This is a genomic window from Streptomyces sp. NPDC001868 (assembly GCF_040297125.1).
Lineage (GTDB): Bacteria > Actinomycetota > Actinomycetes > Streptomycetales > Streptomycetaceae > Streptomyces.
The window spans coordinates 114,737-230,079 of record NZ_JBEOYO010000003.1; the positions used below are offsets into that span (position 1 = coordinate 114,737).

A 115,343-nucleotide genomic window follows, 5' to 3' on the forward strand; every position below is an offset into this window, starting at 1 on the left:
CGCGTCCTTCATCGGGTACAGGACGTTGTCCTCACCCTCGGCCGCCTTCTTCAGTGCCATGAGGGCGGCGTCCACCGCCGCCCCGTCCCGCTCCGCGCGCAGCTTCGCCAGCCTCTCCGCCTGCTGGGCCTCGATGGCCGGGTCGACCCGCAGCGGCTCGTACGGCTCCTCCGCGTCGAGCTGGAAGCGGTTGACGCCGACCACGACGCGCTCGCCGGAGTCGGTCTCCTGGGCGATGCGATAGGCGGAGCTCTCGATCTCGCTCTTCTGGAAGCCGTGTTCGATGGCGGCGACCGCGCCCCCGAGGTCCTCGACCTTCCGCATCAGCTCGACCGTCGCCGCCTCCACGTCGTCGGTCATCCTCTCGATGACATAGGAACCCGCGAAGGGGTCGACCGTCGCCGTCACGTCCGTCTCGTAGGCCAGCACCTGCTGGGTACGGAGGGCGAGGCGGGCGCTCTTGTCGGTCGGGAGGGCGATCGCCTCGTCGAAGGAGTTGGTGTGGAGGGACTGGGTGCCGCCCAGCACGGCCGCCAGGCCCTGCACGGCGACGCGGACGAGGTTCACCTCGGGCTGCTGGGCCGTCAGCTGGACCCCGGCCGTCTGGGTGTGGAAGCGGAGCATCAGGGACTTGGGGTTCTTCGCGCCGAACTCGTCCCGCATCACCCGGGCCCAGATCCGGCGCGCGGCACGGAACTTGGCGACCTCCTCCAGGAGTGTCGTACGGGCCACGAAGAAGAAGGACAGCCGGGGGGCGAAGTCGTCGACGTCCATGCCCGCCGCGACCGCCGTACGGACGTACTCGATCCCGTCGGCGAGGGTGAACGCGATCTCCTGCGCGGGCGAGGCACCCGCCTCGGCCATGTGGTAGCCGGAGATCGAGATGGTGTTCCACCGGGGGATCTCGGCCTTGCAGTACCGGAAGATGTCGGCGATCAGACGGAGGGAGGGCTTCGGCGGGAAGATGTACGTCCCGCGCGCGATGTACTCCTTCAGCACGTCGTTCTGGATCGTGCCCGTGAGCCGCTCGGCCGGTACGCCCTGCTCCTCGCCGACCAGTTGGTACATCAGCAGCAACAGGGCCGCCGGCGCGTTGATCGTCATCGATGTCGAGACCTTGTCCAGCGGGATGCCGCCGAACAGCACCCGCATGTCGTCGACGGAGTCGATCGCCACGCCCACCTTGCCGACCTCGCCGTGGGCGATCGGGGCGTCGGAGTCGTGGCCCATCTGGGTGGGCAGGTCGAAGGCGACGGACAGCCCCGTCGTGCCGTTGGCGATCAGCTGCTTGTAGCGGGCGTTGGACTCCACGGCCGTACCGAAGCCGGCGTACTGGCGCATGGTCCAGGGGCGCCCGGTGTACATCGACGGGTAGACGCCACGGGTGAACGGGTACGCGCCCGGCTCGCCCAGCCGGTCCGCCGGATCCCAGTCCCGTAGCACCTCCGGCCCGTACACCGGCTCGATGGGCAGTCCGGACTCCGACTCGCGCGCCATGGTGTGTGTCTCCGTCCTGCTCGATGCCCGGGGGCCCGGGGGCCCGGGGGCCCGGGGGCACTTGTCAGTTCATCTGCCGGTCGTCGGTTCAATTGTCGGTCGTCGGTTCAGTCGTCGGTTCGGTCACCGGTCGTCGGTTCGGTCGTCGGTTCGGTCGTCGGTCGCTCGACCGTCCGCTTGTTACTCGCCAGTACCTTGACCCTCGCGACGGACTGTAGCGGCGCGTCCGCACCCGGTGGAGTGCACCTGGCTGGGACCTTGCTCACAACCATGCCCGTTTGTTCGCGACGGGTCACGCCCGGGAAACCTGTCCGGGAGAACGACCGGACGCGGCGGATCATGAGACGACGGGGGCCCTGATGCGTACCAAGGACATGCGGAGATCGGTGGCCGCGCTCGCGGCACTCACGATGGCCGGCGCCTGCACGGCCCAGGGGATCGAGGTGCACGGCGGCCAGCGCCAACCCGTACGCGTCGATGTGACCGGTACGCCGAGTGGCACAGCGAGTGCCCCGGCGAGCGGCGGCCCGAAGCAGGACGACGGCGACAGCGACGGGTCCGACGGGTCCGGTGACGACAAGGGCACGCGCGAGACGGCACCGACGAACCCACCGCCCACACCCACACCGCCACCGGCCCCCACCCCCGCCCCGGTCCTCTGGTCCCAGGGCGACGAGGGGCTGGACGTACGCGAGTTGCAGGCCCGGCTGCGGCAGGTCGCGTGGCTCTTCGCCGGGCCCACGGGGACGTACGACGAGCTGACGGTCCGGGCGGTCAAGGGCTTCCAGGGCAAGCGGGGGCTGCCCCGGACAGGGAAGACGGACAGCGTCACCTGGGCGCGGCTGCTGAACATGACGCGGGAGCCCGGCAAGTGGGACCTGTACGCGTACGGCGGGCAGCCGGCCGCGTCACCCGACCCGCGCTGTCTGACCGGCCGGGTGCTGTGCATCAGCAAGACGAGCCGCACACTGCGCTGGATGGTGGACGGCCGGACGCTGACGACGGTCGAGGTGCGGTTCGGCTCGGAGTACACGCCGACCCGGGAGGGCGTCTTCAGCGTCTACTTCAAGTCCCGCGACCACTGGTCGACCCTGTACGACACCCCCATGCCGTACGCCATGTTCTTCAGCGGCGGCCAGGCCGTCCACTACTCCTCCGACTTCGCGGCCCGCGGCTACTACGGGGCCTCGCACGGCTGCGTCAACGTCCGGGACGAGGCGGCGATCGCGCAGCTGTTCGCCCAGGTGAGGAACGGCGACAAGGTGGTCGTGTACTGGTGACGCCGGATGGCGCCAGGTCCACATCCGGCCGACGCAGTGACGTGCGTCACATGACGGATAGCGAGAGGGGCCCCCGCGCGTCATGAGAAGTACGGGGCACGGGGGAGACGGGGGAATCACGGGGGTATGGGGCGCGGGCGGGACCGGGGGAACGTGTCCCGCCCGCGCCAAGGTGCACGAGCCGTAGGTACGGGGGGAACCCCGGCTCTGTGCGACGGCCGATGACCAGTCGGCTCACTCATTACTGCGCCGGGGCCGCCGAAAGTGTTACCCGCTCGGCGAAAGAAATCCTGAAGGATGCGAAAGCACAGGTCAGGAGGGGTGCGCGAGCAGCGGTCGGGAGGGGCGCGCAAGCGAGGGTCAGCAGGGGTGTGCGCGAGCGAGGGTCAGGAGGGGGTGACGCGGACGACGAAGTCGATCGGGGGCACCGCGGCGAGCCGGCCCCGGTGACCGTTGCCACCGCTGCCCTTGCCGCCCTTGTTTCCCTTCCCGCCCTTGTTTCCCTTCCCGCCCTTCCCGCCCTTGCCGCCCTTGCCGCTCTTGTTCTTGCCGGTGCCGTTCCAGGAGCCGTTTCCGTAGCCCTTGCCGTTCCCGTGGCGGTTCTTGCCGTTCCCGTTCTTGCCGTGTCCGTGGCGGCCCTTGCCGTGGTCCGAGTCGTCGTCCTCGTCGGAGTCGTTGCCGGACCGCGGGTTCTTGGCACCGCCGCCGGTGGGGCCGCTGGAGTCGCCGGAGCCTGACGCGCCGGTCCCGGTGCCCTGGCCCGTCCCGGCTCCCCCGCCCGGGCGCTTGGCGTTGCCGGGGTTGCCGAGGCTGCCCGCGAGGACGCCTTCGCAGTACCGCTTCAGCTCCCCCTTGCCCTTGCCGCCCGCCGCGTCCTCCAGGCCGCGTCGGCGGTCGGCGTCCAGGTTCTTGCCGTCGCGGACATCACGGCAGGCGGAGAGCACGCTGTTCCACTGCTCCCGGGTGAGATTCCCGTTCTGCCGGGTGCCATCGGGCTGCCCGTCCTCGTCGGTGCCGCCTGTTCCGCCGGTGCCCTCGCCGGAGGGGGCGTCGCCCTTCTCGGAGGGGTCCGGGGACGCATCGGGCGTCTCCTCGCCCCACGCCTCGCGCCTGCCGTCGCCCTTCTCGGCCTTCGGCGACGGCGACAGCAGCGGCTGGTCCGGCGACTGGCCGGCGGAGACGGTGGCGGAGGGTTCCGGTTCGTCGTCGCGGAAGGCGCTCAGCGCACCGCCGCCGGCCACCGCCGTGACCCCGCCGAGCATCCCGGCGGCCAGCGCCGCGACGAGCCCGAACCGCACCGGCCGGCCCCAGCGGGCCCGGCGGCCGTCCGACCCGGCGGGCGGACACACCGGCCGGCCGAGACGTACGAGCCCCCCGTCGGCCGCGGGCGCCGAGGCGGTGTGCGTACGGCTGCCACGGCCGGACTCCGCGGCCTGACCGTGCTCACCGGAGTGCGCTGTGGGGACCGTGCGAGCCGTACGGGCCGTACGCGCCGTGCGGAAGGCGGCCAACGCGGCTTCCTCGCCCGGGAGTTCGGGGGTCTGGGAGGACACCGGCTCGACCTCGGCGGCCAGGGCCTCCAGCGCCTCGGCGAGCCGGTCGGCACGGGCGCGGGTGTCGGCGTCGACGGCTTCGAGCGGCTCCCCACGCAGCAGCCTCTCCGCGGCGTCGCGGTTCAGCCACTTGTACTGCTCGTCGGCCATCACACATCCTTCTGCGTCCGCGAACGCGTATGCGTCACACCGGCGGACGTGGCCGCGCGTACACGCGCGTCTCTCGGCGGGGGTACGGCGTCCAGCGGGTCGCCGGATTCCGGGTCGGCATCCGAAGCCGTCTCCGGATTCTCCCCGATCAGTTCGGCGAGCCGCTTCAGCCCCCGGTGCGCGGCCGTCCGTACGGCGCCCGCGCGCTTGCCCAGCGTCGCCGCGGCGGTCTTCGCGTCGAGGCCGACCACGACACGCAGGACCACCGCCTCCGCCTGGTCCTGCGGCAACTGGGCGATGAGCGAGAGCGTGCGGTCGGTCGCCAGGGCCTCCATCGCCTCGCCTGCCGTGTCGGACTCGGCGGCCTTGCCGGTCAGCTCGGTCTCGTCGCCGACGGTCGCGGGTCTGCGCCCGCGCATACGTATGTGGTCGAGGGCCCGGTTGCGGGCGATCCGCGCGGCCCAGCCGCGGAACCGGTCGGCGTCTCCGCTGAACCGCTCCAGGTCACGGGCTATCTGCAGCCAGGACTCGGAGGTGACGTCCTCCGCGTCCGGATCACCGACCAGTGTCCGCACGTACCCGAGCAGCCGTGGGTGCACCGAGCGGTACACAGTCCGGAACGCGGTCTCGTCCCCGTCCTGTGCCGCAAGCACCGCGGCGGTCAGCTCCGCGTCGTCCCCCAGCACCCGCGCGCGCCCCTCTTTGCGCCTCAACCGGCGCCGCTCTCGCGGACCGGGTTCTCGCCGTCGTGGTCCTCAATGGATGGTTGCGGTGCCAGGCCGTGGACGGTTGTGGTGGTCTTCCGCCATCCACGATCCGGCGCGAATGGCACGTTACGGCCTGAAACCGCTGACCGTCCATGTCCGTAGAACATGCAACTAACTCGTGATGCGGTGGGGTGTGACAGAAAACGCCGACGCGACGCTGTAGGGAGTACGGGTCGCCGCGCGGCCCGTGCCGCGCGACGGTCGGGGCCTCTCCTGTGGGGGGTGGCGGCCCCGGCCGTTGCCATCGGCGGAGTCGGCCGGGTGTCTTGCGAGTACGGGGGTCTTGCGAGCACGCCGGCCTCACTTCGTTCTCCCGGCCTCTCGCGACGCCGCCGCCTCATCCGCCCCCCGAGTTTCGCCCGCCGACCCCGGCCGGCTGCCGGAGGGGCTGGGCTCAGTGGGGCGGGGGGCCTCTCGTGGCCCGTCGGCTGTGCCATCGCCGGTGCCCTTACCGTCATGATCGCTGCCGCGCCGACCCTCGCCGTCATCCTTGCTGCTGTTGCTGTTGCTGTTGCTGTTGCTGTTGCCATGGGTGTTGCCGTCGGCCCGGCGGTCGGCCTTGTCCCCCGGCTGCCGGGAGGCGACGGGTTTGTCGGCGCGGGCGGGGCCGTCGGGCGTCGAGGGGTCCGTGCGCGGGGCGGTCGAGGGGCCGGGCCGGGCGGGGGTGCCGTCGGTGGTGCGGGGACGCCGGTCCTGTTCCCCGTAACCCCCTCGGTCCCGACGCTCCCCGCCGGCGCCCTCGTCGTCGTGCGCCGCCGAGCCGATCGCCGCGAAGGCGACTCCGCCGAGGGTGAGGCTGGCCAGCAGTACGGCCAGGGTGGTGCGGATGGAGAGCTGGACACGGCGCCGCGCGTTGGGCCGCCAGTCGTCCCGGCGCCGGGTACGGGCCGTACGCGCCCCCTTCTCCCGCGCCGCCCGGAAGGCGGCCACCGCCCGCGCCTCCCCCGCACTGTCGGCGGACGCGCCCCCGCGTACGGCGGCGGCGAGGAGGGAGTCGACGGAGGGGGCGGCGCCCTCGGGCACGGAGGGGGCGGCGCCCTCGGGCACGGAGGGGGCGGCGCCCTCGGGCACGGAGGGGGCGGCGCCCTCGGGCACGGAGGGGATTGCGTTCTCAGGCACGGCGGGGATTGCGTTCTCGGGCACGGCGGCGGCGTCGCTCATGACCCGGCGGCCGTCGCCCCGCCCCGCGCTGTCGCGCCCCACGCCCTGCTCCGGCTCCGCCCTGCCCGACGGCATCTCGCGCCCTTCCCTCTCCCCGTACGTCCCGCTCTCGCCGTACGTCCCACTCTTGCCGTACGTCCCGACGCTGTCATGGCCGCCGGGATCGCCATCGCGGCCGAGGCCGACGCCGCTGTCGCCGCTGTCGGTCATCTCGACTCCCCCAGCGTCCGGGGACCGTCATCCGTCACACCCTCGCTCACACCCTCGCTCCGGAGGAGCTGGGCGAGCCGCTTCAGTCCCCGGTGGGTGGCGGTGCGGACCGCGCCGGGGCGTTTGCCGAGGACGCGGGCGGCGGAGGGGCCGTCGAGGCCGACGACCACGCGCAGGAGTACGGCCTCGGCCTGGTCGCGGGGCAGCCGGGCGACGAGCGCGAGGGCCTGCTCGGTGGAGAGGGACTCCAGGGCCTGGTCCTGGGTGCTGTGCGTGCCGGGCAGTTCCAGGAGGTCGTTCTCCAGCGCGGTCGCCCGGGGCCGGACCTTCTGGCGCCGGAGATGGTCCAGGGCCCGGTGCCGGGCGATGGTCGCGCTCCAGCCCCGGAAGCCGGCGCCGTCGCCCTTGAACCGCCCGAGGTCCCGCGCGATCTCCAGCCAGGCGTCCGAGGCGACGTCCTCCGCGTCGTCCCCGACGATGCCGCGCAGATATCCGAGCAGCCCGGGCTGCACCAGCCGGTACGCCACCGCGAACGCGGCCTCGTCCCCGTCCTGGGCCCGCGCGACGGCCGCGCCGAGTTCCCCGTCGTACGCCTGCACGCGCCGAGGTTCCCCTCCCTGGCCCCAAGCTGTCCGGGACAGTGCCGAGTCAGTGCCGGGATCCCATTCCCGGGGACCGTCCCGACCACCACCGGTCCCCACGGACCTCTGCGTCGCGCTCCGCGTAAGTGTCACAGTCCTCGGGGATGGAGGTTCGTCCTTCGGGTGCGGGTCCGGTGGGGGCCGGCCGCGAAGTTCCCCGCGGCCCTAGAGATTCAGGCCCTGGCGGGCCTGAAGGCGAGGCGGCTGCGGGCCTGAAAAGCACAGGGCGCAGCCCCTGCTTTTCAGGGGCGCGGGGAACTGCGCGAGAAGCCCCACCGAACCCGCACACACCCACCCACCCCAAACACCCCACCCCTCACCCCGGCCTCAACCGGAGGACATCGCGTCACGGCACAACAACCGCAACGACCCCTCCCCCACAAAACACCGCCGCGCCTCCTCCAACGGATCCCAGAAACGCCCGTCCCAGGTCCGCACCCAGTACCCCCCACCAGACTCCACCCACTCACCCCCGGCCCACCGCACCACGACCTCACCCCCGTACGCCCCGAACCCCCGCAACGCCCCCTCCACCGCGGCGTACGGCGCCCCCTCCCGCCGTATCTCCTCGATCATCCGGTCCACCCGCCACAGACTCTGCGCCGAATAGTCGAGCCGCACCCGCGCCCCTTCCCGCATCACCGCCACCGCGTCGGCCGCCCACCGAACGGGTTTCGCCGCACTCCCGGTCCGACTCCCGGTCCGGCTCCCGGAACTCCCCGGCAGGCTGGAGGTACTGCCCGAACTGAATGTCTGCTGTGCGCTCACACTCGGGAAAGCGCCCGCTCCCCACCAGACGTTTCGCGATTTCGGCGTGTGCGCGACACCGGTGCAGGACCACCACACCCGGCCCCAGGACACCCACAGGACCCGCCAGGAGAACGGGGTTTAGCGCCGCGCGCCGCGCGCCCGCCGCGACACGACCGCCCGCAGCACCCGCCGCCCCTCCGTGGCCACACCGAGCGCCTGCCGGAGCCCCGCCGAACCGTGCTGCGCGAGCAGTTCCAGCACCACGACCTGCCGGCGCAGTTCGGCGGCGACGAGATGGGAGGCCCCGTCGGTACGGCCCGCACGGCAGGCCGCCACGGAGTCGTCGCCCCCGGCGTCCAACGGGTCGAGCAGCTGATGGATCCGCAGGGCGGCGACCGAACACACATCGGCCCACTCCCGCAGCCCGTCCCCGGACCGCTCCACGGGAACCGCGTCAAGCATCCGCCGAGCCAGCAGAACGACCTCTTCCGCACCGGAACCGGAATCGACATCAGCCGACCCCAGTTCCCCCCGCACCTTCACCACCCGCTCCCCCCAGTCCTCCCCCTCGTCCACCAGCCCCGCCCACAGCGGACGCAGAACCTCGTCGTCACCCCCGAGAAGCGGTACGCAGCGGTCCAAACAAGCCAACCCGCTTGCCGCCAGACCGCGTTCGTCGGCCTGGGCCAACAGCTCCACCAGGCTCATCGCGCCTCCCCTAGATCCCGCTCGACCACACCCCGGTATACGGAGCCCGCACTTCCCCTTACTGCGTGCGACGGCGCGGGAGTGTCACAGAGGGACGACCCCGAGCCGGTCGAGCAACCGGAACAGAATGTTTTCAGCCAGGGGGTCCACCGGTCCAGGCTCTGAGGTGAACACATCGGCCAACGCCCGCTCGGTGGCGGCCCGTCCCGCCTCCGCCGCCCAGGCGACGGCACGCTCGGCGGCGTCGCGCGGTTCGAGGAAGTAGTCCTCGACGGTGAGCCCCTCGCCGTCGCCCAGGTACCTGGCCATGGCCCGCCGCGCGAGACACGTGGTCCACGCCCCGCTCTCCGGCCCGGCGGCCTCGACGACCACACAGTCGCTGTCCATGACGTAACCGAACAGCGCGGGCGCCCCCGTCTCCCGGGCGAGCGCGTTCATGTTCCCGACGTCGCCGGAACCTTCGCCGCCCTCGCCACCGGGCGCGCCCGTCGGGTAAGCCCAGATCTGCCACCCTCCGGCCGCCGTCGCGCACAGCGTCATGCCCTCGGCCCCGGCCAGCGCGTCCAGCTCCGCGAGCAGTCGCTCACTTCTGCCCACGACGTAGTACCCCCAGAACCCCATACCGGGAATAGACCACATCCGTACGGCGGTTCGCGCCCGGAATAAGGCAATCCGCACGGTTGCGCGAACACGACCCCAAAGCGGACACATCCTTGAAGCGGACACCCTTGAAGCAGACCCACAAGGTGACGGGCTCACACACCCACGGGATCCGGCACCCCCGGCCCGCTCCGCGCCTTCTCGTCCTGCATCCGCGTGAGCGCGAGCACGAACAGGGCGGCGAACACGGCGGACACGATTTCGAGCGAGTCCGCGAACAGCATCCGCTGGGCGGCCAGCCGGTACTCCTCGACCTCCTCCGCTCTGATGTACATCCGGTCCCCGAGCTCCCCCGCGAAGAGGCTGAGCAGCCACAGCGTCCACCAGGTGTTGACGAGCGCGTGCGACCGGGGCTTCCGCCAAGGACCGCTCGCGTCCCAGCAGTCGAGGGCGATCCGGCGCGGGAACCACAGGTTCACCACCGGCACGAACCAGCTGCCGATCGCCCAGCCGCGCTTCTTCCGGTGCCCGAACGGTTCGAACACCTCGGCGTTGACCCGTACCCGGTGGAACCAGACCACGAAGACGACGGCGGTGCCGACATAGGTGAGCGTCTGGAGGATGCCGGCCAGGGCGATGAGCCCGTCCGCGCGGTCGGAGTCCTCCATGGCCGCGACCCACTCACCGCCCGCCATCCGGTCCATCACGTCGAGGAGCATGAGGTCCGCCCACACCGCGACCAGGTCGGCGACGGCGACCGCCCCGAGCAGGATCGCCACCGCCCGCCCCAGCGCCACCGGCGACCTCAGCCAGGCGGGCCCGTGGGGCGACTGGATGGGCAACGCCGTGTGCGCGGGGAGCGGCAGATCCGCCGGGTGCAGCTCCGCCGCCTCGCACTGTCTGCACAGCTCGCCGCCGGGTGCCGCCGCGTAGTTCGCGCAGCGCGCACAGTTCATCGTGAATCCCCCGTGTGATCGAAACAGCCGAACGCGGCCCTCCCCAGACCCTCACGCTCGGCAACGTGAAGCAGGCACGTGAATCAAGAACACGCGGAAGATACGGTTCACCGACTCCACCCGTCCACCGGTTTCCGGGCCCCGTTCCCGCTCACCCGTTTCCGGGCTCCGTTCCGCCCTCCCGCTACCGCCCTCCCGCTTCCGCGCTCCCGTTCCGCGCTCCCGTTCCGCCCCCCCCGCTTCCGCGCCCGGCCGGTCAGCCCACCTTCGCCGCCAGCGCCCGGAACTCCGTCCAGCTCATCGCCGGCTTCTCCGGATCCCACAGCTTCTGCGACAGCGCCCGCAGCGGCATCCGGACGCCCGCCGCGACCTGTGCCTCGGTCTGCCGGTTCGCGAGGTCGCACCAGACGGCGAAGACACCGCCGAGGATCTGGTCGTCGTACTGCGCGGGCACGGCGGTCGTACCGCGCAGCACCCGGGGCGTCCAGGACTCGTAGATGCGCTGACCGGTCGGGTAGAAGAACTGGTTGGGCTCGCCGAGGACGTAGTACAGGTATTCGTCGTTGTAGTTGATCACCTGTCGCCCGGCGCTCAGATATTCGATCGGCGGCCGTGCGCCGATCTCCTTGCCCGTCCAGTAGGCGACCTGGATCGCCTTGTCCGCCTGGACCGACCCGCCCCGGAAGAACCCGTCGTTCCAGGCCCGCACGGTCCGGTCGTGGCCGATCATCACCTTCGCGCGGTCGTTCAGCCAGCCGGTCGCGAGGTCGGCGACGGTCGCGCCGGGGCCGTACTTCTGGCGCGCGGCGGCGGCCAGCTGCGGATAGGACGCCTCGGGGTTCGACACCATCAGCGCCCGGTACTCGTCGCCGCCGAGATGCCAGTACGCGCCCTTGAACAGGTCGGCGTACTCGTCGAGCAGCTCGTCCACGACCTCGGCGGACCGCGGGTTCGAGATGTCGACGGCTCCCCTCGCGGCGACGCCCTGCGCGTTCCTCAGCTGAAGCTCCGGATTGGCCGCGATCACCGCCCCCAGATGCCCGGGAGAGTCGATCTCCGGGACGACCTCGATATGGCGGCTCTCCGCGAGGTCCAGGATCTTCCGCACCTGGGCCTTGGTGAGGTGCTGCTCCGACACCACCTCGGGGTGGCTCGTGGACTCGATCCGGAACCCCTGGTCGTCGGAGAAGTGCAGCCCGAGCTGGTTGTACTTCAGGTCGCCCAGCTCACGGATGCGGTCCTCGATCCAGCCCGCCGTGAAGTGCTTGCGCGCGATGTCGAGCATGAACCCGCGCTGCGGCTTGGCGGGCTCGTCCCGCACGACGCCCTCCGGCGCCGTACCGCCGCCGCGGACCTCCTGCTTCAGGGTGCGCGTCCCGTAGAAGACGCCCGCCTCGGCGGGCGCGGCGATCCGTACCCGGCCGTCCCCGACGGTCAGCGTGTACGCCTCCGAGCCGGACCTCCCCGACCCGGTGAGCGCCAGCTCCACGTCCCCGGCCCGGGGCTTCGCCTCCCCCGCGTAGGCGAGCCCCAGCTCCCCGGCGGTCAGCTGCCCCTCGTCGGCCAGCGCCGCGTTCCGTACGACGACCCGGCCCCCGTCCGCGGGCTTCCAGCCGGGGCCCCGGGCGGCCTCGTGCTGCCGCACGGCGGGGATGGTCCGGGGTTTCTGGGACAGCGGATACGAGCGCGAAGGCGACGGGGACGCGGACGGTGAGCTCGGGGCGGCGTTCACGGCCGGCCCCTCCCGTGAGGGCTCCGACCCGCTCGGCGTCCGGGTCCCGTCGCCCGGCCACACGGTCACCGCCGCCGCGACCGCGCCGCCCGCCAGAACGACTCCGGCGCCCAGGAGCAACCCTTTCGACGTGATCGCCGTCTTCCTGCGGGGTGCCCTGCGCCGGCCTCGGTTCACGACGTGCCCCTGATCCCTGTCCCGGTCACCGTCCACGACATCTCACGCACCTCTCACCACACGATTTCCCCCGCCTCACTCCCGACTCTCCGCCGAGCCCTCTTCTCGAACCTACGACGTCCCACCGCCCGACCCGTCCACCACAGGTTCCGAAACTCTCCCGTTCGGGTGAATTTCGGGCATCGAACGGACAGCCCATGAACCGCCTCGATAACGTGGTGGCACCTCTCGCTCAGCCTGCCCCGACCCCTACGCACCGCCGAGGAACCACGCTGCCTCCGCACCGTCTCCCCCACCTCCCCGGCCAGGTCGCCATACCGGAGCAGACCCGCACTCCCGGCCCGTCTGCGGCCCTGGAGCGGTTCAACCACGCCCCCGCCGACATCGCCCGCCAGACGCTCCTCACCTGTCTGCGCAGCCTCCGCTGGGCCCACCGCCTCACCGACCACCGGCCGTACCCGGACCTGGACGCCCTGCTCGCCGCGTCCGACGAGGCCGCCTACGACCTCACGTCAGCCGACCTCGCCGAAGCCCTGGCCGGCGAAACCCTCCCCACCCTCCCCGACGACACCTACGGCGTCGCCCACACCGCCCTGAACGCCGCCCACGCCGCCTACGAGGCCCGCTTCGGCCACCTCTTCGTCATCTCCCTCGACCCCACCCACCCCCACGATTTCCTCAACCGCACCCTGGAAGGCATCCGCTCCCGCCTCAGCAACGACCCGGAAGAGGAGCGCGTAGTAGTCGCCGAAGAACTCCGCCACCTAGCAAAATCCCGCCTGACCAGCCAACTGACCGCCACCGGAAACCCCGCGCCCCTTTAGGGACGCGGGGAACCGCGCGATCTTTTCGAGGACACGATGGGCGGCGCGAGCTTCCAGGGACGCGGGGAACTGCGCGATCTTTCCGGGGGGCGCGAGGAACACGCGAGCTTCTGGGGGCACGGGGAACTGCGCATCTTCAGGGACGCGGGGATCTGCGCGATCCTTCGGGCGCGCAGGGAGCGGCGCGAGCCTCTGGGGGCGCAGGGGCACGCGAGCTCTGGGGACGGCCGGGACCGGCGCAAGCCTCTAGGGGCGCGGGGAACTGCGCGATCTTTTCGGGGCGCGAGGAACTGCGCGTCTTTCAGGGGCGCGGGGAACTGCGCGACCAGCCACAACCAGCCCGCACCCGGCAACGCACAGAACCCCCCACCCCACCACCCGCCCCGTACTAACCCTTACGTGCAAGTTTGTATGCCAGTTTGATCACACCAACCCTCCCGGCTTAAGCCAAGTGCAACGGCATCGCTACCATGGCCGGGGCCGGTGGACCGTACCCGGCCGGGTCAGACCGACAAGCAAGCCGGCCGGCCCCAATCCCCGCTCCCGGAGGGTTCTTCCGTGCCGGCTGGAACGCTGTACCGCGGCCGGGAAGGAATGTGGTCCTGGGTGGCTCATCGAGTCACCGGCGTCCTCATCTTCTTCTTCCTGTTCGTACACGTGCTGGACACCGCTCTCGTCCGCGTCTCCCCCGACGCCTACGACAAGGTCGTGGCCACGTACAAGACGCCGATCGTCGCGCTGCTGGAGTACGGCCTCGTCGCCGCCATCCTCTTCCACGCGCTCAACGGTCTTCGGGTCATCGCCGTCGACTTCTGGTCGAACGGCCCCCGTCACCAGAAGACGATGCTCTGGACCGTCGTCGGCATCTGGCTCGTGCTGATGATCGGGGCCCTGTACCCCGTCCTCGGCCACGCCGTCCGTGAAGTCTTCGGGAGCTGAGACAGATGTCCGCCACTGAAACCACCGCATCCGGCATCGGCCCCGTCGAGGGCGCCGGGGAACTGTCGGGCTACAGCCCCGACAACCCGGCCCCCTTCATCGAGCCGCCCCGCAAGCGCACCAAGAAGACCCCCAAGTCGACCCGCGGCAACTTCGAGATGGTCGCGTGGCTCTTCATGCGCCTGTCCGGCATCGTCCTGGTCGTCCTGGTCATCGGCCACCTGGTCATCCAGCTCGTCCTCGACGGCGGCGTCTCCAAGATCGGCTTCGCGTTCGTCGCGGGCCGCTGGGCGTCCCCGTTCTGGCAGACCTGGGACCTGCTCATGCTGTGGCTCGCGATGCTGCACGGCGCGAACGGCCTGCGTACGGTCATCAACGACTACGCGGAGCGTCCGAACACCCGCCTGTGGCTGAAGGGCCTGCTCTACACCGCCACGGTGTTCACCATCCTGCTGGGCACGCTGGTGATCTTCACCTTCGACCCGAACATCCGCTAGGCACGGGGCTGAGGCAACCGATCATGAAGATCCACAAGTACGACACCGTCATCGTCGGCGCCGGCGGCGCCGGTATGCGCGCGGCCATCGAGTCGACGCAGCGCAGCCGCACCGCCGTGCTGACCAAGCTGTACCCCACCCGCTCCCACACGGGCGCCGCGCAGGGCGGCATGGCCGCCGCGCTCGCCAACGTGGAGGAGGACAACTGGGAGTGGCACACCTTCGACACGGTCAAGGGCGGTGACTACCTGGTCGACCAGGACGCCGCCGAGATCCTGGCGAAGGAGGCCATCGACTCCGTCCTCGACCTGGAGAAGATGGGCCTGCCGTTCAACCGCACCCCGAACGGCACGATCGACCAGCGCCGCTTCGGCGGTCACAGCCGGAACCACGGCGAGGCCCCGGTCCGCCGCTCCTGCTACGCGGCCGACCGCACCGGCCACATGATCCTCCAGACGCTGTACCAGAACTGCGTCAAGCACGGCGTGGAGTTCTTCAACGAGTTCTACGTCCTGGACCAGCTGATCACCGAGGTCGACGGCGTCAAGAAGTCGGCCGGCGTCGTCGCGTACGAACTCGCCACCGGTGAGATCCACGTCTTCCAGGCGAAGGCCGTGATCTACGCGTCCGGCGGCACCGGCAAGTTCTTCAAGGTGACGTCGAACGCGCACACGCTGACCGGTGACGGCCAGGCCGCCGTGTACCGCCGGGGTCTGCCGCTGGAGGACATGGAGTTCTTCCAGTTCCACCCGACCGGCATCTGGCGCATGGGCATCCTGCTGACGGAGGGCGCCCGCGGTGAGGGCGGCATCCTCCGCAACAAGGACGGCGAGCGCTTCATGGAGAAGTACGCGCCGGTCATGAAGGACCTCGCGTCCCGTGACGTCGTCTCGCGCTCCATCTACACGGAGATCCGTGAGGGCCGCGGCTGCGGTCCCGAGGGCGACCACGTCTACCTCGACCTCACCCACCTCCCGCCGGAGCAGCTCGACGCCAAGCTCCCGGACATCACCGAGTTCGCGCGGACCTACCTCGGTATCGAGCCCTACACGGACCCGATCCCGATCCAGCCCACCGCGCACTACGCCATGGGCGGCATCCCGACGAACGTCCAGGGTGAGGTCCTGCTCGACAACACCACCGTCGTCCCGGGTCTGTACGCCGCCGGCGAGGTCGCCTGTGTCTCCGTGCACGGCGCCAACCGCCTCGGCACCAACTCGCTGCTGGACATCAACGTGTTCGGCAAGCGGGCGGGCATCGCCGCCGCCGACTACTCCCAGAAGGCCGACTTCGTCGAGCTGCCGGAGAACCCCGAGTCGCTGGTCGTCGAGCAGATCGAGCGGCTGCGCTCGTCCACGGGCAACGAGCGCGTGGCGGACATTCGTCGCGAGCTGCAGGAGACCATGGACGCCAACGTCATGGTGTTCCGCACCGAGCAGACGATCAAGACGGCCGTCGAGAAGATCGGCGAGCTGCGCGCGCGCTACAAGAACGTGGCGATCCAGGACAAGGGCCGCCGGTTCAACACCGACCTGCTGGAGGCCGTCGAGCTGGGCAACCTGCTCGACCTGGCCGAGGTCATGGCCGTGTCGGCGCTCGCGCGCAAGGAGTCCCGCGGCGGTCACTACCGCGAGGACTACCCGAACCGCGACGACGTCAACTTCATGCGCCACACCATGGCGTACCGCGAGGTCGGCGACGACGGCTCCGAGACCGTCCGCCTCGACTACAAGCCGGTCGTCCAGACCCGCTACCAGCCGATGGAGCGTAAGTACTGATGGCAACCCCGACCCTGGACAAGGCGGACGCGGCAGGCAGCCCCGAGCCCGGTTTCGCCGACTCCCCGTACATCACGGTCACCTTCCGCATCCGTCGCTTCAACTCCGAAGTCTCGGCCGAGGCGACCTGGCAGGACTTCCAGCTGGAGATCGATCCCAAGGAGCGCGTCCTCGACGGTCTCCACAAGATCAAGTGGGACGTCGACGGCACGCTGACGTTCCGCCGCTCCTGCGCGCACGGCATCTGCGGTTCGGACGCCATGCGGATCAACGGCAAGAACCGTCTGGCCTGCAAGACGCTGATCAAGGACATCAACCCCGAGAAGCCGATCACGGTCGAGCCCATCAAGGGCCTCACGGTCCTGAAGGACCTGGTCGTGGACATGGAGCCGTTCTTCCAGGCGTACCGGGACGTGATGCCCTTCCTGATCACGAAGGACACCAACGAGCCGACGCGCGAGCGTTTCCAGACCGCCGAGGACCGCGAGCGCTTCGACGACACCACGAAGTGCATCCTCTGCGCCGCGTGCACGTCCTCGTGCCCGGTGTTCTGGAACGACGGCCAGTACTTCGGTCCGGCCGCGATCGTCAACGCCCACCGCTTCATCTTCGACTCGCGTGACGAGGCCGGTGAGCAGCGGCTGGAGATCCTCAACGACCGTGACGGCGTGTGGCGTTGCCGTACGACGTTCAACTGCACGGACGCCTGCCCGCGCGGTATCGAGGTCACCAAGGCGATCCAGGAGGTGAAGCGGGCGCTCATCACGCGCCGCTTCTGATCCGCCCCCGATGCCCGTGAGGAAGGCCCGCAGGTTCTCGCCTGCGGGCCTTCCGCGTTCCCGGCGGAGGCGGGGCGGAGGCGGGTGTGCGGCCCACGCACGAGGGCCTCGTCCTCACGCGAAGCTTTGGGGGAAGCTCCGCGGTGGACGAGGCCCTTCGGTCGATCACCTCACGGCGATCCTCAGCGCGATCAGCCGCGCAGGACACGGCCCTGCGAGTCGGTGCGGTCGTTGCTCGTGAGGAACAGGATGCCGTCGATCAGGGACCAGAAGCCCAGACCACCGCAGGTGAGGAGCTGGGCGACGCCCACGCCGACGGAACCCACGTAGAAGCGACCGATGCCGAGCGTGCCGAGGAAGAGCTGCAGGATGCCCGCGACGATCTTCGACTTGTCGGAGTACGGACGCCCCTGCGGGTCGTGGCCGAAGGGAGCGTCAGGGGTGGGGACGGTCATGGAAATAACTCCTGGATGTACTGACTGAATAACCGAAGCGGACTGCTCCGGGGGGATCGCAGGAGAGAGGGCGCGGCACAATACCGGCAGTGATCGGGCACGGCGAACACCGGCCAACGATCGAGCACGACGTAATCCCCCGTCATCCCCCCTGTCGCCGTTGCAGCGTAGTGAGACTCGTGGGACCGATGGGAGGGTAATCAGGCGATCGTTCCGATTCCGTGATCCGATTCCAGCCAACTTGCGACAACTGACCGACGTAAAGCGGGCGTAAGGGATTTACGGAGGCCGGCACGGGGAAGAAAGCGGGGTTCGGCCTCGCCCGACGCGAAGGTCGGTGAGGGCCGGTGAGGGCCGGTGAGGGTCAGCGCAGGTTGCGGACGATCGTCCACGTCACCGCGACGCCCAGGATCAAGGCCTGGGTACGGGGCTTGAGTTCGGGGCGCCAGCGGCGGCCCCGCAGGCCCTCGACGAACCAGCGGCCCAGCAGCGCGAGCGCGAAGGGCGCGGCGAGCAGCAGCACCCGGTTGTCGTGCCAGGCGGCGGCGAACTGGCCGTGCATCAGGTCGTACACCATGCGGGTGCCGCCGCAGGCGGGGCAGAGGAGCCCCGTGACATAGCGGAACGGGCACTGGGGCAGCAGATGGCCGGGCTCGTGCGGGTTGGTGCCGTACAGGTACGCGGCGCCCCCCAGCCCGGCGGCGGCCACCGCGAAGGGGGCCGCCGCCGGATGCCGGAGGGTGCTGAGGCCGCGCTCAGCCACGCAGGACACGTCCGTTGGAGTCCGTGGTGTTGCTGCTGGTCAGCAGGATGATGCCGTCGACCAGCGCCCAGATGCCGAGGCCACCGCAGGTGAGGAGCTGCGCGATGCCGAGGCCGACGTGACCGATGTAGAAGCGGCCGACACCGAAGGAGCCCAGGAACAGCGAGAGGATGCCCGCGACGATCTTCGACTTGTCGGAGTACGGGCGGCCGTACGGGTCGTAGCCGTACGGGGCGTTGGGGTCGCCCGTGTACGCGCCGCCCGGCGTGGGCGGCACCTGGTAGCCGCCCTGGGGGTAACCGCCCTGCTGCGGGTAGCCGTAGCCGGGCTGGCCCGCGCCCGGCTGCTGGTAGCCGCCGCCCTGCGGAGCCCCGTACGGGTCGCCGGCCTGCGGAGCCCCGTACGGGTTGGCGCCCGGCTGGCCGGGGGCGGCGCTCGGGTACCCGTATCCGGGCTGCGGCGGCTGCGGGGGCTGAGCGGGCTGCTGAGGCTGCTCGGTCACGGTACTGACTCCTGCGTGTTGTTTGCTTGAGCGGCTGGATAGCTGAATATGGGCTGTCCGTCATATTGCAGGAGGGAAGGGCCCGGAGAGAAGTTGTTACTTCGACCGGTCCCCACCCGACTCCCGCATGTGGGCGGAGTCACAGTCCTGTGATCACAGTTGGCTGAGGATCGTCGGGTCCGTGAGCTCCGTGTCCTTGGCGAGCAGCATCGCCTTGCTGAGGATGACAGCGAGCATACGGCCGCCCCCGTGGGGGAGATAGCCGGTCTGCGCGGTTCCGTTCCCGTCGCTGTACCCGTTCCGGTTCCCGGGTCCCGTTCCCGACGGCCGACTTGGGTACGACGCGGAGGTGGTCGGGGTCGAAGGTCCCCGGTCCGGGGCCCGGCTGGTCCCGTGTCGCTCCAACCGGCCCCTCTGGCCGAGGACTTCGGTGGAGTCGCGGTCCGCAGAGGGGCGGGGTCGTGGTCCACGCGGGGCACGAACGGCAGGCGCGGTCAGCTCATGTCCTCGGACATGAGCACGCTCTCCTCCCACCCCTCCGGGTCCTTCTCCACGGCGTTCAGCAGCCGACCGAACGCGCCCCGGTCGTAGAGCATCCCGGCGTACATCTCCCGGACGCGGTTCCCGTTGATCACGGCGGTGGGTGTGCCCGGTCCGCGCGGGTCGGGTCCCGCGTGCTCGTAGGCCTGCTCGGACCTGGTCACGAAGTCGCGGTACTTCATGGTCCTGACGGCGGAGTCGAACGCCGGGCCGCGCAGCCCCTCCACCTCGTCGGCGAGGCGTAGCAGATTCGCGTCGGTGAAACCGTCGACGGCCTCGTCGGGCTGGTTGCCGTAGAGCACCGCGTGGTATTCGGCGAACCTGTCCTCCTCCAGCGCGGCCCGCAGGGCGTTGACTGCCTTCCTGGAGCCGCTGCCGCCCAGCCTGTCGTCGAGGAAGGAGGCGAGGGTGTACTCGGTCACCACCGAGCGCAACAGGGTCAGTTCACGCGCGGCCGGACCGCCGCCGGTCTGCTCGAACTCCTCGCAGTAGGGGCAGCGCGGATCCTCGTACAGGCGGAGGGTGACCGGCGCCTTCGGGTCCCCGACGCGGATCGTCGTGCCGTCGGCGCCCAGTTCCTCGGGCAGATCCCGCAGATTCCCGTACGCGGGCTTCCCCTCCGTCGAACCGGCCCGCTGACCGCATCCACCGAGCAGCAGCCCCAGTGCGACGGCCACCACGGCCGTCATCCGTCTTCTCCGCGCACCCACCATCGACGAACGTCCCTCCTCCACACACCGAAGGGCCGGATCACAGCCTGCGCGGCTCGCCTCCCTCGCCTCTCGCCCCCGAACACCCGAACACCCGAACACCCGAACACCCGAACACCCGAACACCCGAGAGCCTGACATGTCCGCGCACTATATGACACCCACCGGGAAGCGGATCGGTTGGCCGGATACCGTTCGGCTCCTGTGACGGATAGGGCCCTTGATCACAGACTGAGCTCATGAGCATTCTGAGGAAAGCCGCGGCCATGTTGTCGGCCGTGGCCGCGATCCTGATCGCGATACCCCCCACCGCCTCGGCAAGCACCGCCCCGTTCGCAGCCACACTCGTCCGGGAGAACTTCAACCATCTCCCCCTCGGCCCGGTGACCAAGGGCCGGGGCTGGACCGCCGACACGTCCACCGGCACCGGCACCCTGACCGTCGAGCCCAGCCCGGGCGGCCACGGCCGCGAACTCCGCGTCCGCACCGAGGGCAACGGCCGCGCCTTCGTCGTCCTGCCCGACCTGGCCCCGCCCGGCAACAGCCTCTGGGCCCGGATGCGGCTGCGCGTCACCGAGTTCCCCACGGCCCCCGACTGGGCCCACTGGACTCTCGCGGAGGCCTCGGGCACCGACTCCCCCACCCTGGTCCGCCCCCTCGGCGGCCAGTACGCCCCCACTGACAAGGGCAACTTCTGGGGCGTGGGCTCCGACCTGGGCCCGACGGGCGACTGGACCAACTGGAAAACCTCAGCTCCAGCGGTCGCGGGCGAGTGGACCTGCGCCGAGTTCCACCTCGACGCCTCGGACAACCGCGTCACCGTGTATCTGGACGGCGTGGAACAGTCCCACCTGACCGCCTCCACCAAACAGCACGGCGGCACGGCGGACGACTTCGTCTTCCCCACCTTCGACGAGCTGAAGCTGGGCTGGCAGCTGTACCAGTCGAACCCAGCTCCGGCGGCGTTCGAAATGAGGATGGACGACATCGCGGTGAGCAGCCGGCGGGTGGGGGGCTGCGAGGTCTGACACAGAGGCCTGACGCAGGGGACCACGCACCGCGCCTCTCCTGACCTCAAAGCTATAGCTCCTGAGTGGGCCGCCCGTCCTCCGCGAACGGGCGGCCCACTCGGCCTATACGCCCGGGAAACGCCACTCCGCCCACACCTCCTTACCACCGCCGCTACGCCGCCCGTTGACGACGAGGTAATGCCCCCACTCGTCGGCGCAGGCCCTCGACAGCCACAGCCCCCGCCCATTCTCAGCATCGAGCCCCGGCCCCGGCCTCTCACGCGGCAGACACGGGCTGCTGTCCCACACGCTCAGCCGTAGCCGCCCGTCGGCGCGTAGAAGCCGTACAGCGACCGGATCCCCCGTATTTGCAAGGGAGTTCGTGACCAGCTCAGAGGCGACGAGTTGGGCGTTGTCGAGGACGGTGGGATCGGCTCGGTAGCGGGTGAGTACGGCTCGCACATGGGCGCGGACGATGCCGGGGCCGAGGGGGGAGTGGGGGATTCGGAGGGCGTACTCCCAGTCGGTGTCGAGTGGCGAGTCCGCGAAGTGGGCATTCGGGGCGAGTTCGGTCATGACCGTAACTCCTCTTTGAGGTACGGGGGTTGGATGACATGTGCGAAGGGGCAGCAGACGGGCCCGAGACGGACGGATGAGTCGGGTGACGCGGGCGGTGGCTCTGCCGCTGTGTGCCTGCGCTGTGCGCGAGCAAGGCGGTGCACTTCCTGAAACCCCACGCCACGTTGGGTAGTTGTTGTGACACTGAAAGTAGAGGTCTGGGAGTAGGGTTACTACCTACCGAGTCAAACCATTACCCCATCGAGTGAAAGGCGGGCCGCATGCCGCCAAGGTCAGCAGCGACCGAACGACAGCAGCGCCTGGGCGCTGAGCTGCGCAAACTGAGGCAGCGGGCAGGCCTGAACTCCCGCGAGGCAGGCGAGCTACTCAACGTCAACTCGGCGCGCATCAGCTCCATCGAAGCCGGGCGCTTCGGGGTCAGCGCGGATCGGGTCCGCATGTTCGCCCACAGCTACGGCTGCTCGGACGAGACATACATCGAGGCCTTGGCCGCCATGACCGCAGGCCGGGCCCGCAACTGGTGGGACGAGTATCGCGAGACCCTTCCCTCTGGACTCCTCGACCTCGCCGAGCTCGAACACCACGCGACGGCCATCCGCACGGCACAAGTGGCTCACATTCCCGGCCTGTTCCAGACCGTCGACTACGCGCGCCTGATCTTCCGGCAGTCCATCCCGAAGCTCTCCCCGCCAGAGATCGAGTACCGCGTCACCCACCGCATCAAGCGCCAGGGCATCCTTTTCGCGGCCAACCCGACCCCGTTCACCGCGGTCATCCACGAGGCAGCGCTGCGCATGCGATTCGGCGACCGAGACGTGACGAGCGAACAGTTGGAACACGTCATCGAAATGAGCGAACTGAACCATGTGACCGTGCTGGCCATCCCGTACGCCGCCGGCATCTTCCCCGGTGCCGGGCAGACCGTCCTGTACGCCGATGGTCCTGTCCCCCAACTGGACACCGTACAACTCGACGCCGAACATGGGTCCGTATTCCTCCACGCCGACCTCCAGCTGGAGAAGTACCGCACGTTCATGACCCGCTTCGAGGCAGTCGCCCTCAAGGAGGCCGCCTCCCGAGACCTGATCCGCGAGATCATCAACGACCTCTGAAAGGCTCCGAAGTGCCCACCCTCCACTGGCAGAAGTCGTCCTACAGCAGCGAGGGAAACAACTGCCTCGAACTGGCCACTGCCCCCGACGGCACGATCCACCTCCGCGAGTCCGACGACCCCACAGTCACTCTGACCTTCCAGCCCCGGGAACTCACCACCCTGCTGCACACGACACGCAGAGGCATATGTCTTCACCGCACACAACCGCTCGCGTCGAGTTGACCTCATCCGTCAACATTGGCCCGAACGCGACAGCGTAGGCACTACCCCCGAGGGAGTAAGCGAAGTCAAGTGTCGCCAGGTCCGTGCCGCCAACCTCGACCACCTGATCCATGGGTTTCGATGAACGCTTGAGTACAGGCCAGAAGCTCTCTGCCACAGCGTTGCCAAAACAGGCCCCCGTCCTGGCGGTACCCTGAGCGAAGCCCCAACGCGCGGGCCTTTCTCCGCAGAGTTCAGTTGGCGTGTACTCACTTCCGCGGTCGCTGTGCACGACGCAGCCGGAGTTCAGGCGTCCCGGCCGTGGTCCACCCACAGCGCGTCGATCATCAGCTCGCCGCGGTGGTGGTCCGCAATCGCGTAGCCGATGACCTCGCGGGTGGCAAGGTCCAGCCAACAGGCGTGGTGCAGCCAGCCCTCTAACCTGATCCGATCCACCACAACGCTTCGCCTGGTGTGCGTGGGTAACCAGTCCGCGTGTTCCTCGGCGAATGCGACGAGCTCCTTGGCGAGGGGCACGTTGAGATTGCCCCAGCACCACACGAGCGGGGCGTTGAGCTGCTGGCGGGCGGTGATGATCAGGTCGCGGTACTCGTGCCAGGCGAAGGTCTTCGGCTTGCCCTTGCGGCCGTGGTGGACGCGCAACCGGTAGAAGAAGTGCGGGCGGCTCCCGGTACGGAAGCAGACGGCGCCGGCGATGTTGACCCGGCCGTTTCCCCGCACCCGCCCCACGGGGCGTGCTCCGCGCGGTGCCCAGGTCCGCCGCTGTCCTTTTAACCGCGGCCACACCTCGTCCTTCCACATCTCGATGGCCTCCTCGTCGCGCTCGATCGCGTGGCGCACCGGGACCTGGCAGGACCAGCCATGCCGTTTCAGCAGCTTGGCCACCCCTGAATCGTGTAGCCCTTGTGGAACAGCCTGCCGATCAGGGTCTTGATACGGCCCAGCGTCCACCGCTGGTCATCACCGAAGTCAGGGGCCAGCGGCCCCCGCTTCAGCTCCGCCTCCAGCCGGTCCCACTCCCGCACCGACAGCCGCTCGCGCGACACCGGCCCCTTCGACTTCAGCGCCACGATCCCGCCCTCGCGCCACACCGTGCACCACCGCCGCACTGTCCGTCCGTGACCCGCAGATCGGCCGCGATCACCGTGGCCTCATCACCGCGCTCGAACCGCTCGGCCGCCTCCTGCCTCAACCGTTCCCGCTTCTCCTGCTCGACGGGCGTATACCTGTCCCTCTGCGCGTACCGCATGATCCCGTCGTACCGCAGGGATCATGAACCGTCACGACACCCGCAGGCTCTACGAGTTCAACCTGAGTAGCCGTGGCCAACCATTGCTGACGCGATCAGCTCTCCTTGCGGGAGATATCCCATGTCAGCGCTTCGCCTGATCTGACGGTTACCCACGCCACAGGGAACTCCAATAGGACACCGCAGACCTCACCTACAGAATTACGAATGTCCGAGATCGAGATTATGATGTCGAGACCGGAACTCCCGATCTCTCCCATCTCCTCGAAAGCCCATGACTCAATGGGCCAGCACCACGCAGGCAGCGCCGGCCACTGACCTTCAGTGACCTTGAGGGTCCAGTCTGTGCCGCAAGACAAGATGACGGAACGGTCTGTGTCAAACAGGAATTCCACAGCCTCGATCGATGCGGCATCCTGAGAGTCATCCGCAAGGTACGTAACGCCAAGCGCGGCTCGCACGCGCTGCCCCGCTCGTATATTCGCTACTTTTCGCTCAGTCATTTCTTACACCGGCGCGGGTAGGGACTGGCTTGCTCGAACCAGCCGTTTGGCTTACTCATAGGAAACATAGTGACGAACTGGCCATCACCCTTCGTCACTAGAAGATCGTTCCCTTTGCGGTAAAAGAAATAGTCGTCTTCGTCGCCATTCTTCGGATTCCACGGGCCTTGCCGCACTTCGTCATGCGACCCGCGAACCTCTGCGATTTTACCGCGGAAGCCCTGACGGGCAGATGCATCATCTGGATTGAGGCCATACCACTGAGCATGCTTGCCCAACTTTTCCCGAACTGTCCCTCATCGATGGAAAACTCAGGACCACAGTCGCTGTGGTGAACGAGAAGCAGCGTGTCCCCCGCCAGCACATAGTACGTGTGCTACGCACCCCTCCTTATCTGCGCATTCGCAGATAAGTGGCGGTTTCTGCTTCCGCTGGTGTCCGTGGTTGTGCGGGGGAATCCGTGTTTGTTGTCGTCGCTACTGCCGGAGCTGTCGATGGGCCCCACCTGAACGAGCCCATCGACACAACGCGAGCAATGGTGCTCGGCAAGGCCGGCATGACACTGAAGGACATCAACCTGTTCGAGATCAACGAGGCGTTCGCGTGGGTGATGTAGAGCTGGGCGAAGGTCTTCGACGCCGACCCATCGAAGGGCAACGTCAATCCGGCCGACTGCTCACGGATTCCGGCTGAGTCGCAGCCGGGGTCTGTAAGCTGTCGTAGCCGGGAGGGCTCACACGGTGGCGAACCACAGATCGTTTGCCGAGAAGGTTTCTATCTCCAGTTCTCGGAGCTTCTCCTCCTCGCCGAACGCCCGCCCGAGCACGGCGATATCGCAGCGTATGACTAGAGCGTCGAACGACGGAACAAGAATCACCGTTCCGCCCTGGGCGAGGACTTGCAAATCTCCTAAAATGCGTTCCTCGGCGACGATCAGTCGCAGCGTTGTGGACACCATCGCCACGCGAGCGTCCCGGACCAGGACGCTCAGCCATTCTTCGTCGGCTTCTTTGTCCCAGTCGATAACCCCTCCGACCGATCGGGCCAGATAGTCAGCGATCTCGACTGGGACCTCTTCGCGCCAGGTGACCGGCGGATCAACCAACCGCGCCAGCACATCCGAGACATCGATCACGGTGCACCTCCGGGGCTCCCGTGAATGGCACCCCGAGCATTTCGGTAGACATTTATGTAGTTAGTCAATTCCCCAGTCCCATCTGAACGCAGCGCCCTGACCCGCGTCTGTCCGGTTTCGGTTGACGCTTGACGCTGTGGCCTCACTTGATGCTTGACACCGCTTGCCTCGGCTTGGCTGTGTGGCTGGATGTGGCGCATGGGGAGGGCTGGGGCCGTGCTGGTGGAGTTGAGCGTGGTCGAGCAGCGGTTTCACGCGGTGATGGAGGTTGCCGCGGGAGTGCCGGTCACTCAGGTCGCGGCCCGGTATGGGGTGTCGAGGCAGTCGGTGCATGCCTGGGTGCGCAAGTACGAGGAGTTGGTCCTGCCGGGGTTGGCTGATCGGTCGCATCGGCCGGTTTCGTGTCCGCACCGGATCGCCGGGGAGGTGGAGGCTGTGGTGTGTGAGCTGCGGCGCCGGCATCCCGGCTGGGGTCCGCGCAGGCTGGTGCACGGGCTGGAACGGCGGGGCATCTCCCCGGTTCCCTCGCGGGCGACGGTCTATCGGTTCCTGGTGCGCAACGGGCTGATCGAGCCGGGCACTCGCAGGCGGAGACGGTCGGATTACCGCCGGTGGGAGCGGTCTGTGGCGATGGAGTTGTGGCAGATGGACATCGTCGGCGGTGTGCTGCTCGCGGGTGGTGACGAGTGCAAGATGGTCACCGGGATCGACGACCACTCACGGTTCATGGTGATTGCGAAGGTGGTGGAACGGGCCACGGCCCGCGCGGTGTGTCTGGCTTTCGGGGAGGCACTGCTGCGGTTCGGAGTGCCGGAAGAGGTGCTGACGGACAACGGCAAGCAGTTCACCGCCCGGTTCGGTTCCGGCAGACCCGGGAAAACGATGTTCGACCGGATCTGCCGGGAGAACGGCATCGCCCACCGGCTCACCAAGCCCAGGTCCCCGACGACCACGGGGAAGATCGAGCGGTTCCATCAGACGCTGCGGCGTGAACTGCTCGACGGCTGCGCCCCGTTCGCGGATGTGGCAGCAGCTCAGGCGGCGGTTGATGTCTGGCTGGAGGACTACAACCGGATGCGGCCGCATCAGTCTCTGGACATGGCCGTCCCGGCCAGCCGGTTCGTCCCCAGGCCACGAGCCCGAGCAGGATGCGCTGGTGGTGGTCCTGCCCGCCCGCCTTGACCTCGTCGCGCCCCCGCCGCCGCCACCGCCAGATCCTCTGTCACCTGAACCGGTGGCCGTGACCTGGCCGTTGGCCGAGGGCGAGATCGGTGCGATCGAGGTGGAACGGGTGGTGCCCGCCTCGGGGAACCTGAGCCTGCGCGGGCAGCAGATCTGGTTCGGCCCCGCTCTGGCCGGCACGGCGGTGACGTTGCGGATCGACGTGAACAGGCTGCATGTCCTCATCGGCGGTCACCGCCACAAGGACTTGCCTTCGAAGCTGTCCGGCCGGGACCTGAAAGCCCGGCTCAAGGAACTCCTCGGCCACGCCCACATCGGCGTCACCGCCACCGTCTACGCCCACGTCCGACTCCGCCTCCAACGCGACGCCATCGACCTCCTCAGCCACGCCCTTGCCCGCCCTGCCAACGACGAATCGACCCGCGACGACGGCGACGACCCGCCGCTGTGCGGAGCCATCGTCCGCTGACGTTGCCGTCAAATACTGCCGTCACCCCACGCAGAAGCCCCGCCAGGACGCACCTGACGGGGCTTCAATTTTGCTGACGCTATCACCCCTTCAAACGGGGCGCATTTCACGCCAATGTTTCACACGACCGAGATTTAAACCCTGAGACAGGACCCCCGGAAAACCCCCAGAGAGTCGAAGCTACCCTGACCGAAGCACCTTCATCTGAGGGTCAAAACAGTTCAATCCAAACCTGTTGGCAACTCGCGCCACGTACGCAGACGCCACATCTGCACTATTCCACGCAAGTGCGATGTAAACGTAAGGCCCACTTGCCCCTTTGGAAAGTGGCGTTGCAGCCCAGGGCGTATCGTCTCCAGTATCCCTATCAGGCCAACGCTCAGTAAGGGCAGCCAGGAAGTCGGCGATAACGCTTCTCACCGGGAACAGCTCATCACCGTCGAGATACTCGTCGTACAGGCGATTATGCACCCTAGCCGCTTCGCGACCACTGGCTGGCACATCACCTTGCCAAACCGCCAGGTCGTAGCTCATCTTTCACTCACCTCGTCTCGCGTGCAGTAGAGCTCGGCGCTCACCAATGCTCGCTTCCTGGCCCCCTACCATGCCTTTGCCCCGCCATAAAGGATCATGTTGACGTCAGCCTGCGGTAGCAAATCGCCACTCTTCAAGCCCCAACTACTCATTTGGTCGGACCGCAGGATCACGTCCCCGCTGCCCCCAAGCTGCCCATACACAGTCTTCTGCTGAGGCGACAGTCTGGCTGAAGGGCCATTCTTCACTTCAAAATACTCGGGCGCACCCAAGCCGGGACCATTCCTGGTTGCGATGACATCAACAAACGATGTCGTCCCGTCTTTAGCTTCAAGCTTCACGTGCGTCCCCATGATCGTGTAACCACGGTCCTGAAGCTCCTGGACAGCTCTTGCTTCGCCCACCGCTCCCTTGGCCGGGCTGCACGGTCCGCTGTTGTGAACCAGAACCGGCGTCGCCCCCGCCAGCACATAGTACGTGTGCAGGTCGTCGACAGTGAGGTTGTACGTCCGGGCGTGCTGTGTGTAGGCACGGTTGCCGGTGACGAGGACCGTGTCGCCTTCGTCGGTGAGCAGGGTCATGCCCGGTTCAAGGTCGCCGGCTTCGATCCAGTCGTTCTCCGACGGTGACCAGAAGGGGTGCTCGTAGGTCGCTGTGAGTTGTTCGACGCCGTCTTCCGTGGCGATGGAGAGTTCGTTGAAGTGTTTGTCGTCCTCCGTGACGATGAGGCGGGTGACTTCACGCGCCCCGGTCTCGCCGGTCTCCGGGTCGGTGGCCTGAACCTCGTCGCCGAGTTCGACGTCCTCGATGTCCTTGGTAGTGCCGTCGGCCATGAGGACGTCTGCTCCAGCCAGGAAGCACTTGTTGCAGGTCGAGCCTGTCCCGCCCCTCGCTCCCTTTCCGGGCATGGTACCGCGCATACCGGTGTCACCAGCTGCGGTCACCATTGAGGAGAACCCCGCAGACTGTTCTCGGAACTGCATTTCCAGTTCTGCCGGGCAGGACTTCATCGCCCAGCAGACGTTGAGCGCCCAATATCCGAGTTGTTGCTGAGCGCCCATGTTTTCGCTGTCGCTCAGATAGCTGGGAAGCTGACCGTTCGTGAACCGCGCACCATCCAGCAGCTCAGTGAAGCGCTCATCGAACTCTTCCCTCCCCTTCCAGCCCGTCGGAACTTCCACGCCCGGATAGACGATCGTCCGGCGCTTGTTCATGTAGGAGCCCGGGTCCAGGTGCGTGACCCCGCCCCCTCCCTGAGAAGCACCCTGACGGGCACCCACATAACGTTTCTCGGTCCCGTTGGAGCCCGTTCCTCCGATCGGATATCCCTCGCCGCAGGTCATGCACAGCCCCGTCGGGTCGGAGTTCGAGACCGGGCCGTTATTGGAGTACGCGTACCCGTTCATCTGCAGCGGGTCCGCGATGTCGATGATCGGGTCCGCCGAGATGAAGCGGCCCGAGTTCTGGTCGTACTCGCGGGCGCCGATGTGGGTGAGGCCGGTGGTCGTGTCGTCGATGCCGACGCCGATGTAGCCGCGCTTGTTGGGCCAGGACGTCGGCCTCTGGCCGCGGAGTTCGCCGTACGGCTTGGCGGCTCGGCGGGTGACCGCCTGGCCGCTCGCCAGGGCCACCGCCGTGTTCGCCGTGCCCAGGTGGTCCGCGAGAAGGGCCGAGAGCTGGTGTCCCGTCGTCGCGCCGCTGGTCGTGGTGCGGGTGACCAGTGGGGCGCCGGGCTGGGCGTAGGACCGGGAGGCGCGGGTCACCGTGCCGGCGCTGCTCGTCGTCACCTCCGTCTCACCCAGGTACAGCGTCGAACCGGACGGGGAGTTCTCCAGGAGGCGGTTGCCGTTGGCGTCGTAGACGTAGGTCGTCTTCTTGCCGCCGACCGTGATCGTGTCGAGCTTGTTCTCCGAGGTCCACTTCAGGTCCTGGGGACCGGCAGCCAGGTCGCGGACCGTCGTGTTGCCCACCGCGTCGTACTTGTAGGTGCTGCCCTGACCCGCTGGGCTGGAGGCGATCGACGTCATCGTGTGCGGCTGTGCGGTGAGGTTGTAGCCGTACGTGTAGGTGACGTTCTTGGTCGCGTCCGCCGGGTCGGCCTCGGTCAGGGTGGCCCGGTTGCCCAGCCAGTCGAAGGTGAAGGACTGGTGGTAGGCGGTGGCTCCGGTGGAGACCGTCGCCGTGGCCGGGGCCGTGGCCGCCAGCGTCGACTTCAGCGAGGCGTCCGGGGCGGACGCGTCGGTCGCCGTGTCCGGGGCGTCGGCCACCGGACCCGACGAGGCCGCGTAGTCCGTCCGCGGGCCCCACGTCGTCCCGTTCGCCGACTTGCAGCCCGTGCCGTTGCCGGCGGGCGCGATGTTCGACGTCCAGGCGTTGGCCAGCTCTCCCATCACGTCGTACGTGAAGCACTGGGTGTCCCACACGGAGCCCGAAGCGTCCGACAACTGGCGCGCGTTGGACGTGATCAGGCCCGACTTGTCGTACGCGTAGGTGCTGTCCGAGATGCGGTGCGGGCCGGCCGTCTCCCGGTCCGCGACCGTGCGCTGGAGACGCCCGGTATAGGGGTCGACGAAGTTCGTGGTCCAGACGCGGTTCGGCTGGGAACCGGACACCGTGCGGAGCGGTTCGCCGTACGGGGAGTAGGTGACGTCGGACGTGTACCAGGCCAGACCCGAGGTCGACTCCGTCAGGCCGTCGCTGTTGTAGCGGGTGACGACCTTCTCCTGGGCCAGGCCTCCCACTGACGGCAGCGTGACCGTCTGGGGCTTTCCGGTCTGGGTGTACGTGTACTTGTACGCGTACGTGCCGGTGACACCCGCCGTCATGCTGTTGGAGGGGATCACCGTCTCGGAGCCCGTGGGACGGTACTCGGTGTCGTAGCCCGTGACGCGGTTGATGTAGTCGCCGTTCACGGTGTGCCTGGTGGAGGCGACCGGCTGGCCGAGGGCGCCCGACAGGGAGTCGTACGTGAACGACTTGACGGGGTTGCTCGTCTGGGAGCCCTCACGGACGAACTTGGTCCGGCCCAGCTCGTCGTACTCCGTGTACGTCGTCCGCTGCTCCGCGTCCGTGACCTTGTACGGCCGGTCGGCCTCGTCGTACCAGGTGTCCGTCTTGCCCACGTCCGGGTCGGTGGTGGAGGTCACCCGCCCCCGGGCGTCGTACTTGTACGTCCACTTGTTGCCGGCCGGATCGGTGACGCTCGTGCGCAGGCCACGGTCGTCGTATCCGTAGGTGGTCGTGCGGCCGGCGGTCGTGCTGTCGTCCTTGTGGTGGACGATCGAGGTGACTCGGCCGAGCGCGTCCGTGAACGTCCGGGTCCGCGGCGACGTCGAGCCGACCGGGTCCACATACGTGCTGGTGTCGCCGTACTCCGACTTGGCCTCGTGCACCTTCTTCTCGTCGTGGTACGTCGACTGGCTCACCGGCCGTTCCAGACCGTCGTACCGGTGTTTGACCCGGCTCGGGACGAGTGACTTCGACTTGGGTGCGAAGAGCTCGGCGGCCGGATCGCCCTTCGCGAGGTAGGCGCTCGTCTGCTCGTCGACCAGGCCGTGGTCGTTGTAGGTGGTGTCCGTGACGACACGGCCGGGGCCGTGCGCCTCCGCCTGGGTCTGGACCTGGCGCATCAGGCCGTCGAAGATGGTCACTTGACGGCTGTAAGTGCCATCGTCCTTCAGCGACTTGGTCGTGACAGCGGCAGGGCGGGACTCGTTCGAGGTGGCGATCGCCGGCTGGTACGCGATCTCGACGTTCGGTGACTTGCCACCCGAGGAGCGGGACGGCGACCAGCCCTTCACGAAGCGGCCGAGGGCGTCGTACTCGCTGCGGGTGACCCGGCCGTTGGCGTCCTCGACGGTCAGCGCCAGGCTGCGGCCCGGGTCGAAGGTCGTGGTGACGGCGTGGCCCTTGGCGTTGATCGCCTTCACCGAGGTGACGGGGCCACCCGCGTCTCCGGGGGTGTACTGCATCTCCGTCGTACCGGCACCCGGCTTGGCGACGGTGCGGACACGGCCCAGCGGGTCGTACGTCGTCCTCGTGACGACCGAGTACGAGGTTCCGGTGCCGTCCACCCCGGCTGCGGCCGTGACCAGCCCCTTCGTCGGGGCATCGCCGTACGACAGGTTGTCGTAGGTGGTGCGGGTCGCCTTGATCAGCTTCGTGGCCGGGTCGGCGATGTCGTGGGCCGCGCAGGTGGTGCCCGTGGTGCGCTGCTGTTTCGGCAGTCCGATCAGCCAGGCCGACGTGTTGTGGACGTAGGTCGTCCTGGTGCAGCTCTGGTCGGAGAAGGCCTCGCCGGAGCCGTCCGGCTTGACCACCGCCGTCTCGACCTGGACCGGGATGCCGTAGGTGTCGTCGACGGTCGTCAGGGTTCGGACGGCCTGCCAGCTGTCGTCGACCTTCTGGATCTCGTCCGTGCGCTCCACGCCGCTGCGGTGTGCCAGGAGCGGATCCATGTCCGTGCCGTCCTCGGCCTCACGGAACCGGGACGCGGTCTGCTTCGACCAGGGGTAGTTGAGGGTGCGCTTCTTCGGCGTCCCCTTGTCCGAGTCGCGATAGGTGAGACTCTCCGCCGTCATGCCCGCGTACTGCGGCTCGTCATCGGTGACCAGCGTGTACTTGCCCGTGGAGTCCTTGACCTCGCCGCCGACGCCCTGGAAGTAGCGCGTCTCGGAGTACGACTGCGCCTGGGGCGCCGCTGCGGAAGAGGCTGTCTTGCTGCCCTTCGTGACCGCCACCTGGCGGTAACCGCGCCAGACGTTGTATGTGCGCAGCGACGGGCGGGTGAACTCGTCGTCGGACTTCGCCCAGGCGGGGTCCGAGTAGTCGTACTTCGTATGGATCAGCTTGCCCCGCGGTGTGACCTTGTCGTTCTCGGTCACGGAGTCCACGACGTACTTGTTGAACCAGGACTTCGCGGGCTTCTTCTCGTCGCCGTCCGGCGACCAGCGGACCGGGTAGCAGGTGCCGTTGTTCTTGCCCTTGTCCTCCGCAGGCTCGCTCGCGCAGCCGCCCTTGTACTCGATCTCTATGTCACCGCCGTGTTCGGTGGCGACCGTGCCGATGCGGGGGCGGGTGAAGGGCGGGCGCTGGTCCTTCGGCCCGCTCAGCACCAGGTTGGGGAGTTGACGGTCCCTCAGGCGACCCTTCAGAGGCGATGAGGAGCCGACCGTGTACTCGCCGAAGCTGACGCCGTCCTTGTGCTGGAGGGTGCCGGTGGTGTCGCCGGGGGCGAAGCCGCGGCGGGTGATCGAGTTCAGCCAGAGGCCGGGGGAGGTGTAGTACCAGTCTTCGGGGAAGGACTGGTGGAGGTCGTACGTGTCCACCTTGCCCAGGCCGGTCTGGCCGGCGCGGGCCGCCTTCGTCGTCACCGAGTCGAGGCGCAGCTGCGTCCAGAAGGACGGGAAGGCCGGGCACAGCTTCGACGTCGACTTGCAGTTGAGGTTGCCGGGGGTGTCCCACCAGGGGCGGTAGGCGCCCGGGTCGGAGGTCTTGGCGAAGTTCGCCGCGTCGCAGGCCGTGGCCGACTTCAGGCAGCGCTGCGCCACGCCGAACTCGACGGTCGCGGACGGCTTGGTCAGGTCCGCGCGCATGCCGTACTCGATGGTCTTCGGGTAGGCGTAACGGTCGTACTGCTCGGGGGACTTGAACTTCTTCTTCACGGCGTAGTGGTTGGTCTCCTGCTTCCAGGTGACGACCAGCGTGTTGCCGTGCACGTCGACGACCTTGTCCAGGCCCCAGCGCCACGCCTGCTTCTTGCCCGCGCCGCAGCGGGAGTCGGCGAAGGCGGTGGCGTGGCAGGGTTCGCCCGGGTGGTTGCCGAAGACGGGGACGGTGGAGACGGAGTCGGTGTCGGCGTGACCGCCGCCGACCTGGTTGAGGCCGTAGTAGTACTTCGTGCCGTCCGTGGTCGTGACGATCCAGTACTCGCCGTTGTTGTCGCCGTTGGTGCCGCCGACGCGGTGCTCGATCCGGGTGCCGTCGTCGCTCTGGGGACGGTAGAGCTCGGTGTCGGTCTCGGGGTTGCTGCCGGAGGCGGCGTCCCGCACCAGTTCCGTCGTCTTGCCGCCCAGGGACATCACCGCGTTGTGCGACACCCAGCACAGGTCGGACGTCTTGTCCTTCTTGGCCGTGTTGTTGGCGGTGCCGGACTTCATCTTCTTGCGGTCGTCCTGGCAGGCGCGGTAGCGGCGCTCGATGTGACCGGCGTCGTAGTCCCAGCCCTCGCCGATCCAGGAGGACTGGGGGGAGGCGACGGCCGTACGGCCGTCCACGCTCTGGGAGTTGTAGGTGAACTCGACGTTCGGGGCCGGGCCGGCGGGGGCCGCCGGGACCGTCAGCGGGTAGGACCAGGTGAACGCTCCGGACGAGCCGCCCGCCGACCACTTGCCGTTGGAGGCCAGCGGCGTGGCCTTGAACGTGCCGCCGGCACCGCCGCCGGAGTCGACCGCCCCGACGACGGCCGCGTCTCCGGTCGCGGCGACCGGGGTGACGCCTGTGGCTGAAGTGCGGTAGGCCGCCTGGGCGATCGACGGTCCCTCGGTCGACGTCGTCTTCGCCGAAGCCGGGGTGACGGTTCCGTCCGCCGCCGTGTCGACCGTGGCGGTGATCGACTGGGTCTGGATGTCGTTGGTGGTCTCCAGCTCCTCGTACTCCTGGCACGCCTCGTCGTCGGGCGTGGTCAGGTAGCACTCGGGGAACTGGACGAAGCGCAGGCGGGAGGCCCAGTCGGCGCCGTAGAGGTTCTTGAACTTCGCGTAGTCGAGCTTGACCGAGATCGGCACGGAGCCGGTGGCCGGGGCCTGGACCTTCACGATCGTGCCGTCGACGCCCTGGGACACGGCGGCCGCGCGGTCGTAGACCTGGACCTGCCAGGTGCCGGTAGGCGCGGCCTGGTCCGGAGCCTGCCCGAGACTGACGGGGAGATTTCCGGCGGGGGTCAGGTCGACCTGTTGCGCGGTCGCGGTCGTACGGGCCGACGCGGGGGTAGTGCTCGCGGCCGAGCCAAAGTTGACCGGCTCCGTGCCGGCCGCCGGTGTAGTGATCGTGCCTGTCGGGGCCTGCTGCTGGTCCGGAGGAACGTCGACCTTCAGAGTCTCCAGGTCGGGCTCGGAGACTCCGCCGGCGACGGTCTCGTCCTGGTCGAGGGTCTCCAGCTGCAGGGTTTCGCGGCCCTTCTCGGCCGTGGCCGGGTCGGGCGGCAGCGCGAACGACTGCGCCGGCAGCAGACCTACGAGCAGCGCCGCCCCGACAGTGGGCACGACGGCTGCGCGCACCCGGCGCAGCCGACGCGAGCGGACAGGCAGAAAGCGACCGAACACGGCGAGGTCCCCCCGGACCATTCGAGGCGGGACCAGGAACGGACCACGCGTGATGGCGTATCAGATGCCGGAGATTCTGTGTCGGTTCTGTGGAGTTCCGCTAGATCGACTGTGGGGATGTGATGATCGCCACGGTGCGTAACATGACGTAACGGCAGGTGAAGTTTAAACTCGCATTAACCTGCGGTACCGGAAGCCGTCACCCGTCTGCGATCAATCACGCAATTCGCTGGGTCTCACCGTAAATACCCGCTTAACCAGTGTGGTTAAGTCCCCGTCTACGGCGCTTTGCTCCAAAAACCCTGACCCGCGCAGCAGTTGTCGGCCTGAAATCCCAACCATGCTTACGGCTCGGGTCGTTGATCGACTCAATCCCTTCCCGCCGCTTGCGAAGCGTGACGGCAGCGCACTCTTGAGCCATCATCGGCTGGCCCGGCCGAGCCCTGTCCCGCGCCGGTTCCATGGGGGAAGGGGAACTCGCCCGATGACGCGCAAGGAGCGCAACCGGCGTCGCGTGCCCGGCGGACGGACCACCGCCGCTGTACTCACCGCGGCGCTCGCCGCCACCGGCATCACGTTCGTCGGACTCGGTCTGGACGAGTCCGGTTCACGTGACAAGCCGAACAGCGACCGCAAGGCGAAGCCGGTCACCGAAACCACCGCGCTCGTGCGGGCCGCGAAGACCGGGAAGCCCGTCGAGGTCACGGCACTGCGCACCACGCGGTCCACCACCTGGGCGCGCCCCGACGGCAGGATGGCCAAGAAGCTCTACTCCTCCCCCGTCCGGGCCAAGGTGGACGGTGCTTGGAAGGACATCGACTACGACCTCCACCGCACCGGGAAGGGCTGGGAGCCGAAGGCCACCAACACCGAAATGGTGTTCTCCGCCGGCTCCGAGGCGACACGTGACGGCGAGGAGCGTGCCTCCCGGTCCACCGCGCACCGGGTCTCCCTGCTCAAGGGCCTCAGGGCGGCTGCGGCCGAGTCGAGCACCCTCGTCACCCTCACCGTCGACGGCCACGACATCCAGCTCACCTGGCCCGGCGCGGTCCCCGCACCGATCATCGACGGCTCCCGCGCCCTGTACCCCGAGATCTTCCCGGGCGCCGACCTGGTGCTCACGGCCGACGACGACGGCTTCGCGCAGTTGCTCGTCCTCAAGAACCGGCAGGCCGCGGCCGACCCGCGCGCCAAGCAGCTCACCTACGGCATCACGTCGGCGGACCTGTCGTTCCGGCTGAACCCGATCACCGGTGTCCTCGCCGCCGAGAACGCGGACGGCGACGAGGTCGCGCTGTCGCCGACGCCGCTGATGTGGGACAGCAGCGGTGCCCCGGCGGTCACCGACGGCTCGGTCGGCGCCTCCTCACAGCCGACCGACTCCGAGAGCCCGGACCCCGTCGACTCGTCCACCCCCGCGCCGAGCGACGACGCGAGTCCCACCGAGGAAGAGCTCGTCGAGACGGACGAGCAGATCGACCCGGACCCCGAAGAGCTCCCGGTGGCCGCCGACGGCCCCGGGCCCACTCCGTCGGACTCTCCTCTGCCGACGGCCCCGGCCGAGCCGACGCCCGAGCCCTCCCGGACCGGCTCCGCGGCCACCCTCAGTCTGTCCGGACTCGACGGTCCCTCCCCCGACTCCCGCGGCGAGCTCGTCGAGACCGATCTGTCGGGAGCGAACTGGCTTCTCACCCCGGACCAGGACTTCCTCAACGACTCGGCCACCAAGTACCCGGTCTTCATCGACCCGTCGGTCAAGAAGCATGTCCAGGACTGGACCACGGCGTACAGCCGGCACCCCAACGCCACGTTCTACAACGGCAAGGGCTTCAACAAGGGCGGTACGCACGAGGCCCGGGTCGGCTTCGAGTCGGACACCTGGGGTACCTCGCGCTCGTACTTCAACATGACCTTCGACAAGGATCTGAAGGGCACGAAGATCGAGTCGGCGAAGCTGTACGTGCTGGAGTCGTACTCCTGGTCGTGCAGCGCCCGCTCGATGAGCGTGCATCTCACCGGCAAGGTCAGCGGACGCACCAACTGGAAGAACGCGCCCAAGCTGCACGACGGCAACAAGATCACCACCAAGAGCTTCGCTCATGGCTACAAGTCCAGTTGCCGGGACGCCTGGGAAGCCTTCAACGTGCGTACGGCCGCCCAGAAGAAGGCCGACGAAGGCCGGGACAGCATCACTTTCGGGATGCGTGCCAGGGACGAGAACTCGCAGTACGCGTGGAAGAAGTTCCACGCCAACGGGGAGAACCCGCCCGTGCTCGAACTCGTCTACAACCGCAAGCCCACCGCTCCCACCTCCCTCGACCTCGGCCCCGACGCCAAATGCACCACCACCCAGCCGTACGCCCGGATGGGATCGGGAGGCCTGACATTCACCGCGAAGGCGTCCGACAAGGACAAGAACCTCGATTTCCTCGACTTCGACCTGTGGCCGCACGGCAAGTGGGCGACGACGGGTGATCTTCTCGGCGCGACCGGCAAAGTGTCCGTGGGATCGGACAAGGACACGGCGCTCAGGACGACGAAGGAGTTCTCCACCAGCAAACTGACCAACGGCACCCTCTACTCCTGGCGGGTGCGGGCCTGGGACGACGCGGAATCGTCCTCCCCCTTCTCCCCGGCCAAGACACCGTGCCGCTTCGTCCTCGACACCGCCGCGCCGAAGTCGCCCAAGGTGAGCTCCACCGACTTCCCCAACGCCGACGGCGACGAGAACGGCTTCGGCAGCGGCGCCGAGGACTCGAAGTGGAGCACCAAGAAGTTCGGCACGGCAGGCACGTTCACCGTGCGTGCGCTCAACACGGACGTCGTGCGGTACGAGTACGGGTTCAACGCGCCCAGTTATCCCTTCCATCTGGACCGGAAGGCCGGGACCGCGACCACCGTCAGCGCGACTCTGACCAACGCCAAGCCTCCCACCGCCGGTCCCAACGTGCTGTACGTGCGGACCGTGGACGGCGCGGGCAACGTGTCGCAACCCACGAAGTACTTCTTCTACGTCAGCCCCCGTGACCAGGCCGACTCCCCCGGCGACTTCACCGGGGACAAGCTCCCGGACCTGATGGTCGTCACCGATGCCGGCAACCTGGCCCTCTACCCCTCCCAGGCCACCAACGACCTCTCCAAGGGCTCCGGCGACCTGGACTATTCGATGGCCGGCGCCTACCGGTCCAACCCGGCCAAGGATCCGAACGGCGACGATCTGCCGCCGTACGTCGCCGCGCCCTCCGGTCACTTCAAGGGTGCTCTGATCACCCACAACGGTGACATCTACGGCGGTGACGGCCTCCAGGACCTGATGGTGCGCGTCGGGGGCAAGCTGTGGGTGTATCCCGGTGACGGTTACGGCGCTGTCAACATCGACAAGCGCGTGGAGATCCTGCTCCCCGAGGGGGCACCCAGCCCCGCCTCGTTCACGCAGATCGTTTCCACGGGTGATGCCACCGGTGACGGCCGCACCGACTTCTTCGCCACCGCGGGCGACGAACTGTGGGCCCTCACCGGCTACCACGGCGCCACCATCGACCAGGCGATCCGGTTGTCGGGCTCCGCCTGGGCCGAGCGCGACATCGTCACCGTCCTGGACATCACCGGCGACGGAGTGACGGACATGGTGTACCGCACGGACGTCCATGCCCAGCTCATGCTCCGCAAGGGCATCGCGGCGAGTGGTGGTGGCACCGATCTGGAGTCCCTGTCGTCCGGCGCCGACTCCTCCGGCGGCAAGGACCTCGAGTACGGTTCCGCCGGCTGGTCCAACGCCAATGTCCCGCTGCTCATCGGCACTCCGGACGCGAACGGGGACTCCATTCCCGACGTCTGGACCGTACGGTCCGACGGCTCGGTCCGCTTCTACGCCGGCGGCAGGACCTCCCTGCCGGGCTCGGGTACCGAGATCGTCGCGCCCGCGAGCTACTGGAAGACCCGGATCGCCATCGGCTGATCGCAGCCCGGAAGAGGGAAGGGCCGACCGTGAACGTCCGCGGTCGGCCCTTCTCCATGTCCGTGTCCGCCTCTGTCCCGACCCTGCCATGACCGCGTGCTGTCGCTCCCGCGGCTGCGCCGACCGAAGCTCTAATCTGACGACATGTCAGACAATGAGTCACATCAGTTGCACGAGTCGGATGAGTCGGACGAGTCGTACGAGCTGCTCGGCTTCGACAACGCCCTCCTCCCCGTAGGTGACCTCGGCGAAGCCGTCTCCTTCTATGAGCGGGCCGGCTTCGCCGTGGCCTTTCGGCTGGACGAGGCGGGGATCGCGGGGCTGAAGGTGGGCAAGGAGACGCCCGGGCTGCTGCTTCGCGTGGAGGACGAGTTGCGGCATCGGCCGCCCGTGTGGGGATCGGCCCGGATGTGGCTGGAGGTGCGGGACGCGCGGGGCGCCGCGCGGGCGCTCGCGGCGGCGGGGGTGCCGCCGCTCGACGCGCCGTTCTCCGTGGCGACCGGATGGACCGTCGAGTTCGCGGACCCCTGGGGGAACGTCATCGGGTTCACGGACTACAGCAAACGGCCGGAGCTGGCCCGCACCGGATGACCGCCCGCCCCGGAAGATGACCGCTTGAACGCGTTCAAAAATGGGTCTACAGTCTCACCAAGAACATTTTGAACGTGTTCAAGAAGCCCGGAAGGGGTGGGGGCATGGACCTCACGGTCGTCGCGTATGTCGTCTATCTGCTGGTCGGTGTGGGGCTGACGGTGTGGGTGGCGCGGACGCTGAGCAGGAACGGGCGGATCTTCCTCTCGGATGTGCTGCGGGGAAACGAGCAGCTCGCGGACGCGGTGAACCACCTGCTGGTGGTCGGGTTCTATCTCGTGAACCTGGGGTTCGTGGCGCTCTACCTGAACTCCGACGACGCCATCACCAGCCCGCGTGAGGTGTTCGAGACGGTGTCGTCGAAGCTCGGCGTGGTGCTGCTCGTGCTGGGGGGACTGCACCTGGGGAACGTGTTCGTGCTGAACAGGTTCCGGCGGCGGGGCGTCATGGAGCGGGAGCAGCTGCCGCCGGTCGCGCCGCAGGGCTGGGCCGCTCCGACGGGGCGGGCATGAGCACCACGGCCGGGACGGCCACCGAGGACCGGGGCGCCGAGCGCGTCCCGGTCCTCCGGCTCACCGTGCTGTACGACGCCGGGTGCGGGCTGTGCGCCTTTCTGCGGGAGTGGCTGGGCAGGCAGCGGCAGTTGGTGCCGCTGGGGTTCGTGGCGGCGGGGTCGGAGGAGGCGCGGCGGATGTTCCCATCGCTCGACCACGGGGCGACGCTGGAGGAGATCACGATCGTCGGGGACGGCGGGCAGGTGTACCGGGGGGCCTCCGCCTGGATCGTGTGTCTGTGGGCGCTGCTCGAGCACCGGCCGCTCGCCCACCGGCTGAGCACCCCGGCCGGGGCCCGGCTCGCGCGCACCGCCGTACTCGCCGCCGCGCGGTGGCGGGGCACCCACCGGCAGCCCGGCTCGGGTTGCGGAAGCGGCGGGGCCGAGCTGACGGGATGGGCGTACGACCGGCGGTACGGGTGGCTGTACCGCCCTCCCGGCGGCTGCGACACGGGTACCTGCGCGACTCGTTAGGCTCTGCCCGTGGCCGCACTGAACGACAACCCCAGCCCAGAGCCCGGTGCCGACCAGCCCGACGCGGGGGCCGGCGGCCCCAGGGACGGCACGGAGCAGCCCGGCCCCAAGGGTTCCGCCAAGTCCGAGCAGACCCGCGCGCTGATCCTGGAGACCGCGCTGCGGCTCTTCCAGGAGCGCGGGTACGACAAGACGACGATGCGGGCCATCGCGAAGGAGGCCGGGGTCTCCGTCGGGAACGCGTACTACTACTTCGCCGGCAAGGAACACCTGATCCAGGGGTTCTACGACCGGATCGGCGTCGAGCACCTGGCGGCGGTGCGGCCCGTGCTGGAGCGGGAGAAGGATCTGGAGGCGCGGATCGCCGGGGTGCTGAAGGCGTGGCTGGACGTCGCGGAGCCGTACCACGAGTTCGCGGCGCAGTTCTTCAAGAACGCGGCCGATCCGGACAGTCCCCTCAGCCCCTTCTCCCCCGAGTCGGAGGGGCCCCGCGAGGAGTCCATCGCCATCCACCGCGAGATCCTCGCCGGATCCAAGGCCAAGGTCCCGGACGAACTCCGGGAGATCCTGCCCGAGTTGATGTGGCTCTCCCTGATGGGTCTCGTCATGTACTGGGTCTTCGACCGGACGGAGGGACGCGAGCGCAGCTACCGGCTCGCCGAGCGGGGGGCCCGACTGACGACCCGGGGCGTCTCACTGGCTCGGTTCCGGGTGATGCGGCCGCTGGTCCGCGAGATGCACGAACTGTTCACGGACTTCTTGCCGGGCATGACGAAGGTGCTGCCGGATCCGGGGGTCAGGGGGCGGGCGGCGGAGTGATCACTTTCGGGTGAAGGGGATCGAACAGGACGCCTGGCTTCATACCCGCCTACGATGATGGTCTCGACACCAGCCCATGGGAGGCACCTGATGTCCGCGGCAGCTGTCGAGCGGTCGCACGAGGAGCGGGCGCTGATCGCCGAAGCGAACCACATCATGGAGAGCGTTCCGGGCCTCCGCGTCGAGATCATCGAAGACCAGATCCTCGTGAGCCCCGCACCGGATGGCCCGCACTCCGAGGCGCTGATGCTGTTCGCCGCCCCCTTCATGCAGCTGGGCCTCGTCCGTGCGCTCCCGGGCATCGGCCTCTGGCTGCCCAACGGCCCGGAGGACTACGCCATCCCCGATCTGTCGGTGGTCGACGACGACTACCGCGATCACCTGGTGGAGAACAGCTGCTACGACCCGATGTGCTTCCGCCTGGTCATGGAGGTCACCTCCAGCAACTGGAAGACGGATCCGCAGACCAAGGTCACCCACTACGCCAAGGCCCGCGTCCCCGTCTACGTGATCATCGACCGCAAGCACCAGCGCCTCCATGTCCTGACCGATCCGGCCCGTGGCAGCTATGGGAAGCACGGCATCCACAGCCCCGGGGAGCTCGTCACGCTCCCCGAGTCCGTGGGTGGCAAGGTCGTGCTCGACGTCGAGCGTCTCCTCAAAGCCGGTCTGTCCTGAACTGGTTGACCGCGTCCACCTCCCCCTCAGCCACCCCCGCCAGCTCCACGTCGTACACCAGCGGCCCCTCCCCCACGACCACCTGACGCGCGCGCGAAGTCGACGTCGGTGAGGTCGTCGCCAGCAGATACGGCCCCGGGCCCGGCACCGCCACGATGTACGAGCCGTCCGCCAGGGACGTCACCCGGTCCAGCTGACGGCCGCCCCTGGACAGCAGCGTCACCTCGGCGCCCTCGACCGGCTCACCGTCCGCCGTGCTGACGAAGCCGTGGATCACGGAGGCGGGACCGTCCGCCGGAGAAACCGCCGGGGGCTCCTCCTTCGGCTCCACCGCCAGATGCGGCAACCGCTTCTCCAGCCCCGCCGGGAGCCACCAGTTCGCCTTCCCCAGCAGATGCATCGCGGCCGGCACCAGGGCCGTACGGAGGATGAAGGCGTCCAGGGCGACGGCGGCGGCGAGGCCGATGCCGGCCATCGCGGCCTCCAGTTCGCCGCTCAGGACGAACGCGCTGAAGACGCACATCATGATCAGGGCCGCGCAGTTGATGACCCGGCTGGTCTCCGCGAAGCCGACGCGGACAGCGCGGGCGTTGTCCTTGGTGTGGACCCACTCCTCGTGCATGCGGCTGACCAGGAAGACCTGGTAGTCCATGGAGAGGCCGAAGAGGAGGGAGAGCATGATGACCGGGAGGAAGGCCGCGATCGGGCCCTCCCTGCCTATGCCGAGGAGTTCCGTCCCCCAGCCCCACTGGAAGATCGCCACCAGGACGCCGAAGGACGCCGCCGCCGCGACCAGGTTCATCAGCGCGGCCGTCAGCGGCACGACCAGGGAGCGGAAAGCGACCAGCAGGAGCAGGAAGCCGAGTCCGATGATCGTCGCGATGAAGTAGGGGAGGCGGTCTCCCGTCACCGACGCGAAGTCCTTCGACACCGCCGTCACGCCGCCCACGTGGGCCTGCGCCCCGGACGCCGGGATGACGTCCTCGCGCAGACGGTCGATGAGGCGGTCCGTCTCCTCGGCCTGCGGGGACGTCGTCGGGACGACCTGGATCACCGTGACGCCGTTCGCGGGCGGTACGGCCGCCGCCTGGGCCACTCCCTCCGTGGACTCGATGCGCGTCACCAGCCCCTCGGCCCCGGTGCCGTCCACGACCACCTGGAGGGGGCCGTTGAAGCCCGGCCCGAAGCCCTCCGCGAGAAGGTCGTAGGCCTGGCGGGTGGTCGTGGTGTCGCGGTGGTTGCCCTGGTCGGAGGTGCCGAGGCGGATCGACAGGACGGGGATCGCGAGGACCAGCATGACGACGAGGGCGAGGACGGCCGTGGAGCGCGGGCGCCGCTCGACGTACGCCGACCAGCGGGCCGCGAGGCCGCTCGTCAGCTCCGGTTCGGGGCCGGTGGCCGCGAGGCGGCGGCGCTGACGACGGCTGAGGACGCGCGGGCCGAGCACACCGAGGAGGGCGGGCAGCAGGGTGACGGCGGCGAGCACGCTGAGTACGACGGTCAGCGAGGTCGCGATGACGACGCCGTCCAGGAAACGGAGGTTCATCACCAGCATCCCGGCCAGCGCGATACAGACCGTGCCGCCCGCGAACAGCACCGCGCGGCCTGAGGTGTTGAGGGCCGTGACCGCCGCCTCCTCCGGCTTCAAACCGCGCAGGATGCCGCGCCGGTGCCGGGTGACGATGAACAGGGCGTAGTCGATACCGACGCCGAGACCGATCAGCGAGCCGAGCAGCGGGGCCACGTCCGGGATGTCCGTGACATGGCTGAGCAGGGCCGTGGCCATCATGCCGGTGCCGACACCGGCGATCGCCACGACGATCGGCAGCAGCATCGCGAAGAGCGAGCCGAAGGCGAGGAAGAGGACGACCGCCGCCGCCAGGATGCCGACCGCCTCGGACGTGCCCTGGGTGGCCTCCTGCGCCCGCGCGATCGCCTGGCCGCCCAACTCGACCTGGAGGCCGTCCCGTTCGGCGCCCTGGGCGGTCTCGATGACGTCGTCGATCAGGCCCTTGGGTACGGCGTTCGCCTGCTCGGTGAAGGTCACCTGGGCGTAGGCGATCGTCCCGTCCCGGCTGACGCCCGCTCCGCCGCCACCGCCGGCGCCCGCGTCGCCGTACGGGCTGGTGACGTCTCCGACGCCCGCCATCCGGCCGATCTCCGCGAGCGCGGGCTCGATCCGGGACCGTACGGAGTCGTCGTCCACCGACCCCTCGTCCACCTTCCACACCACGGTGTCGGTGTCGCCCGCGCGCTCCGGGAAGGCCTTGTCCATCAGGTCGTACGCGTGCTTGGAGTCCGTGCCCGGGAGGGAGAAGACATTCGCGTAGTCCGTGCCCGCGCTCGTGCCGGCGAAGCCGACGCCGAGCACGGTCCCCACCCACAGCAACAGGACCACCAGCCGGTGCCGATAGCACCACCGTGCCAAGGTCGCCACGATCAACTCTCCTTGTCCGACGGTCGATTGGTCGTCGCTCGGTCCCCCGGGTCCTGGCCTCACCCTCGTCCGCGGCACAGGTACGGCGACATGGCTCGGCCATGACTCTCAAGGAACTCCAAAGCGGGACCGGCCCCCCGCGGGAACTCCCGTGCGGATACTGGGGACATGACCGGAACCGAGGGCAGGCCGTCCGAGATGTACGCCGACCCGACCGCGGGCACCGACGGCACGACCACCACCGGCTGTGCGGGAGCGACCGTGCTGGTCGTCGAGGACGAGCCGAGCATCGCGGACGTCCTCGCCATCGCCCTGCGCTACCACCGCTTCGAGGTGATGACGGCCGGTACGGTCCGGGACGCGCTCGCGCTCGCCGAGCGCACCCGGCCCGACGCGGCCCTCCTCGACGTGATGCTCCCGGACGGCGACGGCCGCGCCCTGGGCCGTGAACTACGTTCCCGGCGCCCGGAGTTGGCGCTTGTGTTCCTGACGGCCCGGGACGCGCCCGCCGAGATCGTGGGCGCCCTCGGCTTCGGCGACGACTACATCACCAAGCCGTTCGACATCGAGGTGGTCGTCGCCCGCCTCACCGCCGTCCTGCGCCGCACCCGGCGTGCCGACGTCCTCCCCCAGCGCCCGCCGCTGCGCTACGGCGACCTGGAGCTGGACGAGACGACGTACTCGGTGCACCGGGCGGGCCGCACGGTGGAGCTGACGCCCACCGAGTACGCGCTGCTGCGGTTCCTGGTGCGCAACGGCGGGCGGATCGTGCCGAAGGAGCAACTCCTGCGCCACGTATGGCAGTACGAGCACGCGCCGGCCGAGTCGACCGTCGTCGAGACGTACATCAGCTATCTGCGGCGCAAGCTGGACGCGCTCGGCCCGCCCGTCATCACCACGCGGCGGGGCGTCGGATACGGGCTGGCATGACCCTGCCCCGACGGTTGTCGAGGCCGTGCCGCCGGCGCGGCCTGTACTCCCTGCGCGCCAAGCTCACGCTCGCGAACGTCGTCCTGCTCGCCGTGGGCGTCGTCGCGGCGACGGCGTTCAGCGCGATCGGCATGCGGATGTATCTGCTCGACAGCGTCGACCGGGAGCTGATGACGACCCGGGACTCCATCGGGGCCGCGCGGATCAGCATGGAGCAGATCGACGCGCTGAGCGCGCTGGTCGCCCTCAGCAACCGGGCCTCCGGCGAGCCCTCCGCCGACGGCGCCGACTCCCTCGTCCAGGGCGCCGTCTTCACCGCGCTCGACGACCGGGGCGAGCCGCTGACCATCGCCGGCTTCCCGCCGACCGACGGGCAGCGCGCGCTCGCCGCCGCGGTGCCCGATCCGGCCGCCCTGGTCGCGGACGACGAACCGTACGACGTCGACGTGGCGGGCGCCCCCCACCGGGTCACGGCGGCCCGGATGGACGACGGCACGACCGTCCTCCTCGCCACCTCCACCCGGTCGCTCCACCAGGTCATCGCCAAGGCCCTCAAGCTGGACTTCGCCGTCGGCGGCCTGCTCCTCGCGACGCTCGCCTGTCTGACCCTGTTCAGCGTGCGCCGCCGGATGCGGCCGCTGGAGGACATGGTCGAGACCTCGTCGGCGATCGCCGAGGGCGACCTCACCCGCCGTGTCCCCTCCAGCAGCGAGGCCACCCTGGAGGTCGAACAGCTGCGGCTCGCACTCAACTCCATGCTCCAGCAGGTCGAGACGGCCTACCGCACCCGCGAACGCGGCGCCGCCCAGCTGCGCCGCTTCGTCGGCGACGCCTCCCACGAGCTGCGTACACCGCTGTCCGCGATCCGCGGCTACCTCCAGCTCTACGACAAGGGCATGCTCACCGACCCGGACGAGCGCCGGCGCGCCTGGGACCGGATGAACAACGAGGTCGACCGCATGGGCCACCTCGTCGACGAACTCCTCACCCTCGCCCGCCTCGACCAGCGCCCCGAGCTCCGCCTCAGGAACGTCGACCTCACCCGGCTGGTCCGCGACGCCGCCGCCGACCTCCGTGCCCAGCAGCCCGACCGCCCGGTCACCGTCCGGGCGGAGGGCGCCCTCCTCGTCCGGGCCGACGAGTCGGGCCTGCGCCAGATCCTGGGCAACCTGGTCAGCAACGTACGCACCCATACGCCGGCGGACGTGCCGGTGCGGCTGGGGGCGGAGCGCGTGGCCGGTGTCGTACGTCTGTACGTGGCGGACGAGGGCCCGGGGCTGTCGGAGGAGGACGCGGCGCGTGTCTTCGACCGCTTCTTCAGGGCGGGGGGAGGCACGGGCAGCGGCCTGGGCATGGCGATCGTGCAAGGAGTGGCCGAGACCCACGGCGGCGAGGTGACGGTGACCACGGCCCCGGGCGATGGCTTGAAAGTGACGGTGACACTGCCGTGCCCCGAAGGGGCGCGGGGAACCGCGCGAGCAACCGAGGACAACCCGCGGCCGCCGTCGCTCGACTGACCCCCCCTCCCCCTCGGGCGCTACGGCGCCCCCACCAACGCCCAGACCGTCTTCCCGTGCCGCCCCCGGCTCCACACCCCCCAGGCCGCCGCGAGATGCGCCACGAGCCGCAGCCCCCGCCCGGTCTCGCCCCACTCGCCCACCTCGCGGAGCCGGGGCGCGTCCATGCCCTCGTCCGACACCTCGATGAAGCAGGACCCGTCCGCCAGCGCGGTCACCGCGACCTCGAACTCCCGTTCAAGCAAAGGGCCGTGGCGGACGACGTTGGTCGAGAGCTCGGAGACGACGAGCACGATGTCCGCCAGCGCCGCCGAGTCCTCCCCGTGCCCCCAGTCGACGAGATGTTCCCGTACGCGACGGCGGGCGAGCCCCACGGACGCCGGATGGCGGGGCAGCCGGAACGAGTCACGTCTCACCACGTTCGCTCCTCACCCCGATCACATCCCCGACACAGAAGATGCGCGGAGCGAGCGCCTCCTGTCACTCCCGCGAACATCCGGCCCGCGAGTTCACGTCAGCTGTCACACGGCGTCTGTCATATCCATGGCCATGTCCGTCGCCGGATCCCTCATGGGATCCGGCTTCAGATCGCTCGTCAGATCCAGTCCAGCCGCCACAGCCGGAAGACCCCGGTCCCGTCGGACAGATACTGCGCCCCGCCGACCTCCTCGGTGCTGAGCACGTACTCCTTGCGCTGCCACAGGGGGATCATCGGCACGTCCTGGGCGACGACCTCCTGCAGTTCCTTGAAGTCCGGGGCGGCCCGGCTGCGGTCCTCGTAGCGCTGGCTGTCCTTGATGAGCCGGTCGGCCTGCTCGCTGCTGTAGCCGTTGTTCAGGGAGCCGCCGGTGCCGACGAGGGGTCCGCCGAAGGTGTCGGGATCGGGGTAGTCGGCCACCCAGCCCACCCCGTACGCGTCCAACTTGCCCTCGGCGTACCGCTTCTGGAAGGCGGTCCACTCGTACGCCTTGGTCGTCACGTAGAACAGCCCGCTCGCCTCCAGCTGCTCCTTCAGCTCGGCGGCCTCGGCGGCGGCCGAGCCCCGGCCCTCGGCGTAGCCGTAGGTGAAGCGCACGGGCATGCCGACGCCGGCCTCGTCGAGGAGCCGACGGGCGCGCTGCGGGTCGGGCTGGGGGTTCACGTCGAAGAACGAGGTCGTGTGGCCCGTGATGCCGGCCGGGATGAGCGAGTAGAGCGGGTCGGTCGTGCCCCGGTAGACGTCGGCGACCAGCTTCTCCCGGTTGACCAGCGCGGCCAGCGCCTGCCGTACCCGGCGGTCGTGGAAGGGCGAGTTCACCCGCACGTTGAGGGCGAGGTCGCGGGTCTCGGTGCTGTCGGCCTCCAGGACCCGCTGGTCGGGATCGCTGGGCGACAGCGCGGCGAGCGTCGCGGGCGGCAGCGCGCGGGTGACGACGTCGACCCGGCGTGCCTGCCACGCCTTCTGCAGCGCCGCCGAGTCCTTGTAGTAGCGCATGAGGACCGGGCTGCCGCCGTCCTGGGCGGCGCCCTGGTAGTCGCCGTTGGGGGTGAGGCGGGCCTGTTCGGCCGAGTACGAGGTCAGGGAGTAGGGCCCGGTGCCGTCGGCGCCGCCGTCCGCGCGCAGCCGGTTCGTCGCGTACTTCGTGCGGTCGACGATCGACCCGGCGCCGGTGGCCACCTTGAACGGGAAGGTGGCGTCCGGCGAGGAGAGCCGGAAGCTGACGGTGAGCCCGTCCGCGCTGACCGACTGGAGGGTGTCGAGCAGCGCGGCGGGGCCGACGTCCGCGTTGATGCGCTTGACCCGGTCGAAGGAGTACTTGACGTCCTTCCCGGTGACCTCACGCCCACTGGGGAATTTCAGGCCCTGGCGCAGGGTGCAGCGGTAGACGGTGAGCGCGTTGCCGACGAACCCACAGCTCCGGGCGGCGTCCGGCACGGGTGCGGCGCCGCCCGGTTCGAAGGTCAGCAGTGACTGGAACACATTGCTGAACAGGGCCCAGGAACCGGCGTCGTAGGCGCCGGCCGGGTCGAGCGAGGTGACCGAGTCGGTCGTTCCGACGGTGATCGTCCTGTTCTCGTCCCGCTGGGCCGGCAGCAACTGCCAACCGCCGATCGCCGCGCTCGCCAGGACCAGCAGCGAGGCGAGAATCCGCAAGCGAACCGACCGCATCGGCGCCCCTTCCAAGGACCCCACCCGGCCCACTACGCACAGTGGTTCCGCGGTGGCGCGGATCACCTAATCACAGTCGGCGTTGTTCACGGAAGACAGGTTTTGTTGAGTTGATAAAGAACTTGGTAAGCCCGCTGCCCATATGTTTCCGAAAGGCTTCAAGACCGGCCATGGCGTCATGGAAAGACTTCTAACGCCACTTCTGGCAGCACTTCTGACGGCCCGTCACGCCTGCTTCGACGCCAGCTCCACCACCGTGATGTCCGACGGCGCCCCGACCCGCACCGGCGGCCCCCACGCGCCCGCGCCCCGCGAGACGTAGAGCTGGGTGTCGCCGTAGCGCTCCAGACCCGCGAGGGTGGGGTTGGCGGCCTGCGCGACGTAGGTCATCGGCCACATCTGGCCACCGTGGGTGTGCCCGGAGAGCTGGAGGTCGACGCCGTGGTCGACGGCGTCATGGATCTGGACGGGCTGGTGCGCCATGAGCACCACGGCCCGCGAGGTGTCCCGGTCGCCGAGCGCCTTCGCGAAGTCGGGGCCCTGGCCCTCGTCCTCGCCCGCGATGTCGTTCACCCCGGCGAGATCGAGATACGGCAGCTCGCGGCGGGCGTTCTCCAGCGGGGTCAGACCCAGCCGCCGCACCTCCTCGACCCACTGCTCGGCGCCGGAGATGTACTCGTGGTTGCCGGTGACGAAGTAGCTGCCGTGCCGCGCCTTCAGACCGGCGAGCGGCGCCGCCGCCGGGCCGAGGTCCGCCACGTCGCCGTCGACCAGGTCGCCGACCACCGCGATCAGGTCGGGCTGCGTCGAGTTGATCGTGTCCACGACCTTCTGCGCGAAGCCCCGGCCCAGCATCGGCGAGAGGTGGATGTCGCTGACCACCGCGATCCGGAAACCGTGGGCCGCGCGCGGGAGCTTCGCCAGCGGCACGGTGACGCGCTTGAGCTTGGGGCCGCGTACGACGCCGTAGGTGCCGTAGCCGACGGTGCCGAGCGCCGCGGCGGCGACGGCTCCGCCGACGACACGGGAGACGAAGAGACGGCGGGAGGGGTCGGCCGAGGCCGCGGGGCCGGCCGGCGGGGCAGGGGGCTGCGGGGGTTCCGTCGCGGAGGGCGGGGCCGGCTGCCCGGGCTCGGCGGCCTCCGTGGACTGGGTGGGCTGCGTTGCCTGAGTGGGCTGCGCCGGCTGCGAGGGCTGTGCGCCGGCCGGGACCGGTTCCGGCTCGCGCACCACCGGCTCCGGTTCCGGCCGGGGCTCCGGCTGCCGCGCGGGCGCCGGGGCGCGCCGCTCCACCAGACGGCGCACGAGGGGCCGTACGAGCTCCCCCACCAGCAGGGCCAGCAGCAGATACAGCGAGAGGGCGAGCCACATGAAGCCCGGCCAGGTCAGCGTCCGCTGCAGCCAGAAGGGGGCGCCGCCGCGTTCGGCCGCGAAGCCGGCGAACATCAGCACCGGTCCGGCGATGAACACGGCCGTGCCCACGCGTCTGGCGAGCCCCGGCCCGCGTGTCGTGTCGCGTACCAGGCGGCGCCACGCGTACCAATGCATCGCACCGAAGGCGCCCAGCACCAGCAGAGCGACGAGGACAAAAACAATGATCATCACGTCGTACTCCCGGTCGGGCGGTCAGGCGGTCCGGCGAAGGGCGCGCACTCCGCGCAACCCGATGACCCCGATGGCCGTCCCAAGGACAAAGGAGACGACGGCGAGCGTCAGATGCACCCAGAAGTACGCCGTCGGATCACCCGCGTCGTCGAACGCGAGCCCGCTGCCGTCCTTCCACAGGTTTTTGATGAAAGTGGTCCAGATGACCCAGCTCCACACCCCGAAGGCGAGCAGGAACCAGGACAGGGGGCGGCTGAGCTTCATGAGTTCAGTATCGCCGTCGTCCGCGGGGTCCTCGCGCCGGGGTGCGAGCGGGGGCGTGAGTGGGGGCGCGAGTGGGGGCGTGCGCAGGAGCGTGAACAGGAGTGGGGAAGCCACGGAGCGCTCCGGTGGGATTTACCGGTCGGAGCCATGTACTTTCTCGATCGTGCCCGCCTCCCAGAAGACCGCCAGGCGCCCCCTGCTGGTCACCTCAGCCACCCTGCTGTCCCTCTCGCTGACCTCCCTGTCGACGCTGACGGCCGCCCCGGCCTTCGCGGCGAAACCGTCACCGAGTTCGAGCGCCTCGCCGTCCGCGAGTCCCAGCACCTCGCCGTCCGCGACTCCCCCGGCGACCATGTCGACCGTCGGCGGGGAGCTGCTGGGCAAGCCGGGCACGCAGGCCACCCTCGGCGGCGACGCGCCCGTGCTGCCCAAGGGCATCAGCGCCCGCTCCTGGATCGTCGCGGACGCCGAGACGGGCGACGTGCTGGCCGCGCACAACGCGCACTGGCGGCTGGCCCCGGCGAGCACACTGAAGATGCTGTTCGCGGACACGCTGCTGCCGAAGTTCAACAGGGACGACGAGCACAAGGTCGCCCCCGCCGACCTGGCGGGCGTCGGCTCGGGCTCCAGCATGGTCGGCATAAAGGAGAACGAGACATACACCGTCCACGACCTGTGGCTCGGTGTCTTCCTTCGCTCCGGCAACGACGCGGTGCACGTCCTGTCGGCCATGAACGGCGGCGTGAAGCAGACCGTCGCGGACATGAACGCGCACGCCGAGGAGCTCCAGGCCCTCGACACCCGCGCGGTCAGCCCCGACGGCTACGACGCCAAGGGACAGGTGTCGTCCGCGTACGACCTGACGCTGATCGCCAGGTCGGGGCTGCAGAAGAAGGACTTCCGGGAGTACTGCTCGACCGTCCGGGCGAAATTCCCGGGCGAGACCAAGAAGGGCAAGAACGGCAAGAAGAGCCGTTCGTCCTTCGAGATCCAGAACACCAACCGGCTGCTCACCGGGGACAGCGGCCTCGACTCCTACCAGGGCATCGCGGGTGTGAAGAACGGCAACACCACGAACGCGGGCGCCACGTTCACCGGGGTCGCCGAGCGGGACGGCCGGGTCCTCCTCGTCACCGTGATGCACCCGGAGAAGGACGAGCACAACCAGGTCTACAAGGAGACCGCGAGCCTCTTCGACTGGGGGTTCAAGGCGGCGGGCAAGGTGACGCCGGTGGGGGAACTGGTGGCGCCCAAGGGGGCGGACACCTCCGGTGAGGGGACCGCCGAGCCCAGTGCGCAGGCGGGGGCCACGGCGTCGGCGTCCGCCTCCGGTGGGGCGGGCGGGAAGTCGGTCGCCGCGAGGGCCTCCGGCGGGGGCGGTGGGGTCGGGGTCGCCCTCGGGATCATGGGGGGCGTGTTGGTGTTGTTGGCCGGTGGGGTGTTCCTGGTGAATCGGAAGTGGCCTCTGCGGGGGAAGAAGTAAGGGCCCGGGAAGCGGCTGGGTGATGGGTGTCGGATGCGGGGTGCGGGTGCGTCGTGGCTGGTCGCGCCCACGCGGCGGAGCCGCATATCGACACAGCCCCGCGCCCCTTACAGGGCGCTGTCCTCGGCCGGGAGTTCCAGGTCCTCCGTGTCCTCGCTTTCCTTGCTGCCCTCCGCCGTCCAGGCCGCGCAGTACAGCAGGAGCTTGGTGGTGAAGTTGATCCAGAGGAGGAGGGCGATGGGGACGCCGAAGGCGCCGTACATGCTCTTGGAGGCGATGCCCTGGATGTAGCCGCTGAGGAGGAGCTTGAGGAGTTCGAAGCCGACGGCTCCTATGAGGGCGGCCACGACCAGGCGGCGGCGGGGTGGCTGGACGCCGGGGAGCAGGGTGAGGACGTAGAGGAGCAGCAGGAAGTCGGCGAGCACGGCCACGGCGAACGCGGCGATGCGGAGCAGGATGCCGCCCCACCCGTCGCGGTCGATGCCCAGCTGGTCGGCGATCCAGCCCACCGCCGACGACGCGACGGTGGAGGCGGCCAGGGTGACGAGGACCGCGCCGCCGAGGCCGACCAGGACGCCCGTGTCCTTGACCTTGGCGAGGAAGAAGTTCTCGTCGGGATCGGGCTTCTCCCAGACCGCGCGCAGACAGCCGCGCATCTCGCTCACCCAGCCGATACCGGTGAACAGCAGCAGCGCGCCGGCGATGATCCCGATCGTGCCGGCGTTCTCGGCGAGGCCGGCGATGTCCAGTTGGTCGGAGATACCGGGCACCTGCTCGGCCAGCTTGTCCTCCAGCTCCCGCTGCCGTCCCTCGCTGAGGGTCGCCGCGGCGATGGCGGCGCCGACGGTCAGCAGCGGGAACAGCGCCAGGAAGCTGATGAAGGTCATCGCCGCGGCCAACCGGGTCCACTTCACCCGCTCCAGCCGCTCGTACGACCGCCACGCGTGCGTGGTCATCAGACGCTCCACGAGGGGGCCCACCCCGGGGAGCTTTTTCAGCCAGTCCATGATCCGAACTCTGCCCCACTCGTCGGCGACCGATACCGGGTACCCCCGAGTCGGCCCGGGATCCGCCCCCGCGTCACCAGTCCGCGACCGCCAGCGCGTACATCGCCATCCACGCCGCCGCGACGAGGGTGAGGGGGCGGTCGCGCAGGACGACGTCCTCGGGCTCGCCCGCCTCGCCCCGGTCGGCGAAGACGGCGTAGCGGAGGACGGCCAGCACGAAGGCGACCATGGAGAGTTGGCGCCAGGGCAGGACGCTCGCGCTCGGTACGCCGCCCTCCTCCAGGGCCCAGAGGCAGTAGCCGAGCACGGCGACTCCGGCGGCCAACTGCCAGACGAAGCGCAGATATCCGGCCGTGTACTCGGTGAGCAGGGGCCGGGTGGCACCGGGCCGGTCGGTCATCCGCAGGGCCTCCGAGTACCGCTTGGCCGCGACCATGAAGAGCGCGCCGAACCCGGTGGTGATCAGGAACCAGCGCGACAGCGGGATGCCCAGCGCGACCCCGCCGATCATCGCCCGCATCAGGAAACCGGTGGTGACGACCGCCAGATCGACGACCAGGACGTGCTTGAGGCTGAGGCAGTAGGCGAGTTGGAGTCCGAGGTACGCCAGCAGCAGCGCGCAGACGTACGGCGGGCAGAGCCAGGCGGCGGCCACGGGCGCGAGTACGGCCAGGGCGCCGCCGGCGCCGTACGCGACCGGTACGGGCACCTGCCCGGCGGCGACCGGGCGGTGGCGCTTGACCGGGTGTGCGCGGTCCGCCTCGGCGTCCCGGGCGTCGTTGACGAGGTACACGGCGGCTGCGCAGGCCGTGAAGAGGGCGAAGACCAGGGGGAGTTGAGTGAGGGCGCGGGCGGTGAGGAGCTCCCCGGCCGCCGCGGGCGCGGCGACGACGAGCGCGTTCTTGATCCATTGGCGGGGGCGGGCGGTGCGCAGGAGGCCGCGGGCGAGGCCGGCCTTCGGGGGCGCCTGCCCGGGCGCCGCGTGCCACTCCAGGACCGCCGTGCGCTCAGCCATGGCCGCGCACCACCCAGCGTGCGCCGAGCCGCGCCGTGAGCGCCCCGAGGGCCACGCCCGCCGCCACGTCCGACGGGTAGTGCACACCGGTCACCAGCCGGGAGAGGCACATCGCGGCGGCGAGCGGGGCCGTGGCGGCGGCGAGCACGAGCGGGGCGCCCGGGGACGCCCCGTGGGCCACGACGATCACGACGGCCACCGCCGTTGCCGCCGAACTCGCGTGCGAGCTGGGGAAGGAGTGCCGTCCGGCCGTGCGGACGAGGGGTTCGACATGCGCGGGGCGGGGCCGTCGTACGACCCTCTTGACGCCCATGCTGGCCAGATGCGCCCCGGCGGTCAGCGCCGTCCCGCGCAGCCACACACCGCGCCGCCGCCGGTCCGCGGCGGCCCCCGCCAGCCCGGCCGCGAGCCACAGCAGGCCGTGCTCCCCCACCCCGGACAGCCCTCGCGCGGCCGCCGCGACGCGCGGGTCGGCGCCATGGGCGTGGAGCACGGAGAGCAGCCGCCGGTCCAGACCGCGCACGCCATCGACGACGTCAACTTCATCCATGCGAGGTCACTCTTCTAGGTGGCCGTCCAGGAACTACGGCAATCTTGAACGACATCCCATTAATCACCCATTTCGGTGAGGCGGCAGAGCGGCCGGGCCGACGTGCCCGGTTCGTTCGCATACACGGCGATACGGTCGCGGGCATGCCAGCCGACGCCGCCTCAGCCCCTCCGGCTCCCGCGCCTGCCGACCCCGGCCGCACCGTCCCCGTCACCGGCTGGGGCCGCACCGCCCCGACCGCCGCCCGGCTGCTCCGGCCGCGTACGTACGACGAGGCGGCGGACGCCGTACGGGCGTGCGGGGCACGCGGCGGGATCGCCCGGGGGCTGGGGCGGGCGTACGGGGACGCGGCGCAGAACGCGGGCGGGACCGTCCTCGACATGACGGGCCTCGACCGTGTCCACGCCATCGACGCGGACGGCGGCACGGTCCTGTGCGACGCGGGCGTCTCCCTGCACCGGCTGATGGAGGTGCTGCTCCCCCTGGGCTGGTTCGTGCCGGTGACCCCGGGGACCCGCCAGGTGACCGTCGGCGGCGCCATCGCGGCCGACATCCACGGCAAGAACCACCATGTCTCCGGGTCGTTCGCCCGCCATGTCCTCTCCCTCGAACTGCTGACGGCGGACGGCGAGATCCGCACCGTCGTGCCCGGCACCCCGCTCTTCGACGCCACGGCCGGCGGCATCGGCCTGACCGGTGTCATCCTCACCGCGACCGTCCGTCTCCTCCCCGTCGAGACGTCCTGGATGTCCGTCGACACCGAACGCGCCCGCGACCTCGACGACCTCCTCGCCCGTCTCACGGCCACCGACCGCTACTACCGCTACTCCGTCGCCTGGATCGACCTGCTCGCCAGGGGCGCGTCGACGGGTCGCGCGGTCCTGACCCGCGGGGAGCACGCGACCCTGGAGGCGCTGGAGGCGTCGGGGCCGCTGGAAGCGCCGGGGCCGGTGCCGGGGCCGTTGAAATCGTCGTCCACGCGCGCGTGGGGAGGGCGGCTGTCGTCCACGCGCGCGCGTGCAGGGCGCTTCTCGCTCGGGGACGCGCTTCGGAGGGACACGGTTCGGAGAGAGGTGATTCGGAGGGAGGCGCTCGCCAATCCGTTGGAATTCCGGACCCGCCGCCTCCCGGCCGCCCCCGCCTTCGTCCCGGACGGCCTCCTCGGGCGTACGGCCGTGGGCCTCTTCAACGAGCTGTGGTACCGCCGCGCACCCCACGCCCGGACCGGCGAACTGCAGCGGATCTCCACCTTCTTCCACCCCCTCGACGGGGTCCCGCACTGGAACCGGATCTACGGCCGGTCCGGCTTCGTCCAGTACCAGTTCGTCGTCGGGTACGGCCACGAGGAGACCCTGCGCCGGATCGTGGAGCGGATCTCGGCGCGCCGCTGCCCCTCCTTCCTCGCCGTCCTGAAGCGGTTCGGCGAGGGCGACCCCGGCTGGCTGTCCTTCCCGATGCCCGGCTGGACGCTCGCCCTGGACATCCCGGCGGGCCTGCCCGGTCTCGGCGCCTTCCTGGACACGCTCGACGAGGAGGTCGCGGCCGCCTCCGGCCGGGTCTACCTGGCGAAGGACGCCCGCCTGCGCCCCGAACTGCTGGCCGCGATGTACCCCCGGCTGCCCGAATTCCGCGCACTGCGGCGGGAGTTGGACCCGGGCGAGGTCTTCGTGTCGGACCTGGCCCGCCGCCTCGGCCTGTGAACGCCGTGGAAACCCCTGTCCCCCCACACCCAGGAGCTGTCATGAAGGACGCCTTCGGCACCCCCCAGTCCCTGCTGATCCTCGGCGGTACGTCGGACATCGCGCTCGCCACGGCCCGCCGTCTGATCGCCCGCCGCACCCGCACGGTGTGGCTGGCGGGGCGCCCCTCGCAGGATCTGGAGAACGCGGCCGTGCATCTGCGCGGGCTCGGCGCGGAGACCCACACCATCTCCTTCGACGCGCTGGACTCCGAGTCCCACGAGGCGATCCTCGGCAAGGTCTTCGCCGAGGGCGACATCGACATGGTGCTGCTCGCCTTCGGTGTCCTCGGCGACCAGGCGAACGACGAACGCGACCCGGTGTCCGCCGCGCGTGTCGCCCAGACCAACTACACGGGCGCCGTCTCGTCCGCCCTGGTCTGCGCACGGGCCCTCCAGGCGCAGGGCCACGGCTCCCTCGTCGTCCTGTCCTCCGTCGCCGCCGAACGCGCCCGCCGCTCGAACTTCATCTACGGCTCCAGCAAGGCCGGCCTCGACACCTTCACCCAGGGCCTCGGCGACGCCCTGCACGGCACGGGCGCCCACGTCATGCTCGTCCGCCCCGGCTTCGTCCGCACCGCCATGACGGCGGGCCGCCCCGAATCCCCCCTCGCGACGACCCCGGAAGCGGTCGCCGCCGCCATCGAACTGGGCCTGCGCCGCCGCTCGGAGACGGTGTGGGTACCGGGTTCACTGCGCCTGGTGATGGCCGCCCTGAGGCACGTACCGAGGGCGATCTTCCGCCGCCTGCCGCTGTAGGAGGGCGGGGCGCCACCTCTCTCGGGGGCGCGGGGAACCGCGCGAGCAACCCCCGCCCACCCGCACCCGCCGGACAACCCGAACCCCCGAGCTCTCGGGCGCCCGGCACCGCTGCCGCTACCGCTACCGCGTGGGAAGCGTCGTATCCCCTGCGGGCGCCCCCGCCTGCGGCGGCACGACGGACCCCCCGAACGCGAACTCGCGCAGCTTGCGCCAGACCCCGTCGGGCCCCTGCTCGTAGAGCGCGAAGCCGGTGCAGGGCCACTGGGCCTCGTACCCGGCGAGCTCCTCGAACGCCCGGTCCATCGCCTCCTCGGCGATGCCGTGCGCCACGGTGACATGCGGGTGGTACGGGAAGTTCAGCTCGCGTGCCACCGGCCCCGAGGCGTCCCGGACCTGCTTCTGCAGCCAGGTGCAGGCCTCGGCCCCCTCGACGACCCGCACGAACACGACGGGCGACACCGGGCGGAAGGTGCCCGTGCCGGACAGCCGCATCGGGAAGGGCCGGCCGGCCGCCGCGACCTCGGCGAGATGCGCCTCGATCGCCGGCAGCTCGACGTCCCCGACCTCGGTCGGCGGCAGCAGCGTGACATGCGTGGGGATGCCGTGAGCCGCGGCGTCGCCGAAGCCCGCGCGCCGCTCCTGGAGCTGGCTGCCGTGGGGCTCCGGGACCGCGATCGACACACCGATCGTTACGGTCCCCACGTCGTCTCCTGTCGTCGTGTCATGCGAGTTGTCGTATGTCCTCGTTGGCCGCGGTGGCGGCCGGTGGTCGCGATGCCGGCCGCGATGACCGCGATCCGTCGCACCGGCTATCGACTGTACGGCCACGGCGGTGTTCCGGGCAGGCGCAGCGGGAGTGATGTGCGGCGCTGTCGGTGGTGCGACGGGTGGTGCGGTCGGCTCTCGGGGGCAGAGGTGGTGCGGCTCAGTGCTTGGCGGGCAGGAAGCCCACCTTGTCGTATGCCCGTGCGAGCGTCTCCGCGGCGACGGCGCGCGCCTTCTCGGCTCCCTTGGCCAGGATCGAGTCGAGCGTCTCCGGGTCGTCCAGATACTGCTGGGTGCGCTCCCGGAACGGCGTCACGAACTCGACCATCACCTCGGCGAGGTCCGTCTTGAGCGCACCGTAGCCCTTGCCGACGTACTTCTGCTCCAGTTCCGCGATGCCCGCCCCCGTCAGCGTCGAGTAGATGCTCAGCAGGTTGCTGACGCCCGGCTTCTCCGCGGTGTCGAAGCGGATCACCGTGTCGGTGTCGGTGACCGCGCTCTTGACCTTCTTGGCGGTGACCTTCGGATCGTCGAGCAGGTTGATCAACCCCTTCGGGGTCGACGCCGACTTGCTCATCTTGATCGTGGGGTCCTGGAGGTCGTAGATCTTCGCCGTCTCCTTGAGGATGTACGGCTTCGGGATCGTGAAGGTCTCGCCGAAGCGGCCGTTGAAGCGCTCGGCGAGGTCACGGGTCAGCTCGATGTGCTGGCGCTGGTCCTCGCCGACCGGCACCTCGTTCGCCTGGTACAGCAGGATGTCGGCGACCTGGAGGATCGGGTACGTGAAGAGGCCGACGCTCGCGCGGTCGGCGCCCTGCTTGGCTGACTTGTCCTTGAACTGGGTCATGCGGGAGGCCTCGCCGAAGCCGGTGAGGCAGTTCATGACCCAGCCGAGCTGCGCGTGCTCGGGGACGTGGCTCTGGACGAAGAGCGTGCAGCGCTCCGGGTCGAGACCGGCGGCGAGCAGCTGCGCGGCGGCGAGCCGGGTGTTGGCGCGGAGGTCCGCGGGGTCCTGCGCCACGGTGATCGCGTGCAGGTCGACGACCATGTAGAACGCGTCGTGGGACTCCTGCAGAGCCACCCACTGGCGGACGGCGCCGAGGTAGTTGCCGAGGTGGAACGAGCCGGCGGTGGGCTGGATGCCGGAGAGCACGCGCAAACCAGGCAGCGGCGCGAAGCGCCCCGTTTGAGGGCGGTGGTGGGCGACGGGTGGGCGGTCAGAGGCCATGCTCACCATTCTCTCAGGTGTCCGGGCCCGTTCCGGAACCGACCGGAAACAGATGTGACACGGGTGGGAACCGATCGGGCCCGGGCGGTGTACCCATTTTGTGAAGACGCGGGAGGGGGGCCGCATCGTCGATGAGGCCGCGGTGATCGCACGCGTACGGGCCGGGGAGCCGGAGGCGTATGCGGAGCTGGTGCGCGCCCACACGGGCATCGCACTGCGGGCGGCCCGGGCACTCGGCGCCGGTGCGGACGCGGAGGACGTGGTGCAGCAGGCCTTCTTCAAGGCGTACTGCTCACTGGGCCGCTTCCGGGACGGCGCCGTGTTCCGGCCGTGGCTGTTGTCGATCGTGGCCAATGAGACGAGGAACACAGTGCGGACAGCGGGGCGCCAGCGGTCCCTGGCCGACCGTGAGGCGGCCCTCATGGAGGCCGAGCCGCTGATACCGCCGTCGGCGGACCCGGCGGTCGCCGCGCTGGAGATAGAGCGCCGCGTCGCGCTGCTGGGCGCCCTGGAGAAGCTGAGCGAGGACCATCGGCTGGTCGTCACGTACCGCTACCTGCTGGAGATGGACGAGCCGGAGACGGCGGCCGCCCTGGGCTGGCCCCGGGGCACGGTGAAATCCCGTCTGAGCCGGGCGCTGCGCAAGCTGGGCCGCCTGCTGCCTGAGTTCGAGCCGGGCGAGGCCCTGGTGAGAGAGGGAGGGGGTGAGGGAGGTGAGTGAGCCGGAGAGGGGCGCGGACGAGGGCCTGGAGCGGGAGCGGAGTTTGAGTCGGGAACGGGATCTGGAGCGGGAACGGGAGCGGGAGCGGGGCGACGGGATTACGGAGGGTGGCGGTCGTGACCAGCGGCTGCCCGAAGAGTTGCGGGCGCTCGGGCGGGCGCTGGACCGGCCTGGGGGCGAGGGAGGCGACGGGGACGGCGGGGCTGACGGGGCCGAGACCATGGTCGAGCGGGTTCTCCGGCAGATACTCGCCGAGCGGGTGCCGACGCCGGTGGCCGAGCCGCCGGGGGCCGGTGAGCGGCTGCGGGCGGTGCGCCGGTGGGTCCGGCTGCGCCGACGCGCGCTGACGGCCGCGCTGTGCGGGCTGCTCACGGCCCTCGTCCTCACCCCTCCGGTACGGGCGGCGGTGGCCGACTGGTTCCACTTCGGCGGGGTCGAGGTGCGGTACGACCCGTCGGCGACGCCTTCGCCGGGAGCGGAGGTGCCGGGCTGCCCGGATCCGGTCCCGCTCGCGGAGGCCGAGCGACGGGCCGGGTTCGCCCCGCTCGTGCCGGGCGCGCTGGGCACCCCGGACGCGGTGTCGGTGACCCCCGCGCCGAAGGACCGCTTCGTGATCACCCTGTGCTGGGACGAGCGGGGGCACACCGTCCGGCTCGACGAGTACGCGGCCCGGCTGGCCCCCGAGTACGGCAAGACCGTGGCGGGTGAGCAGGCCGTCGAGTGGGTCGAGCTGGGCAGGGGCGCGTACCCCGCGCTGTGGTTCCCCGAGCCACATCTCCTGCGCTTCTGGATGACCTCCGAGGACGGCTCCCGTTTCACCCGCTCCGAGCGCACGGCGGGGCCCACCCTGCTGTGGGTCCACGACGACGAGTTCACGCTGCGGCTGGAGGGCGTGGAGTCGAAGGCGCGGGCACGGGAGATCGCGGAGTCGTTGGACCGACCGGGACCGACCGGGGCTGACCGGGACTGACCGGGCCCCGGGATTGGTCCCGCCGGGGTGGGAACCCCGGCGGTTCGAGCGGTGTACCAGGAATGACACCGCGAGTGCGGACGGACCGCACCGGGATCGATCGGGGGTGTCGGATGCGTGGACCACGACAACTGACAGCGATGGTGGGCGCGTTACTGACGGCTTTCGCCCTGCTCCTGCTGACGGCACCGCCCTCGGCGGCGGGCGGCCCGACCAGCGTGCTGCTGGTCACGCCGACCATCCAGCGGACGGCTTCGCTGTACGGCACGCAGGAGGACTACGGCCGCCTGGAGAAGCTCCTCGCCCCTGCGGGCTCCGAGCTCGACCGGAGCGCGGAGAAGGCTCCGGAGTGGGGGCGGGAGGACATATGGGGAGAGCGGCTCAGCGACATGATCAGCGTGACATGGATGATCCACGACGTGACGCCATGGCGGCTGGACCGGGTGTACCCGGCCGCGCCGGACACCCGGGACGTCTGGATCCATACGACGCTCACCACCGATGAGGAGACCGTGGACACTCCGGACGGCGGCGTCTGGCACAGGGCGAAGCAGCCGGAACAGCTGCGGAAGCTGCTCAACGGCCTGGGGGTCCTGGGCACGGCCCCTGACGACCCGGCGCTGGGCGAGCAGCCGCCGGCCGACTCTCTGACCGAGGCCCGGTCCGAGACCGACGAGACGGCCGCCGCCTCCCGGGCCACGACACGCACACCCGGCCTGAGCGACCGGGCCCGCTGGGCGATACCCGCCCTGGCCCTGGGGCTGCTCCTCGGCGCCGGAGGTGCCACGCTCCTCCAGCGCCGCGTGGCGGCCCGACACGAGTCCGGACCGCCACGGGAACCGCGTCAGGAACTGCTGGACGCCTGACCGGCTGGGGTGAGGGGTCAGCCGAGGTCGATCTCCGGGTACAGCGGGAAGCCGGCGACCAGGTCGGTGGCCCGGCGGGAGATCTCGTCGGCGACCTTCGCGTCGAGGATGTGCTGGGCCTTGGAGGGGGCGCCCGACTTGGTGGTGCCGGGCTCCGTGGTGGTGAGGACACGGTCGATGAGACCGGCGACCTCGTCCATCTCGGCGGTGCCCAGACCACGCGTGGTCAGCGCGGGCGTACCGATGCGGATGCCGGAGGTGTACCAGGCACCGTTCGGGTCGGCCGGGATGGCGTTGCGGTTGGTGACGATGCCGGAGTCGAGCAGCGCGGCCTCGGCCTGGCGGCCGGTGAGGCCGTAGGAGGAGGCGACGTCGATGAGGTTGAGGTGGTTGTCGGTGCCGCCGGTCACGAGGGTCGCGCCCCGGCGCATCAGGCCTTCGGCGAGTGCACGGGAGTTGTCGACGATGCGCTGGGCGTAGTCCTGGAAGGCGGGCTGCCGGGCCTCGGCGAGGGCGACGGCCTTGGCGGCCATGACATGCGGGAGGGGGCCACCGAGGACCATCGGGCAACCGCGGTCGACCTGGTCCTTGAGGGAGTCGTCGCACAGGACCATGCCGCCGCGCGGGCCGCGCAGCGACTTGTGGGTGGTCGTGGTGACGATCTGGGCGTGCGGCACCGGGTCGAAGTCACCGGTGAGGACCTTGCCGGCGACGAGGCCCGCGAAGTGCGCCATGTCCACCATGAGCGTGGCGCCGACCTCGTCGGCGATCTCGCGCATGATCCGGAAGTTCACGAGACGGGGGTAGGCGGAGTAGCCGGCGACGATGATCAGCGGCTTGAAGTCACGGGCGGAGGCGCGCAGGGCCTCGTAGTCGATCAGGCCGGTGCCGGGGTCGGTGCCGTAGGAGCGCTGGTCGAACATCTTGCCGGAGATGTTCGGGCGGAAGCCGTGGGTGAGGTGGCCGCCGGCGTCCAGGGACATACCGAGCATGCGCTGGTTGCCGAAGGCCTGGCGGAGTTCGGCCCAGTCGGCCTCGGAGAGGTCGTTGACCTGGCGGGCGCCGGCCTTCTCCAGGAAGGGGACCTCGACACGGTCGGCGAGGACGGACCAGAAGGCGACCAGGTTGGCGTCGATGCCGGAGTGCGGCTGGACGTAGGCGTGTCGGGCGCCGAAGAGTTCCTTGGCGTGCTCGGCGGCGAGGGACTCGACGGTGTCGACGTTGCGACAGCCGGCGTAGAAGCGGCGGCCGATCGTGCCCTCGGCGTACTTGTCGCTGAACCAGTTGCCCATGGCCAGGAGGGTGGCCGGGGAGGCGTAGTTCTCGGAGGCGATCAGCTTGAGCATCTCGCGCTGGTCGGTGACCTCCTGGCCGATGGCGTCGGCCACGCGCGGCTCGACGGCGCGGATCACATCGAGGGCGGCACGGAAGGCGGTGGACTCGTGGGAGAGGGGCTCGGCTGGCATGGGGACCTCCGGACGTTGCGTTCAGCGTTCACGGTACGGCCCAGGCGCACGGCACTCATCTTTCCCGGGCCGCTCCCCGATGGTCCGTCCCATCCCAGCGCGCCAGTCACGGCCCGCCGGTCACCCTATCGGGCGCCGTGGACGCCCGGGCCCCGGCGTCCACCATACGAACGACGAGAGGAGGCGGAAGGAGGTGCGGAGGTCAGAGGATCACATGGGGAAGGAAGCGGGCGTATTCGTCCGTGACCAGGCCCGAGGACTCGCGGATACCGAGGCCGGCCGACTCGTTCTCGACGACCCAGGCGCCGAGGACGACGTGGTTGTCGTCGAAGGCCGGGAGGGGCGCCAACTCCTGGTAGCAGCACGGCTCTTCGCGGAGGACGGGGGCGGCGCCCGGTGGGTGGAGGGTGACGCCGGCGCCCTCGCGGCCGAGGAGGGGTTTGGCGACATAGCCGGAGGTGGTGGCCAGTTCGCGGGGGCCGTCGAGGTAGGCGGGGAGGAGGTTGGGGTGGCCGGGGTACAGCTCCCAGAGGACGGCGAGGAGGGCCTTGTTGCTGAGGAGCATCTTCCAGGCGGGCTCGATCCACAGGGTGGTTCCGGTGCCGCCGCCGTTGTCGAGGGTGGCGAGGACGTGCGGGGCGAAGCGGTCGGTGGTGAGCCACTCCCAGGGGTAGAGCTTGAAGACGCTGCGGATGAAGCGGAGTTTCTTGTCGACGAAGCGGCCGGAGAGGCGGTCCCAGCCGATGTCCTCCATGGAGATCCAGTCGGTGGCGAGGCCGGCCTGTTCGGCGGTCTCCTTCAGATAGGCGACCGTCATCAGGTCCTCGCCCAGTTCGTCTCCGGCGGAGTGCGCGAAGTAGAGGGGGCTGCCCGGCGGGAGGAGGTGGGACTGCTTCTTCCAGGCGTCGACGAGGCGTTCGTGGAGGGAGTTCCACTGGTCGGCGCCCGGGAAGCGTTCCTCCATCCAGAACCACTGGGGGCTGGCCGCCTCGACGAGGGAGGTCGGGGTGTCGGCGTTGTACTCCAGCAGCTTGGCGGGGCCGGTCCCGTCGTAGCGGAGGTCGAAGCGGCCGTAGACGGAGGGCAGTTCGGCCCGCCGGTGCCACGCCTCGGCGACGAGGTCGGCGAGGCGTGGGTCGGTGATGCCGAGGTCGGCGAAGCGGTCCTGCTCGACGATGTGCGCGGCAGCCGCCAGGCACATGCCGTGCAATTCCTCGACGACCTCCTCCAGGGCCTCGACCTCGGGGAGCGAGAAGACGTAGTAGGCGCTCTCGTCCCAGTACGGGCGCAGGGAACCGTCCGGGTGGCGGGTCAGGGGGTAGATGAGCCCCTGTTCCTCGACGGTCTCCTGCCAGCCCGGCCTGGGTTCGATGGTGCGGCGTTCCATGGCTCTGCCCCGTCGTCCGCCGGATCAGCCGCCGCTGGAGCCGGAGCCGTCGCCGTCGCCCGAGCAGCCGAAGCCGTCCCGGTCGACGGCCTCGCTGCGGCTGAAGGTGCCGTAGTCGGCCCAGCCGCCGCTGACATCGGAGTCGTAGTACCAGGCGGCGTCGACGGAATCGCTCTGGCTCCGGTTGCCGCTGCTGTTGCTCTTGCGGTTCTTGCCGTACGACGACGAGGAACCGGAGCTCGTCTTGCAGTTCTTGTCGGCGATGATCTTGTAGCCGTTGGCGTAGTCGTAGCTGTCACGGTCCACGCAGCGGCGGTCCGGATCGGATCCGCAGGAGGTCAGGGCCGCCGCGACGACGCCCATCCCACCGAGTACGACCGTGCTGGACCGCAGCCGCCTGCGCTGTTCTCCCATGTGTGCTCCCCCGTCGGGCTCATAGGCCCTGCTCTACCGGCGCCGGTGCGCGATGTGGTGCGCGAGACCGGCCGCCGTCTTATGTGCGCTTTATCGGCGCTCAGACTAGTGATCGACTCCGGGCAAGGGCCAACCGGGTGCCAGGGGGTGCGGGGGGTGCGGGGGGGGTGCGGGACCGCGGCCTTGCTAGCGCACCCATCGACTTCGGGGATTCCCTTGACTAAAGTCAAAGAAATATGGAGGCCAAGCAGAAGTCGGAGCCGGTGGCCGTGCGGGATGTGCGGAGTCTGCGGCGGTTCAATCGGTACTTCACCCGTCGTATCGGGGCGTTGGACGATCACTATCTCGGGCAGGACCGGCCGCTCGGGGAGGCCCGGCTGCTCTTCGAGATCGGGGAGGTCGGCGAAGGCGGGGAGGGGGCTTCGCTGCGCGAGCTGCGGGCGGGGCTCGGGCTGGACGCCGGGTATCTGAGCCGGATGGTCAAGGCGTTGGAGGGGCAGGGGCTGGTCCGGGTCGGGGTGCATGGCGGGGACAGCCGGGTACGGGTGGCCGCGTTGACCTCGGCGGGGCGTTCCGAGGTCGCGGAGCAGAACCGGCGGGCCGACGCGCTGGCCGAGGGGCTGTTGCGCGGGCTGAGTCCGGCGCAGCGGGGCGAGTTGACCGAGGCGCTGGGGGCCGCGCGGCGGCTGCTGCGGCTCGCCGCGATCCGGGTCGAGACCGTGGACGGCGGGTCGGACGACGCCCGCGCCTGCCTCGACGCCTACGCCGCCGACCTGGACGAGCGGTTCCCCGAGGGGTACGACCCGGCCACGCTCGTCCCGGCCCATGAGATCTCGGGGGACTCGGGCGCCTTCCTGATCGCCTACGAGGAGGAACGGGCCGTGGGGTGCGGGGCGCTGCGGACACTCGACCCCGATGCCCGGGTCGCGGAGATCAAGCACGTGTGGGTACACCCCGGGGCCCGCCGGCTCGGGCTCGCCCGGCGGCTGCTCGGCGAGCTGGAGCGGGCGGCCGCCGGGCGCGGTTTCGGCGTCGTACGGCTCGATACGCATGCCTCGTTGACGGAGGCGCAGGCGATGTACCGGGCGTGCGGGTACACGGAGATTCCCCGGTACAACGACGACGTGTACGGGGCGCACTTCTTCGAGAAGAGGCTCGCGGCGCCACGGTGACGGTGAGGCGGCCCGCCCTTTCCCGGCGTCGGTCACCGGTCGCGGTTCCGGCCGGGGCTCGGCTCGCACCCGGGCACGGGCACGGGCACGGGCCCGTGTGCCGTCCCGCGTTCAGCCGCGTACGCAGGTCGCCCCCGTCGGGCACAGGGTCGTGGCCACCATCGTGACGGGTTCGCGCAGTTCGTCGAGCGGGGTCGATTCGGGGGCGCTGAGGCGGACGCCGTAGATCTTGTCGCCGGCCGTGCGGAAGCGGTGGTCGATGACCTGGCGGGGGCCCAGGTCTCCTTCGCCGTCGAAGCGGTAGACGACCTCGGAGTAGCTGTCGTCGTCGGCGGCGGAGCGGTCGAGGACACGGTAGCCGGGGAGGCGGGCGAAGCCGTAGGTCTCGTTCTCGGCCAGGTCCATGGACTCGGCGGGGCCGCTCTCGCTGACCAGGAAGAGCTGGAGGGTACGGGTGCCGTCCGGGGAGTCGTACGTGACGACCGTGGGCTTGCCGCTCGGCGTCTTGGCGGTGCGGTCCCAGCCGGAGGGGACGTCGACGGTGAAGCCGGCCGGGTCGTCGGAGCGTACGTAGCCCGGGGTGGCTTCCGAATCCGTACCCGGGCCCGTACGCGAGTCGGCACCTGAGCCCGAATCCGCGCCCGAGCCCGAACTGCCGCCCGAGCCTCCGTCCGCGTCCGACTGCTTCGGGGTGGCCGGGCGGGTGTTCCCGTTGTCCTCCGGGCCCGCCGCCGAGCGGGAGGGCGAGGGTGTCGACGGGGAACTGTTCGCGGAGGTCGTACGGGTCGCGCCGTCGTCCCGGAACAGGGCCCACACCCCGAAGCCGACGCCGCCGCCGATCAGCGCCGCGAGGGCGATGACGGCGATCATGCGCGGCCACGGGCCGCCCCGTCCGGGAGGGTCGTCCGCCCAGCGTCCTTGGTGCGGGTCCCAACGCGTCATCGTGTCCCCCCTCGCCGCCGTCGGCATCCTCACGACGGGCGTGAACCGACGATAGCGGCGTACACGCCCAACAGGCCCCGTCCCGGCGGAAACCGGGACAGGGCCTGGGTGGGTGAGCTGGAGGACGTCAGCTGAAGGACGTCAGCTGTTCCGCTCGGGGAGGTCGGCTCAGAAAGGGCCGGGACGGCTCAGATGAGGCCGAGGGCGCGGACCGCGTCGCGCTCCTCCGCCAGCTCCTGGACCGAGGCGTCGATACGGGCGCGGGAGAACTCGTTGATCTCCAGGCCCTGGACGATCTCGTACTTGCCGTCCTTGACGGTGACCGGGAAGGAGGAGATGAGGCCCTGGGCCACACCGTACGAACCGTCGGACGGGATGCCCATGGAGGCCCAGTCGCCCTCGGCGGTGCCGTTGACCCAGGTGTGGATGTGGTCGATGGCGGCGTTGGCGGCGGAGGCGGCCGAGGAGGCGCCACGGGCCTCGATGATGGCGGCGCCGCGCTTGGCGACGGTCGGGATGAAGTCCTCGGCGAGCCACTTCTCGTCGTTCACGACCTCGGCGGCGTTCTTGCCGGCGACCGTGGCGTGGAAGATGTCCGGGTACTGGGTCGCGGAGTGGTTGCCCCAGATCGTGAGCTTCTTGATCTCGGAGACCGGGACGCCCGTCTTCTTCGACAGCTGGGTCAGCGCGCGGTTGTGGTCCAGGCGGGTCATCGCGGTGAAGCGCTCGGCCGGGACGTCCGGCGCGGCGGCCTGGGCGATGAGGGCGTTGGTGTTGGCCGGGTTGCCGACGACGAGGACCCTGATGTCGTCCGCGGCGTTGTCGTTGATGGCCTTGCCCTGCGGCTTGAAGATGCCGCCGTTGGCCTCCAGGAGGTCACCGCGCTCCATGCCCTTGGTACGGGGGCGGGCGCCGACGAGCAGACCTACGTTGGCGCCGTCGAAGGCCACGTTCGGGTCGTCCGTGATGTCGATGCCCTGAAGGAGCGGGAAGGCGCAGTCGTCGAGCTCCATGGCGGTGCCCTCGGCGGCCTTCAGCGCCGGAGTGATCTCCAGCAGGCGGAGCTTGACCGGCACGTCCGCGCCGAGCAGCTGGCCGGAGGCGATGCGGAAGAGCAGGGCGTAACCGATCTGGCCGGCCGCGCCGGTGACGGTGACGTTCACGGGAGTGCGGGTCATGGCGTTCTCCGTATGACAGCTGGCGGTGGGGCGTCCCTGCCCCTGATGGGACGTACAGATGATCGATCTCTTGGCGTCAAGAGAGATCGGTGGTCAGGCTATCGCGCATCCGGAATCCCGGGCGGCCGGGGTTCGTGTGGCCCAGCCCACAAGTCGCCCCGCGGGCCGTCCCACAAGTGTGACCCCGCGAGCCGACCGGCGGATTGCGGGGCGGGCGGCACGAAAGAGGCGGCCGCCGGTCCGGGAGAGGGGGACCAGGGCGGCCGCCTGTGGGGGTGCCGGGCCGGGAGGGAGGGGGGTGTCGATCTCCCGGGTGGGCCGGACTCCCGTGGGGGTACTGTCCGCATGCCCCGGAGTTCGGCGGGCATTCCATTTACGCCGTGATTACTTTTCCGACAAGGGCGATAACCCTGAGTTACACAGAGGTGATCACGGTGAGCCGTGCGACCGGCGACCCGGCGGGGGCCGGTCGCAGCGGATCTCCGCACCCCTCGCGGGGCGCCCCGCCCCTACCCCGTACAGCCCTTCCGCCCCGCCCCCTACCCCGTACAGCCCTTACGTCCCGACGCCAGCGTCGCGCAGGCCGTGGCCTCGCCCGCGTCCTTCACGGCGATCATCTGCGTGTAGGCGATGTTGTCGCCGGCCGCTTCGATGGCGGCCGTCTGCTTGGCCGTACCGACCGTGACCTGGACCTCGTCGCCCTGGGCTGCGCCGGTGATACGGGCCCAGGCCGCCTGGCAGGTCTTGCTGTAGCGGACCTCGACCCTCGTGGTGCCCACCGTGGCCTCGTCGGTGGTCCGTACGAGGTTGCCGATGCACCCCATGGTCTCCGGGTCCTTGCCGTCGCAGTCCTTGCCGCTGCACTTCACACCGGGCGGGAGGTCGGGGTTCGTGCCGATCGAGTTCGACGGGGAGGTGGGCGGCTTGCCCTCCGCCCGGTCCTTCCCGTCACCGTTGGTGAGGAAGAAGGCCGCCGCGATCACGACGAGCGCGCCGACGGCTCCCGCGAGGAACATCGTCACGCGCCGCTTCGGCGCGGAGTCGCCGTCGTCGGAACGGCCGTCACCGCCCGGCGGCGGGCCGAAGACACCGGACGGCGCCGAGGCACCACCGGAAGCCTGGGCACCCCCGGTGACCGACACTCCGGCAGGGACACGGGACGAGGACGCCGACGACACCGAGGCCGAAGCCGAAGCCGATGAGGCCGACGAGGGCGGCCCCCCGGCCAGACCCGACGGTGACGAGGCCGAGGCCGAAGCCGATGAGGACGGCGAGGGTGATGACGGCGAGGGGGACGGGGAGGAGGCCGACGACGGCCTGGATCCCCAGCTGACGCGCGACACGCCACCGGCGACCGGCCCCGCCCCGCCGCTCCCGCCGTACGGCGAGGCGGAGGAAGAGGAGGAGGACGACGACGGCGACGAGGGCGTGGGGGCGATCGAACCGCCGTACGGGGAGCGCGAGGTGCGCTCGTCGCCCGAGGAGCGCGGCTGCGGCGGAACCGTCGGCGAGACGCCCGCCGGGCCCGCCACGCCCGGTGTCGCGGTCGCGCTCCGGCCCCCCCTGCCGTTCCTGCCGCCCTTGACGGTGGACTGGCCGCCCGTCTCCCCCAGGGCGGCGCGCGCCTGGGAGATACGGATCGCTTCCATGGTCATGTCGTGGCGCATCTCCGAGCGGCTCCAGGCACGCTCGGCCAGCTCCCACATGGTGGTCAGATGCACGGGATCGGTACCGGTCACCTCGGCCAACGCGACGATCGCGCCTTTCGGCGCGAGCAGTCTGCCGTTGAGATATCGCTCCCAGGACGTCTTGCTGTAGCCCGTGCGGTCGGCCACCGCGGCGATGCTCAGTCCACCGCGGTCGACGAGCCTGCGCAGCTGGCCCGCGAACTCCCTGACCTGTGGATCGAGTTCATCGGGCAAGGCCCTCCAACGAGGCATTGCTTCCCCCCTCTTCCCCCCGTACGGCTCTCCGTACGACTCTGAACATTCCCCCCGTGCCCGCTATCCCTGTGCTCGCTGTTCCCGTGCCCGCTGTCCCTGTGCTCGCTGTCGCTGTGCTGTCTATCGCCGTGCTGTCTATCGCTGTGCTGTCTATCGCCGTGCCTGCTGTCCCTGTGTCGCGCATGGCGCCCTCGCTGAATCCCGTTCCGAAGGCTGGTCCGGGGCCTTACCCGGACCTGGCCCGAGGCTCTCCGGAGCCCCGTTCTGGCCTACCCACTGGGATGCGCCCGGTCGGGATGTCAGTTCCCCGGAAAGGGGCGTGCGGGAGCATTTCGGGCCGGTCGCGCATCGTCGCACGCCCCCCGACGGTCTGCGGTCCAGTGTCCCACCGGCATCCCGGATTTCCGGGCGGAATGACAGGTCCACGGGCGGGACGTCCCGGACCGTCCCAAATGCTCACGTTAGCCCTGGTGTTGAGCGAGGCAATGGCAAATCCTCGAACTTGTCAACACATCGACACAACGACCACACACGCACGGCCACACCAGTCGAACAGGGGCTCGTACGCCTCGTACACACCGGCGGGTGCCTCGGCGCTCGTACGCCGTGTCGGATCGGCCGGGGCCCGTGCGGACCGTGTGCGTCAGTGAAGGTCGGAAGGTCAACGGGGACCAGGGGGATCACATGCAACTCAAGGCCAGGCTGCTGCTCGGGGCCGTCGCCGTGACGGCTTCGGCCGGGCTCGCGCTCGGCGTCACCGCTCCGCTCGCCACGGCTTCCGGGCCGTACGTCGTCGACGGCTCCGGCGCCGCGTACAACGACTGGGGCGACGAGGGCACGCTGTCCGTCAACTCGCACTCCAAGAGCAACGCGACGCGACTGTGGCAGAGCGTCCTGTACGCCGACGGCGCCAAGTGGAAGGACTCCGGCGGGGATCTGCACACCTTCACCCCGGGGGACATCGACGGGATCTTCGGCTGGAAGACCCGCTCGGCGACCAAGTACTGGCAGGCCCAGGAGGACCTGGAGGACGTCGACGGGATCGTCGGAAAGGAGACCTTCGGGCAGGCCGACGGCTTCCTGGACGGCCCGTACAGCGACGGCACAGTCACCTACACGGGCCTGGAGAACGAGGTGACCTTCAAGCGGCTCGACGGGGAGTACTACGTCCGGATCGGCTCGAAGTGGAAGGTCGCCGCGTACGACTGGCGCGGCTGAGCGGGGTTCGGCCTTCGCCCGGCGGGTGGCGAAGGCCGAGGCCGATGATGCCGTGAGCCACTGAGCTTCGGGGCCGCTGGGCCGCTGGGCCGCTGGGCCACTGGGCCACTGATGGGGGTCGTCACGACAGCGTGACGGCCCCTATCAGCGCGGCGCAGACGAGGGCCAGGGCGATCAGGACGGCGAGGGCGGCGTAGAGGGCGATACGGCCGGGTGGGCGGGGGGCCGGCTCGGCGGCGGGGGTGTCCCACCAGGGGAGCGTGGGGTCGTCCTCGTACGCCTCCGCGTCGGCCCGCTCCCCCGCCCCCGCAGGGTGTGTCGGCCGGGAGGACGGGGGCACCGTCTGGGGTGCCGGGCGCGGCCAGGCGCGTACGGCCAGTTCCCAGCGCACCCCGAAGCGTTCGGCGTCCTCCCCGGCGACCCGGCACAGGGCGACGACCGCCTGCCGGGGCGGGGGCTGGCTGCCGTTGAGGTACCGCTGCCAGGAGGACTTGCTGTACGCGGTGCGCGCGCCGAGCGCGACGAGACTGAGTCCCGTACGGTCCTTCAGCAGACGCAACTGCTCGACGAAATGCCGTACCTCCGGGGGGAGTTCGTCCGGCAGCGGCTGCCAGGCGCTCATCGGCTGCCTCCTCGGCTCAGGGGCGGGTCTGAGCAGGTGACGACGGTCGCGGGTGAACCGGTTCCCACCGGCACGGACACCGGGCGCGTGGCGTTCGGGCAGCGCGATGGAGTGACGGGGGCGGCCTTGTGAGGCGATGCGAAGGGTGCGAGGAGGGGGCGCGTGAAGCGGCCCACGCACCGGCCTCGCACGCCGGTCACGGCATGGCCCGACCACGGCCCCGTCACGGCCCGAGCACGGCCCGATGACGTCCGGGTGCCGTCGTCGTCGCCTCGCGCGGACACCGTGGCGGAATGGTCACTTCCGTGCCACAGCGGGCTGATAGGTGTTGAACGGGGCGTTCGCCGTGCAGGAACGTGGAGCGCGACGGCGGTCCGTCCTTACTCGGGGGAGGGGACGGGCCGCCGTCGCGTGTGTCCGGGACCGGGGCGGGGCCGCCCGGGGGCCGGGGTGGGAAGGCCTCAGCCCGCCTCCTCGTCGCCCACCGTGAAGTGCAGCGTGTCCTTGAGGAACGGGATCTCCAGCAGCGGCTTCGGCTGGGCCATCAGCGCGAGGAGCACGATGGCGGTGCCCAGGACGATGTACGTGGCCATGTCGGTGAAGCGGGAGCGGACGGCGAGCATGCCGACGTCCCGGACGGCCCAGCGCAGCACCGCGCCGGCGAGCAGCGCGGCCCCGATCAGGATCGTGCCGGCCCGGAACGCGTCCAGCGCGGTGATCAGCAGCCCGAGCCCCACGGCGGACAGTACGGCGAGGATGGGCCACTGCCGGACCGGCGCCGGCGCCTCACGCGGCGCCGCCCGGCCCCCGCCCTCGGGCCGCGCGGTGTCCTTGGTGAACATCGGGAACCGCCGGGTACCGCGCACGGGTTTGCCCTCGGCATCGGGCACGCTGATGTGATCCCGCACCTCGATCTCACCGGGCACCTCGGGCGTCCCGGAGACCCCGGACGCCGTCCCGGCCGCCTCAGCCGTCCCGGGCGCTTTGGTCGCCTCGGCCGTCTTCCCGGGCGCCCGGGATGCTTCGGCCGGCCCTGTCGACTTGGCAGTCCCAGCGGGCCCAGCCGTCCCAGCGGGCCCAGCCACCTCGGTCTCCCCGGCCGTCCCGGCCGTGCTCGCCGACTCCGCCATCTCCACCCTCTCCGACGCCGCAGCCCCGTCCGTCGTCCCCGACCGGTCCGCCGCCATCGGCTCGTCTGCGGTGTTCGCGGTGTTCGCAGTGTTCGCGGCCTCCGCGGCGTTCGGAACCTCCGGGGTCTTCGCGGCCTCCGTGGCCTCCGCGTTCTTCCCGGCCCCGACGACAGCCGACGCCGCAGGCCGCTCGGCCCGATCCGACGGCCTCGAAGCACCAGCGGCATTCATAGCATCCGGCCGCACCGGGTCGACCGAGGCCACGGAGTTCACCGCGTCCACCGGCCCCGGCGACCCGCTGCCCTTCGCCGCCGCCCCAGGCGTCCGGGACGCCCCCGGCCGTCCGGGCGCCCCCTCCGCCCTGTCGTCAGCCGACACTGCGCTCCGCCGCCTCGACCACGTTGACGAGCAGTTGGGCGCGGGTCATCGGGCCGACACCGCCGGGGTTGGGGGAGATCCAGCCGGCGACCTCCGCGACGCCGGGGTGGACGTCGCCGACGATCTTGCCCTCGGCGGAGCGCGAGACACCGACGTCGAGGACGGCGGCGCCCGGCTTCACGTCCTCGGGCCGGATCAGATGGGCGGAGCCGGCCGCGGCGACGATGATGTCCGCCTTCCTCAGGTGCGCGGCCAGGTCACGCGTGCCGGTGTGGCACTGGGTCACCGTCGCGTTCTCGCTGCGCCGGGTGAGGAGCAACGGCATCGAGCGGCCGATGGTCACACCGCGGCCGACGACCACGACCTCGGCGCCCTTGATCTCGACGCCGTACTGGCGGAGGAGGGTGAGGACACCGTTCGGGGTGCAGGGCAGCGGGGCCGGCTCGTTGAGGACGAGGCGGCCGAGGTTCATCGGGTGGAGGCCGTCGGCGTCCTTGTCGGGGTCCATCAGTTCGAGGACGCGGTTCTCGTCGATGCCCTTGGGGAGCGGCAGCTGGACGATGTATCCGGTGCAGGCGGGGTCCTCGTTCAGCTCCCGCACCACCGCCTCGATCTCCTCCTGGGTCGCGGTCGCGGGCAGCTCGCGCTGGATGGAGGCGATGCCGACCTGCGCGCAGTCGCGGTGTTTGCCCGCGACGTACTTCTGACTGCCGGGGTCTTCCCCGACGAGGATCGTGCCGAGTCCGGGCGTGACGCCCTTCTCCTTCAGCACCGCCACGCGGGCGGTCAGATCGGACTTGATCGCGGCTGCGGTGGCCTTGCCATCGAGAATCTGGGCGCTCATGGCCCCAATCTTCGCGGATGACCGCCGCCGGGTTCCAATCCGGTCACCTGGCGGACGCCCCCCCCCCCCCGCCCCTCCCGACAAGATCGGACGTGTTGCACTTGCACAACACCCGCTGATTCTCCCTGGACATCCGGACGGGCATATAAAACGATTGGGACACAGTGCCGCGGGCACTGCCGGGGGGCGTGACCATTTCAAAGATCAGGGCATTCCTCCGACCCGTGCCGCGCGTCCCCGCACCAGGCAACGGAGGAAACCCCGCCATGAGTTTCGGCGACCAGAACAACCCGTACGGCCAGCCCCAGCAGCAGCCGCCCGCCCAGGGCTACGGCTACCCGCAGCAGACCCCGCCCCAGCAGCCGGGGTACGGCTATCCGACGGCCCCGCCGGTCTCCCAGGGCTACGGCGGCTACCCGAACGCCCCCGAGACCATGCCCAGCACGGTGAACGCGGCCCGCATCATGCTCTGGGTCATCGTCGGCCTGCAGGTGGTCGGCGTGCTTCTGTACGGCATCGGCGCGATCGGCGTGGCCGCGGCGAGCGACAACACCGAGGACCCCGCCCTCGCGGAGGCGCTCGGCAACATTCCCGTCGGCCAGATGGTGGCGATCGCCGTCTTCGCGGTGGCCTGGCTCGTCTACGCGATCATGCTGGCCGTGAAGTTCAAGTCCGGCGGCAGCGGCGTACGCGTCGCCGCGCTGGTCTTCGGCATCATCACCGCGGTCCTCGGTGTCTTCCCGTTCTTCCTGATCGGCCTGGTCCACCTGGTGCTGGGCATCCTGATAGCCGTCTTCGTCGGCAACGCCAACGGCAAGGCGTGGTTCAACCGCCCGCGCTACTGAGCCGCCGAGCGACGTGAAGGGCCGTACCCCGCAGGAGGGGTACGGCCCTTCGGCGCGTTCACGCGGGGCAGGTCCCGCCGGTCGGACGAGGTATGACGGAGCGCACGGCGCTGTCCTGGGTCCGCGTCTCGCCAGGACGGAGCAGATAGCTGTTGAAGGTGCTGATCACGCAGTAGTCGATACGGGTGTTGTTGGTGGCCTCACGGATACGCGGCGAGGAACCGAAGTGGGCCGATGTCCCTTCCGCGAGGCGGTAGATGACGCCCGCACCGCCGACGTCCGTGGAGAGGCACACGAACCCGACCGGACAGGGCACCGCCGCCGCGTCCTCAGCGGCGGCGGCGCTGCCGGTCGTCCCCGTCCCGAGCGCGACCGCGAGCACCGCGCCGACGACGGCGGCCCGGCCCGACCGACTCACCCGACTCGACCGACTCGACCGACTCCATCTGTTGCGCATGACTGACCCCCTGAGTCCCGGATGGCTGGCCTGGCCCCCCGAGCCTCGCAGCGGAACGAACGCCTCTGCACCGGGATATCGGCCATTCCGCATCCCCTCGATCCATGACGAAGGGCCCGCCGGTGTGTCCGGCGAGCCCTTGTCCCACGCCTCAACGGAGCGGCACCGACACCAGCATCGGCACCGACACCAGCACCGGCATCGGCATCGGCATCGGCATCAGTGGAAGAAGTGCCGCGTCCCCGTGAAGTACATCGTCACGCCCGCCTTCTGCGCGGCCTCGACGACCAGCTCGTCACGGACCGAACCGCCCGGCTGCACGACGGCCTTGACGCCGGCCGCGGTGAGGATCTCCAGCCCGTCCGGGAAGGGGAAGAACGCGTCGGACGCGGCGTACGAGCCCCGCGCGCGCTCCTCGCCGGCCCGCTCGACGGCGAGCTTCGCGGAGTCGACGCGGTTGACCTGCCCCATGCCGACGCCGACGGAGGCACCGTCCTTGGCGAGCAGGATCGCGTTGGACTTGACGGCCCGGCAGGCCTTCCAGGCGAACGCCAGCTCGGCCAGCTCGTCGGCGGAGAGGGCGTCCCCGGTCGCGAGGGTCCAGTTGGCGGGGTCGTCGCCGTCGGCCTGGAGGCGGTCGGTGACCTGGAGCAGGGCACCGCCGTCGATCGGCTTGACGTCGATGGGGTGGGCCGGGCTGTCGGGGCAGCGCAGCACGCGGATGTTCTTCTTCTTGGCCAGTGCCTCCAGCGCGCCGTCCTCGTAGTCGGGCGCGACGATGACCTCGGTGAAGATCTCGGCGACCTGCTCGGCCATCTCCTTCGACACCGGACGGTTGACCGCGATCACACCGCCGAACGCCGACAGCGGGTCACAGGCGTGCGCCTTGCGGTGCGCCTCGGCGACGTCCGCGCCGACCGCGATGCCGCACGGGTTGGCGTGCTTGATGATCGCGACGGCCGGCTCGGCGTGGTCGTACGCGGCACGGCGGGCGGCGTCCGTGTCCGTGTAGTTGTTGTACGACATCTCCTTGCCGTGCAGCTGCTCGGCCTCCGCCAGACCACCCGTGCCCGCCGTGTAGAGGGCGGCGGGCTGGTGCGGGTTCTCGCCGTAGCGCAGGGTGTGCGCGCGCTCCAGGCTGGTGGCGAGGAACGACGGGAACGGCGAGTCGTCGGCGGGCGCGTAGGCGGAGGCGAACCAGGAGGAGACCGCGATGTCGTACTCGGCCGTGTGCCGGAAGGCCTCCGCCGCGAGCCGCTTGCGGGTGGCGAGGTCGAAGCCGCCGTCCTTCACCGCCGTCAGGACATCGGCGTACCGCGCCGGGCTGGTGACCACGGCGACCGAGGGGTGGTTCTTGGCGGCGGCGCGGACCATCGACGGGCCGCCGATGTCGATCTGCTCGACGCACTCGTCGGGGGTGGCGCCGGAGGCGACGGTCTCCCGGAACGGGTACAGGTTCACGACGACGAGGTCGAACGGCTCGACGCCCAGCTCGGCGAGCTGGTTGCGGTGGTCCTCCAGCCGGAGGTCGGCGAGGATGCCCGCGTGCACCTTGGGGTGCAGGGTCTTGACCCGGCCGTCCAGGCACTCGGGGAAGCCGGTCAGCTCCTCGACCTTGGTGACGGGGACGCCGGCAGCGGCGATACGCCCGGCGGTGGACCCGGTGGAGACGAGTTCGACGCCCGCCTCGTGCAGGCCGCGCGCGAGGTCTTCGAGGCCCGTCTTGTCGTAGACGCTGACGAGCGCGCGACGGATGCCCCGCTTGTCGCTCGTGCCGCTCTGGCCGCTCTCGGCCGTGACAGTGCTGTCGGCGGTCACTGGATAACTACCTTTCGTCCCTCAATGCGATAGCCGTTGCGGGCGAGCCGCCCCACGACATCGACGAGCAGCCTTCGCTCGACTTCCTTGATGCGCTCGTGCAGAGCGCTCTCGTCGTCCTCGTCCCGGATCTCCACCACGCCCTGCGCGATGATCGGCCCGGTGTCGACGCCGTCGTCGACGAAGTGGACGGTGCAGCCGGTGACCCGGGCGCCGTACGCGAGCGCGTCCCGCACCCCGTGGGCCCCCGGGAAACTGGGAAGGAGCGCCGGGTGGGTGTTGACGAACCGCCCACCGAACCGCGCCAGGAACTCCTTCCCCACGATCTTCATGAACCCGGCGGAGACGACGAGATCGGGCTCGTACGCGGCGACGGCCTCGGCGAGCGCCGCGTCCCACTCGTCACGGGTCTCGTACTCCTTGACCCGGCACACGAAGGTCGGCAGCCCGGCGCGCTCGGCGCGGGCGAGCCCCTCGATACCGCCGCGGTCGGCTCCGACGGCCACGATCTCGGCGCCGTAGGCCTCGACGCCGGTGGTCTCGATGGCGTCCAGCAGCGCCTGGAGGTTGGTGCCGGATCCGGAGACCAGCACGACGAGGCGCTTGGCCACGGGCTTGGCGGCCACGGTGAGGCCCTTTCTACGGGTTCTACGGGTTCTGCGGGGAACGTTGCGTTCGGGTCTGCCGCTTGTACGTTCATACGAATGCTTCGCGTCCCCCGATACGGGGAAGTCTACGAAGCGGCCGACCGCCAGCAACGATACCGGCACACCGGGCGGCCCCCGTGGGACGGGGGCGTGGCCGGAAGGTAGCGTCTGCGAGGAGTGGGCTCGGGAACGCGGTCGGTGTGCGGGGCGTTCACGGAATGACAGCTCATGCGCCACCAGTGGATTTCACCGGCTAGATTTCACCGGCGGGTTCGCCGCCCAGCACACCAGTCGAGTTCACCGCAGTATTCACCAAGGGGAAGACGCACTCCTGATGCCGGACCGCAGCCTCCGCCTTCCTCCGCTCCTGCTGCGCGAGCGGAGTTCCTCGCCCACGCCTCCGCGCGAGAGCGAGGACGCCCCCGAGCAGTCCGGGCAGCCCGGGCGGGGCCAGGGCGCGGGCCCTTCGGACGACAATCCGTTCGCGCCGCCGCCCGAGGGCACGCCCGACCGCCCGTGGCAGCCGCGCCGCCCCGACGGCCAGGGTTCCGACGACGGAGCGGGGCGCGGCGGTGGTCACTCGCCGTGGGGCAGTCAGTGGAGCGACCGGCAGCCCGGCCGCTCGTCCGGCGGACCCTTCGGTGAGCGTCCCGGTGGCCAGGGCGGACCGGGCGGGCCCGGCCAGGGCCCCGAGGGCGGCGGTCCGGGCAGCGGGCTGCGCTGGGACCCGACGGACCCCGCCCAGCGGCACGCGCGGTACTCCCTGCTCTGCGGCATGTGGGCCTTCTTCTTCGCCCTCTTCGCCTGGCCGTACGTCGCCCTGCTGCTCGGCTCCCTGGCCGTGTACTGGGCCGTCAGCGCGCTGCGCGCCAAGCCCCGCACCCCGGACCAGACCCGGGCGCCGGCGGCCCCCGAGCCGAGCGGCCGGCCCCAGAAGACGGCGGCCATCAGCGGCCTGGTGACCTCCACGATCGCCCTCGCCATCGTCGCCGTCACCTTCACGGCCCAGTTCGTCTACCGCGACTACTACACCTGCGTCGAGGACTCCCTCACCACCACCTCCGCGAAGTCCTGCAAGGAACTCCTGCCGGAGGGGCCCCTGCGGAACATGCTGGGCGCGGAGTAGAGACGCCGGAGGGGAACAGCACAACAGCACAGCAGCACAGCAGCACAGCAGCAGCGTTGAAGGCGCCGCCGGTAGGTCACCGGCGGCGCCTTCACGTCGTCAGAGGGCTTCCCCGGGCGTGGGGGTGGCGTCGGGGACCTGGGTGACCTCGGGGGCGTGGGGGGCGTCGTCCTCGGTGGGGCCCGAGCCCGAGCGAGCGGTGTCTTCGTACCCGTCCCGGGTCGAGGACACCTCACGCAGCGCCGCCCAGCGGGCCGTACGGGAGGCCGGGTCCCAGACGGGCGGGGGTGCGGGGGCGGTGGACTCGTAGGCGTACGGGTCGAGGGCGTCGTACGGGGCCAGGGTGTCGGCGGGGGTGGTTCTGCGGCCTGGGGCGGGGGTGGGGGCTGGGGCTGGGCCGGAGTTGGCACCCATACCGGCGCCGGCACCGACGTCGGCGGCGGCGGACGTAGGGGCGGTCGACGCTGCCCGTTCGGCCTCACGCCGCTTCGCTCCGAAGCGCCACGCGGGGAACCGGCGTGAGCGTTGCGGGAGGGGCCCCGTCGACGCCTTCGATCCACGCCGGAACATCCAGGCCGCCATCGACCTCTTCCGCCGCCCGTCCCCCTCGCCCGCAGGCGCCCCCGGTCTCTTCCCCTCTCCGGCGGACTCCCTGGCCACAGGCACTCCGGACGGCTTCTTCCGCCCGGCCTCCTCGATCGCGGCCGCCGCCTTCCGGGCCCGCGCCACCCGCCACCACCGCGCCGTCAACGCCACCGGCATGCCCACCACGCCCACCCAGGCCCCGGCCGCGCCGCCCGCCTGCCACCACACCGGGCCGAAGTCGGTCAGGGCGGCGACGCCGAGGGGGCCGCCGGAAAGGAGGGCGAGGAGGGCGAAGGCCATGGCGGACAGCAGGGCCGCGAGGAAGGTCGTGACGGCCGTCCGCCGCGCGGACCACGGCGCCGTCGGGTCCGCGACGGCCCGCGCCGCGGTGAACCAGCCGACCGTCACCCCCGCGGCCAGCGGCACCGCGCCCACCGCCCAGTACACCGGCGCACCCCCGCCCGCCGGAACGGCCGCGAGCAGGGGGAACGGGGGCAGCAGGGCGGCCGGAGCGGCGGCGTACAGCGGCGCGGTGGTGTGCCCGGCGCCCAGGACGAAGCCGGGGCCGAGGGCGTACGCAGCCGCCCAGAGCGCCGCGTTCGGGATGAGGGCCAGACAGAGCAGCAGGACGGCGAAACGCCCGGACAGCCCTTCGGTGAGCTGGAGGAAGGAGGCGCGGGCCGCGCCGCCGTGCCAGACCAGGGACACGGCCACCAGCAGAGCACCACCGCCGGCGAGCATGAGCACACCCGCCCCGGCGGCCCGTCCGGCGGCGGCCGCGACATGCCGTCGGCCCTCCGTCCTCGGGGCGCCGCCGAGGAGCGCGGGCAGGGGCAGCCGGGGGCGCCCGCGCGCCGCCCACACCCCCGTGCCCGTCGCGAGCGCCGCGAGCAGCGGTACCCAGAGCGCGGCCCACAGCCACGACGGCCGAAGCACCCCTCCCGAGGCGTACAGCGTGACCGCGGCGCCGACGGTCGCGTATCCGATGACGAGCCCCGCCCACGTCGCACGAGCGCTCACCCCGGAGCCGTCCCCCGCGTGGTCGCGTGCCGAACGGTGCAGCAGGACCGTCGGCAGGGCGAGCAGAAGGAGGGGGACGAGACCGACCGGGGCGGGGTCCCCGGAGAGCGTGTCGGTACGGACGAGCTCCACGCCGTGGGAGAGCAGCCACAGCGCCGCCGCCACGTGCAGCGCCCCGCCGGGCCCGCTGTCCGGGTACGGCGAACTGATCCACAGCACCGTCACGAGGGCGACGAACGCCCCGAGTCCGAGCCCCGCCGCCAGGGCCCCGCCCAGCACCCCGCCCACCAGCTTGGACGACCGGCCGCGTGCCTTCCTCAGCAGCGGCGACAGCGGAGAGCGCGGCGACGACGAGTACAGGGACGCCGTCGGGAAGGCCGGCCGGCCGTGGTCGGCGGGGTGGTGGCCCGGCCCCGAGGGCGGGTCGTTCGGGTCGGTCGGGTCGGTCGCGTGTGTCACGTCGGCCATGCTCCCAACGACACGCGCTTTACCGGCGTAACAATGGATTCCTGCACGTGTCGCCCAATATGTGCTTATGTGCTTTTTCGTACGAAGGTTGGTCGAACAGGGGTCGCTACTGCGGGAGGCGATCCGGTGACCGGGACCGGGGCTCGGACCGGAACCAGGGCTGGAGCTGCGGCTGGAACTGGAGCCAGGACGTCCGGGGAGCCGTCGGGTCGGGGCGAGACCGAGTGGTATCAGCAGCCCCTCGGCCCGAAGGTCGGCATCGGTACCGGTACCGGTGTCGGTGTCGGTGTCGGTGTCGGTGTCGAAGCCGAAGCCGAAGCCGACGCCGACGCCGACGATCCGGACCCGACCCCACCACCCCTCACGCCCGACCAGGCCTTCGACGCCCTCTACGCGTACTGCGCCCCCACCCTCGTACAGCAGACCTATCTGCTCACCGGGCGGCGCCGCCTCGCGCGCGAGGCGGTGGAGCGGGCCTTCCAGCTCGCCTGGCACCGCTGGCCGGAGGTGGCCGTCGACCGCGACCCGGCGGGCTGGGTGCGGGCCGCCGCCCACGAGTACGCCCTCTCCCCCTGGCACCGTCTGCGCCCCCGCGCCCGCCGCCACCGCGAACCGCAGCCGGCCGACCCCACCGGGCGCGCCCTGCTGACGGCCCTGCTCGAACTGCCGCCCCCGTACCGCCGGACCCTGGTCCTCTACGACGGTGTCGGCCTCGACCTGCCCGACACGGCCGCCGAGACGGAGGCGAGCACACCCGCCGCGGCGGGCCGTCTGCTCTACGCCCGCGCGACCGTCACCGAGCGCCTCCCGAAGCCGGTCGCACCCGACGACCTCAACCGCCTTCTGGCGGCGCTCCCGTCCGACATCCGCCCGGGCCCCACCAGACCGCCCGCGCTGCGCGCCCGAGCCGACCTGCGCGCCCGCCGCTGGATCCACGCCGCCATCGCCTTCACCACCCTCCTCCTCACCACCACCGCCCTCACCCTCCACACCGCCCCCGACCACTACGAACCCCCGGTCCCCCCGGGCACCCCGGTCCACGGCGTCCCCCCGAAAGCGGCCCCCGGCCCCCTCTCCCAGCCCGAACAAAAACTCCGCGCCAAACTCAGATCAGCCGCGGCAGCGGGCCCGGAACGCCTACACCCAGAACCCCACTGACGGACCACCCCAGCTACGGACAACCACGCCGCCCCACTCCCCTGCCCACCAAACTGCGGGCAATCGTGCCGCCCGCTCCCCCCACCCCCACCCAACTGCGGGCAATCGTGCCGCTGGGGCGGCACGGGTGGGCGCAGGCGGCACCCCGCAAGCGCCGGTGAGCGGAACCCCGCCCGAGCCCAGCCCCGGCGAAGGGCGCCGCACCACCCAGCCGCACACCCCGCCGTACCCCCGGAAACGCCAGCGGGCCCGCACCCCAGGCAAGGGGTGCGGGCCCGCGTAAGGCTCAGCCGAGGTGAAGAACTCAGCCGTTGAGGATCTCGCGCGCGAGCTTCGCCGTCTCGGTCGGCGTCTTGCCCACCTTGACGCCGGCGGCCTCAAGGGCCTCCTTCTTCGCGGCGGCCGTACCGGAGGACCCGGAGACGATGGCACCGGCGTGGCCCATGGTCTTGCCCTCGGGCGCGGTGAAGCCGGCGACGTAACCGACGACCGGCTTCTTCACGTTCTTCGCGATGAAGTCCGCGGCCCGCTCCTCCGCGTCGCCACCGATCTCACCGATCATCACGATCAGGTCGGTGTCGGGGTCGGCCTCGAACGCGGCGAGCGCGTCGATGTGCGTCGTACCGATGACCGGGTCGCCACCGATGCCGACGGCCGACGAGAAGCCGATGTCACGCAGCTCGTACATCATCTGGTACGTCAGCGTGCCGGACTTCGAGACCAGACCGATGCGGCCCGGCTTGGTGATGTCACCGGGGATGATGCCGGCGTTCGACTGACCCGGGGTGATGAGACCGGGGCAGTTCGGGCCGATGATCCGGGTCTTGTTGCCCTTCGACACCGCGTACGCGTAGAACGCGGCGGAGTCGTGGACCGCGATGCCCTCGGTGATGACGACCGCGAGCGGGATCTCGGCGTCGATGGCCTCGACGACGGCGGACTTGGCGAAGGCCGGCGGTACGAAGAGGACGGACACGTTCGCGCCCGTCTTCTCGATCGCCTCGGCGACCGTGCCGAAGACCGGGATCTCGGTGCCGTCGACGTCGACGGTGGTGCCCGCCTTGCGCGGGTTCACGCCACCGACGATGTTCGTGCCGTCGGCCAGCATGAGCTTGGTGTGCTTCATGCCCGTGGCACCGGTCATGCCCTGGACGATGACCTTGGAGTCCTTGTTGAGGAAGATAGCCATGGCTGTTCTGTCCCTCGTCCCTTACTTCGCAGCCGCGAGCTCGGCGGCCTTGTCGGCCGCGCCGTCCATGGTGTCCACACGCTGGACCAGCGGGTGGTTGGCGTCGGAGAGGATCTTGCGACCCAGCTCGGCGTTGTTGCCGTCGAGACGGACGACGAGGGGCTTGGTGACTTCCTCGCCCTTGTCCGCGAGCAGCTGCAGCGCCTGCACGATGCCGTTGGCGACCTCGTCACAGGCGGTGATGCCACCGAAGACGTTGACGAACACGGACTTGACGTCCGGGTCGCCGAGGATGATCTCCAGGCCGTTCGCCATGACGGCGGCGGAGGCGCCACCGCCGATGTCGAGGAAGTTGGCGGGCTTGACGCCACCGTGGTTCTCACCGGCGTACGCGACGACGTCGAGGGTGCTCATGACGAGACCCGCGCCGTTGCCGATGATGCCGACCTCACCGTCGAGCTTGACGTAGTTGAGGTTCTTCTCCTTGGCCGCGGCCTCAAGGGGGTTCGCGGCCGCGTGGTCGACGAGCTCCTCGTGGTCGGGGTGGCGGAAGTCCGCGTTCTCGTCCAGGGAGACCTTGCCGTCGAGGGCGATGACCTCGCCGGAGGCGACCTTCGCCAGCGGGTTGACCTCGACGAGGAGAGCGTCCTCCTCGATGAAGGTCTTCCACAGCGTCACGAGGACGTTGACGACCTTGTCCGCGACCTCGGCCGGGAACTTCGCGGCCTCGACGATCTCGCGGGCCTTCTCGGGGGTCACACCCTCGTTGGCGTCGATCGGCGTCTTGGCGACGGCCTCCGGACGGGTGGCGGCCACCTCCTCGATCTCCATGCCGCCCTCGACGGACGCGATGGAGAGGAAGGTGCGGTTGGTGCGGTCCAGGAGGTAGGAGACGTAGTACTCCTCCACGATCTCCGGGGCCGTCTCGGCGATCATCACCTTGTGGACCGTGTGGCCCTTGATGTCCATGCCGAGGATGTTGGTCGCGTGCTCCACCGCCTCGTCGGCGGTCGCCGCCAGCTTCACGCCGCCGGCCTTGCCGCGGCCGCCGACCTTCACCTGGGCCTTGACGACGGACTTGCCACCGAGACGCTCAGTGGCTGCGCGGGCCGCCTCAGGCGTGTCGATGACTTCACCGGCCAGCACCGGTACATCGTGCTTGGCGAAGAGGTCCCTCGCCTGGTACTCGAACAGGTCCACGCGCTTCCGTCCCTATCAGTGATCTCGCGGTTCGTTGGATGCGTGGGCGTGCCGCGAAGGGCAACGTGACGTCCGCCGAGAGTCACAAGGGAGGCGCACACGGTGTCCGAGCGCGCGGCATGTCCGTCTCGCAGGTTATCGCTGCTTCCCGGAGGCCCCTAAATCGCGGGTCACACCTGAGCGGTGATACCTGTCACATGATGCCGCGCTCACTGGCACCGCGTGCCGCGTGTGCGGGACCTCACCGGACGGGGGCACGTCCGGTGAGGTCCCTACGGGGCCCTTCACCTGTTCCGAAGGGCCCCCGGCGGGCGATCTCCTTCCCAGGGGAGACCACCCGCCACCACCCCCGGCCTCCACCCGGACGGGGCCGACGGCTTTCGGCCGCCCGGGATTCAGCCGGTGGGTCGGTTGTCTGTGACCGCCCCGCCCCTACGGGGCCGGCGGACGCATGAGGCACGGGGCACGAGGCACGGCCAGGCGTCGCCGGGCCCTCACGGGAAGCGGCGGATGTCCTTGTCGCTCACGGGTGCGTCAGTCCCTGACGCCGGTTCCGTCTCGGTGGTCCGGGAAGCGCTGCCGCACCGTCGTTCCGATGGGCCGCGGTTCCGGTTCCGAGGGGCCGGCGTCCGGGCCTCCACGCGAGGGGCCGCACCCGGACAGCGAGCAGAAGGGTTCCTCCGCCGCGCGACAGCTCCGGCGGGGGAAGGGGAACGGTCCTAGCCGGGGGACTCGGGGATGTCCCGGTGCCGGTCCCGGGTCCCGTCCGCGGCGTCGGCCGCGGGGGCGCCGGGCACGAGGCTCAGCGGCGCCGGGTCGGGAGAGGTGACGGCGTACGGCTCGGCGTGCCGGGGCCCGCCGTTGTCGACGGCGGAGTGCCGGCGGAGGGTGCCCGTCGGAAGACCGTCGGGGTTCTGCCGCGCGGGCGTCCGCACGGCGGGTGTGTGTCCGGCAGCGGCATCCCGGTGAGGAGCCGTGACGGCCACCACCGCACCGCCGGCCATGGCATTCGGCCCGTACGCGACGGCCGTCCGACCGGCGGCCCGCTCGCCGTCGCTCCCGCTGTCACCGTCGACATCCGAGCCCGGACTCTCGGCCCCGGCCCGCCCCGGCGCCTGCGGCGTCACGTTGACGGGCGGGACCTCCACGGGCCCGGTCTCCACGGGCAACGTGGTCCACCCGGGCAGTTCCGGCACCTCCGGAAGCCCCGGCAGCGACGGCAACCCACTCACCGGCGGAAGCTGCGACGGCATCCCGGCCAGCCCCTCGGAGACCGACTCCACGAGGTCACCCACCGGCACGACGACACCCTCGACGACCGGCGCCAACACCGGGTCGGTGACCGGCCGCACGACATCCTCGACGACCGGCGCCACCACGTGTTCCGACACGGGATCGGCCACCGGCTCCACGAGGTCCTCGACGACCGGCCGCACGACATGCTCGGCAACCGGCCGTACGACGTGTTCCGTCACCGGCCGCTCGACCACGCGCCGTGTGACCGGCTCGACGGCATGCTTGCCGGCCGACGGCACCACGTCGCCGACCGCTCCGGTGACTTCGGTGACGGCGGCGGTGACCGCGACAGGGAGGGGCGGTGAAGCCGGTACTCGGTCCGCCGCACTCGCCCGTTGCCCGCAGAGAACCCCCAGCACGAACAGCCCGCCCACCAACAGCGCGATGCGCACCGGACGGCGCCCGGCGGCCCCGCGCACCACGCGCAGGACGGCACCGGCACCCGGAAGCGCGGCTGCTGAAGTCAAGGTGGGGAGGACCCTCCCGTGCGGCGGAACAGCGGAGTACGGGGCGAGGTTGCGTGAGATGCGAACACCCGTGTGAAGGGTGTGAAGCGTTGCAGATCCTCGCACGGGACTCCGGCCGTCGCGCAAGCCCCCTGTCACCGACGCGCTGTCATGTCCTCTTTTCAACCTCCCTTGTCCGGTTACCGACTGCCGAGAGAACCGGGGCCACGCCCGGCCCCGGCCCCGGCCCCGGTCACGGGTCACGGGTCACGCACTGTCCGGTATCGGCAACGGCCGCTTCTCGATCGCCGCCGCCATCACCTCCGGGAAGAGGTCGGGCGTGCAGGCGAACGCCGGTGCGCCGAGCGCCGCGAGGGCCGCCGCGTGCTCGCGGTCGTACGCCGGCGCCCCTTCGTCGGAGAGCGCGAGCAGCGTCACGAACTGCACCCCCGACGCCTTCATCGCCGCCACCCGCTTCAGCATCTCGTCGCGTATTCCGCCCTCGTAGAGGTCGCTGATCAGCACGACCACGGTGTCCGTGGGCCGGGTGATCTGCGACTGGCAGTACGCGAGCGCCCTGTTGATGTCGGTGCCGCCGCCGAGCTGGGTGCCGAAGAGGACGTCGACCGGGTCGTCGAGCTGGTCGGTGAGGTCGACGACGGCCGTGTCGAAGACGACGAGCCGGGTGCTGATGGACCGCATGGACGCCAGCACCGCCCCGAACACGGAGGCGTAGACGACGGACGCCGCCATCGACCCCGACTGGTCGATGCAGAGGACGACCTCCTTCTTCACCGACCGTGAGGCCCGCCCGTACCCGATGAGCCGCTCGGGCACGATCGTGCGGTACTCCGGCAGGTAGTTCTTGAGGTTGGCCGCGATCGTGCGGTTCCAGTCGATGTCGTGGTGGCGCGGCCGGTTGACGCGGGCGCTGCGGTCGAGGGCGCCGGTGAGGGTGGCCCGGGTGCGGGTCGCGAGCCGCTTCTCCAGGTCCTCGACGACCTTGCGTACGACGGCCCGCGCGGTCTCCTTGGTCGTCTCCGGCATGGCCTTGTTGAGGGAGAGGAGGGTGCCGACGAGGTGGACGTCGGCCTCCACCGCCTCCAGCATCTCCGGTTCGAGGAGCAGCGCGGAGAGTCCGAGCCGGTCGATGGCGTCCCGCTGCATGACCTGGACGACGGAGGAGGGGAAGTACGTCCGGATGTCCCCGAGCCAGCGCGCCACGGACGGCGCCGACGCCCCGAGGCCCGCCGAACGGTCCCGCCCCGCCCCCGACTTGTCCCCCTTGCCGTACAGCGCGCCCAGCGCCTGGTCCATCGCCGCGTCCCGCCCGCCGAGCGCGCAGCCGGTGCCGTCCGCCGCGTCCCCGCCGAGCACGAGCCGCCAGCGCCGCAGCCGCTCGTCGGTGGCGTCCCCGCCCACGCCCGCGTCCGTCTCCACCCCCGTCGTCATCCGCGCACCCCCGCACGAGGCCGGGCCCAGAGGGGCATCACCGTCACGGTCGTCGGGCGGTCGCCCGACCGCGACCCGTGTCCGTGGCCGTGCCCATGCCCGGCGTCCATCGCTTGGGCGGCTCGCCTCGGCTCGCCCAGTCCGTCGGTCGTCTTCATCCCGCCACCCCCACACAGTCGTTGTCGTCGGCATTCGTCGGGTCGTCGCCGTCCAGCCCCAGCAGCAGCCGCACCACCGGCAGTACGGCGTCCGCGCGGTCGGCGTCGAGCTCGTCGGCGAAGCCCGGTATGCCGGACCCGCCGGCCGGCGCGCCCGCCCGCTGCCCCGGCCCGCGCCGCACCAGCTCGCCGAGGGTCCGGCGCACCCCCGGCTCGTACGCGGAGAACGTCCGCCGCAGCAGCGGCAGTACGTCCGTGAACGCGTCCCCCGGCACCCCGGTGAGCCAGGCGTCCACGAGGCCGAGGAGCCGTTCGTCGTGCACGAGCAGCATTCCGCCGCCGGAGCCGCCGCCGACGAACCCCTCGATCCAGGCCGCCGCGTCCGCCGGTGCCGTACCCGGCGACAGTACGAGCCCCATGAGCCGTGCCGCCTCGTCCTGCGCCAACTCCCCGTCGTCCAGCAGGAGTCGGACGGCGCGCCCCCGGATGACTCCTGGCACCGTGTCCCGCCCGGAGAGGACGTGGAGCACCGAGTGCCAACGGACCCGTATCCCGGTCCCGCCACCGCTCCCGGTCCCGCCTCCGCCGTCCCGTGCCGAGTGCTCGCCCGGGACGGCGTCGCCGAGCAGGCCCACCGCCCCGTGCACGGCGTCCACATGGCCACGCATCTCCTGTGCCGCCTCCGTGTCGAGCGCGGCGCACGCGGGCGGGAGCCCGACGAAGACGCGCTCGGCGAGGCCGGCGGCGACCTCGGCCAGGGCCCGGGTGTCGGTGGCGCGGACGTCGCCGTAGCGCAGGGAGCGGACCAGGGCCGGGAGCGCCTGGGCGAGGTGGCCGACGTCGGCGTCGAGGGCGGCGCGGTCGGCCAGGACGCGCATCACCACGGGCAGGGCGTCGGGAAGTTCGGCGAGGAGGCAGCGCTCGGCGAGGCCGGTGATGTCGGCGAGCGACCGGGCCGAGACGGCGTCCGCCTCGGCCTTGGCGGTCGTCGCGGAGAGCACGGTGGTCCCCCAGACCCCGGCCTCGGCGACCCGCACCGACAGCTCCGGCTCCCAGCGCAGCCGCCAGGTCTCGCGGAACGTGCCCGTGCTGCCGCGCGAGACCGTCGGCTCGCCCCACGCGATGTCGAGCAGCCGCAGCCGGTGCAGCAGACGGCTGCGCTCCGCGTCGTTGTCCTTGCGCAGGTCGAGCTCCACCTCGCGCTCCAGCGCCTCCGGTTTGAGCCGCAGCCGCCGCTGGAGCCGTGTGAGGTCCCGCTGCAGGGGCACCGCCGGCGCCGACTCGGGCACCTCTCCCAGGACGTCGCCCACCACCAGCCGGTCCCGCACCAGCGACAGCGGGACGTCCGAGCCGTCGCACATCACCGCCCGTACCGCGTCGGTGGTCTCGGTCAGGCCCGGCAGGGGGCGCCCGCGCATCGCGGCGAGGGTCTCGGCCAGCCGTACCGCCTCGATGACATGGGCGGAGGAGACGATCCGGTCCTCCTCACGCAGCAGCCCCGCCACCTTGGTCAGCCACCGCTCCACGGGACGGTCGGGGGCGCCGAACAGATGTCCGTACCAGCCCGGGGAGTCGATCCCCGCGCCGTAGCCGCCGGCCCGAGCGAGCCTCCGGTTGGTCCACGGCACCCAGGTCATGTCGGCCTTGACCTTGGGCAGCCCCTTCAGCAGCGCCCGGTCGGCGGCCACGGTCCGCCTCTCCCGCAGCGCGGGCACATGCCAGGCCCCGCACACCACGGCCACGCCCTCGTCCCCGAACTCCTTCTGCGCGTCCCGCATCCGCAACCGCATGTACGCCTCACGCACCGGGTCCCGGTCGCGCCCCCCGGTGCCGTACACCTCCCGCAGCGCCCCCATGGCCTCCTCCAGCACGGCGAACGGGGCGAAGACGTCCTTGCCCGTCCCCCGGTGCTCGACCACGTCCTCCCACCACCGCTCGGCGTCGTCGTAACCGGCGGCTTCGGCGAGCGCGGCGAGCGGGTCGCCCCGGACGGCCTCTTCCGCCGCCGCCTCGGGTTCCTCCGCCTCGGGTTCCTCCGCCTCCTCGGCCGGGACCGCTTCCTCGCCCCTCCCCCAGGCCAGCGTGTGCGCGGCCGGCAGGTCGATGAAGCGGGCCGGGACGCCGTGGGCCAGGGCCCAGCGGATGGCCACCCACTCCGGGGAGAACTCGGCGAAGGGCCAGAAGGAGGAGCGGCCGGGCTCGTCGACCGCGTGGGCGAGGAGGGCGACCGGGGGCCGCATGTCCTCGTCGGCGGCGAGCGGGATGAGCGCGTCGGCCTCCGGGGGCCCCTCGATCAGCACGACCCGGGGCCGGGCCGCCTCCAACGCGGCCCGCACCGCCCGCGCGGACCCCGGCCCGTGATGCCGGACCCCGAGCAGCAACGGCCCGCCCTCGACCGCCCACACCCCACCGGCCACTCCCGCTCCGCCGACCGCCCCCGCACCGCTGTGCGGCTCGCCGACGGCCCGGGACCTCAGCGCGTCGGCCCCCGACCTCGCCGCACGATCCGCCCCACCTCCGGTGTGAGCCCCCGGCCCGCCCAGCACCTCCGCCTCGCCGAGGCCCTCTCCCCCGGCTCGTGTCACCCCCTCGGCATGCGCCTCCACCCCGTTCCCCTCCCCCGTCCTGGTGTCCTGCCCCCTCACGTCGGTCGGGGCGCTCCCGCCCGTCCCGGTCACGCCATCCCCCCGCCCCCTCACGCGCTCACCTCGCGGCAGGCGCGGTAGAAGTCGGTCCAGCCGTCGCGTTCGCGGACGACCGCCTCCAGGTACTCCTGCCAGATCACGCGGTCGGCGGCCGGGTCGCGGACGACGGCGCCGAGGATGCCGGCGGCCACGTCGGAGGGGCGCAGGACGCCGTCGCCGAAGTGGGCGGCGAGGGCGAGCCCGCCCGTGACGACGGAGATCGCCTCGGCGGTGGACAGGGTGCCGCTGGGCGACTTCAGCTTCGTACGGCCGTCCGTCGTGATGCCGTCGCGCAGCTCGCGGAAGACGGTGACGACGCGGCGGATCTCGTCGACGCCGTCGGGCACGGCCGGCAGGTCGAGGGAGCGGCCGATCTGGTCGACGCGGCGCGAGACGATGTCGACCTCGGCGTCGGCGCTCTCCGGCAGCGGCAGCACCACGGTGTTGAAACGGCGGCGCAGGGCGCTCGACAGGTCGTTCACCCCGCGGTCGCGGTCGTTGGCCGTGGCGATGAGGTTGAAGCCCCGGACGGCCTGTGTCTCCTGGCCCAACTCCGGTATCGGCAGGGTCTTCTCGGACAGGATCGTGATCAGGGTGTCCTGGACGTCGGCCGGGATGCGGGTCAGCTCCTCGACGCGGGCCGTCATGCCCTCCGCCATGGCCCGCATGACAGGGCTGGGCACGAGGGCGTCGCGGCTCGGGCCGTGGGCCAGCAACTGCGCGTAGTTCCACCCGTAGCGGATCGCCTCCTCCGGGGTGCCCGCCGTGCCCTGCACGAGCAGCGTGGAGTCGCCGCTGACGGCCGCCGCCAGGTGCTCGGAGACCCAGGTCTTGGCGGTGCCGGGCACGCCGAGCAGGAGCAGGGCGCGGTCGGTGGCGAGGGTGGTGACGGCGACCTCGACGATGCGGCGCGGCCCGACGTACTTCGGTGTGATCACCGTGCCGTCCGGGAGGGTCCCGCCGAGCAGATACGTGGCGACGGCCCACGGCGAGAGCTTCCAGCGGGCCGGCCGGGGCCGGTCGTCCTGGGCGGCCAGCGCGGCCAGTTCATCGGCGAAGGCGTGCTCGGCGTGTGCCCGCAACACGTCCCCGCGCACGTCACTGCCCGTAGGCGTGTTCGCGGGCGCGGACTGGTTGTGGCTCGGGTCGACAGTGGTCGTTCCAGCAGACGCAGGCATGGCTGAGTCCCCCTCCAGCTCGGCCGGTTCGGATCTGGTGACCACCCTGCACCACGCCACTGACAATCCAGTCTGACCTGGGGAAATTGGATCGCGCAAGCCAATTGTCAGTGGTGGGATCTACCTTCAGAACATGACTCAGCAGGGGGTGCGCTGGACGGCTGAGCAGGTGCTGGCATTGGCACCTGACGCAGCGTCGCGCAAAGCCGGAAGCAAACTCGCCGCGGCCGGGCCGTGGTCGAGTGCTGGCAGTTCGGACGAGGGGACGGTGTGGGGACTGTGCAAAGGAAGTGGCAGCAAGCCGTATCAGACGATCGTCGACGTGGCGGATTCCTCCGGGCCCGCCTACAAGTGCAGTTGTCCGAGCAGGAAGTTCCCGTGCAAGCATGCGCTGGGGCTGCTCCTGCTCTGGGCGGGCGACGCCGCCGCGGTGCCGTCGACGCAGGTGCCCGACTGGGCGGAGCAGTGGCTGTCCGGCCGCCGCACACGCGCAGCGGAGAGGACGACGAGGACGGACGCGGCATCTGGGGCCACGTCCGCTGACCCCGAGGCGGCGCGCCGACGCGCGGAGCGGCGCGCCGACCGGATCACCGCGGGCGCGGCGGAGCTCGAACAGCGCCTGACCGACCTGTTCCGCGGCGGCCTGGCCGCCGCGGAACAGGCGGGGTACGGGGCCTGGGAGGAGACGGCGGCCCGCATGGTCGACGCCCAGGCCCCCGGACTCGCGGCGCGGGTGCGGGAGTTGGGTGCGATACCGGGCTCGGGCCCCGGCTGGCCGGTCCGCCTTCTTGAGGAGTGCGCTCTTCTCCATCTCCTCGACCAGGGCTGGCTGCGCCGCGATCACCTCCCGGACGGCCTCGCGGCCACGGTCCGTTCCCGGATCGGACTGTCCGGCTCTCCGGACGGCCCACCGGTCCGCGACCGCTGGCTCGCCCTGGCCCAGTACGACACATCCGACTCCCGCCTCACCACCCGCCGCATCTGGCTGCACGGCACCGAGTCGGGCCGTACGGCCCTGCTCCTCTCCTACGGGGCCGCCGGCCGCGCGCCCGAGCTGTCGCTGCCGGTCGGGCTGGCCTTCGAGGCCGAGGTGTCGGCCTATCCGGGCGCGGGACAGCTGCGAGCGGCCTTGGGCGAGCGCTTCACCGCGCCCGAGCCCACCGCCGTACGACCGCCGGGGATCACTCCGTCCGAGGCGGCGGCCCGTTACGGCGCGGCCCTCCGGGACGACCCGTGGCTGGACTCCTTCCCGGTCACCCTCTCCCGCGTCATCCCCACCCCGGACGGCGATTCGTGGCAACTGGCCGACGCGGACAGCGATCTGGCCCTCCCCCTCGCCCCCTCCACCCGTTTTCGCCCCGGCCTGTGGCGCCTCATAGCCCTCTCCGGCGGGACACCCGTCACGGTCTTCGGCGAGTGCGGCCACCGGGGCTTCACCCCGCTGACGGCGTGGGCGGAGGGGCCGGAGGGTGCGCAGTGCACGGCCGGGCAGGCGGTGGCGCTGTGCTGAGGGGACGCGGAGTCGGTGGCGGAAGCGAAGGCAGTGAACTGACCGGCGGAGGCGGTGAACTGACTGGCGGAGGCAGTGAGCTGATTGGCGAAGGCGGTGAACTGACTGGCGGAAGCAGTGAGCTGAGCGGCGGAAGCAGTGGTTCATGGCATACGGAAGGAACCTCATGACCAGCACCTCGGACGCTTCGGCTGGGCTCTCCTGGGAGGAGTTGGTCACGACCGCGCTGCTCGGGACGGACCGGCGTACGCCGGCCGGGCCGGTGTCGGGCCGGGAGGCGCCGGTTGCGTTGCTGGACGCGGCGGCCGTGGAGACCGTCCGGCGCAGGGCGGGGATACGGCCGGTGCGGGCGGCGGCGCGGCCGGAGCCGGTGGCGCCGGAACTCCGGCCGCCGCTGCCGCCCGCCGCGGCCCGGAGACTGGCGATGTTGCTGACCGACCGGCCCGGCACCGGTGGCGGCCGCCGGGGCGCGGCACCCGACCTGATGGAACTGCTTCCCCAGTGGCTGGCGTTGGCCAACTCCCACGGCTACGCGCCGCCCCCGGACGTCCTGCCCGCACTGCTGGACGCGGCGCGCGGCCGTACGGATCTGCGTCCCGCCGTCCTGGCCTTCGCGGGCGCGCGGGCACTGTGGCTGGCCCGGCTGAACACGGACTGGCGTTTCGCGCTGCGTGCCGCGCCCGGCGGTGGCACGGCACTTCCCGGCCCGGACGAGCCCGAGCGGGTCCGACGGCTGTGGCAAGAGGGCCTGTTCGCGGAGCGCGTCGCCCTGCTCACGGCGATACGGGCCCGGGACGCTGCCTCGGCACGCGCGCTGCTGTCGGCCACATGGCCGACGGAGCGGGCGGAGGACCGGCTCATGTTCCTCGACACGCTCCGCACGGGGCTGGAGGCGGCGGACGAACCGTTCCTGGAGGCCGCGTTGGCCGACCGCAGCCGGAATGTGCGGGCCACGGCGGCGGAGTTGCTGTCCGCACTCCCCGACTCGGCGCTCGCGGGGCGGATGGCGCGGCGGGCGACCACGTGTGTGGCCGTCGACCACACGAGTACGAGCGGGGTGCCCACCCTCGTGGTCGAGGCCCCGCACGAGTGCGACCCGGCTATGGAGCGTGACGGCGTGCTGCCCAAGGCCCCGGCCGGGCGGGGCGAACGGTCCTGGTGGCTGGGCCAGTTGGTGGAGGCGGCACCGCTCGGGGCGTGGTCGCGGCGGTTCGGGGGGCGTACGCCGGAGGAGATCGTGGCGTTGCCGGTCGCGGACGACTGGCGGGACGAGCTGCACGGGGCGTGGTGCCGGGCGGCGGTGCGGCAGCGGGATCCTGAGTGGTCGCGGGCGTTGCTGGGGGCGCCCTCCACACCGGAGGCCGGCGGGCCGGGGGCCGTGTCGCTGGCCGAGCGGGCGAAGCTGCTGGCGACGCTGGGGGGTGGTGAGCGGGCCGAGTGGGTGGCGGGGTTCATCGCCACGCACGGCCTGTCGGAGGCGTTTCAGCTGCTCGGGGTGTGTGCGGTGCCGTGGGCTCCGCCGTTGGGGCGGGCGGTGGTGGACGCGCTCGATATCGCGCGGGACGCGGGGAGTTATCCCTGGAGTTTCAGTGGGGTGATGGGGCTGGCCGAACGGTGTCTGGATCCCGCCGAGGCGGTGCGGCTCCAACCGCTCACGGCTACGCCGGAGGACGCGGAGGATTCGGCGCCGGGGGCGGGTGGGTACTGGGCCGAGGCGTTTCAGCGGCTTGCGACGACGTTGCGGTTGCGGGCGACGATGCGGGCCGAACTGGGGCCGCCGGGCGCCTAATGGCTCGGGGTGCCTAATGGCTCGGGGGTGCCTGTGCGTTTGGCGGGTGCGGGTGGGTCGTGGTTGCTCGCGCAGTTCCCCGCGCCCCTGAAAAGCGAAGCAGGGGCTGCGCCCCGCTTCGCTTTTCGGCCCGAGAGGGCCGTAGGCCCTTAAGGGGCGCGGGGAACTGCGCGAGAAGCCCCACTCACCCGCAGTCGAACAACCGCCCAAGGAACCCGTCCGCCTACATCCCCGCCGGCTGCCGGACATTCACCCGTACCCACTCCACGATCGACGCCGTCGTCGCCCCCGGCGTAAAGATCTCGGCGACACCCTGATCCTTCAGCGGCGCGATGTCCGCCTCCGGAATGATGCCGCCGCCGAAGACGAGGATGTCCGCGGCATCGCGCTCCTTGAGGAGTGCGATCACCGCGGCGAAGAGCGTGTTGTGGGCGCCCGAGAGGATGGAGAGACCGATCGCGTCGGCGTCCTCCTGGATCGCGGTGTCGACGATCTGCTCGGGAGTCTGGTGGAGGCCGGTGTAGATGACCTCCATACCGGCGTCGCGCAGCGCCCGCGCGATCACCTTGGCCCCCCGATCGTGGCCGTCGAGTCCCGGCTTGGCCACCACCACGCGGATCGGACCGGCTGCCACACCCATCACTGCCTCCATGAAACGACTACACCAACCCGTAACAGAACACAGCCGCACATGTCACGCATGCCATCCATTCCATCCACATCACGCATGTCACGCACATCGCACTCATCGCGGCTTCAGGTACATAGGACACCTACCCACACCGCGCCCCGGAAAGTGAACGAACGTTATCGCCGACATCCCGTAACCCGGCAGTTTCACGGTGTGCAGCGAGGGGGAAATCACACGGTGGGACACGTTCGCCGCGCACCGCTCCCGGTTTCCGCGGCTCACGCGTCACGGGGACCGAGGTGATCACGGAGGTGATCGCGGCATCCGGACCGTTTCCGGGCCGCCGGCCAGAGGCTCCCGTGGCGTGCGCGCCACGGGGAGCGTGCGCAAGGAGAGTCGCCGGAAGGATGCCGCACCGACCCACCGCCCGCGGAAGACCACGGCGACGGGCCGGATCGACACCGGCGGAGGGCAGAAGGCAGGGCAAGACAGCGGGGAGTCGGAAGGGCCGAACCCCCGTCGCGTGATCGGCGCCTCACGCGTCGCACACGCACCGCACGTCACGCAGGCCTCGCAGGCCACACGCACCGCGTCACGTCGCATCGCCCCCGCCGTCCGCCGCCCGCACCCACGGCTCTCCACTAGGGCACACGGGGGACAGAGGCGTCCACCCGTCTGCCGACGGGAGGTCGGGCATGAAGGTCACCAAGGCGGTCGCGCCCCTTGTTCCGCTCTGCGAGCGGCTGCTGCCCACCCAACTCGCAGGCCTTTCCATGGCCCTTCTCAAAGCGACCGCCCTGGAGTTGGCGATCCTCGCCGGACATCTGCTGCTCTATCCGTCCGGGATGACCCAGGAGCGCCGGGCCACGCCCACACTCCCTCCGCCCGACGCGCCCCGGCTCCCGACCGAGGAGAAGCCCCCGGTCGTCCTGCTGCACGGCTTCATCGACAACCGCTCGGTCTTCGTCCTGCTGCGCCGCTCCCTCGCGCAAGCCGGCGGCCGGCACATCGAGTCGCTCAACTACTCGCCCCTCACCTGCGACATCCGCGCCGCCGCCGAACTGCTCGGCCGGCACATCGAGGACATCTGCGAGCGCACGGGCCAGGAGCGGGTGGATGTCGTCGGGCACAGCCTCGGCGGACTGATAGCGCGGTACTACGTGCAGCGGCTCGGCGGTGACCTCCGCGTCCGTACGCTCGTCACGCTCGGCACCCCGCACGGCGGCACCCGGGCCGTGCCGCTGGCGGACGCGCACCCGATCGTCCGCCAGATGCGGCCGGGTTCGGCGGTGTTGGAGGAGTTGCGGGAACCGGCGCCGGGCTGTCGTACGCACTTCGTGGCGTTCTGGAGCGACCTCGACCATGTGATGGCCCCGCTGGAAACCGCCTGTGTCGACCACCCCGACCTGATGGCGCAGAACATCCGGGTCACCGGCATCGGCCATCTCGCCCTGCCCGTGCACCCCGCCGTCGCCACCGGAATACGGGAGGCACTCGACACCTCACGGACAGCGGCCCGCCCCGCCGCCCGCCCCGGCGGCCTGACCGTGGCATGAGCCGCGGTCGCCGCCAAGAGGCAGAGTGACGCTCGACACAGGGCGGCGAAACAGGGACGTAAGGCGGTAAACGCGGCGCACACCCACGCGCCCCCGCCACGCGCCCGACCCGCGACACTCTCCCGACGGCGACAACGCGCCCCACCTCCGACGCACCACCACCCGGAAAAACGCCTCACCCCCGTCGGCGCGGGCGTCCCACAGCCCTCACACAGCGGTCGACTATCGAACAGCCTTCGAACGCAAGGCCAAAGTCATGCCCACAGACCGCCGAAAGACGCTCGAATGCCCGTTTCCTGCGCGCGTGAAACCCGTTGAAGATTGTCGCGCCCGCATACCGCCGGGTACAGTCACCGCACTGCTCTGCCAGCCCCTGTCGTCGAGGCGAAAGAGAAGTTGGTGAACGATCGTCACCCGTCGGGGACCGCAACACCCCCGGCTCCGGCTTCCGAAGCCGACCCGGCGCACTACGCGTCGTACGGCCACCAGGAAGCCGGCTACGGCGACTTCACCACGTACGGCGACTATCCCGCCACTGGTTTCGACCCCGGCACCGGTGCCCAGGCGACCGGCACCTTCGCGGTCGACCCCCTCTTCGGCGACCTGCCCGGCAATGACCCCGGCACCGGTTCGTACGACGCCTCGCAGTGGTCGACGGGCAGCCACCAGACGCTGAACTACGACCCGTACGCCGCGCAGCACCAGGCCGCGTACGACACGGGCGCCTACGACTCGACGTCCTGGTCGGCCGGTTACGAGCACCTCTCCCAGGTCCCGACGCAGTCCTCGGGCCCCGATGCCAGCGGACAGTGGGACGCGAGCGGCTGGCTGTCGGCCGAACAGTCCGACGAGTCCGGCCAGTCGGGGCAGGCCGACCAGACCCAGCAGTGGGTCGGCACCCAGCACTTCGACACGGGCGCGTTCGACGCCACGCAGTGGAACAGCGACGGCACTCCCGTCGCCGACGAACACAGTGGCTCCGCCCCCGAGTCGTACGACGCGCACGAGCACCCGCAGACCGTGGTGGTGGACCTGTCGGCCGAGGCCGCGGACTTCCACCAGCAGGCGACGGCCACCTTCGAGCACATCGCCCCGTACGACCAGGACGAACACCTCCCCGCGGACGGCGAGTTCGAGACCGACGGCGCGGACCGCGCCGCGCTCCTCGACGGCGAGGAGGAGGCCGCCCCGGCGGCCACCCACAGCACGAGCCCCGGCCGGGCGGCCACCCGCGCGGCCTCGCGATCGCGCCGGAAGGCTCCGGCCAAACGTTCCGCCCTGCTGACCGTGGCCGTTCCGTCGGCCTGTGTCATGGGAGTCGCCGGCATCGCGGCGGCCTCGGTCGGTGCCACGTCGGACGACACGGAGACGACGGCGACCGTCAAGTCGGACGCCACCGCCGTGAAGCCGTCCACCGCCAACAACCAGCTCGACACCCAGCTGGAGAGTCTCTCCGCCGAGGCCGACGACTTCGCCGACCGCGCGAGCCGGACGCAGGAGCGTATCGACCTCAAGGCCCAGCAGGAGCTGCAGCAGAAGAAGGCGGCGGCCGAGGCGGCACGCAAGGAGCGACTGCGGCCCAAGTTCGCCCTGCCGGTCGCCAGGCACGGACTCAGCGCCTACTACGGCCAGTCCGGCGTCAACTGGATGAGCCTGCACACCGGTATCGACTTCCCGGTCTCGTACGGCACCCCGGTGATGGCCGCGACCGACGGCACCGTGCGCACCCAGTGGAACAGCGCCTACGGCAACATGGTCATCGTGACCGCCAAGGACGGCACCGAGACCTGGTACTGCCACCTCTCCACGTACAAGGTCGCCTCCGGTACGACCGTCAAGGCCGGCGACACCATCGCCTACTCCGGCAACTCGGGCAACTCCACCGGCCCGCACCTGCACTTCGAGGTCCACCCGGCGGGCGGCTCCGCCATCGACCCGCTGCCGTGGCTGCGCAGCCACGGGCTGGACCCGACGTAACGGACGCCGTAGCGGCCTCCGTCACGGACGCGCGCATACGGGCGCATCCGGACAGGACAAGAACAAGGACGAGGACCGGGCCCCTGCCGAGCAGGGGCCCGAGTCATGTCGGTGACGAGACGGGAGCCGGCTCGCTACAGCTTCTCCACCGGCGCGTACCGCAGCAGCAGCCGCTTCGGCTTGGTGTCGCCGAAGTCGATCGTCGCCTCCGCGTTGGCACCCGAGCCGCCGACGCCGACGACCGTGCCGAGGCCGAACTGGTCATGGGTGACGCGGTCGCCCACGGCGAGCGAGACCACCGGCTTCTCGTTGCTCCGGCGGGTCGCGAAGCCGGACGCGCCGGAGGCCGAGGAGCGGGAACGGGACGAGGACAACGAGGACGCGATCCCGCCGGCCGGGCCCGAGGACACCGGCGCGGAGGCACCCGTGCGCTTCCACTCCAGATGGGTGGCCGGGATCTCCTCCAGGAACCGGGACGGCGGGTTGTACGAGGGCTGGCCCCAGGCGCTGCGGAGCGCGGACCGGGTGAGGTAGAGCCGTTCCCGCGCGCGGGTGATGCCGACGTACGCGAGGCGGCGCTCCTCCTCCAGTTCCTTGGTCTGGCCGAGGGCGCGCATGTGCGGGAAGACGCCGTCCTCCATACCGGTGAGGAAGACGACCGGGAACTCCAGGCCCTTGGCGGTGTGGAGGGTCATGAGCGTGATGACGCCCGAGCCGTCCTCCTCGTCGTCCGGGATCTGGTCGGAGTCGGCGACCAGCGCGACCCGCTCCAGGAAGGCGGAGAGGCCGACGGGTGTCGCGGCAGCCTCGCCCTCGCCCTCCCCTTCGCCTGCCGCGGCCCCGGACTCCTGCTCGAACTCCAGGGCGACGGCGGCGAGTTCCTGGAGGTTCTCGATGCGGGTCTCGTCCTGCGGGTCGGTGGAGGCCTGCAACTCGGCGAGATAGCCGGTGCGTTCGAGGACGGCCTCCAGGATGGTCGCCGGTCCGGCACCGGACTCGACGACGGTCCGCAGGTCCTCCAGCAGCGTGTTGAACCGCTTGACGGCGTTCGTCGACCGGGCCGCCATGCCGTACGCCTCGTCGACGCGCTTCAGGGCCTGCGAGAAGCTGATCTTCTCGCGCTGCGAGAGGGCGTCGATCATCGCCTCGGCGCGGTCGCCGATGCCGCGCTTGGGGACGTTGAGGATGCGGCGCAGCGGGACGGAGTCCTCCGGGTTGGCGAGGACACGCAGATACGCGAGGACGTCCCGGACCTCCTTGCGCTCGTAGAAGCGGACACCGCCGACGACCTTGTAGGGCAGGCCGACGCGGATGAACACCTCTTCGAAGACACGGGACTGGGCGTTCGTACGGTAGAAGACGGCGACGTCTCCCGCCTTCGCGTCGCCCGCGTCCGTCAGTCGGTCTATCTCGTCGGCGACGAACTGGGCCTCGTCGTGCTCGGTGTCGGCGACATAGCCGGTGATCTGCGCGCCCGCGCCCGCGTTGGTCCACAGGTTCTTGGGGCGGCGGGACTCGTTGCGCTCGATGACCGCGTTGGCGGCGCTCAGGATGGTCTGGGTGGAGCGGTAGTTCTGCTCCAGCAGGATCGTCGTCGCGTCCGGGTAGTCCTCCTCGAACTGGAGGATGTTGCGGATGGTCGCGCCGCGGAAGGCGTAGATCGACTGGTCGGCGTCACCCACGACGCACAGCTCGGCGGGCGGTACGTCCCCCTCGTTGGGCGGTACGTCCACGGGGTGCTCGGAGGTGCCGACCAGCTCTCTGACCAGGGCGTACTGTGCGTGGTTGGTGTCCTGGTACTCGTCGACGAGGACATGGCGGAAGCGGCGGCGGTAGTGCTCGGCGACGTCCGGGAAGGCGCGCAGCAGATTGACCGTCGTCATGATCAGGTCGTCGAAGTCGAGCGCGTTCGCCTCGCGGAGGCGGGACTGGTACATCGCGTAGGCCTGGGCGAGCGTCTTCTCGAAGCCGTCGGAGGCCTGGGCGGCGAAGTCCTCCTCGTCGATCAGCTCGTTCTTCAGGTTCGAGATCTTGGCGCTGAAGGACTTGGGCGGGAAGCGCTTCGGATCGAGGTCCAGATCACGGCAGACGAGCGCCATCAGGCGCTTGCTGTCGGCGGCGTCGTAGATCGAGAAGGAGGATGTGAAGCCGAGCCTCTTCGACTCGCGCCGCAGGATCCGGACGCACGAGCTGTGGAAGGTCATGACCCACATCGCGTGGGCGCGCGGGCCGACGAGCTGCTCGACGCGCTCCTTCATCTCGCCGGCGGCCTTGTTGGTGAAGGTGATCGCGAGGATCTGGCCCGGGTGGACATGCCGCTCGCCGAGCAGGTGTGCGATGCGATGGGTGAGCACCCGGGTCTTGCCGGAGCCGGCGCCGGCCACGATGAGCAGGGGCGAGCCGGCGTGGACCACGGCCGCGCGCTGGTTCTCGTTGAGCCCGTCGAGGAGGGCCGCCGCGTCCAGGGCCGGGCGGGGGGCGCCGTCGCGGTAGTACGCGTCGCGGTCCGGGGGCGCGTCGAACTTCCCGCCGAACAGATCGTCCGGAAGCGGCTCCGGTACGTGATCGTCCTCGGGCGGCGGCGGGGGCTCCTCCGCGTGGCCGCGGGGGGCCTGGAGGTCCGCCAGGAAGCTGTCGTCAAAGAGGCTGCTCATCGCTCTCCGAGTCTAGGCGCCCCCACTGACAGCGAGAGGCCGCCCCGGGAAGTCCGCATCCGCCACACACCGCGACCGCGTTGCGACGGTGAGCGATCGAGCGTACCGCCTGTCGTGCCGAAGAGGCTAAGGTCACGAAAACGTATCGGGCATATCGAACATCAACCTTCACACGGGCCACACGAGTTGGCTAGCTTTTTCTTCTGGGCCGTACGACCCAACCGGCGAACGTCGCCGGGCCGCACGACCCTCCGCCGAGTCCGGCACGCCTCCCGTGGCAGCCGGAGCCGGGGACCCACCGATCCTCTGGGGTGAATCGACCCGACCGCCGCACGCGGCAAGGGTCGTAGGGCAAACCTTCCGAAGCTTGCGCCCGAACCCGACAGCTAACTCGGTAGGCGGACAACGGAAGGAGACGCCGAACCATGGCGCCGCACCGCAAGCCGCGTCCTGCCGGAACACGCGTGGGCATACGCACCCCCGCTCTCGCCACGGCCGCCCTCACCTCCGTGGCCCTGCTCTCCCAAACGGCCGCGGCCGCACCCTCGGCCGACGACAAGCCGAGCCTGGAGGAAGTCGAGAAGAAGGTCGACGCCCTCTACCGCCAGGCCGGTTCGGCGACCGAGAACTACAACGCGGCCAAGGAGAGGACGACCAAGCAGAAGAAGCAGGTCGACACCCTCCTCGACTCCGTCGCCAAGCGCACGGAGAAGCTCAACGAGGCGCGGGAGGAGCTGGGTTCGTTCGCCGCGGCCCAGTACCGCACCGGCGCGGCCGCCCCCGATCAGGCCTCGCTGCTCCTGGCGGACAACCCGCAGGACTACTTCGACCAGAACCAGTTGATGGACCGGTTGACGGAGCGCCAGAAGGACGCCGTCGACGCGTACGTCACCGATCAGGCCGAGGCGACGAAGCAGCGCCAGGAGGCGAGCGACAGCCTCGAACAGCTCACCGAGTCACAGAACGCCCTCAAGACCAGCAAGGCCAAGGTCCAGGCGAAGCTCGCCCAGGCCCGCGAACTGCTCTCCACCCTCACCGCCGAGGAGCAGGCCCGGCTCGCCGCGATCGAACAGCGCGAGCGGGAGGAGGCCGACCGCAAGGCCGAGGAACTCGCGCGGCAGCAGACGGCGGCGCGGACGACGGCCCAGGAGGCGCAGGAGACCCAGGGCGCCCCGAGCACCCAAGGGGCCCAGGGGACCCAGGAGGAGCCCTCCACCGGCGCGGAGACGTCCACCGGCACCACCGAGACCGCCGCCCCGGCCGAGGACGCCACCTACGCCTCGAAGGCCGCCAAGGCCCTCGCCTTCGCCCGCGCGCAGATCGGCAAGCCGTACGTCTGGGGCGCCACCGGCCCCGGCTCCTACGACTGCTCCGGCCTCACCCAGGCCGCCTGGAAGGCCGCCGGCGTCGACCTGCCCCGCACCACCTACGACCAGGTCAAGACCGGCACGACCGTCCCCCTCGCCAACGCCAGGCCCGGCGATCTCATCTTCTTCTACGACAACATCGGCCACGTCGGCCTCTACATCGGCAACGGCATGATGATCCACGCCCCGAAGCCGGGAACGTACGTCCGCGAGGAGTCGGTCTTCTACGACGGGGAGTCGTCGATCCACAGCGTGGTGCGGCCGGCGTAGCGGCAGCGTTCTTCGCACAGACGCGCGAGCCCTCAGGTCCAGAGCACCGCGATGAAGACGTTCGCGATGGTCAGCGCGCCCACCAGGCCGAACAGCGGCTTCTCCACCGTCTCTTCGTCCCGTTTCACGTAGACCAGCCCCAGGATCACGATCAGCAGGGCGAGTTTGACGCCGATCTTGATGTTGTTGACGGGCTGGTCGTCGGCCTGGTTGAGGCCGACGAGAAGCACGCCGGTGACGAGCATCGTGAGGGCGCCGTGCAGCATGGCGGGGACGAATCGGGCGGTGCCCTGGCCCATGGCCTTCATCTGGGTGAGGAAGCCGCCCAGGAGGGAGGCGATGCCGATGATGTGGAGGCCGACGAGGATGTGGATGAGTACGTCCATGCGCGGAGCCTAATGAGAGGCCTGTGATCCACCGGCCACCGGGCGGGTACCCGGAGGCGCCGAGGGCGGCACGCTCCGGGCGTTCCGGGCGTCCCGGGCGTCCCCGACACCCTGACGATCTTGCATATATGCGCCGCATAGCACCGCCACACCCCCGCCCGGTCCGAAATCGCCGCATCGGTCATCGCGCAGCGTGAAGTCGACGGCGCCAGGACGGGATCACGGTCACATACGGTCACCTCGCGGTCGGTGCACGCCACTTCCGTACAACGCGTTACCGTGCCCTCACAGCCAGGTTTAGCGTCCTCCCTCAGGTGCCCGGCTCCCCACCGCCGCCCGGACCAGGGGCGGCAGTCGGACACCACCGCCGAGAAAGTCCGGCGGCGTCCCGCTCCCCCTGTGCGGGCCGCCGCCGGACGCGTCACCGCTTCCCCCAGGCGGTCCGTACGGACAGACGATGTTCGTACTTCGGACGGCGGTCGTACGGAGAGGACGTGGACTCCACGTGGCAGCGCACCGCAAGCCCAGACAGCGCTCGCTCGGCGGCCATACGGTCCGCACGGCCGCGACGTTCGCCCTCGCGGGCGCGGCGACCGCGACCGGTTTCGACGGCACCGGACACGCCGATCCACAGCTCACGCCTGACCAGGTCAAGGCGAAAGTGGACAAGCTGTACCAAGAGGCTGAGGTCGCCACCGAGAAGTACAACGGGGCGAAGGAGAAGGCCGACAAGGCGCAGGAGAACCTCGAAGAGCTGCGCGACCAGGCCGCCCGCCGCACCGAGCGCCTCAACTCGGCCCGGGACGAACTCGGTTCACTGGCGGCGGCGCAGTACCGGGACGGGGGCATGGACCCCTCCTGGCAGCTCGCCCTCTCCGCCGACCCGGACCAGTACCTGGACGGCGCCGCCCTCGCCGAGCGCGTCGGCAGCCGCCAGTCGGCGGACGTCGCGAGCGTACGGAAGCAGCTGTTGGAGATCGAACGGCTCCGCGGGGCCGCCCGCGTCGAACTGGGCACGCTCAAGACCCGGCAGACCGAGCTGAAGCGACACAAGAAGACCGTCACCTCGAAGCTGACCGACGCGCGACAGCTGCTCGGCCGGCTCACCACCGAGGAACGGGCACGCTACGACTCCCGGGGCGGCACCGCGGGACACGCCTCACGCTCCTCCGACACGTCCCGGCGCGACCTCACCGGCCCGGTCTCCCCCGCCTCCGCCACCGCCGACGCCCCCGACTCCCGCGCCGCCGCGGCCGTCTCCTACGCCTACACCAAGCTCGGCAGCCCCTATGTCTGGGGCGCCACCGGCCCCAACGCCTTCGACTGCTCCGGCCTCACCCTCGCGGCCTACCGCGCCGCCGGAATCTCCCTCCCCCGCACCACCTACTCCCAGATCAACGCAGGCCGCCGCGTCGCCCGCTCCGAACTCCGCCCCGGCGACCTCGTCTTCTTCTACTCCGGCATCAGCCATGTGGGCATCTATGTCGGCAACGGCCAGATGATCCACGCCCCGAACCCCTCGGCCCCGGTACGCGTGGCGCCGCTCGACGAGATGCCGTACGCGGGGGCCACGCGGGTGGCCTGAGTCTTGCGGGCGGCCTGAGCCGAACGGGTCGGCTCGGGCCGGTCGGGACGGCTCGGGCTAGCCCGGGGCGGTCGTCGCTTGCGGCGCTCCCCGTCGGCCCGGGCCCGCACCCTCTCCGGCCCTCTCCTCTCCCCCTCACACCAGGCGTCGTGCCGTCGCCCACCTCGTCAGCTCATGGCGGTTGGAGAGCTGCAACTTCCGCAGGACGGCGGAGACATGCGACTCCACCGTCTTCACCGAGATGTAGAGCTGCTTGGCGATCTCCTTGTACGCATAGCCACGGGCGATGAGACGCAGCACCTCGCGCTCGCGCTGGGTGAGCCGGTCGAGGTCCTCGTCGACGGGCGGGGCGTCCGTGGAGGCGAAGGCGTCCAGGACGAAGCCGGCCAGACGCGGGGAGAAGACCGCGTCGCCCTCCTGGACCCGGAAGATGGATTCGACCAGGTCGGAGCCGGTGATCGTCTTGGTGACATAGCCGCGCGCACCGCCCCGGATGACACCGATCACGTCCTCCGCCGCGTCCGACACGGACAGGGCGAGGAAGCGCACGGGCTGCTCGGCGTCCCCCATCAACGCCGAACACCGACGCAGGACTTCGACCCCGCCGCCGCCGGGCAGATGCACATCGAGGAGCACCACCTCGGGCCGCGTACTCGTGATCACCTCGACCGCCTGGTCGACATCGGGCGCCTCCCCGACGACCTCCACACCCGTACGGTCCGTCTGCCCGATCTCGGCCTGCACTCCCGTCCGGAACATCCGGTGGTCGTCCACCAGCACGACCCGGACATGGCGCCCGGCCCCGGAAACAGCGGCCCCGGCACCGGTCCGGGCAGCCCCGGCTCCGGCCGTGGCGGACTGTCCGGGCGCGGCGGTCACGCCGGAAGCGCCCGGCTCGGCGGTCTTGCCGGGCTCGGCGGGCCGACCGGACTCGTCGGGCACGCTCTCGGCCGGATCCGTGCCCCGCGCGGCCGGACCTCCCTGGTCCCGGTCCGGGCCCGTGCCCGAACCGCCTTGTGCGGCAAGGTCGTTCGCCCCGTTCGCGTCACTCATGACGTCGTCTCCGCCCTCTCCATCTCCAGCTCGACCTCCGTGCCGCCGTCCGGAACGGCGCGGAGCCGTGCCGTGCCTCCGTTGCGCTCCATGCGGCCGATGATCGATTCTCTGACGCCCATCCGGTCGGCGGGTATCGCGTCGAGGTCGAAGCCGGGACCTCGGTCGCGGACGGACACGAAGACCGTCCTTCCCTCGACCTCGGCGAAGACCTGTACGGCGCCGCCCTCGCCACCGTACTTGGCGGCGTTCACCATCGCCTCGCGCGCGGCCTGCATCTGCGCGGTCAGTCCTTCGTCGAGGGGGCAGTCGCCGACGACGACCACCTCTATGGGGACGCCGTGCTTGTCCTCGACCTCCGCCGCGTTCCGCCGCACCGCCTCGGCGAGGGTGTCGGGCTCGTCCTCCTCGTCCTTACCTGTGCCCTCGGGTTTGTACAGCCAGTTCCGCAGGTCGCGCTCCTGTGCGCGGGCGAGGCGGCGGACCTCGTTCGGGTTCTCCGCGTTGCGTTGTATCAGTGTCAGTGTGTGCAGCACCGAGTCGTGGACATGGGCCGCGACCTCCGCGCGCTCCTGGGCGCGGATGCGCATCAGGCGCTCCTCTGAGAGGTCCTGCGTCATACGGACGAGATACGGGCCGGCCAGCAGCGTTATCCCGACGAGGACCGCGAGCGCGGCCTGCAGCACCGAGCCGAGGTGGGCGGCCGAGCCCTGCAGGACGAACATCCCGGAGACGCCCGCGGTGACCAGCAGGACACCGGCGACGGACCGGAGCAGCGTGATCGTGCGCCGCCGACGGCCGACCTCGGCCCAGCGGGCCCGCCGCGCGTTGTCCGCCTGGCGCCAGACCAGGGCGACGCCGGCCGCGACGAGCACGGTCGGCCAGAGATACGCCCGGGCGGCCTCGCCGAGGTCCACATTGCCGACGAAGACCATGGCCACGACGACCATGAGAAGGAGGGCGACCATCTGGCCGCGGTCGGGCTTGCGGGCCACGAGTCTGCGGCGGCCGTCGGGTGAGGTCTCGGCGGCGATGGCCGGGGGCCGCTGGTTGTCGACGCCTCCCACGCCGAGCGGGACGAAGAACCAGAACGCCGCGTAGACCAGGGCGCCGAGGCCGTCCGCCAGGAAGAGGCCGGCGAACACGAGCCGTACCCAGGTCACCGGCAGGCCGAGATGTCCGGCGAGCCCTCGCGCGACGCCTCCGAGCCAGCGTCCGTCGCTGCTGCGGTAGAGCTTGCGCGGGGGCCGCGGAGTGTCGACTGGCAGTGCTGCGGCTTCCGGCATGCCATCGATGTTCACACGCACGGCGGATCGAGGCATCAGGGTCGACCCCCGAGACGCCCCTGATCTTCGGTCCCACCATGATCGAACGCATCCCCGGGCCGATATCAGGGTTCGACCAGGGTCATCCCGACTGCCATCGGAGCGGCTCGGCGGTCACGATGGACGCATGACGGATCACCAGCACGCGGCAGCGGAGCCGGGCCCCGGCTCGGGTCCGGACGCCCTGCGGCCCACCACCGAGCCACAGGACGCCGTGCCCCCACCGGGCACGGGGGCACAGAAGCCGCGCGCGCACGGGGACGCGGGCGCGGGCCCGCGGGCGGAACAAGGGGCCGGCACCGGCCCACCACGAGCTGGGCGCCGCCCCTCCCCCGGTGCGGCGGGCCCCTCCGCCCCCGGCGGGACAGGGCACCCGGCCCCCGACGATCCGGTCGGCGGCCCCGCCGCCCCGCACAGATTCCGCCGTGACCGGCGGTACAAGATGCTGGGCGGTGTCTGTGCCGGGCTCGGTCGGCAGTGCGACATGGATCCGGTGATCTTCCGGGTGGTGCTCGCGGTCCTCTCCGCGACCGGCGGCTTCGGCCTCGTCTTCTACGGCTTCGCCTGGCTGTTCGTGCCGTACGACGACGAGGAGGAGAACGAGGTACGCAAGCTGCTGACCGGCCGGGTCGACGGCCAGGCCCTCACGGCCGTGCTCTTCGCGCTGGTCGGCTGCGGCGTCTTCCTCACCCTGCTGAGCAACACGACCGTCCTGACCTTCTCCGTGGTCGTCTCCCTGCTCCTGGCCGGCGCGGGGTACTGGTCGCGGCAGCGCGGCGCCCCCGATCCCGATCCGCTCGCCGCGCAGGCCGTGGCCGACGCCCCGCCGGAGGCCCAGGCGCCGCCCGTGGCCTCCGCCTACCCCTCCTGGTGGCGCGACCCGATCATCAAGGACGGAAAGCACGTGGGCGGCACGGGCTATATGTGGGGGCCGTGGGAGAGCCGCGACCGGGACATGGCGGCGGCCGCCAACATCGCCCGGGGCGTGCCGCCCTCCCGCCAGGACATACGCACCGCGCGCCCGCCCAAGCCGCGCGGGCCGCGCTGGACAGGCGGCTGGATCTTCCTGCTCGCGCTGCTCGCCGGCGGTATCGGCACCGGCGCGACCTGGGAGGAGCGCGCTCTCGCCGCCAGCCTGCAGACCGGCCTGGCCTGCGCGCTGACCGTGTTCGGCCTGGGCATAGCCCTGAGCGCCTTCCTCGGTCGTACGGGAGCGGGGTCGATCTTCCTGGCCGTGGTGACGGCCGGACTGCTGGCGTGCACGGCGGCGCTCCCGACGAACATCACCACCGACTGGGTCCGTACGGAGTGGACACCACGGAACGCGGAGAGTGTGGCGGCCCGATACGAGCTGGGGACCGGTGTGGGCACGCTGGATCTGTCCAAGGTGGACATACCCGAGGGCGGGGCGCTGGCCACGAGCGTGGAGGTCGGCGCGGGCAAGGTGAAGGTGGTCGTTCCGCCCGACGTCACCGTGCGGCTCGACGTCGAAGTGGGTCTCGGTGACATCCAGTTGCCGGGTGACGACAAGGAGGACGTGGACGTGGCACCGGACAAGAGCGACCGGCTGACGCTGTCCCCCGAGAAGGGCTCGGACAGCGGCGGCACGCTCACCATCGACCTCGAAGTCGGTCTGGGACAGGCGGAGGTGGCCCGTGCTGCGTCATGAGTTCCGGCCGGGCAAGCTCATAGCCGGCCTCTTCCTCACCGCCGCCGGTGTCGTGTACCTCGGCGACGCGGGAAACGCCTGGGAGACCCCCTGGTTCGTCGTGATCCCGCTCGTCGTCGGGGGGCTGTGTCTGGCGGGGGCGGTGGGTTCTCTGAACCACGCGGTACGGGGGCGGCGGGCGGCCGGACGGACGGGGCCGGCGGGATCGGCGGGGCCGACTGGACCGGCGGGCGGGGCCGGGGCGGCGGGATCGGCGGGGGCTGGTGGGGAGGGGGTGGGAGGGCCGAGAGGGGCAGCGGGATGAGTGGAGGGGGCGGAGCGTGCACGGCAGGGCGGGCGGGATCTGGAGCCTGGCCCGGCAGGGTCCCCGGGGGCCAAGGGCCAAGGGCCAAGGGCCAGACAAGCGGTGCCGTGTGAATCGCTGAGCCGCCACCGTGGCTGAGCGGCGGCCGACGTCAAGGAGCCGTGGGCGAGAAGCAGTGGGCGAGAAGCAGTGGGCGATAAGCCGTAGGCGGGGAGCCGTGGGGCTCAGTGGTAGGCGCCCGCGCGGTGCCTGCTGCCGCCGTGGCGGCGGGAGCGGATGGCCGCGTCCACCGAGAGGACCGGGGCGCCGGCCAGGATCAGGGGGATCCAGGCCATGAGGTACGGGAGGTCGTTGCCGTAGTAGTACGGGGAAGCCGACCAACTGACCGTCAGCCAGAGGCTGAGGGAGATCAGGGCGCCGCCGAAGGCGGCCAGGCGGGTGAGGAGGCCGAGGAGGGTGCCGATACCGACGGCGAGTTCACCGAGGGCGATGGCGTAGCCGAAGCCGACGGGGTTGTTGAGGGCCATGTCGATCAGGGCGGGGATGGCGGAGGAGTCTCGGGCGGCGCTCATCATGTCGCCGATGGAGCCGGAGCCGGAGTCCGCCATGAACGCGCTGTCGGTGAGTTTGTCCAGGCCGGCGTAGATGAAGGTGACGGCGAGGAAGACGCGTAGGGGCAGCAGGGCGTAGCGGGTGGCTGTGTCCCGCCAGTCGGGGCCGCCGTCGCGGTAGGGGGTGGTGGAGTCCGTGCGAAAGTCGTGAGCCATGGTCTGCGCCGCCTCTGGTCCGCCGTGCCGTTGACCCCTCAACAGACGATACGGTCGGAGGGGTGGGGGTGCTCAATGGTTCGGGCGTGTTTTTCCGGGTCGGGGTGTCTTGTCGGGGCCGGGTTGTGGCTTCGGGGGTCCTTTCATCGCCCCCCGCCGCCCTTACCCGTCCCGTCCCCAGGGGCTGCGCCCCTTCGACCCCGCACCACACCACGCACCACACCACACCCCGCGCGCGCCCGCTGCCGCCGCACCGGCGTGGGGCTCCGCACCGCACCGCACCCCGCACCGCACCCTGCCAGGGGGCGCTGCGCCCCCCTGGACCCCCGCCATGTAGAGGTCGCCCGTGGAGGTCGCTCAGTCCGCCGAGACCTCGATCGTGTAGCGGTTGGTTTCGACGCCGGCGGCTGTGACGACCTGGACGTCGACCTTGCCGGGTTCGACGTCGGCGGGGACGGGGGCGGTGAGGACGGCGTCGGTGGGGTTGCTGAAGCCGCCGGCGACGGGGACGAGGGGGACGTGGACATGGACGGGGCCGATGCGGACGACCATGCGGGAGAGGCGGTCGGCGGTCTGGGCGCCGGGTGGGACGAAGCCGGCGCCGCGGATCTCGATGTCGTCGCCGTTGCGGATGGGGGCGTCGAGGTCGCCGGCCTCGCGGGAGCGGACGACGGAGAGGATGACGGGGCGGCCGCCCTCGGCGTATTTGCCGGCGACGTAGGTGGCGGCGGAGACCAGGACGAGGAGGGCCAGGCCCCAGGGGAGGTCGGGGAGTTGGTCGGGGCTGCGGGCGAGGCGGACCGCCGCGAAGGCGAGGGCGACGGCGCAGATGATCACGTACTGGATGTCCGTGAAGCTGCCTCGGCCCGAGTCGTCGGTGAGGAGGTCGGCGGCGCGGGGGCGGTGGGCGCGGACCTTCTGGAGGCGCTGGGACAGGACACGGAGGCCGACCACACGGCGGACCAGGACCGCGATGCCGCAGACGACGGCCAGGACGGTCACGATGCCGGCGCCCCGGGCGAGGTCGAGACCGGCGATGAGGGCGTCGCGTTCGCGGTGGTCGGAGGCGGCGGCCAGGCGGCCGACGAGGACGAGGACCGCGAAGACTACGAAGAGCACCCAACCGGCCGCGATCGCGCGGGAGGTGGAGAGACGGTTGTCCTCGCCGATGACCGGGGCGAGGGCGCCACCGCGTGCCCGGTGCAGATATCCGGCGCCGGTCAGGGCGACGCCCAGGAGCAGGGCGGCGAGCAGTCCGGCGGTGCGGGCGACCGTCCAGCCCGCGCCGATCGCGGTGAGGGCCTGGACGACGAGGAGGGTCACGACGGCCGCCCAGACGACGACCGCCGTGCGCAGCCAGAGGCGGGCGAGCCAGGCCTCGCCCTCGACGCGGCCGCGTTCGGCGACGAGGGCCGCGGACTGGGTGAGTTCGTCGGAGACCCACTGCCGGGAGGCGGACGCGGAGTGCGCGACGGCCGCCGGCAGCCCCTGCCCGGCCGCGAACTCCTCCCGCTTCAGCAGGAACGCGGCCACCGCGCGCCGGTGTCCCGCGCGCGCTCCGTGCGGGCAGTCCCCGCACGTGCACCCGCCTTCATGGGCACCCGCGCCCATGCCCCCTCTCGCCTCCTGTACCGCCACGTCCGAGCCCGCCTTCCCGCGCCGCGTCCGCCTGCGCGTCCGCGTCCCTCGGCATTCGCCGTCATCGGCATTGCCGTCATCGTTCACCGCATGTCATCGCCGTTTTCGCGGCCGTCGCCGCCGACCTCCCTCGGCGACGGCCGCGTCGGCACCTTCAACAGCACCTTCATCAGCGCCCTCTACAACGCTTTCATCAGCGCCTTCGTCAGCGCCGTCTTCGGCACTTCGTGGACGCCTTCGTCGTCGTCGCGGAAGGCCGTACATACGTCCGCGCACTACCACAGCCGTGCCGCCGTACAACTGCTCTGCGATGACAGCGAATTGTGCCGTACGGAACACGGCCCGCGTCCGGCAGGGCCACTCCGTGCAAGGGAGGCGCGGGGTGAAGTCCCGGTGCCCGTGTTGACCCGGCTGCGAGAATCTCCCTATGGCCGAGATCATCCAGCGGGACGGGACCTGGGCCTTCGACGGGAGCACGGTCCGGATCACGCCGGGCCTGCACCGTTCCGTGGCGCTGTTCCGGCAGACGTACGGGGAGATCGCGGTGCCCCTGGAGGCGGTGGCCGGTGTCGTCTACGAGCCCGAACGCAAGCGCGGGCGGCTCCGGTTGCGGCTCCGTGAGGGCAGTGATCCGCTGCTCCAGGCCACCGGAGGGCGGCTGCCGGACGCGGCCGACCCGTACCGGCTGACGGTCGATCTCGACCGTTCGGGGGTCGCCGAGTACGTGGCCGAGGAGATACGGCAGTCGATGCTGCTGGAGCAGACGCCGAAGGAGCCCGCCAAGATCTATCTGCTGCCCGGGCCGCCCGTGCCGGTGTCCGTGCGGTCGAGCGACGGCACGGTCTCCTTCGACGGTTCGCGGGTCCGGATCGACTGGAACGACACCTCCGACCGCGTCAAGCGGGCGACCGGCCCGCGGATCATCGACGTCGGCGAGCTGGCGCGGGTCGAGTGGCTGCCCAACTCCGGCTACGAGGACGGGTTCCTGCGGTTCGTGACGCGCGAGACCGTGTTCTCCAAGCTGCCGCCGGAGCGGGATCCGTTCGCCCTCGACCTGTGGGGCAGCACGCGTCGGGACCTGCTCACGGCGCTCGTCGCGACGGCGGTCACGGCGCGGCTTCCCCACCCGTCCACGCGCGGCGCCACCGGCCGCCCGGACGCGGCCCGGCCGGCGAAGCCCGCCGCCCCGGATCATCATGATGTCCTCCTCCGGCGTCTGCGTGAGTTGGGCGAACTCCACCGTGACGGTGTCCTTACGGACGAGGAGTTCGTGGCCACGAAGGCGGCGGTGCTTCGCGACTTCTGACCGGCATCAGCGCCCCGAAGGGGCGCGGGGAACTGCGCGACCGGCCACGACGAGCCCGCACCCGAAGGCGAGCGGCTCCTGCGCTCAGCTCAGCAGATCCGGCTCGCTCCTGCTGATGTCCTGCCACAGCGGCTGGTAGTTGATCCACGCCACCAGGTCGCCGCCCGCCTGTTCGCGGGTCGCGGCGGCCAGTCGGTGTTCGATGAGCTGCGGGCGGCCCGCCGCCTTCGCGGTGAGCTGTACCTGGGCCGAGCGTTCCATGGACAGGAACCACCAGGCCGCCGCGTCGACGGAGTCGCCGACCGTCAGCAGACCGTGGTTGCGCAGCACGAGCGCCTTGCGGCTGCCGAGCACAGCGGCGATACGGCGGCCCTCGTCCGCGTCGACCGAGACGCCCGTGTAGTGGTCGTAGAGCGCCTGGTCCTCGTAGAACGCGCAGGACTCCTGGGTGATCGGGTCGAGCAGATCGCCGAGGGCGGCCAGCGCGCGGCCGTGCACGGAGTGACAGTGGGCGACCGCGACGACGTCGGGACGGGCGGCGTGCACCTGGGCGTGGACGGTGAAGGCGGCCTGGTTCACGTGGTAGCGGCCCTCGATCACCTGCCCGTCCTGGTTGGCGAGGACCAGGTCACTCACCGTGACGTGCTTGAACGGCATCCCGAACGGATTGACCCAGAAACAGTCGCTGAACTCCGGGTCGCGCGCGGTGATGTGCCCCGAGACGCCCTCCTCGAACCCCAGTCGCCCGAAGATCCGCAGGGCCCCGG

Annotated in this window: 96 protein-coding genes, 2 pseudogenes and 2 riboswitches (2 of these 100 running past the window's edge); of the genes and pseudogenes, 39 read left to right on the top strand and 59 right to left on the bottom strand. The window is 70.8% G+C overall.

All coding sequences use genetic code 11. The annotated features are described in order from the left end of the window. A protein-coding gene (locus ABT147_RS05285) for an acyl-CoA mutase large subunit family protein (RefSeq protein WP_351402808.1) crosses the window boundary here: on the bottom strand, positions 1-1,497 show its 5' portion. 84 nt of this gene lie to the left of the window's left edge; 1,497 of the gene's 1,581 nt are visible here — the first part of the coding sequence; the start codon lies at positions 1,495-1,497; the stop codon falls past the left edge of the window. A 359-nt stretch (positions 1,498-1,856) separates the two neighbouring features. Between ABT147_RS05285 and ABT147_RS05290 the strand changes: the two genes are divergently transcribed. Further along, entirely contained in the window at positions 1,857-2,777 is a 921-nt protein-coding gene (locus ABT147_RS05290) for a L,D-transpeptidase family protein (RefSeq protein WP_351402809.1), read from the top strand. A gap of 386 nt (positions 2,778-3,163) precedes the next feature. On the opposite strand, the gene ABT147_RS05295 is transcribed toward ABT147_RS05290, so the two are convergent. The 9 genes from ABT147_RS05295 to ABT147_RS05335 all read right to left on the bottom strand — a co-directional run bounded on the left by ABT147_RS05295 (position 3,164) and on the right by ABT147_RS05335 (position 12,125). Then, positions 3,164-4,480 carry a hypothetical protein gene (locus ABT147_RS05295; protein ID WP_351402810.1) on the bottom strand — a complete coding sequence of 439 codons (1,317 nt, stop codon included), beginning with the start codon at positions 4,478-4,480 and terminating at the stop codon, positions 3,164-3,166. Beyond that, positions 4,480-5,166: an RNA polymerase sigma factor gene (locus ABT147_RS05300; protein WP_351402811.1), complete on the bottom strand. Its 687-nt coding sequence runs from the start codon at positions 5,164-5,166 to the stop codon at positions 4,480-4,482. Before ABT147_RS05300 ends, ABT147_RS05295 begins: the two co-directional genes overlap by 1 nt. Before the next feature lie 381 nt (positions 5,167-5,547). Continuing rightward, positions 5,548-6,618: a hypothetical protein gene (locus ABT147_RS05305; RefSeq protein ID WP_351402812.1), complete on the bottom strand. Its 1,071-nt coding sequence runs from the start codon at positions 6,616-6,618 to the stop codon at positions 5,548-5,550. Then, positions 6,615-7,217 carry an RNA polymerase sigma factor gene (locus ABT147_RS05310; RefSeq protein WP_351402813.1) on the bottom strand — a complete coding sequence of 201 codons (603 nt, stop codon included), beginning with the start codon at positions 7,215-7,217 and terminating at the stop codon, positions 6,615-6,617. Before ABT147_RS05310 ends, ABT147_RS05305 begins: the two co-directional genes overlap by 4 nt. Before the next feature lie 369 nt (positions 7,218-7,586). Continuing rightward, positions 7,587-7,985: a hypothetical protein gene (locus ABT147_RS05315; RefSeq protein WP_351403018.1), complete on the bottom strand. Its 399-nt coding sequence runs from the start codon at positions 7,983-7,985 to the stop codon at positions 7,587-7,589. 162 nt (positions 7,986-8,147) lie between these two features. Continuing rightward, positions 8,148-8,717: a hypothetical protein gene (locus ABT147_RS05320; RefSeq protein ID WP_351402814.1), complete on the bottom strand. Its 570-nt coding sequence runs from the start codon at positions 8,715-8,717 to the stop codon at positions 8,148-8,150. 84 nt (positions 8,718-8,801) lie between these two features. After that, entirely contained in the window at positions 8,802-9,338 is a 537-nt protein-coding gene (locus ABT147_RS05325) for a hypothetical protein (protein ID WP_351402815.1), read from the bottom strand. A gap of 134 nt (positions 9,339-9,472) precedes the next feature. Further along, the gene (locus ABT147_RS05330) at positions 9,473-10,273 is read right to left on the bottom strand and encodes a DUF4328 domain-containing protein (protein ID WP_351402816.1); all 801 of its coding nucleotides are present in this window, start codon (positions 10,271-10,273) and stop codon (positions 9,473-9,475) included. A 256-nt stretch (positions 10,274-10,529) separates the two neighbouring features. After that, positions 10,530-12,125, bottom strand: coding sequence for a beta-N-acetylhexosaminidase (locus ABT147_RS05335; RefSeq protein WP_351403019.1), 1,596 nt, complete (start codon positions 12,123-12,125; stop codon positions 10,530-10,532). Positions 12,126-12,379: 254 nt separating this feature from the next. On the opposite strand from ABT147_RS05335, the gene ABT147_RS05340 reads away from it, so the two are divergent. The 5 genes from ABT147_RS05340 to ABT147_RS05360 all read left to right on the top strand — a co-directional run bounded on the left by ABT147_RS05340 (position 12,380) and on the right by ABT147_RS05360 (position 16,999). Then, positions 12,380-13,006, top strand: coding sequence for a 2-oxo-4-hydroxy-4-carboxy-5-ureidoimidazoline decarboxylase (locus ABT147_RS05340; protein WP_351402817.1), 627 nt, complete (start codon positions 12,380-12,382; stop codon positions 13,004-13,006). Between the two features lie 558 nt (positions 13,007-13,564). Further along, positions 13,565-13,945: a succinate dehydrogenase, cytochrome b556 subunit gene (gene sdhC, locus ABT147_RS05345; protein ID WP_257541416.1), complete on the top strand. Its 381-nt coding sequence runs from the start codon at positions 13,565-13,567 to the stop codon at positions 13,943-13,945. 5 nt (positions 13,946-13,950) lie between these two features. After that, positions 13,951-14,442 carry a succinate dehydrogenase hydrophobic membrane anchor subunit gene (locus ABT147_RS05350; protein ID WP_328837324.1) on the top strand — a complete coding sequence of 164 codons (492 nt, stop codon included), beginning with the start codon at positions 13,951-13,953 and terminating at the stop codon, positions 14,440-14,442. Positions 14,443-14,465: 23 nt separating this feature from the next. Then, entirely contained in the window at positions 14,466-16,220 is a 1,755-nt protein-coding gene (gene sdhA / locus ABT147_RS05355) for a succinate dehydrogenase flavoprotein subunit (protein WP_351402818.1), read from the top strand. Beyond that, positions 16,220-16,999, top strand: coding sequence for a succinate dehydrogenase iron-sulfur subunit (locus tag ABT147_RS05360; protein WP_005481014.1), 780 nt, complete (start codon positions 16,220-16,222; stop codon positions 16,997-16,999). Before sdhA ends, ABT147_RS05360 begins: the two co-directional genes overlap by 1 nt. Positions 17,000-17,190: 191 nt before the next feature. On the opposite strand, the gene ABT147_RS05365 is transcribed toward ABT147_RS05360, so the two are convergent. The 5 genes from ABT147_RS05365 to ABT147_RS05380 all read right to left on the bottom strand — a co-directional run bounded on the left by ABT147_RS05365 (position 17,191) and on the right by ABT147_RS05380 (position 19,948). Continuing rightward, entirely contained in the window at positions 17,191-17,454 is a 264-nt protein-coding gene (locus tag ABT147_RS05365; RefSeq protein ID WP_033525300.1) for a TM2 domain-containing protein, read from the bottom strand. 364 nt (positions 17,455-17,818) lie between these two features. Then, entirely contained in the window at positions 17,819-18,217 is a 399-nt protein-coding gene (locus ABT147_RS05370) for a DUF2752 domain-containing protein (protein ID WP_351402819.1), read from the bottom strand. Next, positions 18,210-18,719, bottom strand: a complete 510-nt coding sequence (locus tag ABT147_RS05375; protein ID WP_351402820.1) for a TM2 domain-containing protein — start codon at positions 18,717-18,719, stop codon at positions 18,210-18,212. The genes ABT147_RS05370 and ABT147_RS05375 overlap by 8 nt, the downstream gene beginning before the upstream one ends. Positions 18,720-18,872: 153 nt before the next feature. After that, complete coding sequence (locus tag ABT147_RS47285) at positions 18,873-19,253, bottom strand: DUF7737 domain-containing protein (protein ID WP_502983028.1); 381 nt, start codon at positions 19,251-19,253, stop codon at positions 18,873-18,875. Then, positions 19,214-19,948, bottom strand: coding sequence for a DsbA family protein (locus ABT147_RS05380; protein WP_351402821.1), 735 nt, complete (start codon positions 19,946-19,948; stop codon positions 19,214-19,216). Before ABT147_RS05380 ends, ABT147_RS47285 begins: the two co-directional genes overlap by 40 nt. 260 nt (positions 19,949-20,208) lie before the next feature. On the opposite strand from ABT147_RS05380, the gene ABT147_RS05385 reads away from it, so the two are divergent. Then, on the top strand, positions 20,209-20,997 hold the full coding sequence (locus ABT147_RS05385; RefSeq protein ID WP_351402822.1) for a LamG-like jellyroll fold domain-containing protein: 789 nt from the start codon (positions 20,209-20,211) through the stop codon (positions 20,995-20,997). Positions 20,998-21,102: 105 nt separating this feature from the next. Here ABT147_RS05385 and ABT147_RS05390 read toward each other — a convergent pair whose 3' ends face one another. Next, the gene (locus ABT147_RS05390; protein WP_351402823.1) at positions 21,103-21,555 is read right to left on the bottom strand and encodes an ATP-binding protein; all 453 of its coding nucleotides are present in this window, start codon (positions 21,553-21,555) and stop codon (positions 21,103-21,105) included. A 263-nt stretch (positions 21,556-21,818) separates the two neighbouring features. On the opposite strand from ABT147_RS05390, the gene ABT147_RS05395 reads away from it, so the two are divergent. Both ABT147_RS05395 and ABT147_RS05400 read left to right on the top strand, forming a co-directional pair. Further along, a complete protein-coding gene (locus ABT147_RS05395) occupies positions 21,819-22,670 on the top strand; it encodes a helix-turn-helix domain-containing protein (protein WP_351402824.1) in 852 nt (283 codons plus the stop codon). Between the two features lie 11 nt (positions 22,671-22,681). Next, positions 22,682-22,894: a DUF397 domain-containing protein gene (locus ABT147_RS05400; RefSeq protein WP_351402825.1), complete on the top strand. Its 213-nt coding sequence runs from the start codon at positions 22,682-22,684 to the stop codon at positions 22,892-22,894. A gap of 285 nt (positions 22,895-23,179) precedes the next feature. On the opposite strand, the gene ABT147_RS05405 is transcribed toward ABT147_RS05400, so the two are convergent. The 3 genes from ABT147_RS05405 to ABT147_RS05415 all read right to left on the bottom strand — a co-directional run bounded on the left by ABT147_RS05405 (position 23,180) and on the right by ABT147_RS05415 (position 24,924). Then, positions 23,180-23,779, bottom strand: coding sequence for a winged helix-turn-helix domain-containing protein (locus ABT147_RS05405; RefSeq protein WP_351402826.1), 600 nt, complete (start codon positions 23,777-23,779; stop codon positions 23,180-23,182). Continuing rightward, on the bottom strand, positions 23,764-23,964 hold the full coding sequence (locus ABT147_RS05410) for a hypothetical protein (protein WP_351402827.1): 201 nt from the start codon (positions 23,962-23,964) through the stop codon (positions 23,764-23,766). The genes ABT147_RS05405 and ABT147_RS05410 overlap by 16 nt, the downstream gene beginning before the upstream one ends. Before the next feature lie 678 nt (positions 23,965-24,642). Next, the gene (locus ABT147_RS05415) at positions 24,643-24,924 is read right to left on the bottom strand and encodes a hypothetical protein (RefSeq protein WP_351402828.1); all 282 of its coding nucleotides are present in this window, start codon (positions 24,922-24,924) and stop codon (positions 24,643-24,645) included. A 188-nt stretch (positions 24,925-25,112) separates the two neighbouring features. Between ABT147_RS05415 and ABT147_RS05420 the strand changes: the two are divergent. After that, positions 25,113-25,259: pseudogene (locus tag ABT147_RS05420) on the top strand (steroid 3-ketoacyl-CoA thiolase); the annotation flags it as partial. 120 nt (positions 25,260-25,379) lie between these two features. Here ABT147_RS05420 and ABT147_RS05425 read toward each other — a convergent pair. Beyond that, the gene (locus ABT147_RS05425; protein ID WP_351402829.1) at positions 25,380-25,781 is read right to left on the bottom strand and encodes a hypothetical protein; all 402 of its coding nucleotides are present in this window, start codon (positions 25,779-25,781) and stop codon (positions 25,380-25,382) included. Between the two features lie 228 nt (positions 25,782-26,009). On the opposite strand from ABT147_RS05425, the pseudogene ABT147_RS05430 reads away from it, so the two are divergent. After that, positions 26,010-27,252: pseudogene (locus tag ABT147_RS05430) on the top strand (IS481 family transposase); the annotation flags it as partial. A gap of 360 nt (positions 27,253-27,612) precedes the next feature. Here ABT147_RS05430 and ABT147_RS05435 read toward each other — a convergent pair. Both ABT147_RS05435 and ABT147_RS05440 read right to left on the bottom strand, forming a co-directional pair. After that, complete coding sequence (locus tag ABT147_RS05435; protein ID WP_351402830.1) at positions 27,613-27,966, bottom strand: hypothetical protein; 354 nt, start codon at positions 27,964-27,966, stop codon at positions 27,613-27,615. Positions 27,967-28,031: 65 nt separating this feature from the next. Next, positions 28,032-35,288, bottom strand: coding sequence for a polymorphic toxin-type HINT domain-containing protein (locus ABT147_RS05440; protein WP_502983029.1), 7,257 nt, complete (start codon positions 35,286-35,288; stop codon positions 28,032-28,034). 484 nt (positions 35,289-35,772) lie between these two features. Between ABT147_RS05440 and ABT147_RS05445 the strand changes: the two genes are divergently transcribed. From ABT147_RS05445 to ABT147_RS05470, 6 genes are all read left to right on the top strand, one after another. Beyond that, a complete protein-coding gene (locus ABT147_RS05445) occupies positions 35,773-39,246 on the top strand; it encodes a DNRLRE domain-containing protein (protein ID WP_351402832.1) in 3,474 nt (1,157 codons plus the stop codon). Between the two features lie 144 nt (positions 39,247-39,390). Further along, the gene (locus ABT147_RS05450; RefSeq protein WP_351402833.1) at positions 39,391-39,837 is read left to right on the top strand and encodes a VOC family protein; all 447 of its coding nucleotides are present in this window, start codon (positions 39,391-39,393) and stop codon (positions 39,835-39,837) included. A 104-nt stretch (positions 39,838-39,941) separates the two neighbouring features. Continuing rightward, positions 39,942-40,349, top strand: coding sequence for a hypothetical protein (locus ABT147_RS05455; protein ID WP_351402835.1), 408 nt, complete (start codon positions 39,942-39,944; stop codon positions 40,347-40,349). Beyond that, positions 40,346-40,864 (top strand): thiol-disulfide oxidoreductase DCC family protein, encoded by a 519-nt coding sequence (locus tag ABT147_RS05460; RefSeq protein WP_351402836.1) that lies wholly within the window; start codon positions 40,346-40,348, stop codon positions 40,862-40,864. Before ABT147_RS05455 ends, ABT147_RS05460 begins: the two co-directional genes overlap by 4 nt. A 141-nt stretch (positions 40,865-41,005) precedes the next feature. Continuing rightward, positions 41,006-41,683, top strand: coding sequence for a TetR family transcriptional regulator (locus tag ABT147_RS05465; protein ID WP_351403021.1), 678 nt, complete (start codon positions 41,006-41,008; stop codon positions 41,681-41,683). A 90-nt stretch (positions 41,684-41,773) separates the two neighbouring features. Further along, entirely contained in the window at positions 41,774-42,361 is a 588-nt protein-coding gene (locus ABT147_RS05470) for a Uma2 family endonuclease (protein WP_351402837.1), read from the top strand. On the opposite strand, the gene ABT147_RS05475 is transcribed toward ABT147_RS05470, so the two are convergent. Then, positions 42,342-44,789, bottom strand: coding sequence for an MMPL family transporter (locus tag ABT147_RS05475; protein WP_351403022.1), 2,448 nt, complete (start codon positions 44,787-44,789; stop codon positions 42,342-42,344). The two genes, ABT147_RS05470 and ABT147_RS05475, sit on opposite strands and share 20 nt — an antisense overlap. 270 nt (positions 44,790-45,059) lie before the next feature. Between ABT147_RS05475 and ABT147_RS05480 the strand changes: the two genes are divergently transcribed. Next, on the top strand, positions 45,060-45,728 hold the full coding sequence (locus tag ABT147_RS05480) for a response regulator transcription factor (RefSeq protein WP_351403023.1): 669 nt from the start codon (positions 45,060-45,062) through the stop codon (positions 45,726-45,728). Then, positions 45,725-47,245, top strand: coding sequence for a sensor histidine kinase (locus ABT147_RS05485; RefSeq protein WP_351402838.1), 1,521 nt, complete (start codon positions 45,725-45,727; stop codon positions 47,243-47,245). Before ABT147_RS05480 ends, ABT147_RS05485 begins: the two co-directional genes overlap by 4 nt. A 20-nt stretch (positions 47,246-47,265) precedes the next feature. On the opposite strand, the gene ABT147_RS05490 is transcribed toward ABT147_RS05485, so the two are convergent. From ABT147_RS05490 to ABT147_RS05505, 4 genes are all read right to left on the bottom strand, one after another. Then, on the bottom strand, positions 47,266-47,664 hold the full coding sequence (locus ABT147_RS05490; RefSeq protein WP_351402840.1) for an ATP-binding protein: 399 nt from the start codon (positions 47,662-47,664) through the stop codon (positions 47,266-47,268). A gap of 176 nt (positions 47,665-47,840) precedes the next feature. Next, entirely contained in the window at positions 47,841-49,394 is a 1,554-nt protein-coding gene (locus ABT147_RS05495) for an ABC transporter substrate-binding protein (RefSeq protein WP_351402841.1), read from the bottom strand. Positions 49,395-49,619: 225 nt separating this feature from the next. Then, positions 49,620-50,996: a metallophosphoesterase gene (locus tag ABT147_RS05500; RefSeq protein WP_351402842.1), complete on the bottom strand. Its 1,377-nt coding sequence runs from the start codon at positions 50,994-50,996 to the stop codon at positions 49,620-49,622. Between the two features lie 24 nt (positions 50,997-51,020). Then, positions 51,021-51,263: an SCO4848 family membrane protein gene (locus tag ABT147_RS05505; RefSeq protein ID WP_351402844.1), complete on the bottom strand. Its 243-nt coding sequence runs from the start codon at positions 51,261-51,263 to the stop codon at positions 51,021-51,023. 163 nt (positions 51,264-51,426) lie between these two features. Between ABT147_RS05505 and ABT147_RS05510 the strand changes: the two genes are divergently transcribed. Next, positions 51,427-52,746 (top strand): D-alanyl-D-alanine carboxypeptidase family protein, encoded by a 1,320-nt coding sequence (locus tag ABT147_RS05510; RefSeq protein WP_351402845.1) that lies wholly within the window; start codon positions 51,427-51,429, stop codon positions 52,744-52,746. 107 nt (positions 52,747-52,853) lie between these two features. Here the strand turns inward: ABT147_RS05510 and ABT147_RS05515 are convergent, their stop codons facing one another. From ABT147_RS05515 to ABT147_RS05525, 3 genes are all read right to left on the bottom strand, one after another. Continuing rightward, positions 52,854-53,753, bottom strand: coding sequence for a YihY/virulence factor BrkB family protein (locus ABT147_RS05515; protein ID WP_351402846.1), 900 nt, complete (start codon positions 53,751-53,753; stop codon positions 52,854-52,856). A 73-nt stretch (positions 53,754-53,826) separates the two neighbouring features. After that, a complete protein-coding gene (locus ABT147_RS05520; protein WP_351402847.1) occupies positions 53,827-54,768 on the bottom strand; it encodes a decaprenyl-phosphate phosphoribosyltransferase in 942 nt (313 codons plus the stop codon). After that, positions 54,761-55,318 (bottom strand): phosphatase PAP2 family protein, encoded by a 558-nt coding sequence (locus tag ABT147_RS05525; protein ID WP_351402848.1) that lies wholly within the window; start codon positions 55,316-55,318, stop codon positions 54,761-54,763. Before ABT147_RS05525 ends, ABT147_RS05520 begins: the two co-directional genes overlap by 8 nt. A 143-nt stretch (positions 55,319-55,461) precedes the next feature. Between ABT147_RS05525 and ABT147_RS05530 the strand changes: the two genes are divergently transcribed. Together ABT147_RS05530 and dprE2 are read left to right on the top strand one after the other, a co-directional pair. Next, entirely contained in the window at positions 55,462-57,018 is a 1,557-nt protein-coding gene (locus ABT147_RS05530) for an FAD-binding protein (RefSeq protein WP_351402849.1), read from the top strand. Positions 57,019-57,059: 41 nt separating this feature from the next. Continuing rightward, positions 57,060-57,815, top strand: coding sequence for a decaprenylphospho-beta-D-erythro-pentofuranosid-2-ulose 2-reductase (gene dprE2 / locus ABT147_RS05535; RefSeq protein WP_351402850.1), 756 nt, complete (start codon positions 57,060-57,062; stop codon positions 57,813-57,815). A gap of 123 nt (positions 57,816-57,938) precedes the next feature. On the opposite strand, the gene ABT147_RS05540 is transcribed toward dprE2, so the two are convergent. Both ABT147_RS05540 and trpS read right to left on the bottom strand, forming a co-directional pair. Continuing rightward, a complete protein-coding gene (locus ABT147_RS05540; RefSeq protein ID WP_351402851.1) occupies positions 57,939-58,520 on the bottom strand; it encodes a 2'-5' RNA ligase family protein in 582 nt (193 codons plus the stop codon). A gap of 223 nt (positions 58,521-58,743) precedes the next feature. Further along, a complete protein-coding gene (gene trpS, locus ABT147_RS05545) occupies positions 58,744-59,736 on the bottom strand; it encodes a tryptophan--tRNA ligase (RefSeq protein WP_502983035.1) in 993 nt (330 codons plus the stop codon). 175 nt (positions 59,737-59,911) lie between these two features. Between trpS and ABT147_RS05550 the strand changes: the two genes are divergently transcribed. From ABT147_RS05550 to ABT147_RS05560, 3 genes are all read left to right on the top strand, one after another. After that, positions 59,912-60,532, top strand: a complete 621-nt coding sequence (locus tag ABT147_RS05550) for an RNA polymerase sigma factor (RefSeq protein ID WP_351402854.1) — start codon at positions 59,912-59,914, stop codon at positions 60,530-60,532. A 97-nt stretch (positions 60,533-60,629) separates the two neighbouring features. Continuing rightward, positions 60,630-61,502: a hypothetical protein gene (locus ABT147_RS05555; RefSeq protein ID WP_351403025.1), complete on the top strand. Its 873-nt coding sequence runs from the start codon at positions 60,630-60,632 to the stop codon at positions 61,500-61,502. A 140-nt stretch (positions 61,503-61,642) separates the two neighbouring features. Then, on the top strand, positions 61,643-62,368 hold the full coding sequence (locus ABT147_RS05560; protein WP_351402855.1) for a hypothetical protein: 726 nt from the start codon (positions 61,643-61,645) through the stop codon (positions 62,366-62,368). Between the two features lie 17 nt (positions 62,369-62,385). On the opposite strand, the gene ABT147_RS05565 is transcribed toward ABT147_RS05560, so the two are convergent. The 3 genes from ABT147_RS05565 to ABT147_RS05575 form a co-directional block, all read right to left on the bottom strand. Then, positions 62,386-63,834: a glycine hydroxymethyltransferase gene (locus tag ABT147_RS05565; RefSeq protein ID WP_351402856.1), complete on the bottom strand. Its 1,449-nt coding sequence runs from the start codon at positions 63,832-63,834 to the stop codon at positions 62,386-62,388. Positions 63,835-63,865: 31 nt separating this feature from the next. After that, a riboswitch (ZMP/ZTP riboswitch) is annotated at positions 63,866-63,954 on the bottom strand. An 82-nt stretch (positions 63,955-64,036) separates the two neighbouring features. Beyond that, positions 64,037-65,221: a glutathionylspermidine synthase family protein gene (locus ABT147_RS05570; RefSeq protein ID WP_351402857.1), complete on the bottom strand. Its 1,185-nt coding sequence runs from the start codon at positions 65,219-65,221 to the stop codon at positions 64,037-64,039. Positions 65,222-65,245: 24 nt separating this feature from the next. Continuing rightward, complete coding sequence (locus ABT147_RS05575) at positions 65,246-65,635, bottom strand: hypothetical protein (RefSeq protein WP_351402858.1); 390 nt, start codon at positions 65,633-65,635, stop codon at positions 65,246-65,248. Positions 65,636-65,871: 236 nt separating this feature from the next. On the opposite strand from ABT147_RS05575, the gene ABT147_RS05580 reads away from it, so the two are divergent. Then, on the top strand, positions 65,872-66,807 hold the full coding sequence (locus tag ABT147_RS05580; RefSeq protein ID WP_351402859.1) for a GNAT family N-acetyltransferase: 936 nt from the start codon (positions 65,872-65,874) through the stop codon (positions 66,805-66,807). Positions 66,808-66,918: 111 nt separating this feature from the next. Here the strand turns inward: ABT147_RS05580 and ABT147_RS05585 are convergent, their stop codons facing one another. The 3 genes from ABT147_RS05585 to ABT147_RS05595 form a co-directional block, all read right to left on the bottom strand. Continuing rightward, the gene (locus ABT147_RS05585; protein ID WP_351402861.1) at positions 66,919-67,749 is read right to left on the bottom strand and encodes a serine/threonine kinase C-terminal domain-containing protein; all 831 of its coding nucleotides are present in this window, start codon (positions 67,747-67,749) and stop codon (positions 66,919-66,921) included. 188 nt (positions 67,750-67,937) lie between these two features. After that, positions 67,938-68,927 carry a malate dehydrogenase gene (locus ABT147_RS05590; RefSeq protein ID WP_351402862.1) on the bottom strand — a complete coding sequence of 330 codons (990 nt, stop codon included), beginning with the start codon at positions 68,925-68,927 and terminating at the stop codon, positions 67,938-67,940. 539 nt (positions 68,928-69,466) lie between these two features. Then, a complete protein-coding gene (locus ABT147_RS05595; protein ID WP_351402863.1) occupies positions 69,467-70,867 on the bottom strand; it encodes a helix-turn-helix domain-containing protein in 1,401 nt (466 codons plus the stop codon). Positions 70,868-71,554: 687 nt separating this feature from the next. On the opposite strand from ABT147_RS05595, the gene ABT147_RS05600 reads away from it, so the two are divergent. Beyond that, complete coding sequence (locus ABT147_RS05600) at positions 71,555-72,088, top strand: peptidoglycan-binding domain-containing protein (RefSeq protein WP_351402864.1); 534 nt, start codon at positions 71,555-71,557, stop codon at positions 72,086-72,088. Between the two features lie 121 nt (positions 72,089-72,209). Here the strand turns inward: ABT147_RS05600 and ABT147_RS05605 are convergent, their stop codons facing one another. The 3 genes from ABT147_RS05605 to ABT147_RS05615 form a co-directional block, all read right to left on the bottom strand. After that, entirely contained in the window at positions 72,210-72,710 is a 501-nt protein-coding gene (locus tag ABT147_RS05605) for a helix-turn-helix domain-containing protein (protein ID WP_351402865.1), read from the bottom strand. 461 nt (positions 72,711-73,171) lie between these two features. Next, on the bottom strand, positions 73,172-73,840 hold the full coding sequence (locus ABT147_RS05610) for a DUF3017 domain-containing protein (RefSeq protein ID WP_502983036.1): 669 nt from the start codon (positions 73,838-73,840) through the stop codon (positions 73,172-73,174). Between the two features lie 367 nt (positions 73,841-74,207). Beyond that, entirely contained in the window at positions 74,208-75,062 is an 855-nt protein-coding gene (locus ABT147_RS05615) for a bifunctional methylenetetrahydrofolate dehydrogenase/methenyltetrahydrofolate cyclohydrolase (RefSeq protein WP_351402867.1), read from the bottom strand. Between the two features lie 266 nt (positions 75,063-75,328). Here ABT147_RS05615 and ABT147_RS05620 point away from each other — a divergent pair, with 266 nt between their 5' ends. Continuing rightward, positions 75,329-75,907 (top strand): hypothetical protein, encoded by a 579-nt coding sequence (locus ABT147_RS05620; RefSeq protein WP_351402868.1) that lies wholly within the window; start codon positions 75,329-75,331, stop codon positions 75,905-75,907. Between the two features lie 58 nt (positions 75,908-75,965). On the opposite strand, the gene ABT147_RS05625 is transcribed toward ABT147_RS05620, so the two are convergent. The 3 genes from ABT147_RS05625 to purN all read right to left on the bottom strand — a co-directional run bounded on the left by ABT147_RS05625 (position 75,966) and on the right by purN (position 78,808). Further along, entirely contained in the window at positions 75,966-76,325 is a 360-nt protein-coding gene (locus ABT147_RS05625; protein ID WP_351402869.1) for a hypothetical protein, read from the bottom strand. Between the two features lie 258 nt (positions 76,326-76,583). Further along, positions 76,584-78,182, bottom strand: a complete 1,599-nt coding sequence (gene purH / locus ABT147_RS05630) for a bifunctional phosphoribosylaminoimidazolecarboxamide formyltransferase/IMP cyclohydrolase (RefSeq protein ID WP_351402870.1) — start codon at positions 78,180-78,182, stop codon at positions 76,584-76,586. Continuing rightward, positions 78,179-78,808: a phosphoribosylglycinamide formyltransferase gene (gene purN, locus ABT147_RS05635; protein WP_351402871.1), complete on the bottom strand. Its 630-nt coding sequence runs from the start codon at positions 78,806-78,808 to the stop codon at positions 78,179-78,181. Before purN ends, purH begins: the two co-directional genes overlap by 4 nt. Positions 78,809-79,163: 355 nt before the next feature. Here purN and ABT147_RS05640 point away from each other — a divergent pair, with 355 nt between their 5' ends. Next, positions 79,164-79,955 (top strand): hypothetical protein, encoded by a 792-nt coding sequence (locus ABT147_RS05640; protein ID WP_351402873.1) that lies wholly within the window; start codon positions 79,164-79,166, stop codon positions 79,953-79,955. 99 nt (positions 79,956-80,054) lie between these two features. Here ABT147_RS05640 and ABT147_RS05645 read toward each other — a convergent pair whose 3' ends face one another. Continuing rightward, complete coding sequence (locus ABT147_RS05645) at positions 80,055-82,028, bottom strand: cell division protein PerM (protein WP_351402874.1); 1,974 nt, start codon at positions 82,026-82,028, stop codon at positions 80,055-80,057. A gap of 126 nt (positions 82,029-82,154) precedes the next feature. Between ABT147_RS05645 and ABT147_RS05650 the strand changes: the two genes are divergently transcribed. Further along, complete coding sequence (locus ABT147_RS05650) at positions 82,155-83,186, top strand: RNA polymerase sigma factor (protein WP_351402875.1); 1,032 nt, start codon at positions 82,155-82,157, stop codon at positions 83,184-83,186. 304 nt (positions 83,187-83,490) lie between these two features. Here the strand turns inward: ABT147_RS05650 and sucD are convergent, their stop codons facing one another. The 6 genes from sucD to ABT147_RS05680 all read right to left on the bottom strand — a co-directional run bounded on the left by sucD (position 83,491) and on the right by ABT147_RS05680 (position 92,789). Beyond that, complete coding sequence (sucD, locus tag ABT147_RS05655) at positions 83,491-84,375, bottom strand: succinate--CoA ligase subunit alpha (RefSeq protein WP_351402876.1); 885 nt, start codon at positions 84,373-84,375, stop codon at positions 83,491-83,493. 21 nt (positions 84,376-84,396) lie between these two features. Next, positions 84,397-85,575: an ADP-forming succinate--CoA ligase subunit beta gene (gene sucC, locus ABT147_RS05660; protein ID WP_351402877.1), complete on the bottom strand. Its 1,179-nt coding sequence runs from the start codon at positions 85,573-85,575 to the stop codon at positions 84,397-84,399. Positions 85,576-86,294: 719 nt separating this feature from the next. Then, positions 86,295-87,338, bottom strand: a complete 1,044-nt coding sequence (locus ABT147_RS05665) for a hypothetical protein (protein WP_351402878.1) — start codon at positions 87,336-87,338, stop codon at positions 86,295-86,297. Between the two features lie 246 nt (positions 87,339-87,584). Beyond that, the gene (locus tag ABT147_RS05670; RefSeq protein WP_351402879.1) at positions 87,585-88,769 is read right to left on the bottom strand and encodes a VWA domain-containing protein; all 1,185 of its coding nucleotides are present in this window, start codon (positions 88,767-88,769) and stop codon (positions 87,585-87,587) included. Between the two features lie 154 nt (positions 88,770-88,923). Continuing rightward, a complete protein-coding gene (locus tag ABT147_RS05675; protein ID WP_502983037.1) occupies positions 88,924-91,344 on the bottom strand; it encodes a DUF5682 family protein in 2,421 nt (806 codons plus the stop codon). A gap of 278 nt (positions 91,345-91,622) precedes the next feature. After that, positions 91,623-92,789, bottom strand: coding sequence for an ATP-binding protein (locus ABT147_RS05680; RefSeq protein WP_351402880.1), 1,167 nt, complete (start codon positions 92,787-92,789; stop codon positions 91,623-91,625). A 133-nt stretch (positions 92,790-92,922) separates the two neighbouring features. Here ABT147_RS05680 and ABT147_RS05685 point away from each other — a divergent pair, with 133 nt between their 5' ends. Both ABT147_RS05685 and ABT147_RS05690 read left to right on the top strand, forming a co-directional pair. After that, a complete protein-coding gene (locus ABT147_RS05685) occupies positions 92,923-94,299 on the top strand; it encodes an SWIM zinc finger family protein (RefSeq protein ID WP_351402881.1) in 1,377 nt (458 codons plus the stop codon). Between the two features lie 166 nt (positions 94,300-94,465). Beyond that, entirely contained in the window at positions 94,466-96,088 is a 1,623-nt protein-coding gene (locus ABT147_RS05690) for a DUF5691 domain-containing protein (protein ID WP_351402882.1), read from the top strand. A gap of 223 nt (positions 96,089-96,311) precedes the next feature. Here ABT147_RS05690 and icmB read toward each other — a convergent pair whose 3' ends face one another. Continuing rightward, positions 96,312-96,728, bottom strand: a complete 417-nt coding sequence (icmB, locus tag ABT147_RS05695; protein WP_351402883.1) for a coenzyme B12-dependent isobutyryl CoA mutase small subunit — start codon at positions 96,726-96,728, stop codon at positions 96,312-96,314. Between the two features lie 686 nt (positions 96,729-97,414). On the opposite strand from icmB, the gene ABT147_RS05700 reads away from it, so the two are divergent. Both ABT147_RS05700 and ABT147_RS05705 read left to right on the top strand, forming a co-directional pair. Beyond that, complete coding sequence (locus tag ABT147_RS05700) at positions 97,415-98,275, top strand: lipase family alpha/beta hydrolase (RefSeq protein WP_351402884.1); 861 nt, start codon at positions 97,415-97,417, stop codon at positions 98,273-98,275. Positions 98,276-98,674: 399 nt separating this feature from the next. Continuing rightward, positions 98,675-100,252: a M23 family metallopeptidase gene (locus ABT147_RS05705; protein WP_351402886.1), complete on the top strand. Its 1,578-nt coding sequence runs from the start codon at positions 98,675-98,677 to the stop codon at positions 100,250-100,252. Positions 100,253-100,386: 134 nt separating this feature from the next. On the opposite strand, the gene pcrA is transcribed toward ABT147_RS05705, so the two are convergent. After that, on the bottom strand, positions 100,387-102,906 hold the full coding sequence (gene pcrA, locus ABT147_RS05710; RefSeq protein WP_351402887.1) for a DNA helicase PcrA: 2,520 nt from the start codon (positions 102,904-102,906) through the stop codon (positions 100,387-100,389). 242 nt (positions 102,907-103,148) lie between these two features. After that, positions 103,149-103,322, top strand: a riboswitch (cyclic di-AMP (ydaO/yuaA leader). A gap of 9 nt (positions 103,323-103,331) precedes the next feature. Between pcrA and ABT147_RS05715 the strand changes: the two genes are divergently transcribed. Next, positions 103,332-104,543 (top strand): C40 family peptidase, encoded by a 1,212-nt coding sequence (locus ABT147_RS05715; protein WP_351402888.1) that lies wholly within the window; start codon positions 103,332-103,334, stop codon positions 104,541-104,543. Positions 104,544-104,575: 32 nt separating this feature from the next. Here the strand turns inward: ABT147_RS05715 and ABT147_RS05720 are convergent, their stop codons facing one another. Continuing rightward, positions 104,576-104,929 carry a hypothetical protein gene (locus ABT147_RS05720; RefSeq protein ID WP_351402889.1) on the bottom strand — a complete coding sequence of 118 codons (354 nt, stop codon included), beginning with the start codon at positions 104,927-104,929 and terminating at the stop codon, positions 104,576-104,578. Between the two features lie 505 nt (positions 104,930-105,434). Here ABT147_RS05720 and ABT147_RS05725 point away from each other — a divergent pair. Beyond that, positions 105,435-106,514 (top strand): C40 family peptidase, encoded by a 1,080-nt coding sequence (locus ABT147_RS05725; protein ID WP_351402890.1) that lies wholly within the window; start codon positions 105,435-105,437, stop codon positions 106,512-106,514. Positions 106,515-106,649: 135 nt separating this feature from the next. Here ABT147_RS05725 and ABT147_RS05730 read toward each other — a convergent pair whose 3' ends face one another. Both ABT147_RS05730 and ABT147_RS05735 read right to left on the bottom strand, forming a co-directional pair. Next, on the bottom strand, positions 106,650-107,567 hold the full coding sequence (locus tag ABT147_RS05730) for a LuxR C-terminal-related transcriptional regulator (RefSeq protein ID WP_351402891.1): 918 nt from the start codon (positions 107,565-107,567) through the stop codon (positions 106,650-106,652). Next, the gene (locus ABT147_RS05735; RefSeq protein WP_351402893.1) at positions 107,564-108,853 is read right to left on the bottom strand and encodes a PspC domain-containing protein; all 1,290 of its coding nucleotides are present in this window, start codon (positions 108,851-108,853) and stop codon (positions 107,564-107,566) included. Before ABT147_RS05735 ends, ABT147_RS05730 begins: the two co-directional genes overlap by 4 nt. A gap of 166 nt (positions 108,854-109,019) precedes the next feature. Here ABT147_RS05735 and ABT147_RS05740 point away from each other — a divergent pair, with 166 nt between their 5' ends. Together ABT147_RS05740 and ABT147_RS05745 are read left to right on the top strand one after the other, a co-directional pair. Further along, positions 109,020-110,561 (top strand): PspC domain-containing protein, encoded by a 1,542-nt coding sequence (locus tag ABT147_RS05740; RefSeq protein WP_351402894.1) that lies wholly within the window; start codon positions 109,020-109,022, stop codon positions 110,559-110,561. Beyond that, positions 110,548-110,865: a hypothetical protein gene (locus ABT147_RS05745; RefSeq protein ID WP_351402895.1), complete on the top strand. Its 318-nt coding sequence runs from the start codon at positions 110,548-110,550 to the stop codon at positions 110,863-110,865. The genes ABT147_RS05740 and ABT147_RS05745 overlap by 14 nt, the downstream gene beginning before the upstream one ends. A 224-nt stretch (positions 110,866-111,089) precedes the next feature. On the opposite strand, the gene ABT147_RS05750 is transcribed toward ABT147_RS05745, so the two are convergent. Together ABT147_RS05750 and ABT147_RS05755 are read right to left on the bottom strand one after the other, a co-directional pair. Next, complete coding sequence (locus ABT147_RS05750; RefSeq protein ID WP_351402896.1) at positions 111,090-111,632, bottom strand: DoxX family membrane protein; 543 nt, start codon at positions 111,630-111,632, stop codon at positions 111,090-111,092. 357 nt (positions 111,633-111,989) lie between these two features. Continuing rightward, entirely contained in the window at positions 111,990-113,243 is a 1,254-nt protein-coding gene (locus ABT147_RS05755; RefSeq protein ID WP_351402898.1) for a hypothetical protein, read from the bottom strand. A 454-nt stretch (positions 113,244-113,697) separates the two neighbouring features. Between ABT147_RS05755 and ABT147_RS05760 the strand changes: the two genes are divergently transcribed. After that, entirely contained in the window at positions 113,698-114,576 is an 879-nt protein-coding gene (locus tag ABT147_RS05760; RefSeq protein WP_351402899.1) for a DUF4429 domain-containing protein, read from the top strand. 84 nt (positions 114,577-114,660) lie between these two features. Here ABT147_RS05760 and ABT147_RS05765 read toward each other — a convergent pair whose 3' ends face one another. Next, on the bottom strand, positions 114,661-115,343 hold the 3' portion of the coding sequence (locus ABT147_RS05765) for a class II aldolase/adducin family protein (RefSeq protein ID WP_351402900.1). Its footprint extends 112 nt past the window's final position; only the last 683 of its 795 coding nucleotides appear in the window; its start codon lies off the right edge, out of view — the gene reads right to left on this strand; it ends in the stop codon at positions 114,661-114,663.

What these genes read in the sequence shown, in the direction of transcription:
- ABT147_RS05290 (WP_351402809.1), top strand. Translation starts at nt 1,857, where the DNA reads ATGCGTACCAAGGACATGCGGAGATCGGTGGCCGCGCTCGCGGCACTC.
- ABT147_RS05295 (WP_351402810.1), bottom strand. Translation starts at nt 4,480, where the DNA reads ATGGCCGACGAGCAGTACAAGTGGCTGAACCGCGACGCCGCGGAGAGG.
- ABT147_RS05305 (WP_351402812.1), bottom strand. Translation starts at nt 6,618, where the DNA reads ATGACCGACAGCGGCGACAGCGGCGTCGGCCTCGGCCGCGATGGCGAT.
- ABT147_RS05320 (WP_351402814.1), bottom strand. Translation starts at nt 8,717, where the DNA reads ATGAGCCTGGTGGAGCTGTTGGCCCAGGCCGACGAACGCGGTCTGGCG.
- ABT147_RS05325 (WP_351402815.1), bottom strand. Translation starts at nt 9,338, where the DNA reads ATGGGGTTCTGGGGGTACTACGTCGTGGGCAGAAGTGAGCGACTGCTC.
- ABT147_RS05330 (WP_351402816.1), bottom strand. Translation starts at nt 10,273, where the DNA reads ATGAACTGTGCGCGCTGCGCGAACTACGCGGCGGCACCCGGCGGCGAG.
- ABT147_RS05340 (WP_351402817.1), top strand. Translation starts at nt 12,380, where the DNA reads ATGAACCGCCTCGATAACGTGGTGGCACCTCTCGCTCAGCCTGCCCCG.
- ABT147_RS05350 (WP_328837324.1), top strand. Translation starts at nt 13,951, where the DNA reads ATGTCCGCCACTGAAACCACCGCATCCGGCATCGGCCCCGTCGAGGGC.
- sdhA (WP_351402818.1), top strand. Translation starts at nt 14,466, where the DNA reads ATGAAGATCCACAAGTACGACACCGTCATCGTCGGCGCCGGCGGCGCC.
- ABT147_RS05360 (WP_005481014.1), top strand. Translation starts at nt 16,220, where the DNA reads ATGGCAACCCCGACCCTGGACAAGGCGGACGCGGCAGGCAGCCCCGAG.
- ABT147_RS05365 (WP_033525300.1), bottom strand. Translation starts at nt 17,454, where the DNA reads ATGACCGTCCCCACCCCTGACGCTCCCTTCGGCCACGACCCGCAGGGG.
- ABT147_RS05380 (WP_351402821.1), bottom strand. Translation starts at nt 19,948, where the DNA reads ATGACGGCCGTGGTGGCCGTCGCACTGGGGCTGCTGCTCGGTGGATGC.
- ABT147_RS05385 (WP_351402822.1), top strand. Translation starts at nt 20,209, where the DNA reads ATGAGCATTCTGAGGAAAGCCGCGGCCATGTTGTCGGCCGTGGCCGCG.
- ABT147_RS05390 (WP_351402823.1), bottom strand. Translation starts at nt 21,555, where the DNA reads ATGACCGAACTCGCCCCGAATGCCCACTTCGCGGACTCGCCACTCGAC.
- ABT147_RS05395 (WP_351402824.1), top strand. Translation starts at nt 21,819, where the DNA reads ATGCCGCCAAGGTCAGCAGCGACCGAACGACAGCAGCGCCTGGGCGCT.
- ABT147_RS05435 (WP_351402830.1), bottom strand. Translation starts at nt 27,966, where the DNA reads ATGAGCTACGACCTGGCGGTTTGGCAAGGTGATGTGCCAGCCAGTGGT.
- ABT147_RS05445 (WP_351402832.1), top strand. Translation starts at nt 35,773, where the DNA reads ATGACGCGCAAGGAGCGCAACCGGCGTCGCGTGCCCGGCGGACGGACC.
- ABT147_RS05450 (WP_351402833.1), top strand. Translation starts at nt 39,391, where the DNA reads ATGTCAGACAATGAGTCACATCAGTTGCACGAGTCGGATGAGTCGGAC.
- ABT147_RS05455 (WP_351402835.1), top strand. Translation starts at nt 39,942, where the DNA reads ATGGACCTCACGGTCGTCGCGTATGTCGTCTATCTGCTGGTCGGTGTG.
- ABT147_RS05460 (WP_351402836.1), top strand. Translation starts at nt 40,346, where the DNA reads ATGAGCACCACGGCCGGGACGGCCACCGAGGACCGGGGCGCCGAGCGC.
- ABT147_RS05470 (WP_351402837.1), top strand. Translation starts at nt 41,774, where the DNA reads ATGTCCGCGGCAGCTGTCGAGCGGTCGCACGAGGAGCGGGCGCTGATC.
- ABT147_RS05485 (WP_351402838.1), top strand. Translation starts at nt 45,725, where the DNA reads ATGACCCTGCCCCGACGGTTGTCGAGGCCGTGCCGCCGGCGCGGCCTG.
- ABT147_RS05495 (WP_351402841.1), bottom strand. Translation starts at nt 49,394, where the DNA reads ATGCGGTCGGTTCGCTTGCGGATTCTCGCCTCGCTGCTGGTCCTGGCG.
- ABT147_RS05500 (WP_351402842.1), bottom strand. Translation starts at nt 50,996, where the DNA reads ATGATCATTGTTTTTGTCCTCGTCGCTCTGCTGGTGCTGGGCGCCTTC.
- ABT147_RS05505 (WP_351402844.1), bottom strand. Translation starts at nt 51,263, where the DNA reads ATGAAGCTCAGCCGCCCCCTGTCCTGGTTCCTGCTCGCCTTCGGGGTG.
- ABT147_RS05515 (WP_351402846.1), bottom strand. Translation starts at nt 53,753, where the DNA reads ATGGACTGGCTGAAAAAGCTCCCCGGGGTGGGCCCCCTCGTGGAGCGT.
- ABT147_RS05520 (WP_351402847.1), bottom strand. Translation starts at nt 54,768, where the DNA reads ATGGCTGAGCGCACGGCGGTCCTGGAGTGGCACGCGGCGCCCGGGCAG.
- ABT147_RS05525 (WP_351402848.1), bottom strand. Translation starts at nt 55,318, where the DNA reads ATGGATGAAGTTGACGTCGTCGATGGCGTGCGCGGTCTGGACCGGCGG.
- ABT147_RS05530 (WP_351402849.1), top strand. Translation starts at nt 55,462, where the DNA reads ATGCCAGCCGACGCCGCCTCAGCCCCTCCGGCTCCCGCGCCTGCCGAC.
- dprE2 (WP_351402850.1), top strand. Translation starts at nt 57,060, where the DNA reads ATGAAGGACGCCTTCGGCACCCCCCAGTCCCTGCTGATCCTCGGCGGT.
- ABT147_RS05560 (WP_351402855.1), top strand. Translation starts at nt 61,643, where the DNA reads ATGGTGGGCGCGTTACTGACGGCTTTCGCCCTGCTCCTGCTGACGGCA.
- ABT147_RS05565 (WP_351402856.1), bottom strand. Translation starts at nt 63,834, where the DNA reads ATGCCAGCCGAGCCCCTCTCCCACGAGTCCACCGCCTTCCGTGCCGCC.
- ABT147_RS05570 (WP_351402857.1), bottom strand. Translation starts at nt 65,221, where the DNA reads ATGGAACGCCGCACCATCGAACCCAGGCCGGGCTGGCAGGAGACCGTC.
- ABT147_RS05575 (WP_351402858.1), bottom strand. Translation starts at nt 65,635, where the DNA reads ATGGGAGAACAGCGCAGGCGGCTGCGGTCCAGCACGGTCGTACTCGGT.
- ABT147_RS05580 (WP_351402859.1), top strand. Translation starts at nt 65,872, where the DNA reads ATGGAGGCCAAGCAGAAGTCGGAGCCGGTGGCCGTGCGGGATGTGCGG.
- ABT147_RS05585 (WP_351402861.1), bottom strand. Translation starts at nt 67,749, where the DNA reads ATGACGCGTTGGGACCCGCACCAAGGACGCTGGGCGGACGACCCTCCC.
- ABT147_RS05590 (WP_351402862.1), bottom strand. Translation starts at nt 68,927, where the DNA reads ATGACCCGCACTCCCGTGAACGTCACCGTCACCGGCGCGGCCGGCCAG.
- ABT147_RS05595 (WP_351402863.1), bottom strand. Translation starts at nt 70,867, where the DNA reads ATGCCTCGTTGGAGGGCCTTGCCCGATGAACTCGATCCACAGGTCAGG.
- ABT147_RS05600 (WP_351402864.1), top strand. Translation starts at nt 71,555, where the DNA reads ATGCAACTCAAGGCCAGGCTGCTGCTCGGGGCCGTCGCCGTGACGGCT.
- ABT147_RS05605 (WP_351402865.1), bottom strand. Translation starts at nt 72,710, where the DNA reads ATGAGCGCCTGGCAGCCGCTGCCGGACGAACTCCCCCCGGAGGTACGG.
- ABT147_RS05610 (WP_502983036.1), bottom strand. Translation starts at nt 73,840, where the DNA reads ATGGCGGAGTCGGCGAGCACGGCCGGGACGGCCGGGGAGACCGAGGTG.
- ABT147_RS05615 (WP_351402867.1), bottom strand. Translation starts at nt 75,062, where the DNA reads ATGAGCGCCCAGATTCTCGATGGCAAGGCCACCGCAGCCGCGATCAAG.
- ABT147_RS05620 (WP_351402868.1), top strand. Translation starts at nt 75,329, where the DNA reads ATGAGTTTCGGCGACCAGAACAACCCGTACGGCCAGCCCCAGCAGCAG.
- ABT147_RS05640 (WP_351402873.1), top strand. Translation starts at nt 79,164, where the DNA reads ATGCCGGACCGCAGCCTCCGCCTTCCTCCGCTCCTGCTGCGCGAGCGG.
- ABT147_RS05645 (WP_351402874.1), bottom strand. Translation starts at nt 82,028, where the DNA reads ATGGCCGACGTGACACACGCGACCGACCCGACCGACCCGAACGACCCG.
- sucD (WP_351402876.1), bottom strand. Translation starts at nt 84,375, where the DNA reads ATGGCTATCTTCCTCAACAAGGACTCCAAGGTCATCGTCCAGGGCATG.
- ABT147_RS05670 (WP_351402879.1), bottom strand. Translation starts at nt 88,769, where the DNA reads ATGACGACGGGGGTGGAGACGGACGCGGGCGTGGGCGGGGACGCCACC.
- ABT147_RS05680 (WP_351402880.1), bottom strand. Translation starts at nt 92,789, where the DNA reads ATGCCTGCGTCTGCTGGAACGACCACTGTCGACCCGAGCCACAACCAG.
- ABT147_RS05685 (WP_351402881.1), top strand. Translation starts at nt 92,923, where the DNA reads ATGACTCAGCAGGGGGTGCGCTGGACGGCTGAGCAGGTGCTGGCATTG.
- ABT147_RS05690 (WP_351402882.1), top strand. Translation starts at nt 94,466, where the DNA reads ATGACCAGCACCTCGGACGCTTCGGCTGGGCTCTCCTGGGAGGAGTTG.
- icmB (WP_351402883.1), bottom strand. Translation starts at nt 96,728, where the DNA reads ATGGGTGTGGCAGCCGGTCCGATCCGCGTGGTGGTGGCCAAGCCGGGA.
- ABT147_RS05700 (WP_351402884.1), top strand. Translation starts at nt 97,415, where the DNA reads ATGAAGGTCACCAAGGCGGTCGCGCCCCTTGTTCCGCTCTGCGAGCGG.
- pcrA (WP_351402887.1), bottom strand. Translation starts at nt 102,906, where the DNA reads ATGAGCAGCCTCTTTGACGACAGCTTCCTGGCGGACCTCCAGGCCCCC.
- ABT147_RS05715 (WP_351402888.1), top strand. Translation starts at nt 103,332, where the DNA reads ATGGCGCCGCACCGCAAGCCGCGTCCTGCCGGAACACGCGTGGGCATA.
- ABT147_RS05720 (WP_351402889.1), bottom strand. Translation starts at nt 104,929, where the DNA reads ATGGACGTACTCATCCACATCCTCGTCGGCCTCCACATCATCGGCATC.
- ABT147_RS05730 (WP_351402891.1), bottom strand. Translation starts at nt 107,567, where the DNA reads ATGAGTGACGCGAACGGGGCGAACGACCTTGCCGCACAAGGCGGTTCG.
- ABT147_RS05735 (WP_351402893.1), bottom strand. Translation starts at nt 108,853, where the DNA reads ATGCCGGAAGCCGCAGCACTGCCAGTCGACACTCCGCGGCCCCCGCGC.
- ABT147_RS05740 (WP_351402894.1), top strand. Translation starts at nt 109,020, where the DNA reads ATGACGGATCACCAGCACGCGGCAGCGGAGCCGGGCCCCGGCTCGGGT.
- ABT147_RS05750 (WP_351402896.1), bottom strand. Translation starts at nt 111,632, where the DNA reads ATGGCTCACGACTTTCGCACGGACTCCACCACCCCCTACCGCGACGGC.
- ABT147_RS05755 (WP_351402898.1), bottom strand. Translation starts at nt 113,243, where the DNA reads ATGGGCGCGGGTGCCCATGAAGGCGGGTGCACGTGCGGGGACTGCCCG.
- ABT147_RS05760 (WP_351402899.1), top strand. Translation starts at nt 113,698, where the DNA reads ATGGCCGAGATCATCCAGCGGGACGGGACCTGGGCCTTCGACGGGAGC.